Annotated in this window: 96 protein-coding genes and 1 riboswitch (1 of these 97 running past the window's edge); of the genes, 60 read left to right on the forward strand and 36 right to left on the reverse strand. The window is 54.2% G+C overall.

Annotation, left to right across the window (positions count from 1 at the left end; translation table 11 throughout):
* From JQC75_RS06910 to JQC75_RS06930, 5 genes are all read left to right on the forward strand, one after another.
* A protein-coding gene (locus JQC75_RS06910) for an ABC transporter permease subunit (RefSeq protein ID WP_203326691.1) crosses the window boundary here: on the forward strand, positions 1-820 show its final stretch. It extends 1436 nt beyond the left edge of the window; 820 of the gene's 2256 nt are visible here — the last part of the coding sequence; the start codon falls outside the window, past its left edge; it ends in the stop codon at positions 818-820.
* Positions 821-883: 63 nt separating this feature from the next.
* The gene (gene pstA / locus JQC75_RS06915) at positions 884-2536 is read left to right on the forward strand and encodes a phosphate ABC transporter permease PstA (RefSeq protein ID WP_203326692.1); all 1653 of its coding nucleotides are present in this window, start codon (positions 884-886) and stop codon (positions 2534-2536) included.
* A 35-nt stretch (positions 2537-2571) separates the two neighbouring features.
* A complete protein-coding gene (gene pstB, locus JQC75_RS06920; protein WP_203326693.1) occupies positions 2572-3390 on the forward strand; it encodes a phosphate ABC transporter ATP-binding protein PstB in 819 nt (272 codons plus the stop codon).
* A 23-nt stretch (positions 3391-3413) separates the two neighbouring features.
* Complete coding sequence (gene phoU / locus JQC75_RS06925) at positions 3414-4124, forward strand: phosphate signaling complex protein PhoU (protein ID WP_011759526.1); 711 nt, start codon at positions 3414-3416, stop codon at positions 4122-4124.
* A 268-nt stretch (positions 4125-4392) separates the two neighbouring features.
* Entirely contained in the window at positions 4393-4965 is a 573-nt protein-coding gene (locus JQC75_RS06930) for a DUF502 domain-containing protein (protein WP_203326694.1), read from the forward strand.
* Between the two features lie 111 nt (positions 4966-5076).
* Here JQC75_RS06930 and JQC75_RS06935 read toward each other — a convergent pair whose 3' ends face one another.
* The 3 genes from JQC75_RS06935 to JQC75_RS06945 form a co-directional block, all read right to left on the reverse strand.
* A complete protein-coding gene (locus JQC75_RS06935) occupies positions 5077-5478 on the reverse strand; it encodes a GFA family protein (protein WP_203326695.1) in 402 nt (133 codons plus the stop codon).
* A 51-nt stretch (positions 5479-5529) separates the two neighbouring features.
* Positions 5530-5943, reverse strand: coding sequence for an SRPBCC family protein (locus JQC75_RS06940; protein WP_203326696.1), 414 nt, complete (start codon positions 5941-5943; stop codon positions 5530-5532).
* 64 nt (positions 5944-6007) lie between these two features.
* A complete protein-coding gene (locus JQC75_RS06945; protein ID WP_203326697.1) occupies positions 6008-6874 on the reverse strand; it encodes an MBL fold metallo-hydrolase in 867 nt (288 codons plus the stop codon).
* Positions 6875-7504: 630 nt separating this feature from the next.
* Here JQC75_RS06945 and JQC75_RS06950 point away from each other — a divergent pair.
* Positions 7505-9346 (forward strand): Ig-like domain-containing protein, encoded by a 1842-nt coding sequence (locus tag JQC75_RS06950; protein ID WP_203326698.1) that lies wholly within the window; start codon positions 7505-7507, stop codon positions 9344-9346.
* A gap of 95 nt (positions 9347-9441) precedes the next feature.
* On the opposite strand, the gene JQC75_RS06955 is transcribed toward JQC75_RS06950, so the two are convergent.
* From JQC75_RS06955 to JQC75_RS06980, 6 genes are all read right to left on the reverse strand, one after another.
* Positions 9442-11010 carry a DUF11 domain-containing protein gene (locus tag JQC75_RS06955; RefSeq protein ID WP_239002101.1) on the reverse strand — a complete coding sequence of 523 codons (1569 nt, stop codon included), beginning with the start codon at positions 11008-11010 and terminating at the stop codon, positions 9442-9444.
* A 274-nt stretch (positions 11011-11284) separates the two neighbouring features.
* Positions 11285-12628 carry a sigma-54-dependent transcriptional regulator gene (locus tag JQC75_RS06960; protein WP_203326700.1) on the reverse strand — a complete coding sequence of 448 codons (1344 nt, stop codon included), beginning with the start codon at positions 12626-12628 and terminating at the stop codon, positions 11285-11287.
* Positions 12629-12767: 139 nt separating this feature from the next.
* Positions 12768-15827, reverse strand: a complete 3060-nt coding sequence (locus JQC75_RS06965; protein WP_203326701.1) for an efflux RND transporter permease subunit — start codon at positions 15825-15827, stop codon at positions 12768-12770.
* Entirely contained in the window at positions 15824-19069 is a 3246-nt protein-coding gene (locus JQC75_RS06970; protein WP_203326702.1) for an efflux RND transporter permease subunit, read from the reverse strand. Before JQC75_RS06970 ends, JQC75_RS06965 begins: the two co-directional genes overlap by 4 nt.
* 12 nt (positions 19070-19081) lie before the next feature.
* Entirely contained in the window at positions 19082-20146 is a 1065-nt protein-coding gene (locus JQC75_RS06975) for an efflux RND transporter periplasmic adaptor subunit (protein ID WP_203326703.1), read from the reverse strand.
* Between the two features lie 273 nt (positions 20147-20419).
* A complete protein-coding gene (locus JQC75_RS06980) occupies positions 20420-21706 on the reverse strand; it encodes a citrate synthase (protein WP_203326704.1) in 1287 nt (428 codons plus the stop codon).
* Between the two features lie 412 nt (positions 21707-22118).
* On the opposite strand from JQC75_RS06980, the gene sdhC reads away from it, so the two are divergent.
* From sdhC to rnk, 11 genes are all read left to right on the forward strand, one after another.
* Entirely contained in the window at positions 22119-22514 is a 396-nt protein-coding gene (gene sdhC, locus JQC75_RS06985) for a succinate dehydrogenase, cytochrome b556 subunit (RefSeq protein ID WP_203326705.1), read from the forward strand.
* Entirely contained in the window at positions 22508-22855 is a 348-nt protein-coding gene (gene sdhD / locus JQC75_RS06990; RefSeq protein WP_203326706.1) for a succinate dehydrogenase, hydrophobic membrane anchor protein, read from the forward strand. Before sdhC ends, sdhD begins: the two co-directional genes overlap by 7 nt.
* A 1-nt stretch (position 22856) precedes the next feature.
* A complete protein-coding gene (gene sdhA / locus JQC75_RS06995) occupies positions 22857-24623 on the forward strand; it encodes a succinate dehydrogenase flavoprotein subunit (RefSeq protein WP_203326707.1) in 1767 nt (588 codons plus the stop codon).
* A 12-nt stretch (positions 24624-24635) separates the two neighbouring features.
* A complete protein-coding gene (locus JQC75_RS07000) occupies positions 24636-25343 on the forward strand; it encodes a succinate dehydrogenase iron-sulfur subunit (RefSeq protein ID WP_203326708.1) in 708 nt (235 codons plus the stop codon).
* Positions 25344-25535: 192 nt separating this feature from the next.
* Positions 25536-28358, forward strand: coding sequence for a 2-oxoglutarate dehydrogenase E1 component (sucA, locus tag JQC75_RS07005; protein WP_203326709.1), 2823 nt, complete (start codon positions 25536-25538; stop codon positions 28356-28358).
* A 28-nt stretch (positions 28359-28386) separates the two neighbouring features.
* On the forward strand, positions 28387-29589 hold the full coding sequence (gene odhB, locus JQC75_RS07010; RefSeq protein ID WP_203326710.1) for a 2-oxoglutarate dehydrogenase complex dihydrolipoyllysine-residue succinyltransferase: 1203 nt from the start codon (positions 28387-28389) through the stop codon (positions 29587-29589).
* A 77-nt stretch (positions 29590-29666) separates the two neighbouring features.
* A complete protein-coding gene (gene sucC / locus JQC75_RS07015; RefSeq protein WP_203326711.1) occupies positions 29667-30833 on the forward strand; it encodes an ADP-forming succinate--CoA ligase subunit beta in 1167 nt (388 codons plus the stop codon).
* A complete protein-coding gene (gene sucD / locus JQC75_RS07020; RefSeq protein WP_203326712.1) occupies positions 30833-31705 on the forward strand; it encodes a succinate--CoA ligase subunit alpha in 873 nt (290 codons plus the stop codon). Before sucC ends, sucD begins: the two co-directional genes overlap by 1 nt.
* 107 nt (positions 31706-31812) lie before the next feature.
* Positions 31813-32727 carry an AEC family transporter gene (locus tag JQC75_RS07025; protein ID WP_203326713.1) on the forward strand — a complete coding sequence of 305 codons (915 nt, stop codon included), beginning with the start codon at positions 31813-31815 and terminating at the stop codon, positions 32725-32727.
* A gap of 86 nt (positions 32728-32813) precedes the next feature.
* Positions 32814-33317 (forward strand): GNAT family N-acetyltransferase, encoded by a 504-nt coding sequence (locus JQC75_RS07030; RefSeq protein WP_203326714.1) that lies wholly within the window; start codon positions 32814-32816, stop codon positions 33315-33317.
* 356 nt (positions 33318-33673) lie between these two features.
* On the forward strand, positions 33674-34045 hold the full coding sequence (gene rnk, locus JQC75_RS07035) for a nucleoside diphosphate kinase regulator (protein WP_239002139.1): 372 nt from the start codon (positions 33674-33676) through the stop codon (positions 34043-34045).
* 83 nt (positions 34046-34128) lie between these two features.
* Here the strand turns inward: rnk and fur are convergent, their stop codons facing one another.
* A complete protein-coding gene (gene fur, locus JQC75_RS07040; protein WP_203326716.1) occupies positions 34129-34560 on the reverse strand; it encodes a ferric iron uptake transcriptional regulator in 432 nt (143 codons plus the stop codon).
* A gap of 251 nt (positions 34561-34811) precedes the next feature.
* On the opposite strand from fur, the gene cobB reads away from it, so the two are divergent.
* Both cobB and JQC75_RS07050 read left to right on the forward strand, forming a co-directional pair.
* Positions 34812-35558, forward strand: coding sequence for a Sir2 family NAD+-dependent deacetylase (gene cobB, locus JQC75_RS07045; RefSeq protein ID WP_203326717.1), 747 nt, complete (start codon positions 34812-34814; stop codon positions 35556-35558).
* A 3-nt stretch (positions 35559-35561) separates the two neighbouring features.
* Positions 35562-36002 (forward strand): ATP-binding protein, encoded by a 441-nt coding sequence (locus JQC75_RS07050; RefSeq protein ID WP_203326718.1) that lies wholly within the window; start codon positions 35562-35564, stop codon positions 36000-36002.
* A 71-nt stretch (positions 36003-36073) separates the two neighbouring features.
* Here the strand turns inward: JQC75_RS07050 and bioA are convergent, their stop codons facing one another.
* A complete protein-coding gene (bioA, locus tag JQC75_RS07055; RefSeq protein WP_203326719.1) occupies positions 36074-37384 on the reverse strand; it encodes an adenosylmethionine--8-amino-7-oxononanoate transaminase in 1311 nt (436 codons plus the stop codon).
* 110 nt (positions 37385-37494) lie between these two features.
* Here bioA and bioB point away from each other — a divergent pair, with 110 nt between their 5' ends.
* From bioB to bioD, 4 genes are read left to right on the forward strand one after another with little or no spacing between them, the layout of a single operon-like run.
* On the forward strand, positions 37495-38559 hold the full coding sequence (gene bioB, locus JQC75_RS07060; RefSeq protein WP_203326720.1) for a biotin synthase BioB: 1065 nt from the start codon (positions 37495-37497) through the stop codon (positions 38557-38559).
* Positions 38560-38575: 16 nt separating this feature from the next.
* Positions 38576-39733: an 8-amino-7-oxononanoate synthase gene (locus JQC75_RS07065; RefSeq protein WP_203326721.1), complete on the forward strand. Its 1158-nt coding sequence runs from the start codon at positions 38576-38578 to the stop codon at positions 39731-39733.
* Entirely contained in the window at positions 39730-40476 is a 747-nt protein-coding gene (locus tag JQC75_RS07070) for a methyltransferase domain-containing protein (protein WP_203326722.1), read from the forward strand. The genes JQC75_RS07065 and JQC75_RS07070 overlap by 4 nt, the downstream gene beginning before the upstream one ends.
* Positions 40476-41153, forward strand: coding sequence for a dethiobiotin synthase (bioD, locus tag JQC75_RS07075; protein ID WP_203327147.1), 678 nt, complete (start codon positions 40476-40478; stop codon positions 41151-41153). The genes JQC75_RS07070 and bioD overlap by 1 nt, the downstream gene beginning before the upstream one ends.
* A 178-nt stretch (positions 41154-41331) precedes the next feature.
* On the opposite strand, the gene pepE is transcribed toward bioD, so the two are convergent.
* The gene (gene pepE / locus JQC75_RS07080; RefSeq protein WP_203326723.1) at positions 41332-42039 is read right to left on the reverse strand and encodes a dipeptidase PepE; all 708 of its coding nucleotides are present in this window, start codon (positions 42037-42039) and stop codon (positions 41332-41334) included.
* A gap of 311 nt (positions 42040-42350) precedes the next feature.
* Between pepE and htpX the strand changes: the two genes are divergently transcribed.
* The 4 genes from htpX to JQC75_RS07100 all read left to right on the forward strand — a co-directional run bounded on the left by htpX (position 42351) and on the right by JQC75_RS07100 (position 46141).
* Positions 42351-43211 carry a protease HtpX gene (gene htpX / locus JQC75_RS07085; protein ID WP_203326724.1) on the forward strand — a complete coding sequence of 287 codons (861 nt, stop codon included), beginning with the start codon at positions 42351-42353 and terminating at the stop codon, positions 43209-43211.
* Positions 43212-43524: 313 nt separating this feature from the next.
* Positions 43525-43875, forward strand: a complete 351-nt coding sequence (gene cctA / locus JQC75_RS07090) for a tetraheme c-type cytochrome CctA (RefSeq protein ID WP_041410235.1) — start codon at positions 43525-43527, stop codon at positions 43873-43875.
* 104 nt (positions 43876-43979) lie between these two features.
* Positions 43980-45146, forward strand: a complete 1167-nt coding sequence (locus JQC75_RS07095; RefSeq protein ID WP_203326725.1) for a tetratricopeptide repeat protein — start codon at positions 43980-43982, stop codon at positions 45144-45146.
* A 362-nt stretch (positions 45147-45508) separates the two neighbouring features.
* Positions 45509-46141 carry a response regulator transcription factor gene (locus tag JQC75_RS07100; RefSeq protein ID WP_203326726.1) on the forward strand — a complete coding sequence of 211 codons (633 nt, stop codon included), beginning with the start codon at positions 45509-45511 and terminating at the stop codon, positions 46139-46141.
* Between the two features lie 79 nt (positions 46142-46220).
* Here the strand turns inward: JQC75_RS07100 and JQC75_RS07105 are convergent, their stop codons facing one another.
* A complete protein-coding gene (locus JQC75_RS07105) occupies positions 46221-47984 on the reverse strand; it encodes a M61 family metallopeptidase (protein ID WP_203326727.1) in 1764 nt (587 codons plus the stop codon).
* 200 nt (positions 47985-48184) lie between these two features.
* Between JQC75_RS07105 and hinT the strand changes: the two genes are divergently transcribed.
* The 10 genes from hinT to JQC75_RS07155 all read left to right on the forward strand — a co-directional run bounded on the left by hinT (position 48185) and on the right by JQC75_RS07155 (position 56998).
* Positions 48185-48538: a purine nucleoside phosphoramidase gene (hinT, locus tag JQC75_RS07110; protein ID WP_011759563.1), complete on the forward strand. Its 354-nt coding sequence runs from the start codon at positions 48185-48187 to the stop codon at positions 48536-48538.
* A gap of 11 nt (positions 48539-48549) precedes the next feature.
* Positions 48550-49539 (forward strand): PaaI family thioesterase, encoded by a 990-nt coding sequence (locus JQC75_RS19060; RefSeq protein ID WP_011759564.1) that lies wholly within the window; start codon positions 48550-48552, stop codon positions 49537-49539.
* Between the two features lie 160 nt (positions 49540-49699).
* A complete protein-coding gene (locus tag JQC75_RS07120; RefSeq protein WP_203326728.1) occupies positions 49700-50095 on the forward strand; it encodes a YcfL family putative periplasmic lipoprotein in 396 nt (131 codons plus the stop codon).
* A gap of 200 nt (positions 50096-50295) precedes the next feature.
* A riboswitch (TPP riboswitch) is annotated at positions 50296-50401 on the forward strand.
* Between the two features lie 53 nt (positions 50402-50454).
* Positions 50455-52653 (forward strand): TonB-dependent receptor, encoded by a 2199-nt coding sequence (locus tag JQC75_RS07125; protein ID WP_203326729.1) that lies wholly within the window; start codon positions 50455-50457, stop codon positions 52651-52653.
* A 64-nt stretch (positions 52654-52717) separates the two neighbouring features.
* A complete protein-coding gene (locus tag JQC75_RS07130) occupies positions 52718-52978 on the forward strand; it encodes a hypothetical protein (RefSeq protein WP_203326730.1) in 261 nt (86 codons plus the stop codon).
* 3 nt (positions 52979-52981) lie between these two features.
* The gene (gene pnuC, locus JQC75_RS07135; protein ID WP_203326731.1) at positions 52982-53629 is read left to right on the forward strand and encodes a nicotinamide riboside transporter PnuC; all 648 of its coding nucleotides are present in this window, start codon (positions 52982-52984) and stop codon (positions 53627-53629) included.
* On the forward strand, positions 53626-54666 hold the full coding sequence (locus tag JQC75_RS07140) for a phosphotransferase (RefSeq protein WP_203326732.1): 1041 nt from the start codon (positions 53626-53628) through the stop codon (positions 54664-54666). The genes pnuC and JQC75_RS07140 overlap by 4 nt, the downstream gene beginning before the upstream one ends.
* A gap of 62 nt (positions 54667-54728) precedes the next feature.
* On the forward strand, positions 54729-55577 hold the full coding sequence (locus JQC75_RS07145) for a DUF6279 family lipoprotein (RefSeq protein WP_203326733.1): 849 nt from the start codon (positions 54729-54731) through the stop codon (positions 55575-55577).
* Between the two features lie 159 nt (positions 55578-55736).
* Positions 55737-56333, forward strand: coding sequence for an HvfX family Cu-binding RiPP maturation protein (locus JQC75_RS07150; protein ID WP_203326734.1), 597 nt, complete (start codon positions 55737-55739; stop codon positions 56331-56333).
* Positions 56334-56449: 116 nt separating this feature from the next.
* Complete coding sequence (locus JQC75_RS07155) at positions 56450-56998, forward strand: NAD(P)H nitroreductase (protein WP_203326735.1); 549 nt, start codon at positions 56450-56452, stop codon at positions 56996-56998.
* A 42-nt stretch (positions 56999-57040) separates the two neighbouring features.
* Here JQC75_RS07155 and JQC75_RS07160 read toward each other — a convergent pair whose 3' ends face one another.
* Together JQC75_RS07160 and JQC75_RS07165 are read right to left on the reverse strand one after the other, a co-directional pair.
* Entirely contained in the window at positions 57041-57775 is a 735-nt protein-coding gene (locus JQC75_RS07160; protein ID WP_203326736.1) for an oxygen-binding di-iron domain-containing protein, read from the reverse strand.
* Positions 57776-57791: 16 nt separating this feature from the next.
* Positions 57792-58403 carry a chemotaxis protein gene (locus JQC75_RS07165; protein WP_203326737.1) on the reverse strand — a complete coding sequence of 204 codons (612 nt, stop codon included), beginning with the start codon at positions 58401-58403 and terminating at the stop codon, positions 57792-57794.
* Positions 58404-58498: 95 nt separating this feature from the next.
* Here JQC75_RS07165 and JQC75_RS07170 point away from each other — a divergent pair, with 95 nt between their 5' ends.
* Positions 58499-59008, forward strand: a complete 510-nt coding sequence (locus JQC75_RS07170) for a GNAT family N-acetyltransferase (RefSeq protein ID WP_239002102.1) — start codon at positions 58499-58501, stop codon at positions 59006-59008.
* 186 nt (positions 59009-59194) lie between these two features.
* Positions 59195-59818 (forward strand): 2OG-Fe(II) oxygenase, encoded by a 624-nt coding sequence (locus JQC75_RS07175; RefSeq protein WP_203327149.1) that lies wholly within the window; start codon positions 59195-59197, stop codon positions 59816-59818.
* A 79-nt stretch (positions 59819-59897) separates the two neighbouring features.
* Here the strand turns inward: JQC75_RS07175 and JQC75_RS07180 are convergent, their stop codons facing one another.
* The 3 genes from JQC75_RS07180 to JQC75_RS07190 are packed head-to-tail and all read right to left on the reverse strand — an operon-like array spanning position 59898 to position 63912.
* Positions 59898-61397 (reverse strand): ATP synthase subunit B family protein, encoded by a 1500-nt coding sequence (locus JQC75_RS07180; protein WP_203326738.1) that lies wholly within the window; start codon positions 61395-61397, stop codon positions 59898-59900.
* Between the two features lie 25 nt (positions 61398-61422).
* Positions 61423-62730 (reverse strand): OprD family outer membrane porin, encoded by a 1308-nt coding sequence (locus JQC75_RS07185; RefSeq protein ID WP_203326739.1) that lies wholly within the window; start codon positions 62728-62730, stop codon positions 61423-61425.
* A gap of 9 nt (positions 62731-62739) precedes the next feature.
* A complete protein-coding gene (locus tag JQC75_RS07190) occupies positions 62740-63912 on the reverse strand; it encodes an amidohydrolase family protein (protein WP_203326740.1) in 1173 nt (390 codons plus the stop codon).
* 274 nt (positions 63913-64186) lie between these two features.
* On the opposite strand from JQC75_RS07190, the gene JQC75_RS07195 reads away from it, so the two are divergent.
* The 8 genes from JQC75_RS07195 (at position 64187) to JQC75_RS07230 (ending at position 71346) form a co-directional block, all read left to right on the forward strand.
* A complete protein-coding gene (locus tag JQC75_RS07195) occupies positions 64187-64789 on the forward strand; it encodes a GNAT family N-acetyltransferase (RefSeq protein ID WP_203326741.1) in 603 nt (200 codons plus the stop codon).
* Between the two features lie 104 nt (positions 64790-64893).
* Positions 64894-65310 carry a hypothetical protein gene (locus tag JQC75_RS07200; protein WP_239002103.1) on the forward strand — a complete coding sequence of 139 codons (417 nt, stop codon included), beginning with the start codon at positions 64894-64896 and terminating at the stop codon, positions 65308-65310.
* A 250-nt stretch (positions 65311-65560) separates the two neighbouring features.
* Positions 65561-65941 (forward strand): hypothetical protein, encoded by a 381-nt coding sequence (locus JQC75_RS07205; RefSeq protein WP_203326742.1) that lies wholly within the window; start codon positions 65561-65563, stop codon positions 65939-65941.
* 109 nt (positions 65942-66050) lie between these two features.
* The gene (locus tag JQC75_RS07210) at positions 66051-66743 is read left to right on the forward strand and encodes an ABC transporter ATP-binding protein (RefSeq protein WP_203326743.1); all 693 of its coding nucleotides are present in this window, start codon (positions 66051-66053) and stop codon (positions 66741-66743) included.
* The gene (locus JQC75_RS07215) at positions 66736-67716 is read left to right on the forward strand and encodes an HlyD family secretion protein (protein ID WP_203326744.1); all 981 of its coding nucleotides are present in this window, start codon (positions 66736-66738) and stop codon (positions 67714-67716) included. The genes JQC75_RS07210 and JQC75_RS07215 overlap by 8 nt, the downstream gene beginning before the upstream one ends.
* Entirely contained in the window at positions 67713-68897 is a 1185-nt protein-coding gene (locus tag JQC75_RS07220) for an efflux RND transporter periplasmic adaptor subunit (RefSeq protein ID WP_203326745.1), read from the forward strand. Before JQC75_RS07215 ends, JQC75_RS07220 begins: the two co-directional genes overlap by 4 nt.
* The gene (locus JQC75_RS07225; protein ID WP_203326746.1) at positions 68894-70096 is read left to right on the forward strand and encodes an efflux RND transporter periplasmic adaptor subunit; all 1203 of its coding nucleotides are present in this window, start codon (positions 68894-68896) and stop codon (positions 70094-70096) included. The genes JQC75_RS07220 and JQC75_RS07225 overlap by 4 nt, the downstream gene beginning before the upstream one ends.
* Complete coding sequence (locus tag JQC75_RS07230) at positions 70093-71346, forward strand: ABC transporter permease (RefSeq protein WP_203326747.1); 1254 nt, start codon at positions 70093-70095, stop codon at positions 71344-71346. Before JQC75_RS07225 ends, JQC75_RS07230 begins: the two co-directional genes overlap by 4 nt.
* On the opposite strand, the gene JQC75_RS07235 is transcribed toward JQC75_RS07230, so the two are convergent.
* The gene (locus tag JQC75_RS07235) at positions 71321-72127 is read right to left on the reverse strand and encodes a substrate-binding periplasmic protein (RefSeq protein WP_203326748.1); all 807 of its coding nucleotides are present in this window, start codon (positions 72125-72127) and stop codon (positions 71321-71323) included. The genes JQC75_RS07230 and JQC75_RS07235 overlap by 26 nt on opposite strands.
* Positions 72128-72305: 178 nt before the next feature.
* Here JQC75_RS07235 and JQC75_RS07240 point away from each other — a divergent pair, with 178 nt between their 5' ends.
* From JQC75_RS07240 to arsB, 6 genes are all read left to right on the forward strand, one after another.
* Positions 72306-73421, forward strand: coding sequence for a DUF2157 domain-containing protein (locus tag JQC75_RS07240; protein ID WP_203326749.1), 1116 nt, complete (start codon positions 72306-72308; stop codon positions 73419-73421).
* Entirely contained in the window at positions 73411-74457 is a 1047-nt protein-coding gene (locus tag JQC75_RS07245) for a DUF4401 domain-containing protein (protein WP_203326750.1), read from the forward strand. Before JQC75_RS07240 ends, JQC75_RS07245 begins: the two co-directional genes overlap by 11 nt.
* The gene (locus tag JQC75_RS07250) at positions 74454-74954 is read left to right on the forward strand and encodes a GDYXXLXY domain-containing protein (RefSeq protein WP_203326751.1); all 501 of its coding nucleotides are present in this window, start codon (positions 74454-74456) and stop codon (positions 74952-74954) included. The genes JQC75_RS07245 and JQC75_RS07250 overlap by 4 nt, the downstream gene beginning before the upstream one ends.
* 259 nt (positions 74955-75213) lie before the next feature.
* Positions 75214-78048 carry an ExeM/NucH family extracellular endonuclease gene (locus tag JQC75_RS07255; protein WP_203326752.1) on the forward strand — a complete coding sequence of 945 codons (2835 nt, stop codon included), beginning with the start codon at positions 75214-75216 and terminating at the stop codon, positions 78046-78048.
* A 232-nt stretch (positions 78049-78280) separates the two neighbouring features.
* Positions 78281-78718, forward strand: coding sequence for an IS200/IS605 family transposase (gene tnpA, locus JQC75_RS07260; RefSeq protein WP_203325554.1), 438 nt, complete (start codon positions 78281-78283; stop codon positions 78716-78718).
* A 332-nt stretch (positions 78719-79050) separates the two neighbouring features.
* The gene (arsB, locus tag JQC75_RS07265) at positions 79051-80127 is read left to right on the forward strand and encodes an ACR3 family arsenite efflux transporter (RefSeq protein WP_203326753.1); all 1077 of its coding nucleotides are present in this window, start codon (positions 79051-79053) and stop codon (positions 80125-80127) included.
* Positions 80128-80270: 143 nt separating this feature from the next.
* Here arsB and JQC75_RS07270 read toward each other — a convergent pair whose 3' ends face one another.
* The 7 genes from JQC75_RS07270 to JQC75_RS07300 all read right to left on the reverse strand — a co-directional run bounded on the left by JQC75_RS07270 (position 80271) and on the right by JQC75_RS07300 (position 88896).
* Positions 80271-80588 (reverse strand): YdbL family probable chaperone protein, encoded by a 318-nt coding sequence (locus tag JQC75_RS07270; protein ID WP_203326754.1) that lies wholly within the window; start codon positions 80586-80588, stop codon positions 80271-80273.
* A gap of 12 nt (positions 80589-80600) precedes the next feature.
* On the reverse strand, positions 80601-80759 hold the full coding sequence (locus tag JQC75_RS07275) for a YnbE family lipoprotein (RefSeq protein ID WP_083766438.1): 159 nt from the start codon (positions 80757-80759) through the stop codon (positions 80601-80603).
* 41 nt (positions 80760-80800) lie between these two features.
* Entirely contained in the window at positions 80801-84016 is a 3216-nt protein-coding gene (locus tag JQC75_RS07280) for an intermembrane phospholipid transport YdbH family protein (RefSeq protein ID WP_203326755.1), read from the reverse strand.
* A 115-nt stretch (positions 84017-84131) separates the two neighbouring features.
* The gene (locus JQC75_RS07285) at positions 84132-85523 is read right to left on the reverse strand and encodes an aspartate aminotransferase family protein (RefSeq protein ID WP_203326756.1); all 1392 of its coding nucleotides are present in this window, start codon (positions 85521-85523) and stop codon (positions 84132-84134) included.
* Positions 85524-85738: 215 nt separating this feature from the next.
* The gene (locus tag JQC75_RS07290) at positions 85739-86803 is read right to left on the reverse strand and encodes a DUF3083 family protein (RefSeq protein ID WP_203326757.1); all 1065 of its coding nucleotides are present in this window, start codon (positions 86801-86803) and stop codon (positions 85739-85741) included.
* A 199-nt stretch (positions 86804-87002) separates the two neighbouring features.
* A complete protein-coding gene (locus tag JQC75_RS07295) occupies positions 87003-88157 on the reverse strand; it encodes a DUF481 domain-containing protein (RefSeq protein WP_239002104.1) in 1155 nt (384 codons plus the stop codon).
* 112 nt (positions 88158-88269) lie between these two features.
* Positions 88270-88896 carry an arylesterase gene (locus tag JQC75_RS07300; RefSeq protein WP_239002105.1) on the reverse strand — a complete coding sequence of 209 codons (627 nt, stop codon included), beginning with the start codon at positions 88894-88896 and terminating at the stop codon, positions 88270-88272.
* Between JQC75_RS07300 and JQC75_RS07305 the strand changes: the two genes are divergently transcribed.
* A complete protein-coding gene (locus JQC75_RS07305; protein WP_203326758.1) occupies positions 88886-89629 on the forward strand; it encodes an ABC transporter ATP-binding protein in 744 nt (247 codons plus the stop codon). The two genes, JQC75_RS07300 and JQC75_RS07305, sit on opposite strands and share 11 nt — an antisense overlap.
* Positions 89623-92079, forward strand: coding sequence for an ABC transporter permease (locus tag JQC75_RS07310; protein ID WP_203326759.1), 2457 nt, complete (start codon positions 89623-89625; stop codon positions 92077-92079). Before JQC75_RS07305 ends, JQC75_RS07310 begins: the two co-directional genes overlap by 7 nt.
* A 3-nt stretch (positions 92080-92082) precedes the next feature.
* Here the strand turns inward: JQC75_RS07310 and JQC75_RS07315 are convergent, their stop codons facing one another.
* Both JQC75_RS07315 and folX read right to left on the reverse strand, forming a co-directional pair.
* Positions 92083-92970 (reverse strand): TIGR01777 family oxidoreductase, encoded by an 888-nt coding sequence (locus tag JQC75_RS07315; RefSeq protein ID WP_203326760.1) that lies wholly within the window; start codon positions 92968-92970, stop codon positions 92083-92085.
* Positions 92971-93027: 57 nt separating this feature from the next.
* Positions 93028-93396, reverse strand: a complete 369-nt coding sequence (gene folX / locus JQC75_RS07320) for a dihydroneopterin triphosphate 2'-epimerase (RefSeq protein WP_203326761.1) — start codon at positions 93394-93396, stop codon at positions 93028-93030.
* Between the two features lie 130 nt (positions 93397-93526).
* Between folX and JQC75_RS07325 the strand changes: the two genes are divergently transcribed.
* Together JQC75_RS07325 and JQC75_RS07330 are read left to right on the forward strand one after the other, a co-directional pair.
* On the forward strand, positions 93527-94552 hold the full coding sequence (locus tag JQC75_RS07325) for an AI-2E family transporter (RefSeq protein ID WP_203327153.1): 1026 nt from the start codon (positions 93527-93529) through the stop codon (positions 94550-94552).
* Between the two features lie 79 nt (positions 94553-94631).
* A complete protein-coding gene (locus JQC75_RS07330; RefSeq protein ID WP_203326762.1) occupies positions 94632-95558 on the forward strand; it encodes a class I SAM-dependent methyltransferase in 927 nt (308 codons plus the stop codon).
* Between the two features lie 928 nt (positions 95559-96486).
* Here JQC75_RS07330 and JQC75_RS07335 read toward each other — a convergent pair.
* The 3 genes from JQC75_RS07335 to ackA form a co-directional block, all read right to left on the reverse strand.
* A complete protein-coding gene (locus tag JQC75_RS07335; RefSeq protein ID WP_203326763.1) occupies positions 96487-96924 on the reverse strand; it encodes a hypothetical protein in 438 nt (145 codons plus the stop codon).
* A 399-nt stretch (positions 96925-97323) separates the two neighbouring features.
* Positions 97324-99465 (reverse strand): phosphate acetyltransferase, encoded by a 2142-nt coding sequence (gene pta / locus JQC75_RS07340; RefSeq protein WP_203326764.1) that lies wholly within the window; start codon positions 99463-99465, stop codon positions 97324-97326.
* Positions 99466-99557: 92 nt separating this feature from the next.
* On the reverse strand, positions 99558-100757 hold the full coding sequence (gene ackA / locus JQC75_RS07345) for an acetate kinase (RefSeq protein ID WP_203326765.1): 1200 nt from the start codon (positions 100755-100757) through the stop codon (positions 99558-99560).
* A 172-nt stretch (positions 100758-100929) separates the two neighbouring features.
* Here ackA and yfbV point away from each other — a divergent pair, with 172 nt between their 5' ends.
* A complete protein-coding gene (gene yfbV, locus JQC75_RS07350) occupies positions 100930-101373 on the forward strand; it encodes a terminus macrodomain insulation protein YfbV (protein WP_203326766.1) in 444 nt (147 codons plus the stop codon).
* A 53-nt stretch (positions 101374-101426) separates the two neighbouring features.
* Here the strand turns inward: yfbV and pflA are convergent, their stop codons facing one another.
* The 3 genes from pflA to JQC75_RS07365 all read right to left on the reverse strand — a co-directional run bounded on the left by pflA (position 101427) and on the right by JQC75_RS07365 (position 106500).
* Positions 101427-102167: a pyruvate formate lyase 1-activating protein gene (pflA, locus tag JQC75_RS07355; protein ID WP_203326767.1), complete on the reverse strand. Its 741-nt coding sequence runs from the start codon at positions 102165-102167 to the stop codon at positions 101427-101429.
* Between the two features lie 87 nt (positions 102168-102254).
* Complete coding sequence (pflB, locus tag JQC75_RS07360; RefSeq protein WP_203326768.1) at positions 102255-104537, reverse strand: formate C-acetyltransferase; 2283 nt, start codon at positions 104535-104537, stop codon at positions 102255-102257.
* 397 nt (positions 104538-104934) lie between these two features.
* Positions 104935-106500, reverse strand: a complete 1566-nt coding sequence (locus tag JQC75_RS07365) for a DUF3360 family protein (RefSeq protein WP_203326769.1) — start codon at positions 106498-106500, stop codon at positions 104935-104937.
* An 874-nt stretch (positions 106501-107374) separates the two neighbouring features.
* Between JQC75_RS07365 and focA the strand changes: the two genes are divergently transcribed.
* Positions 107375-109048 (forward strand): formate transporter FocA, encoded by a 1674-nt coding sequence (focA, locus tag JQC75_RS07370; RefSeq protein WP_203326770.1) that lies wholly within the window; start codon positions 107375-107377, stop codon positions 109046-109048.
* Positions 109049-109054: 6 nt separating this feature from the next.
* Here the strand turns inward: focA and JQC75_RS07375 are convergent, their stop codons facing one another.
* Positions 109055-109969 carry a LysR substrate-binding domain-containing protein gene (locus tag JQC75_RS07375; RefSeq protein WP_203326771.1) on the reverse strand — a complete coding sequence of 305 codons (915 nt, stop codon included), beginning with the start codon at positions 109967-109969 and terminating at the stop codon, positions 109055-109057.
* Positions 109970-110315: 346 nt separating this feature from the next.
* Between JQC75_RS07375 and yfcC the strand changes: the two genes are divergently transcribed.
* Complete coding sequence (yfcC, locus tag JQC75_RS07380; RefSeq protein WP_203327154.1) at positions 110316-111878, forward strand: putative basic amino acid antiporter YfcC; 1563 nt, start codon at positions 110316-110318, stop codon at positions 111876-111878.
* 220 nt (positions 111879-112098) lie between these two features.
* Here yfcC and JQC75_RS07385 read toward each other — a convergent pair whose 3' ends face one another.
* Positions 112099-114798 carry a TonB-dependent receptor domain-containing protein gene (locus tag JQC75_RS07385; protein ID WP_203326772.1) on the reverse strand — a complete coding sequence of 900 codons (2700 nt, stop codon included), beginning with the start codon at positions 114796-114798 and terminating at the stop codon, positions 112099-112101.
* Positions 114799-115343: the final 545 nt, after the last annotated feature.

Here is a 115343-nt window from a genome sequence, read left to right on the forward strand (position 1 = left end):
CCCCAAGGTGCGCGGCATAGTCAAACCCACCATTGAAATTATGGAAGCCTTGCCCACGGTGATTCTGGGTTTCCTGGCCGGTCTGTGGCTGGCCCCCCTGGTGGAAGAGCATTTGCCCGGTATTCTGGCCCTGCTGATACTCTTACCTGTGTCCATTCTGGTGAGTGCCTATGGTTGGAGCAAGTTGCCCGGTCGCTGGAAGCAGCGCCTGCCTGAAACCTATCAGGAGCTGATGCTGGTACCCGTTATCTGTGGGGTGGGGTATCTGTCTTTTGCCATCAGCCCGAGCATCGAAGTGCTGTTCTTCCACGGGGATACCCGTCAGTTCATCACCAACGAGCTTGGCATCACCTTTGACCAGCGCAACGCCCTGGTGGTGGGTATTGCCATGGGTTTTGCGGTCATCCCGACCATCTTCTCCATTGCCGAAGACGCCATCTTCTCTGTGCCCCGTCACCTGTCCAACGGCAGTCTGGCGCTGGGTGCCACCTCCTGGCAGACCCTCACCCGGGTGGTGTTGCTGACCGCAAGCCCCGGTATTTTCTCCGCCATCATGATGGGGCTGGGCCGCGCCGTGGGTGAAACCATGATTGTACTCATGGCAACCGGCAACACCGCCATCATGGAATGGAGCGTGTTTGAAGGTATGCGAACCCTTGCGGCCAACATCGCGGTGGAAATGCCGGAGTCGGCCATTGGCAGCAGCCACTACAGGGTGCTGTTCCTCGCGGCCTTTGTGCTCTTTATCTTCACCTTTGTTTTCAACACGGTTGCCGAGGTTGTTCGTCAACGCCTCCGTGAACGTTACAGCTCGCTGTAATGGCGCAGTTGCAAGCAGGAATTGTTCTGATGGAATGCATTGAAATGAATTGGGGAAAGCACAATGGGTAAGTGGTTTAAATCGGGTTCCCCCTGGATTTGGATGACAGGCGGCGCGGTCAGCATCAGCCTTATCGCTGTGCTGGGACTCTTGCTCCTTATCGCCTGGCGTGGTCTGTCGTACTTCTGGCCCGCCGATATCTACGAATGGAAACTGCGTGATGCCAAAGGGGTGGAATCTACCCTGATTGGTGAGATTTACGACAGCGAAGCCGTGCCCACCGAACGTCTTATCACCGCGGGTGTGGAATTTGCCGAGCATCCCGGGGAGTTTGTGACCCGTTATCTGGTGAAAACCGGTAACCGTGAGTTTGTGGGACTGGATTTTCGCTGGATTTTGGAAACTGACATTGTCTCGCGCAGTACCCCGGAAGGCATCGCCAAAATCGAGCGTACCAAGAACGGTAACTTCTACGGTTATCCGCTGGCGGTAATTGAAGATGGCAAGCGCCTGGAACTCACTGATGTGCAGCATTCGCTGGAGGAGCACATCGCCCGGGCAGTGGACATTGCCGACAAGGCAATGACGCTGCAAAAGCGTGATATCGGTGCCATTAACTATGAGTTGGAACGTCTGCGCCTGAAAGAGCGCCGCGCCGAGCTCGACGGTGAGCTCACCGACAGCAAAAAACAGGAATTTGAAGCCGCCCGTCAAAAGCTGGAAGCCGACTATCTGGTGCTGGAAAAAGAACTCTTTGCCCTGCGTGATGAAGCGGCCCGCGACAGCGTGATCATTCGTGACATGCGCGGTGAAGACGTGGTGCTCAAGCTCGACAGCGTGCTGGACGTGGCCTACGCCAACCGTCTTGGATTGCTGGGCAAAATTGGCCACTGGTTTGCCGGTGTCGGGAACTTTATCAGCGCCGATCCCCGTGAGGCCAATACCGAGGGTGGTGTGTTCCCGGCGATTTTCGGTACCGTGTTTATGGTGCTTTTGATGGCCGTTATCGTGACGCCATTTGGGGTGATTGCCGCGATTTACCTGCACGAGTATGCCAAAAAAGGTCCGCTCACCAAGATTATCCGCATTGCCGTGATTAACCTCGCCGGTGTGCCTTCGATTGTGTACGGCGTGTTCGGCCTGGGCTTTTTCGTGTACATGCTGGGGGGCTCCATTGACCAGCTGTTCTACCCGGAAGCATTGCCGTCGCCCACCTTTGGTTCACCCGGAGTGATTTGGTCGGCGCTGACGCTGGCCATCCTGACCCTGCCGGTGGTGATTGTGTCCACCGAGGAAGGTTTGTCACGTATCCCGAGCGCAGTACGTCAGGGCAGTTTGGCCCTGGGGGCCACCAAGGCCGAGACTTTGTGGCGGATTGTTATCCCCATGGCGAGCCCGGCAATCATGACGGGGCTGATTCTGGCGGTGGCCCGCGCCGCCGGTGAAGTGGCGCCGCTGATGCTGGTGGGGGTGGTAAAGCTTGCGCCAACCCTGCCCATCGACATGAACTTCCCCTTTGTGCACCTTGACCGTAAGTTCATGCACCTCGGGTTTCATATTTACGACGTGGGCTTCCAGAGCCCCAACGTGGAGGCGGCCCGTCCGCTGGTATATGCCACCTCCTTCCTGCTGGTGTCCGTGATTGTGGCGCTGAACCTGACCGCCATCAGTGTACGTAACCACCTGCGTGAAAAATATCGCTCCCTTGAGCATTGATAATCCGACGATTATCCTGAGAATTGGTACAGAATATGATTTCGATAGACAGCACAGTAATGAAGACCGAAACCCTGGATTTGGCCAATCTGCCCGCGTCGGAGACGGCTCTGGAGATCCACAACCTCAATTTGCACTACGGCACCAAGCAGGCGCTGTTCGACGTGTCGATGAAGATCCCGAAAAAGCGTGTCACCGCCTTTATCGGCCCCAGCGGCTGCGGTAAATCGACCCTGCTGCGCTGCATTAACCGCATGAATGACCTGGTGGATAACTGCAATATCACAGGTGAAATTCGCCTGCATGAGCAGAATATCTACGACAAGGCGGTGGATGTGGCTGCACTGCGCCGCAGCGTGGGTATGGTGTTCCAGCGCCCCAATCCCTTCCCCAAGTCCATCTACGAAAACGTGGTCTATGGCCTGCGTTTGCAGGGCATCAACAACCGTCGTGAGCTGGATGAAGCCTGTGAGCGCTCTCTGCGCGGCGCTGCCATTTGGGATGAAGTGAAAGACCGACTGCATGACAATGCCTTTGGTCTTTCAGGTGGTCAGCAGCAGCGTCTGGTGATTGCCCGAGCCATCGCCATTGAGCCCGAAGTGCTGCTGCTCGATGAACCCACATCGGCCCTGGACCCAATCTCGACCCTGACCATTGAAGAGCTCATCACCGAGCTCAAGGCCAAGTACACTGTGGTTATCGTTACCCACAACATGCAACAGGCGGCGCGGGTATCGGATCAAACGGCCTTTATGTACATGGGCGAGCTGGTGGAATATGCCGATACCAACACCATCTTTACCACGCCATCCCAGCGCAAGACAGAAGACTACATCACAGGCCGTTACGGTTAACAGCAAGAGGCGTTTGAATTCACATGGATAAATTGAGTACCAATAAGCATATTTCCGGTCAGTTCAATGCCGAGCTGGACGACATCCGTAACCGGGTTCTGGCCATGGGTGGTCTGGTGGAACGTCAGCTGGAGCAGGCACTGGATGCCCTCGGTGGTTTGGATGCCGAGCTCGCCAAGCGGGTGATTGATGGCGACCACAAGGTCAACGGCATGGAAGTGTCCATCGATGAAGAGTGCACCCGCATCATCGCCAAGCGTCAGCCGGCGGCGAGCGACCTGCGCCTTATCATTGCCATCTCCAAGACCATTGCCGACCTTGAACGTATCGGTGATGCCTCAGTACGCATTGCCAAGGCGGCGCTGGAGAAACGCAACAACAACCAGCAACCACTGCTGGTGAGTATCGAGTCCATGGGGCGCCATGCCACCCGCATGCTGCATTCCACGCTGGATGCACTGGCGCGGATGGATGTGGAATCGGCCCTGGAGCTGCACCGCGAAGATGCGCGTCTGGACAAGGAATACGAGGGCATCATTCGTCAGCTGATGACCTACATGATGGAAGATCCCCGTTCTATTCCGGGTGTGCTGGATGTGCTCTGGGCTGCCCGCGCAGTGGAAAGGGTAGGGGATCGCTGTAAAAACATCTGTGAGTACATTATCTACTACGTTAAGGGCAAGGACGTGCGCCATACCTCCTATGAGGACATGGAAAAAGACATCAATCTTTGATGCCTGAGCCTCCAGCCCATGCTCAAAAGCCGGGATGCCCCGGCTTTTTTGTGCCTGAGACTTTGAGCTTGAGGCCTGCATCCGCATCACTTAATGTGACTCGGCTGGTACGTGGCGATACCCCTTAACGCCGCAAAAGCTGTGGTACTGACACAGGCAATGAAACGGCTTGAGGCACAGATAGCCAGAGTAAACGGCTGTGATACCATAGCGGACAATTTCCGGGGACAGATACGCCCCAATCCCCAGCGTTTTAATCGAGGATGCAATGAAAACCACCCTGACACGTGGACTGATGAATGTATTACCCATGGCACTGAGCCTGTGGCTTTTCTGGTCGCTGTTTGTGTCGCTGGACGAGCTTGGTGTTTTGCTGCTGGAGTTGGTGGGTTTTCCCAAGCTCTTTGTGGGAGAGGGCTTTTTGCTGGTGATTGCCCTGGTATTCTCGGCCGGCTTGCTGTTTTCCGTCAGCCCAATCCTGTGGCTCTGGGGTAAGGTTGAACGCGCGCTGATGCGCTTTCCACTGTTTAAATCCGTGTATGGCAGCATCAGGGACATCGCTTCTTTGATGAACCGTGATGGTAAGCCCAAAGACCAGCAAGTGGTGCTGGTCAAACAGGCCAATGGCGGTTACGTGGTGGGCTTTATCATGACCGACAAGGCGCCAGAGCCTGTATCAAAGGCGTTGGGGGAGGGGGATTGGGTGCCCGTGCTGTTTCAGCTTTCCTATCAAATGGCCGGTGTGACTACCCTGGTTAAGCGTGAGGACCTTATTAAGGTTGACTGGAGCTTTGAAGAGGCGATGCGTTTTAACCTGACCGCCGGTCTGTCAAAGTCCTGAGTTGTCACTGGATGCAGGCCCTGGGGGAGTGCCCCTGGGCCGGTTCAACCCGCAAACCACCAAACTCTGTTGAGTCTGTCAGTGTGTGACTGCTCTCCAGGCTGCGCGAAGCTATCCCTCGGAGCGACATCTAAGGTAACGAGGACAGTTATCGGAGATCTTCAGCCAGGGTTGCTGACGTTGGGTATGGATATGGTATTTGGGAGAAATGCCCGACGCGTCGTCCAGCGAGCAGATGCTCAGGGTGAGGTAGTCGGGGTATTGGGTGCTGCGATAACTCAGCGTGCAACCGCAGTCTGGGCAAAATCCCCGGCGTATGCTGTCTGATGAAGCGTACTCCTTGATGGGGGCCCCAAGCCAGGTGATTTCGTCGACCTTAAAGTCCATCCAGGCGCCAAACGGTGCGCCTGTGGTCTTTTGGCAATCGAGACAATGGCAATAGTCGGCATCAAAGGGATCGGCACTCAGCTGATAGCGAATGTTGCCGCAGTGGCAACCACCTTGCGTTGTCATGGTTTTTCTCCTTATTGACGCTTTATTAGCTGCCCTTATCAGCTACCCTTGTCAGCTGCGAAGGGATTCCACATGTTGCCTGAAGTTGTTGAGGATGGCCTGCCAGCCCTCCCGTTGCTGCTCAGCGGTATGCTGATCCTCATTGTCGAAGATTTCCTCCAGTAAGACACCTTCCCCGGTTTGGCGCATGGTCACTTGCACTTCGCGACCATCTTCCATAAGAAAACTCAAGGCGCTGCCGGGGAACAAATGGGTGATGGTGCCGCCAAAATCAAAGCCCATGGAGCCATCGCGCGCCTCCATCCGGTAACTGAAGGTACCGCCTTCACGTAAGTCGATTTCGGCCGAGGGGCAACACCAGCTGTTGGCCGCAAAATTCCATTGGCAGATATGGCTCGGGGTTGTCCAGGCTTGCCATACCATGGCGATGGGGGCATCAATCAGGGTTTGTACTGTGGTTTTCATGGTACTGAGTTCCTTGTACACGGGGGAAATCGCGGCAGTGCATCAACAGCCTGCCGCGATAATCTCAGGAGGACTTAAGTCCTTCATAAAGGGTGGCAATCCATTTTTCCTCATTGATAAACGACCAGCTCCAGCTCTTATATTTTTCCGCCAAGCCTTCGGAGGTCATCTGTTCGAGACTCTTTCCCTGGTTCAGGGCTTCCTTGGCCCAGTTGATACTGTCATCGAGCATGTGCTTGAACTTTAACAGGTCGTCCTTGGAGGCCAGCTCGCCATGCCCGGGAATGACTTTGGTGTCGTTATCGATAATTTGCAGTATTGCCGCGACATTGTCTCGATAGCCGATTACGTTGCCGCCACCCTTGAGATCGATGAAGGGAAATCTGTCTTTAAAGAAGAGGTCGCCCATATGAACTACATTGGCTTTTTGCCAATGTACCACACTGTCACCGTCGGTATGGCCGGGGCCCAGATGGGTAATCTTCAGGTTGTCACCGTTGAAACGAATACTGATGCCCCTGTCATAGGTAATCACCGGCAAACCTTCGACAGGGAATTTCTCATCCTTCTGCAGCCGCTGTAAGACATTGTCATGGGCCATCACAGTACCCTGGGCGCCGAAGTGGGCATTCCCTCCCGTGTGATCGCCATGGTAATGGGTATTGATGATGTAACGCGGCATGGGCGCCGCTTTGGCCCCCGGAGTTTGCGCCAATGCTGCGGTAATTTTGTCAGCCAGTGGCGCGAACTGGTCATCGATAATCAGCAGGCCATCGTCGCCACTGCTGACGCCTATGTTGCCGCCAGCGCCTTCAAACATCCAGGCACTGTCTTTGAGATGCGTACTTTTGATTTCTACGGCAGCAAATTTGTCGTCGGCGGACATGGCTGCGCTGCAGCACAGCAGCATAATCAGTGGCAGTTTGTTCATCGATATATCCCTGTTGTTGTAAACCTGTTTAAAGCTACAAGAATTCGCCTCAAACGCAAGTAAAGCGATCCCATCGCCCCCTGCCAGAAGTATTCCCGTCGCTCTGTCCAAAACGCTTTCTATCGGGCTGAAGCCGCGTTTTCGGCAGACATATTTATGGGCTCTGACAGTACCCATTGCACACAATGGAAAGTGCCATTTTTGCGGTGTCAAATTTTAGACATTTGACTTTTTATTGACACTGGCAAATTAAAGCCATGTTTCTCGTAAAAAAAGCAATTATGAATTTTTACGGACAGCTAACTTAATGGAAATTAGTCAAAAGTTCGTCTGGTATGACCAGGTCAAAATTTAATCAATCTTATGTGTTGTTTTTAAAAGAAAAGGCCTCAAACCCGCAAATTTACTGGGTTTTAGCCTATATACATGCCGATTAATTTCTTTATAGAATGGCCCCGCCGAACAGATCCATAGAGGTTTGGGTGAAAAAGTGAAGGAAAGCGTTTCAAACGGAAAAAAGGAGGTTCAGAAACGCAAAAGCTTCCGTTGTTATTCACAAGCAAATTCATGTTTTATCAGTTACCTGGAATCTGAAAACACCGAATTTGAATAGCCCAAAAGAGTTGCAAAATGACAAAGTTGACCCAAGTTACTGCAAGCACCGCCACAATTCGTCAGTCACAGCGCCTTTCGGCAAAGGTCTTTGGCAAGACAGCCGCTTCAATGATGGTGATGTCCGCACTGGGACTGGCCGCCATGGCACCCGTGGCCGCAAGTGCCGCTGTCACCGGGGCGCAGAAAACCCTGGTGTTTTTGGTCAACTTTCAGGAAAACCCCAATGATCTGCCCATGAGCGTCAGCGAAGCCGATGCCATGGTGTTCGGTACCGTCAATGATTTCTACCGTGCCGCTTCAGACAACCAATTGTGGCTCACAGGTACTGTGGCCGGTGTATTCACCGCCCCTATGTCCAACCAGGTGTGCAACAATGCCAATACACTGGCGCAGTCCATCAATGAGCAGGCGATTGCCGCCGGCGTGCCCATCGGCCAGTACGACCGTTATGTGTATCTCACCACCAAGGATGCCTGTCAGTCTGAAGGCTCTGCAACCCTGACCGGTCTGCCATCCCGCGCCGTCATCAATGGCCCGCAGCCCGCGCGTGTTGTTGCACACGAATTCGGTCACAACCTTGGACTGGAACATGCCGGTGCCTGGGATTGTGATGCCGGCACCCTGGCGGGTAACTGCCGTGCAATTGAATATGGTGACAGCTACAGCACCATGGGCAACTCAGACATGGGCTACTTCGGTGCGGAGCAAAAAGAACAGCTGGGTTGGATCAGCGCGGCTTCAGGTGCGGTTGCCGTGGCTGCAGAGGATGGTATATACACACTTGGCGCCTATGAGCAGAGCAATGGTCAACCCATTGCCGTGAAAATTCCACGCGGCGCCGATCCGGTCACTGGTAAGCAACGCTGGTTTTACATCGAGTATCGCCAGTCTCTGGCCCATGACAGTTTCCTTGCCGCACGCTCTTACACCATGTACCGCGGTGACGTAACCGAGGGTGTATTGGTACGCATGGTAACCGAAGGCGAGCCTCGCAGCCGCGTCTTGCACATGAAGCCAGACGCATACTTCAAGCAAAGATATGGCACGAATGACTGGAAGGACCCTGCCATGGCTATCGGTGATAGCTTTACCGATCCGGATTCAGGCGTGACCTTCAGCCTTTTGTCTGCCAATGGCAGCAGTGCGGATATCAGCGTCCAGTTGGGTAGCGCAGCAGGCCAGTGCCTGAAAGCAGCGCCAACTGTCTCTGCGGTGCAAAGTGTCGCTTCAGGCCTTGCCGGTGACACGGTGCAGTACAGTGTGAGGATTGAAAACCGCGACTCAGCAGATTGCAGTGCCACCGATTACCGCGTTGCAGCCACCGTGCTCAGCGGTTGGCAGGCCAACACGGCCACAGTAACTCTGGCCCCCGGTGCAAGCCAGCAGGTGACCCTGGCGGTGACGTCAGCCGGTAGCAGCGCCGAAGGTAACTACAACGTGCCTGTGACTGCCACTTCACTGGCTGACACCGGCGTTAAAGGCAGCACCAACCTGACTTATCAGGTGACCGCAGCCCCAGCTGCCAGTGAGCTGGTCGCCAACGACGATCAGGTGAATATCAACAGTAAGCAAGCTGTGAACATCGCAGTGAAGGCCAATGATGTTATCGCCCAGGGCGCCAATGTAACTGTACAGGTTTCTGCCGCCGCCAAAGGCACAGTAGTCGTTCTCAGCGATGGCAGTGTACGCTACACTCCGGGCAAGGCATTCAAAACCAGCGACAGCTTCAGCTACACCCTGTTTGATGGTACCCGCTCAGCCAGTGCAACCGTCACAGTCAACCTGACCTCATCAACCGGTGACACAGGGGATGGCAGTACAGGCGGCAGTACAGGTGGTAAGGGTAAGAACCGCTGAGAACAAGAAAATAAAAAAAGCCCGGTTTATATACCGGGCTTTTTGTTTTGGTTCAGGTTGTTACACGCTTAATTGATGCGTTTCCTGATACAGCGTTATTCGCCACTTGGACAAATTGGGCAGGTGGCAGAATTTTCACTGAAGGCACTTGAGCCATCAATCTTCAGTTGTCCCACGGCAAAGACGGTGTCACTGAAAGTCTTGTCTACTGGAGAGGTGAATGCTTTAGGCACGTAATCGCCTGAGTAAGGCATACATGCGCCACCACCTAAGGTCACACCTGAGAGCACATCGACGTCGTCAGATGGATCAGATGGAGTACCTGAGTCATCTGTTACCGTTACATTGATCAGTGTGAGGTTATTGGCTGTGGTGTTACAGACCTGCCCTGAGAAGCTGACTTTGGCAATCACACCATTTTCAGTTTCAACAAAGTTGGAATCACAGTCTTTGGTCACATTAATCATGGGCGAAATGCTCAGTGATTGACAATCGGCGCCACCGGTATCGGAAATGGTGGAGTCACCGTTTGGTGTGCCGGCTGCTGTTACACTGACGGTGTTTTGCAGGCCATTGAGGTTACTTTCAAAGGTACCACTACCTTCAGCAGTTTCACCTTTCACCAGAGTACCAACGTTAAAGGTTTGATTGGCTACGTTGTCGGTTACCATGACGTTGTACAGGGTACCTGCACCGTCGTTGGTGACTTTATAGGTAAAGTCATACTCATAACCGGTTTCTGTTGCATTCACTCTGGCCTGACTGCAGGTCTTGGTAATATCAACACTGCACAGTTCAAAGTCATGGATAACAAAGTCTTTCAACGTGGCGGTAAACTCGCTGGATGAACGGGTTTCTGCCATAAAGCTGCTGAAGCAACTGTCGCCACCCACCAATTGGGTCAGATTAATGCCACCTTCAAAGAAGGTTTCGTATGGGAACTCATTGGCATTATTGCTGTTTTTTGACTGATAAGGCCAAGGGGATGGGGTAGGATCATAGGACCCATTTTCATCATTGGTGATGGCACAAACCAGGTCGTTACCCAAGCCAGAGCCGCAGATGGCTGCTCCTTTATACAGCAGTCGCAGATTGGCGGCATCACACTCGCCGGCAGCTGGATTGTTGTTGGCTGCCTTATTACAACTTGTATCCCACACATCGACACGGATTTCAGGGCTGGCATTTGCGGATTGTGGGAAATTAGCCAGTACCAGTACATCACCGTTGGTGTGCACGCCTTCAAAGTTACCGTTTGGTAAGGCCGCGACGTGCTGTTTGAAGAACCAGAATCCCAGGAAGGCATCCCCCTTGTTGGAGATCCTGTCGGCACCAAAATAAACAACCAAATCATCATTGATGTTATAGGCTGCGGCATAGGCGTGGGTTATTTCATCCTTATCGGGTGAGCTACCCATTTTGTGTGCCCATTCAGTGATGTCCTGAATGTCTTTACGGCCACCTGTAAAAATACTGCTGTCAACCCCGGATGCATCGGGAGTATCGTCGACAATGCCGGTGAATCTCAGTGTATCGCCGCCATCGTTACTGCCGTTGTTGTACAGGGTCGCCCAATCATAAGGTGGGGCTACGGCGTTTTGTACAGCATTGCCCTCCAATTCGAATATGTCATCATGCACCGCAAACGCGGGGGTTGCGGCCATACCCATCGTAAATCCCAGCGCCAGGGCACTGAACCTACGAAGTAGCTTTCCTTTACAGAGTAGTTTCATTTTTAGCTCCTTCTATGTATGCGTTACCCGTTACGCCTTCTTATGCCAACGGCGGACGTAATGGACTTGCTCGTTCACGCATGGAAGTAGCAAAACTTAAGCCTTAATTTATGTGATTGTTATATATGGGAAATATTATTTCTTGAAGGCGGGGTTGTTGCATGAGTGGAGCAGAGTGTTTCAGCGGATTGAGACACTGATACAGTTAACTCGGTTCTTTTTTCAGTAACCGGTAGAGGGTTGAGCGGGAAATATGCAGGGCCCTGGCCGCCGCTGAAATATTGTGTTTATGGTCGCTGATAGCTTTGAGCACGGCTTCAACATCCAGTTCGTCCCGCTGGCTGACCAGGTCTTGGTGTTTGGCGTGGATGGCAACACTGAGCCCCAAATCGTCCGGTGTGATAAGCGGCGTTTCAGCCATGATAACCGCTCGCCGTATGCGGTTTTGCAGCTCTCTGACATTGCCCGGCCAGTCGTAATGACGCATGGCCCTGAGGGCACTGTCACTGAAGCTCAGCGAACCATTGGGTGGGGAGATCTGAGCCAGAAAAGCCTCAGCCATCAACTGGACTTCACTGCTGTACTCTCTGAGGCTGGGTACATGCAGCCTGAGCACATTAATCCGGTGGTACAGATCTTCCCGGAAGGTCCCTTCATCAACTGCTTTTTCAAGGTTCTGGTGAGTTGCGAAAATCATGCGGCAATTGATTTTCTGGGGGCTCTTGCCACCGATACGGGTGATTTGCCTGTCGTCAAGGACATGGAGCAGGTTGACCTGCAGCTCCAGCGGCAGGTCGGCGATTTCATCCAAAAACAGTACCCCGTCTTTGGCCTGTTCAATGTGCCCCTGATACTGCCGGTCGGCGCCGGTAAAGGCACCTTTTTCGTGGCCAAACAGGGTGGACTGAATCAGGCCTATGGGTAATGCGCCGCAGTTGATGGCGACAAAGGGGCCCTCTGCCCGGGCAGACATGCGGTGCAGCCATTTTGCACACAGGCCTTTACCTGTCCCGGTTTCCCCGCTGAGCAGCACTGTTTCGTCAGTGCTGGCCAGCTTTTTTAAATCCCGTTTTAACTTGCTGATACAGGGATGTGTGCCCAAAATATCCGTGATTTTAACCCCAGGGCTTTTTATCGGCAGCAATTTAGCCATGCCCTCGGCGTGGCCCAACGCTTTGTTGACTCTGTCCCAGTCAAGGGGGGTGTGATGATAGTCGATGAACCGGGCGCTGAGCAGCCACTGACAAGCCTTATCCAGTTTGCCATCGGTGAGGGCTATCCAGAGTAAGTGAGGAAAATGGCTTTGAATAAGGGCAATGTCTGAAGACAGGGTATCGGTACGCGGGCACAGCATGGCGACGGCAACACCCAGCTGCTGTCCGCTCAGTTTCAAAATTGCTTCGTGACCGCTGGCGGCAGTCAGACAATGCCAGCCGTATGCCGCTAGGCGACGACTAACATCTGTTGCTTCCCGGGATTTTGACAGGAGCAAGAGATGGCGGGGCATTGTGCCAGCAGCGCGGGATTCCTTTTGCACCACTTTGTTCATGTCGGTTGTATTTCCATCACAACGCCGGATCCTGAGTGTATGCAAGGATTGGCGGTCTCTCAAGGAAGCCGGTGCGATGTTTTTGACCGCAGTTGGCAAGAAAAAGGGCCGCGGAATGCGGCCCTCGAAGTTTGTCTGTTCAGTCTGCTTTACCGGCAAGCCAGGGAAGCAACTTGTCGGTGCGTCTGTTTGCCATCCACAATCCCTGGGCTGCCCTGTGTCTTAAGCGATAAAGCGCTTGATAACACAAAGGAACCAAAAACAGACTGGTCACTGTGGAGAAGGTGAGCCCACCGATAATGGCAATGGCCATGGGATAATAGGGGGGACCACCGCCACCGATTTGGGTGTCGCCCATGGCAAGGGGCACAAGACCCAGTACTGTGGTGCCCACCGTCATCAACACAGGCCGCAGACGGGTAATGCACACGGCATGTATGGTGGCTGACAGTTCTTCCAGTGAGGGTGTCATCTGGTTGATTTGGTCAACCAGCACTATGCCGTTGTTCACCACAATTCCCATCAGAATGAGTATGCCAATCATGGCCATCACGCCGTTGGGCGTGCCCGTTAGCCACAGTGCCCAGAAAACCCCTGTGATGGAAAAGAGGATGGACGTAATAATGGCCGAAGGCAGCAGCAGGGATTCAAACAGCGCTGCCATGACGATGTAAATCATGGCCACCGCCAGCAGCATGTTCACCACCATTATCTGCTGATCTTCATCCTGACGCTCAAAGCCACCCCGCAGCGAATAATCATAGCCATGGGGAAGGTTAAGGTGGCTCATGGCCTGCTTGATTTTCTCCTGGGCTTCTTCGGTGGTAATGCCTTCCAGATTGGCACCAATAGACAGTGCCGTTTTACGATTAAAATGGCGTATGGTGTCAAAGCGGGGCGCAATCTCCACCTCCGCCAGTGACGACAGGCTGTATACCCGCTCTTCTACACGCAGTACCGGCAACTGCTTGAGCTTTTCCAGTGACTGTTGCCAACTTTTCTCATAGGCAAGTTCAATGCGGATCTCCCCACTGGGATCGTGACGAAAACTTCTGAGCATTTGACCGCGCAGCGCCGTGGCAATGGCGCGGGCAACGTCGCCGGCCTGGGTGCCAAGGCGCGCTGCCATATCCCGATTTACCCGGATAAGCACTTCCTGCTGGGCACCGCTCACCTCAGAATTGACGTCTTCAAGCCCCTCAATGGCGCTCAGCATGGGCATGGCTTCTTCGCTTAAGCGTATTAGCTCGCTGGTGGAGCGACCGGTCAGCGTAACGCGAATGCCCTGACGGTCATTACTCCAGCCAAATTGCGGCTTGGCGATGGAGAATTTGGGGAATCCTTCCCGCATGGTTTTTTTCAGGGTTTCGAGGTCAAACTCAGCCCCTTTCTTAAACAGCACGGTTGAAGAGGCGCGCTCGGGGTTGTAGTAGCTGTAAACCGAGTCGATGAAAAACGCCTCTTGATTGGCATAGAGGTAGCTCTCCATCTCGGCAACCACGGCTTCGATCACCGCAAGGGCGTGGCGACCTTCAATCTGATAATTGATGAAGAGTCGCTGCTTACTTGCACCATCTTCCTGATCCTGCTTCACATTCGTAAGCGGCAGCGCGGTGGAGGCCAGCATCAGCACTGCAATCAGTGTGCTCCATTTAGGGTGGGTCAGTACCCAGTTCAGGCTCACTTCATAAAAACGCTGCACCCTGGATTTTTGAGCGTTATCTTCGTGATGAATATGAATACGGGTCAGCATCAGTGGGATTAGCGTCTTGGCTACCAGCAGCGAGGCACCCAGTGAGATACAGATGGCAATGGCCACGTGCTCAAGGAAGATGGTGAGCTGCACCTTGGCGCCAAAAATATTGGGGAAAAATACGATGGCGGTGGTGAGTGTGCCCGCAAGCACTGCCAGCGCGACCTTGTCCACTCCGGCCAATACGGCCTTATCTTTACTCTCGTGGGGTTCTTTTTGTTTTTCCTGCAGCACACTTTCTGTAACGACCACTGCGTTATCAATGAGCATGCCCACGGCGAGCAGCAAGCCCATCATTGACAGTATGTTCAGGCTGTAGCCAAGCAGGTACATGGCGGCCAGGGTCATACAGATTGAAATGGGCACAGATGACACCACAATCAGCGTCATTCCCATGTTGCGCAAAAACAAATACAGCACGGCGAAGGAGAGGGCCGCACCAATGAGTCCGGCCATCATCAGATCCCACAGGGAGGATTTTACCCCTTCGGCCTGATCTTCCATGATAAAGAGCTTGATACCGCTGAACTGCTTATCGGCTTTTACCTCTTCAATGACCCGCATTACCCGGGCAGACACTTCCACCAGGTTGGCCCCTGACTCTTTAAACACATCCAGACCCACGGCATAACGCTGATCCAGATGGCGACCTTCGATACGTTCAGGCAGCTCATAGTTAATCTTGGCAATATCGCCAAGACGCACGCCCCGCGTGAGTACTATGTCCTCAATCTCTTTCAGGGAGCGGAACTCTCCTTTGGGAGAAACCTGGTATACCGATTTGTCCTGACGCAGCGTACCGCCGGCTATCACGAAGTTTTCGGCCTGCAACCGGCGGTTAAGTTCGGCGGAAGATATTCCGGAGGCAGCCAGTAAATCGGCATCTACACGTATGCTGATTTGCTTTTGCTCTACCCCGTAGAGGGTGACCTGTGAGACACCTTCCACGCGCTCCAGCGGTTGCCTGAGCTGTTTTTCCAGCAAGTCGTAGGCGCCGGATAGCTCCCGCTCGCTGGAAATACGCAGGTTAAAGATGGGCATATCCGACGTGGAGAATTGTTGGATGAATACCCGCTCCACATCCTTGGGCAGTAAGTGCCTTACTGCATCGACCTTTTCACGGGCCTCCAGGCTTTTGGTGGCGGTATTTTCCCCCCACTTCATGCTGAGCTCGATAAAGGCACCATCCTGGCTGGATTCAGACGTCATTTTCTCAATGCCACTCATGGTGGCAAGGGACTCTTCCAGCACACGGGTGATGTCGCGCTCCACCTCCGCGGGTGTGGACCCCTTATAAGGGACCTGCACCATCACCTGGGGAATGTCGATTCCAGGAAAGAGCTCCAGTGGTAACAGCCGGGTGGACGCCATACCAAAGAGCAGTATGGCGACAAAACACATCACAGTGGTGACGGGGCGACGGACCGCGAGTTTGGTGATATTCATACGCCGGCCTCCGCAGTGTCGGGTGCCTGGGTGGCAAAGTCTTTGCGGTCAAAGAGGGCATAAAGCACAGGAATGAGCACCAGGGTCAGCAAGGTAGAGAGTGCCAGACCAAAGATCACCGTGATGGCCATGGGGGCACGCACCTCGGCGCCATCACCCAGACCCATGGCCATGGGCAACAGGCCAAGCACGGTGGTCATTGTAGTCATCATAATGGGGCGCAAGCGGGACTTGGCCGCTTCACTGATGGCATCAAGCTTTTCAATGCCTTCGCTGCGCAGCTGATTAATACGGTCAATCAGCACAATGGCGTTGTTCACCACAATCCCCGCCAACATGATAAGGCCGATAAACACCACCACTGACACGTGTGTCCCCGTGAGGTAAAGGCCAAACACACTGCCACTGACGGCCATGGGCACGGCAAAGAGGATAAGCAGTGGATGCAGGAAAGACTCAAACTGACTGGCCATCACCAGGTACACCAGGAATACCGCCAGCACCAGCGCGATTTGCAGCGACTGGAAGGAGTGTTCCATTTCCTCGTTCTGTCCGCCAAAACTGGCCTGGATGGAGGCTGGCAATTGCTGTTTGGCCAAAATGCCACGGGCTTCAGTCACTGCTTCTGCCAGATCGCCATAGGCGAGGTTAGCCGATACCAGTGCTACACGCTGCTGGCTGATGCGATTGATGGCGGAGGGACCCAGCTCCAGTTTGACATCGGCTACCGCCGACAGCGGAATAGGGGTCGCGGCATCCGGGTTAACAATCATGTTGCCGATATCGCTTATTTGGTCGCGTTCGCTTTCTTCGGCGCGCACCAGAATATCAATCTTGCGATCCCGCAGGCTGTATTTGCTGGCAACTGTGCCACCAATGCGCTGGGCGATACGGTTGGCCACTGTCGGAGCATCCAGCCCCAGCGCCGCCAAGCGGTTGCTGTCGAAATGAATGGCAAGTTCGGGCTGCCCATCCCGCAGGCTGGTATTGATGTCGGCGAAACGATCGGACTGACCCAGTGCGCGCACCAGACTATCGGCACTTTGTTTAAGCAGATCCAGCTCATAGCCACGCAGTTCAATTTCAAGTGGGGTGCGGAAGCTGAAGAGTTCGGGATACTTGACCTTGGCTTCGAGCTCGGGAACGCGGCGGATTTCCTGGCGCAGGACATCGCTGACCTGGTCAAAGGCGTCATTGTCGGCAAGTACCACCTGCAAGCGGCCCCAGTTTTCGCCGCCGCGGCTGACATCCGATGTCATCAAACCGCCACTGCCGGCTTGGCTGTAGGCGTGTTTTACCGCAGGCATGTCTTTGATGGAAAAAGCTAATTGCTGAAGTACTCTGTCAGTTTCACCAACTTCGGTGCCGGGAGGCAGCAGCACTTCTACATAAAACTCACCCTGATCCATGTTGGGAATAAGCTCCATGCCGAGGCGTGGCAGCAAAACTCCGGCACAGGCAGTGATACCAATGGCAACCATAAGGGTCAGTACCCTGGCTTTGAGTGCGGCAGCAAGCAGTGGGCGGTAGGTCACTTCCAGTGCGCGGTAGCCTTGGTTAAATAACCAGGTGAAAGGCTTAAGCAACATGCCCATCAGCCAGGAAAGCAGACGGCTTAATGATAGCGCCAGTGTCAGCAAGGTGGCAGGTAACCATTTGAAAAGCAGTACAAAGGGGAAGCTGAACACGGTGGCGCTGTAATGCTTCAGTTTGCCCATTTTGCCTTCAGGCTTTGCTTTGGGCTCCTTGCCCAGCAGTGGTGGCAGGGCTTTAAAGCCTTCGCGGGAAGCCAGCATGGGGATGGAGGTCAAGGCAACCAGCAAAGAGGCAAGCAGAGCAAAGGTCACCGTGAGTGCCTGGTCAGAGAAGAGTGCTCCGGCAATGCCATCCACGAACACCAAGGGGACGAATACTGCAAGTGTGGTGAGGGTGGAGGCAAAAATCGCCCCGCTCACTTCCCTGGTGCCCTTGACGGCCGCGTCTATCCGCGACAGTCCCTGCTGCTTGTATCTGTCAATATTTTCCAGCACCACGATGGCATTATCCACCAACAGGCCCACGGCCAGAGCAATACCGCCAAGGGACATGATGTTCAGACTGATGTCAGCGAAATACATCATGTTGAAGGTCGCTATCACCGAAAAGGGGATAGAGATGGAGATAATCAGTGTAGGAATGATGTCGCGCAGGAACAGGTAAATCACCAGCATGGCCAGAATAGAGCCAATCAGCGCAGAGGACGTCACTTCGCTCACCGCGCTCTCGATGAACTCGGACTGATCGTAGATGATTTCCATTTTGGCGAGCGGATCTTTGCCGTTGATACGCTCTATGTCCTGCTTCAGTCGTTTGGCGACTGTCACTGTGTTGGCATCACCTTCTTTATAGATGGCAAGCTCAATGGACTCGCGTTGGCCGATTCGGGTGATGTCGCTGCGCTCTTTGTGCCCGTCGATGATGGTGGCCACTTCAAAGAGCCGCACCAGGCTCTGGCCGTTCTTGTACACCACCACCTGTCCCAGTTCCTCCAGGGAGTTGAACTGGTTGAGGGTGCGCACCAGATACTCTTTATCGCCCTGAACCACTTTACCGGCCGAAACGTTCAGGTTTTCGGCGGCGATACGGCTGCGAATTTGCTCCGCGCTCAAATCAAGCTGGGCCAGACGCTCCTGATTCAGCAGGATTTGTACTTCCTGTTCAAGCCCGCCGGAGAGACGCACTGCGGCGACGCCGGGCAGCCCTTCGAGCTGACGCTTGAGTTCTTCATCGGCGTAGGTGCGCAGCTGCTTCAGTTCATCACCATTGGCATCTTCCCGCGAAAGCGCGACGCGCATAATGGGGTCGAGATTGGGGTTAAAGCGCAGCAGCAGCGGCTTTTGTACGTCAAGCGGCAGGGCGATGATGTCGAGCTTTTCCCTCACGTCGAGGTTTGCCATGTCCATGTCCGTACCCCATTCAAACTCGAGGATGACATCGGACATGCCAGAGCGGGACACTGAGCTGATTTTACGCAGGCCTTTTACGGTACCCACAGATTCTTCGATGGGCTTGGAAACCAGTTGCTCCACCTCAATGGGGGCAGCGCCGTCGTAAAGGGTACGTATGGTGACTGTGGGGTAGCTCAAGTCGGGCAGCAACATGACCGCCAGACGGGAGAAACCCACCATACCGAAGAGGATCACCGCGAGCATAAACATCCACACGGTGACCGGCCGTTTAACGGAAGTCGTGATTATTGACATGGGATGTGCTCCTTAGTTTTTAACCGAAGCCACATCCAGTGGGGAGATGATTTCTACCAGAGACTGGTCTTTGAGGTTTTGTTGCCCACGGATCACCAGATGCTCTCCGGGTGCAATACCTGAGACCACTTCCACCAGATTACCTTCGCGATATCCCAGTTCCACTTCGCGGCGCTCGGCAGTGGTGTCTTGAATGACATACAGGGTCTGCTTGTTGTCCTGGTTGATGATGGCGTTGTAAGGCACGGTGATAACGTTTTCATGGGTGTCGTACTTCAGCTCAACCCGGGTAAACATGCCGGCCTTGAGGATAGCTTGCTGATTGGGCACCTTGAGGGTGACCTTAAAGGTACCGCTTTGGGCATCGACGACAGGACTGATGCGCAGGACTTCGGCTCCCACGGCATTTTGCTTGTTGTTGCTGGCGTAGATGTCTGCATGTTGTCCAAGACGCAGGCTGGAAAGCTGCTGCTCCGGCAGATGCACTATCCCGTGCAGCTCATCCTGATTGACCACATAGAACAGCTCTTCGAACTCTTTGGCCATGTTGCCGGCCTTGACATGGCGTTTGGCGATGATGCCATCCACGGGAGACACGATTTGACTCTCTTTAACCTGCAGCTTGGCCAAATCCAAACGGGCCTTGGCAGCCTGCAGGTTGTATTCGAGTTTGGCGATGGAGTCGGCGCTGACAAAGTCTTTGCTCTTCATCTTTTTCACCCGGGCCAGTTCCTGCTCGATGATGAGCACTTCGGCCTCAGAGCGGTCGAGTTCATATTGCTGACGCTTGGCGTCGATTACCGCCAGCAATTGACCCTGCTTCACCCTGTCGCCTTCTTCGACGTGCAAGGCTTCAATCATACCGGCGATTCGGGTCACCACATGGGCTTCCACCGGTGCTTCGAGGGTGGCTGTGGTGGAATAGAATGAGGAGACATTGCCCTGAACCACTAATTGGGTCTCAACAGGTATGGCGTATTTTTCTTCTTCCTTTTTAGCTTCTTCCTGGCCACATGCGGCAAGTACGCCAACAAGTAGTAAGGGGAGGGCGAGTTTGAATGATTTGCGGGCTTCCATTGTTATACCTGTAATGTTAACTGTGATGCGCTTTAAAAGCAGGTTCCATGCCAAAACATGATAGTTGTTTATTTACAATGTGTTAGTGGTGTTTTTTTTGATTTTACCGCCTTGCTCACTGTAAAAAAGTGGTGAAATTGTTTATCCAGTGGTGAGAAATACTAAAGACTGTTAACAAGTGAACTTCAAGGCGGGAATTGCAACAAAAGATGAAACTGAATGAGGCAGAAACAAAAAAGGCGCCAAAGGCGCCTTTTATACAGAAAGCTGTTGTTATCGCTTGTCGATACTGACAAAGTCGCGGCTGTGTTCGCCGGTGTACAGCTGACGTGGACGGCTGATCTTGTGACCAGGCTGGTCCAGCATTTCTTTCCAGTGAGAGATCCAGCCAACGGTACGGGCCAGAGCAAAAATCACGGTGAACATGCTGGTTGGAATGCCGATGGCCTTCATGATGATACCTGAGTAGAAGTCTACGTTCGGGTAGAGCTTCTTGGAGATAAAGTACTCATCATTCAGTGCAATACGCTCAAGCTCCATGGCTACGTCCAGCAGAGGATCGTTCACCTTGAGCTCACTCAGCACCTCGTGGCAGGTTTCACGCATGACTTTGGCACGTGGGTCAAAGTTCTTGTACACGCGGTGACCGAAGCCCATCAGACGGAATGGATCATTCTTGTCTTTGGCGCGTTCAATAAACTCAGGAATGCGGTCAACAGTACCGATTTCTTCCAGCATGCGCAGACAGGCTTCGTTGGCACCACCGTGAGCTGGACCCCACAGAGACGCAATACCGGCTGCGATACAGGCGAATGGGTTGGCACCGGAGGAGCCGGCCAGACGCACAGTAGAAGTCGAGGCATTCTGCTCGTGGTCAGCATGCAGGATGAAGATACGGTCGATGGCGCGTTCGATGATTGGGTTTACCTTGTACTCTTCACAAGGTACGGCAAACATCATCGACAGGAAGTTACCGGCGTAGCTCAAATCGTTACGTGGGTAAACGAAGGGCTGACCGATGGAATATTTGTAGCACATGGCGGCCAGGGTCGGCATCTTGGATACCAGACGATAGGCTGCAATTTCACGGTGACGGGCGTCGTTCACATCCAGGGAATCCTGGTAGAAAGCAGACAGGGCACCAGTTACACCACACAGCATGGCCATGGGGTGTGCATCGCGACGGAAGCCGCGGAAGAAGAATGCCAACTGTTCGTGAACCATGGTGTGGCTCTTCACAGTGTGGGCGAATTGTTCGTATTGCGCTTTTGACGGCAGTTCGCCGTACAGGAGGGCGTAGCAGAGTTCCAGATAGTTGGATTCTACTGCCAGCTGCTCGATGGGGTAGCCACGGTGCAGCAAAATACCCTTGTCGCCGTCGATATAGGTAATTGCTGATTCACAGGAAGCTGTTGCCAGAAACCCTGGATCAAAGGTGAAATAACCTTTGCTGCCCAGCTTGCTGATATCGATAACATCGAAACCTTCGGTGCCCTGTTTAACCGGCAGTTCAATTGACTCGTTCCCCGGTAATTCCAATTTGGCTTTCAAATCAGCCATACCCCGTTCTCCTTACTTCATTCTTGTGGTGAGTGCGGCATGTCAAAACGGCCACTACTTTACAAGCAATCCAGATCACATTTCAATTTAAATAAGCGTTTAAATTCCTTAGACCATGGTATAGGTCTGACCAATTTCCCTGTCAAGACTAGTACTTATCCCAGAAAAAGGCCAAAAAAACTAAATATGCATAATGTGACGTTTGTATTTGACTTTTGCGGCGAGTATACTTGCTGCGGCTCGAAAGGGCTGATTACAGAAGGCTTTAGGCACCTTTTCTCTACATGAAAAAACGGTAGCCAAAACAGCCCTCTGGAGATAACACCTTTTTCTTTTGTGACGACTGGTACCATGACCCAGATCATGGTTCAAAGTTTGACCAGAAGCGGTTCGCATAACAATAAAATGCTCAATGGAGCTGAGTGAGCAGAACGTGAAAAAGCAAAGACCTGTCCATTTAGATCTGCAAACCATCCACTTTCCTGCAACAGCGAAAGTGTCCATTCTTCATCGCGTCTCTGGTGTGATCATGCTGTTCGCCATGGGTATCCTGATCTGGTTGCTCAATGCGTCACTGGCATCCGCCGAGAGCTTCCAAGGCGTTCAGGCTCTGTTTGACAACTTCCTGGTGAAGTTTGTTATTTGGGGCATTCTGACAGCACTGGGTTATCACCTGCTTGGCGGTATCCGTCATCTGGTGATGGACACTGGCCGCTGGGAAGAGTTGGGCTCTGGTAACGCATCGGCCAAGGCCGTATTCGTGCTGGCGATTACCTTTTCTATCATTGCGGGGATCTGGGTATGGTAACCAATGCAGCAAGTTTCGGACGCAGTGGTGTCCATGACTTTATCCTTCTTCGTGCCAGTGCGGTCATTCTGGCCTGCTACACCATCTTCTTGGTGAGCTTTATTGCACTGAGCGCGCCTCTCACTTTCGAAATCTGGCACGGGCTGTTCAGCACACTGCCAATGAAAGTGTTCACCCTGCTGGCTCTGATTGCCCTGCTGATCCACGCCTGGATTGGTATCTGGCAAGTGCTGACTGACTACGTCAAGCACACAGCGCTGCGCGGTGTATTACAGTTTACTTTTGTCGTGACTGCCTTCGCTTATCTGGCCGCCGGCATTGTGATTGTGTGGGGGGTTTAAGGTGAGTATTCCAGTTCGCGAGTTTGATGCAGTCGTGATTGGTGCCGGCGGTGCCGGTATGCGCGCTGCACTGCAGATTTCCAAAGAAGGCAAGAGCTGCGCGCTCCTGTCCAAAGTATTCCCAACCCGTTCTCACACTGTATCTGCCCAGGGTGGTATTACAGTAGCGCTGGGCAACGCCCACGAAGATAACTGGGAATACCACATGTACGATACCGTTAAGGGCTCCGACTTTATCGGTGACCAGGACGCTATCGAATACATGTGCCAAACCGGTCCTGAAGCCATTATCGAGCTGGAGCACATGGGTCTGCCATTCTCCCGTTTCGAAAACGGTAAGATTTACCAGCGTCCTTTCGGTGGTCAGTCCAAGAACTTCGGTGGTGAGCAGGCTGCCCGTACTGCAGCGGCTGCCGACCGTACCGGTCACGCCCTGTTGCACTGTCTGTATCAGCAGAACGTGAAGAACAAGACTCAGGTGTTCTCTGAGTGGTATGCGCTGGATCTGGTGAAGAACGAAGACGGTGTCATCGTGGGTTGTACCGCCATCGACATCGAGTCCGGTGAAATCGTGTACTTCAAGGCCAAGGCCACTGTACTTGCTACCGGCGGTGCCGGTCGTATCTATGCCTCTACTACCAACGCGCACATCAACACCGGTGACGGTGTGGGTATGGCTTACCGTGCCGGTGTGCAGCTGCAGGACATGGAAATGTGGCAGTTCCACCCAACCGGTATTGCCGGTGCCGGTGTACTGGTAACCGAAGGTTGCCGCGGTGAAGGTGGATACCTGCTGAACAAAGACGGTGAGCGCTTTATGGAGCGTTACGCGCCAAACGCCAAGGACCTTGCGTCCCGTGACGTGGTGGCCCGTTCCATGATGACCGAAATCCGTGAAGGCCGTGGCTGTGATGGTCCTATGGGTCCACACATCAAGCTTAAACTTGATCACCTGGGTAAAGAAACCCTGGAAGCCCGCCTGCCAGGCGTGTGTGAACTGTCACGTACTTTTGCTCACATCGATCCGGCCGATGGCCCAATCCCTGTGATCCCGACCTGTCACTATATGATGGGTGGTCTGCCTACCAAGGTATCCGGTCAGGTTATCCGTAAGAACGAAGACGGCAGCGAAACCGATGTAGTCGGTCTGTTCGCTGTGGGCGAAATTGCCTGTGTGTCTGTTCACGGTGCCAACCGTCTGGGCGGTAACTCGCTGCTCGACCTGGTGGTATTCGGCCGTGCGGCTGGTCAGCACCTGGGTAAGGCGCTGGACGAGACTGCCGATCCGAAAGCCGCTACCGACGCCAACATCGAGCAATCACTTGCCCGCCTGAAACGTTGGGAAAGCAATAAAGACGGCGAAGACCCTGCGCAAATCCGTAAAGACCTGCAAATGTGCATGCAGCTTAACTTCTCTGTGTTCCGTACCGGTGAAGCCATGGCCGAAGGCCTGGAGCAACTGCAAGCCATCCGCAAGCGTCTGGAAAATGCCAAGCTGTCTGACAACTCCAAAGAGTTCAACACTCAGCGTATCGAGTGTCTGGAGCTGGATAACCTGATGGCCACCGCTATCGCCACTGCTTACGCCGCTAACTTCCGTACTGAGAGCCGTGGTGCTCACAGCCGTGAAGACTTCACCGAGCGTGATGATGACAACTGGCTGTGCCACAGCCTGTTCGACCCCGTGACTGAGGCTATGTCCAAGCGCGAAGTGAACATGTCACCCAAGCACCGTGAAGCCTTCCCACCGAAGAAGCGTACCTACTAAGGAGTTGCGAAGATGAAGTTGGAGTTTTCAGTTTATCGTTACAATCCTGACGTAGATACCAAGCCACGTATGCAGGATTACAGCTTCGATGTGCCTGATGGCTCAGACATGATGGTGCTTGACGCCCTCTTGAAGCTGAAAGAAATCGATCCGACACTGTCGTTCCGTCGCTCATGCCGTGAGGGTGTGTGTGGCTCGGACGGTATGAACATGAATGGTAAGAACGGTCTGGCGTGTATCACCCCTGTCTCTACCTTCAAGTGCAAGAAGATCGAAATCCGCCCACTGCCCGGCATGCCCGTGGTACGTGACCTGGTGGTCGATCTTTCCCAGTTCTACAAACAGTACGAGAAGATCAAGCCATACCTCATCAACGATGAGAAGAAGCCTGCCCGTGAACACCTGCAGAGCCCAGAGGAGCGTGCGCACCTCGATGGCCTGTATGAGTGTATCATGTGTGCCTGCTGCTCAACCGCCTGTCCATCTTTCTGGTGGAACCCCGACAAGTTCGTGGGGCCAAGTGGTCTGCTGCACGCCTATCGCTTCCTTATCGACAGCCGCGATACTGCGACTGAAGAGCGTTTGGCTGAGCTTGACGACGCCTACAGTGTGTTCCGTTGCCACGGCATCATGAACTGCGTAGACGTATGTCCGAAAGGACTGAACCCGACCAAAGCGATTGGACACATCAAGTCCATGTTGCTGAAGCGGGCCGTGTAAATGCAAGACAATGAGCTAACGATAATAATGATATAGCTCAGCGAGAGTCACTGTCCCTTTCGGGGGATGGTGGCTCTTTTGTGTAAAGGAACTACTTGAAGCCGTAATTTTGGAACCTTCGGGGCGGCTGTCGGCATACCTTGTATGCCAAACCATGGCTAAGCACGTGTATAAAGTTTGAAAGGATAAGAAATGCACCAAGGCAGCATGAAAGCCTGGCTGGAGTCATCTCACCTGTACGGATCGAACGCGACCTATGTGGAGGAGATGTACGAAGCCTATCAAGAAGACCCCACTTCAGTGTCCGATGACTGGCGTGCGGTGTTTGACAACCTCCCTCCCGTGAACGGTGCCTCTGCTGATGTACCTGAAGCTTCTCACTCCAAGATCCGTGATTATTTCCGCTCCCTGGCCCAGGAAGGCCAACGTAAAGGCGCCGGTCGCGTAACCGACCCCGAAGTGGATGCCAAACAGGTTAAGGTACTGCAGCTGATTAACGCTTACCGTTTCCGCGGTCACCAGAATGCCAATCTGGACCCGCTGGAACTGTGGAAGCGTGAGCCAGTGGTTGAACTTGACCCGGCGTTCCACGGCCTGACCGCCGATGATATGCAGCGTGAATTTAACACCGGCTCTTTCGCCTACGGCGGCGAAACCCTGAAACTGGGCGAGCTGGTAAAAGCACTGAAGGCCACTTACTGTGGTTCTATCGGTGCCGAATACATGCACATTACCGACACCGACGAAAAACGCTGGATCCAGCAGCGCCTCGAACCTTCCATGGGACGGGCCGCATTCGATAAAGGTGTGAAAACCCGTATTCTCGAAGGCCTGAACGCCGCCGAAGGTATGGAAAAGTACCTGGGCGCCAAGTTCCCCGGTGCCAAGCGCTTCTCGTTGGAAGGTGGCGATGCACTGGTGCCCATGATGCGCGAAATCATCTACCGTGCAGGTGAAGCCGGCACCAAAGAAGTAGTGATCGGTATGGCCCACCGTGGCCGTCTGAACGTGCTGGTGAACGTACTGGGTAAGCGTCCTGCCGAGCTGTTTGACGAGTTTGCCGGCAAGCATGCCGACAGCTCTGGCTCCGGCGACGTGAAGTACCATCAGGGCTTCTCCTCTGATTTCGAAACCCCCGGTGGCAACGTGCACCTGGCGCTGGCATTCAACCCATCGCACCTGGAAATCGTGAACCCCGTGGTCATGGGCTCAGTGCGTGCCCGTCAGGATCGTCGTGGTTGTAAAGATGGTCTGTCTGTCATGCCTATCACCATCCACGGTGACTCGGCCATCGCAGGTCAGGGCATCGTGCAGGAGACATTCAACATGTCTCAGACCCGTGGTTTCCGCGTGGGCGGTTCTATCCGCATCGTAGTGAACAACCAGGTGGGCTTTACCACTTCTAATCATCACGACGTGCGTTCTACCGAGTACTGTACCGACATCGCCAAGATGGTACAGGCGCCGATTTTCCACGTGAATGCTGACGATCCGGAAGCCGTGGCTTTTGTGGCCCAGCTGGCCGTTGACTACCGTAACGCCTTCAAGCGTGACGTGGTAATTGACCTCGTGTGTTACCGTCGTCATGGTCACAACGAAGCTGATGAGCCGAGTGCCACTCAGCCGCTGATGTACCAGAAGATCAAAAAGCATCCAACGCCACGTAAGATCTACGCCGACCGCTTGATTGCCGAAAATGCCGTCAGCGCCGACGAAGTGACTTCCATGATCAATGGCTACCGTGACGCCCTGGATCAGGGTGACTGTGTAGTGAAAGAATGGCGCCCCATGTCGCTGCGTACCGTAGACTGGTCGCCGTTCATCGGTCAGGACTGGGATGCGGCGTACGAGCCAACCGTGTCGGTTGAGCGTCTGCAGAAACTGGCTGAGAAGCTGGCTTATGTGCCAGAAACTCACCCGCTGCAGTCTCGCGTTGCCAAGATTTACGCCGACCGCGTGGCCATGGCCAAGGGTGAGAAGCTGCTGGACTGGGGCTTTGCCGAGACCCTGGCTTACGCCACTATTCTTGAAGACAACAACCGCGTGCGCATCACAGGTCAGGATTCTGGCCGTGGTACCTTCTTCCACCGTCATGCGGTGCTGCACAACCAGAACGATGCCACCACCTACATGCCGCTGCGTAACCTCGCAGAAGAGCAGGGCCCGGTGGACATCACTGACTCTGTGCTGTCAGAAGCCTCTGTACTGGCGTTCGAATACGGTTATGCCACCGCAGAGCCAGGCGGCCTGACCATTTGGGAAGCGCAGTTTGGTGACTTCGCCAACTGTGCCCAGGTGGTGATTGACCAGTTCCTGTCATCCGGCGAACAGAAGTGGGGCCGTCTGTGCGGTCTGACCATGCTGTTGCCCCATGGCTACGAAGGTCAGGGCCCAGAGCACTCCTCAGCCCGCCTGGAGCGTTTCCTGCAGCTGTGCGCCAACCACAACATGCAAGTGTGTGTGCCTTCGACGCCGGCTCAGGTTTACCATATGCTGCGTCGTCAGGTGGTTCGCCCACTGCGTCGTCCGCTGGTGGTCATGTCGCCCAAGTCGCTGCTGCGTCACCCTCTGGCAGTGTCTTCTCTGGAAGAACTGGCAAACGGTACCTTCCAGAACGTGATTGGCGAAGTCGATAGCCTGGATCCGAAAGCCGTTAACCGCGTTGTGTTCTGTAGCGGTAAGGTGTACTTCGAGCTGCTGGAGCGTCGTCGTAAGGAAAACCTCACCAACGTTGCTATTATTCGTGTCGAGCAGCTGTATCCGTTCCCTGCCGAAGAGATGGCAGCGGCACTTGCCGATTATCAGCACGTGACTGACTTTGTATGGTGTCAGGAAGAGCCGCAGAACCAGGGTGCCTGGTACTGCAGTCAGCACCACTTCTGGGCCGCAATTCCCAAGGGTGCCACTCTGACCTACGCTGGCCGTGAAGCTGCTGCTGCACCGGCCTGTGGCTACCCAGAATTGCACGCTCACCAGCAGGAATCTCTGGTGGTAGACGCTTTGAACTTGAAGTAACAGACATTTATAAAAAGGATAGCTTTCAATGAGTATCGAAATTAAGGTACCCGTTCTGCCAGAATCCGTGGCTGATGCCACTATCGCTACCTGGCATGTTAAGCCAGGTGAGGCTGTATCTCGTGACCAGAATCTGGTTGATATCGAGACCGACAAGGTTGTATTGGAAGTGGTTGCGCCAGAAGATGGTCACATCGCTGAGTTTCTGGCCCAGGAAGGTGAAACCGTTCTGGCCGAGCAGGTGATTGCCAAGTTCGTGGCCGGCGCCGTTGCCGGTCAGGAAGTGACCAAGGCGCAAGCCGAAGCCGCTGCCCCTGCTGCTGAAGCTGCTAGCGATGAGAGCAACGACGCCCTGAGCCCATCAGTACGTCGTCTGATTGCTGAACACAACCTGGATGCCAGCAAAATAAAAGGCACTGGTGTGGGTGGCCGTATCACCAAAGAAGACGTTGACGCCTTCGTGAAAAGTGGTGCTGGTAAAGCTGCTGCCCCTGCGGCCAAAGCGGCTGCGCCGGTGGCCCTGTCTGGTGACCGCTCAGACAAGCGCGTACCTATGACCCGTCTGCGCAAGACCATTGCCAGCCGTCTGCTGGAAGCCAAAAACTCTACCGCCATGCTGACCACCTTCAACGAGGTCAACATGAAGCCCATCATGGATATCCGTAAGCAGTATCAGGATATCTTCGAGAAGAAGCACGGTATCCGTCTTGGCTTTATGTCTTTCTACGTGAAAGCCGTAACCGAAGCCCTGAAGCGCTTCCCGGAAGTGAACGCGGCTATCGATGGCGATGACATCGTTTACCACAACTACTTCGACGTGAGCATTGCTGTGTCTACTCCCCGTGGTCTGGTTACCCCGGTACTGCGTGACACCGACACCATGAGCCTGGCCGACATCGAAAAAGCGGTACGCGATCTGGCCATCAAGGGCCGTGACGGCAAGCTGACTGTGGAAGACATGACCGGCGGTAACTTCACCGTGACCAACGGTGGTGTATTCGGGTCGCTGATGTCTACCCCAATTCTGAACCTGCCTCAGAGCGCTATCCTCGGCATGCACGCCATCAAGGATCGCCCAATGGCAGTCAATGGTCAGGTTGAAATCCTGCCCATGATGTACCTGGCTCTTTCTTACGACCACCGTATTATCGATGGCCGTGAGTCTGTTGGCTTCCTGGTAACCATCAAGGAATTCCTGGAAGACCCAACCCGTCTGCTGCTGGACATCTAATCAGCACAGACAAAAAACCTCGTGACTGGCCCCTCGGGGCCAGTTGGATTTAAAACGTAGTATACGGATAGATCATCATGAACTTGCATGAGTATCAGGCAAAAGCCCTCTTTGCCGAATATGGTTTACCAGTGTCAGAAGGCTATGCCTGCGATACCCCTCAAGAAGCGGTTGAAGCGGCCGGTCGTATTGGCGGAAATATGTGGGTAGTCAAGTGTCAGGTACACGCTGGCGGCCGCGGTAAGGCTGGTGGCGTTAAAGTGACCGGCGACAAAGAAGAAATCCGCGCCTTCGCTGAAAAGTGGCTGGGCAAGAACCTGGTGACTTACCAGACTGACGAAAACGGTCAGCCTGTTGCCAAGATCCTGGTTGAAAGCTGCACCGACATCGCCAACGAACTGTACCTGGGTGCCGTAGTTGACCGCGCTACCCGTCGCGTAGTGTTCATGGCTTCTACCGAAGGTGGTGTGGAAATCGAAAAAGTGGCTGAAGAGACTCCAGAGCTCATTCACAAAGCCATCATCGATCCTATCACTGGTCCTCAGCCTTTCCAGGCCCGTGACCTTGGCTTCAAGCTGGGTCTGAACGCGACTCAAATGAAGCAGTTCACCAAGATCTTCATGGGCCTGGCCCAGATGTTCCTGGATCACGACTTCGCTCTGCTGGAAATCAACCCACTGGTAATCACTACCGAGGGTAACCTGCACTGCCTGGACGGCAAGATTGGTGTAGACGGTAACGCGCTGTTCCGTCAGCCAAAAATCAAAGACATGCACGATCCTTCTCAGGATGACGCCCGTGAAGCCCACGCTGCCAAGTTCGAACTGAACTACGTAGCTCTGGACGGTAACGTAGGCTGCATGGTGAACGGTGCTGGTCTGGCCATGGGTACCATGGACATCGTAAACCTGCACGGCGGTAAGCCAGCCAACTTCCTCGACGTAGGTGGTGGCGCGACCAAAGAGCGCGTTTCTGAAGCCTTCAAGATCATTCTGTCTGACAGCAATGTGAAAGCCGTTCTGGTTAACATCTTCGGTGGTATCGTGCGTTGTGACATGATTGCCGAAGGTATCATCGGTGCGGTGAAGGAAGTAGGCGTTAAGGTGCCTGTAGTTGTGCGTCTGGAAGGTACCAACGCTGAACTGGGTGCCAAGGTGCTGGCTGAATCTGGTCTGGACATCATTGCTGCTAAGAGCCTGACCGACGCTGCTCAGCAAGTTGTTAAAGCTGCGGAGGGCAAGTAATGTCTGTATTGATCAACAAAGATACCAAGGTAATCTGCCAAGGTTTTACCGGTGGTCAGGGCACTTTCCACTCTGAGCAGGCTATCGCTTACGGTACTCAGATGGTAGGTGGTGTGTCTCCCGGTAAAGGTGGTACTACTCACCTGGGGCTGCCAGTGTTCAACACTGTGAAAGATGCCGTTGCTGCCACTGGCGCCACTGCTTCTGTTATCTACGTACCTGCGCCTTTCTGTAAAGACGCCATCCTGGAAGCCATCGACGGTGGCATTCAACTGATCGTATGTATCACCGAAGGTATCCCAACTCTGGATATGCTGCAGGTGAAAGTGAAGCTGGAACAAACCGGCGTTCGCATGATTGGTCCTAACTGCCCAGGCGTTATCACTCCAGGCGAATGTAAGATAGGTATCATGCCAGGTCACATCCACAAGCCAGGCAAAGTGGGTATCGTTTCCCGTTCAGGCACTCTGACTTACGAAGCCGTTAAGCAGACCACTGACGAAGGTTTCGGCCAGTCTACTTGCGTAGGTATTGGTGGTGACCCAATCCCAGGTACCAACTTCATCGACGTACTGGAAATGTTCCAGAACGATCCTCAGACCGAAGCCATCGTGATGATCGGTGAAATCGGTGGTACTGCCGAGGAAGAAGCTGCTGCTTACATCAAGGCTAACGTGACCAAGCCAGTTGTGTCTTACATCGCCGGTGTAACTGCACCTGCCGGTAAGCGCATGGGCCACGCCGGTGCTATCATCGCCGGTGGTAAAGGTACTGCCGAAGACAAATTCGCTGCCCTGGAAGCTGCCGGTGTAACCACCGTTCGCTCTCTGGCCGATATCGGCAAGGCGCTGCGTGAAAAGACTGGTTGGTAATCCCATCCGGTAGAAAAAGGGCGCCTTCGGGCGCCCTTTTTTGTGTGTATAGATGTATGTATAGAAGTATGTATAGAAGTGTGTATTAACCCATTGATAGGCCTGGCATGTCCGTAATCGAAATCGTCTTCCCGCTGCTGTTTATCGCTGTCCTGGGCTATGGCGCCAGCCGCAGTGGCTGGTTTAGCCGCGAGCACATTGCCGGAATAAGCAAGTTCGCCTTTTATGTGTGTATTCCCGCACTGCTGTTTTCCGCCATGCTGAAAGTGCCCCTCAAAGACAGCATCCGCCTGCCGGTGCTGGCGGCATTTTATGTGCCTGTGGTACTGAGTTTTGCGCTAACTTTGCTGCTGGCGCGCCAAGCCCTTAAACGTTCTTTTCGCGACTGCGCGGTGCTCGCCCTTGGCGGCAGCTATTCCAACACCTTGCTGGTGGGCTTGCCGGTGATCATGGCTGCCTTCGGGCCTGCGCAGATGGCGAGCGTGTTTCTGATCATTCCCTTCCACAGTGCGGTGCTCTTTGGGCTGACCTTCGCCCTGGCTGGCAACTCGGCGGAGGGTGGCAGCAGGGCGGTGCAGCTTATCAAAGGGCTGCTGTTTAACCCCGTGGTGGCGAGTATTGGCCTCGGGCTTATTGGTAATGTCGCTGGCCTTGCCTTGCCCACGGCCATTGGCAACAGTCTTGAGATGCTCGCCAAGCCTGCCATTGCCAGTGCGCTCTTTGTGCTGGGAGCCAACTTGAATCAATACCGCCTCTCCAGCGCATTTGCCCTGACGGCGGTATTAAGTGCGATTAAGCTTTTGCTGTTGCCGCTGCTTATTCTGATTGCGGGAAAACTGCTTGGGCTTACGTCACTTGAGCTTGCGGTAACGGTCCTCCTTGGGGCCTCGCCACTTGGGGTGAATGCCTACCTGATTGCCGCCCAGCTTACGCGTGACAGCGACATCATTGCCGGCGCCGTGGTACTGTCGTCCATGCTTTGTATCCTGACTGTGATCTTCTGGTTAACTGTGTTAACGTGAGGCCTCTTTTTTGGGGCGAAGACTCTTTTACGGGTTGAGGACTCTTTTGGGGGAGCTCTGAGAAGGGCAGAGCAGGAGCGCATTTGATGATAATTACAACAACAGACAGACTGATTTTAAGGCACTTCAATGAAGGGGATATCGAAGCCCTGTTTTTGATGAACAGTATCCCCGAGGTGCTGACTTACATCCCGATTGATCCTTTCACCGACATGGCTCAGGCCGAGAAATTGCTCCATGAAGTGATTTTTGAAGACTATCGCACCCGGGGATTCGGCCGCTGGGCGGTGGAGCATAAGGCCAGTGGTAAGGTGATAGGGTTTTGTGGCCCCAAATTTATTCCCGAGTACGACAAGGTGGAGCTTGGTTACCGCTACCTGCCTGAATACTGGGGCCAGGGCATTGGCAGCGAAGCGGCCCGAGCCGCCATTGGCGAGTTCAAACCAAGGCTTGGCATAGACGAAGCCATTGCCCTTATTCTTGATGGCAATTTGGGTTCCATGGGCGTTGCCCGTCATATAGGCATGGAGCCGCTGCAGCGCGATAAATTTATGGAGCATGATGTGACAGTGTTCCATAAGTGGCTCTGATCCGCCCCCGCTGGCCACAAATTCTGCCTTCATCGCTGGCATTTGGCGATAAGGCGGAGTAGAGTCTACCTTGGTGACCTTCGTCAGACTCTAAAGCAAGGGTTAGACTTTTCTTCGGGTAACCTCACCACGAGCCTTCAGGCTCACCGCTCTTTCGCCTGAACCTGACATTTCTATTGGATTGTTTCTGACCCGCATCTTTTCAGGTGCGGGTTTGGACTATTTGGTGCGCTAAACCCTCCGTGGGGGAAGGGATAACGCGATTGTTGGGCGCCGCCTGTATTTGCGGCCTTGTTTAAGAAAAGTAGAGGTCTGCTGTGACTGAACAACCCAAGATTGTGATCTCCGAAATTGATATGGAGCGTCTTGAAAGATTATTGGAAAGCCTGCCCGCTAATGATGCCGGTAAGCTTGCATTGGAGGCTGAGCTCGGCCGCGCTGAAGTCAGGGCGTCCAGGGATATGCCAGCCAATGTGGTAACCATGAATTCAGAGGTGCGCTTTACCGTATCTTCCTCGGAGGAAGAATTTTGCCTCAAGCTGGTTTACCCGAAGGATGTATCGGCGAAGGGCGATACCCTATCGATTCTGGCGCCAGTGGGCAGCGCCTTATTGGGGCTGGCTCAGGGGGATGAAATGGACTGGCCCCGTCCCGGTGGCGGTACCACCCGGGTCAGAATTGAAGAGGTGACCTATCAGCCTGAGCGCAGTGGTGACTTTCATCGCTGAGCTGCCAGCCCGTTGAACAGCTGTTCAGGAGGACAATAAAAAACCAGCGCGAATGCGCTGGTTTTTTATTGGGAAAATCGTGATTACTCGTCGCCGTGATCACAGGTGTCGTTAGTGCATACACCGTACAGATACAGGCTGTGGTTGGTGAGCTTGATGTTGTGACGCATAGCGATTTCATTCTGGCGACGTTCAATCAGGTCATCAGAAAACTCAATCACTTTACCACAGCTCAAACAGACCAGATGATCGTGGTGATGTTGAGTGGACAGCTCAAACACGGCCTTGCCGCTTTCGAAGTGGTGACGGGAGACGATGCCGGCATCATCAAATTGGTTCAACACCCGGTACACGGTGGCCAGGCCAATCTCTTCACCAATCTCGAGCAACTTCTTATACAGGTCTTCGGCACTGATGTGTTGATTGTCTGGTTCTTGCATCAGCTCCAGGATTTTTACTCGTGGCAGGGTAACTTTCAATCCCGCTTTTTTCAGCGCCTGATTTCCATCTGTCATGGTTAATCTCTTGATTGCAGAACCATTGGGCTCTTTGTGGACAATGGAATTCATTATATGTGTCTGGATTCAAAACTTAAACCTTTGATAGCCCTTAAATGAACTCATATGGCAATATTTGCTGGTGTATCAGACAATCGTCCATGATTGGGGCAAAAGACACATTCAAGTCAGGGTTATACCAAGGCACAATTGTCAGCGACCTGCGGGAAATGGCAGGCTGGAAACAAAATAATAAGGAAGGCATCAGCATGTACCGGCACATAGTAGTACTCACTGGGGCAGGAATTTCTGCAGAGTCCGGGATCCGTACCTTTCGCGATCAGGATGGCCTGTGGGAAGAGCACCATATAGAAGATGTGGCGACCCCCGAAGGCTATGAGCGTGATCCTGCACTGGTGGAGCGTTTTTACAATCTGCGCTGGGAGCAGTTAAAGTCGGCCGACGTTAAAGCCAACCCGGCCCATGAAGCACTGGCGAAGCTTGAAGCCGAATTTGACGGCGAGTTTTTGCTGGTAACCCAAAATGTGGACGACTTGCACGAGCGCGGTGGCAGCCAGCGGCTTATTCATATGCATGGCGAGCTCAATAAAGGTCGCTGTCCCCGTTCGCGCCAGACCTTTTTACTGCGTGAACCCTTTGGTGCGGACAATGTTTGCACCTGCTGTATCCCGGCCCAGCGGCTTCGGCCCCATATCGTCTGGTTTGGGGAGATGCCCTTTGGCATGGACCGTATTCACGATGCACTGGAACGCTGCGATCTCTTTATTGCCATAGGCACCTCGGGCACTGTGTATCCGGCAGCAGGTTTTGTCGACATCGCCAATCATCATGGTGCCCAAACCGTGGAAGTGAATCTGGCCGCCCCTGACAGACACAGTCAGTTCCAGTGGCACCTCACCGGCAAAGCGGGTGACATAGTGCCGCGACTGGTGCGTGCTGTACTTCAAGGGAAAAGCCTGTGCAGCATGGCCGACGTGCTGCAAGAGACTGACTGAATAATGAAAAAAGCCATTATCCTCAGAGGGCTGCCCGGCAGTGGTAAATCATATTGGGTGACGCGGTTTTTGGCTTCATTACCTGACACGCTTCATCCAGGCCAACCCACTGCCCGGGTGTTTTCCACCGATGCGTTTTTTATCAACGATGGCGTCTATTGCTTCGATGCCAAAAAGTTACCCGAATACCATCAGCGCAATCTCAGTGGTTTTATTGAGGCGCTGGCACAGGGCACTCCGGTGGTGATTTGTGATAACACCAACCTGGCGCACTGGGAGTATTTGGCATACGAGACTGCGGCCAAAGCCCTGGGATATGAGGTGGAAAAGGTGCTAATAGGCAGCCCGGGTGACAGGCGCCATCAGGCTCTTTGTGCAGAACGCAACAGCCATGGCGTGCCACTTGCCGCCATCAGACGTATGGCCAGGACGTTCGAGCCCTGACTCGTCTGGCGCAGGACTCTTTGTGACTCAGGAGCTCGGACAAAACGGCATGGATATCGCCGCTTATCCTTTTATCCGTGGGCCGGATTGTGGGCGGTTTTACAGATGCCTTCCAGTGCCGCGACCTCCACCATGGCATGGGTCAGCATACCAAGCTCTTCATCGCTGATGCAGTAAGGTGGCATCACGTAAATCAGTTTGCCAAAGGGGCGAACCCAGACGCCACGCTCGGCAAAAGCCTTGAGCGCAAAGGCCGTGTCCACGGTTTGCACCATTTCAATCACCCCCACTGCGCCGAGCACCCGTACATCGGCCACCTGTGGCAAGCTTCTGGCGACTTCAAGTGCCTCAGTCAGCCTGGCTTCAATGTTGGCCACCTGTGATTGCCAGTGGTTTTCGGCAAAAAGCGCAAGGCTTGCGCTAGCCGCCGCGCAGGCGAGCGGATTGGCCATAAAGGTGGGACCGTGCATAAACACACCGGCAGGGGAGTTCGATATACCTGCGGCGACTTCATCTGTGCACAGGGTCGCTGCGAGGCTCAGCATGCCGCCGGTGAGCGCCTTGCCAAGGCACAGTAAATCCGGTGCTATGCCCGCATGCTCGTAGGCAAATGCCTTGCCGGTGCGGCCAAAGCCGGTGGCAATCTCATCCAAAATCAGCAGCACCTTATATTCGTCACACAGGGTGCGAATGGCTTTCAGATAATCCGGGCTGTGAAACCGGAGGCCGCCTGCGCCCTGCATAATGGGCTCAATGATAAGTGCGGCGATTTCATGGTGATGGGCGCTTAGCAGTGCGCGCAGCTCAGCAAGGTCTGACTCTTCAACGGCATGGCCAAAACCTGAGGGTGGCGCCTTGGCGAAAATTTGTTTGGGTACCAGATGGCCGAACATGCCGTGCATGCCTGAGTTGGGATCGCAAACGCTGATGGCGGCAAAGGTATCGCCATGATAGCCGCCGAGTACCGTCAGCAGCTTGTGCTTTTGTGGCTCGCTTCTGCCTTGCCAGTACTGAATCGCCATTTTGAGTGCTACTTCCACCGCCACCGAGCCGGAATCGGCATAAAACACCTTGGTCAGGCCGGGGTGAACGAGCTTAAGCAGCGCCTTGCCGAGGTCAGTGGCGGGCTCATGGGTGAGACCGCCAAACATCACATGGCTGAGCCTGGCGGCCTGAGTTTTCACCGCGTCAATCAGGGCAGGGTGCCCATAACCATGAATGGCCGACCACCAGGAGGAAGTGCCATCAACCAGCTCACTGCCATCTTCCAGCGTCAGGCGGCAGCCGGCAGCGCTTTTCACTCCCAGCACAGGCAAAGGCGATGCCATGGAGGTATAGGGATGCCAGAGGTGGTTACGGTCAAACTCGAAATCTATGCTCATTAAGTGTGCTCAATATTTAATCACCAGTAAACCTTGCCAACTGGTTGGCGTTGACAGTGTAAGGGCCAGCGCTATCCTAGCCAACAGAAAACATTAATTGGGGTAATACCATGTCATCCTTTGCCGTTCGCCACGACTGGAGCCGTCAGGAAGTCGAGGCGCTGTTTGCACTGCCAATGAACGATCTGCTGTTTCGTGCCCACAGCATACACCGCGAAGTGTTCGATCCCAATGAGGTACAGATAAGCCGCTTGCTGTCGATTAAAACCGGCGCTTGCCCTGAGGATTGCAAATACTGTCCTCAGAGCGCCCGCTATGACACTGGCCTTGAAAAAGAGCGCCTGCTTGAGATTGAGAAGGTACTGACCGAAGCCCGCGCCGCCAAAGACGCCGGTGCCACCCGTTTCTGCATGGGCGCCGCCTGGCGAAATCCCCATGAGCGAGATATGCCGTATCTTACTGATATGGTAAAAGAAGTGAAATCCATGGGGCTGGAAACCTGCATGACTCTGGGCATGCTCTCAGCCCATCAGGCCAATCAGCTTGCCGAAGCCGGACTGGATTATTACAACCATAACCTGGATACCTCGCCGGAATTTTATGGCGATATCATCACCACCCGTACCTATCAGGACAGGCTGGACACCCTCTCCAACGTGCGTGCGGCGGGGATGAAGGTGTGTTCAGGAGGTATTGTCGGCATGGGCGAACAGGCCACCGACCGTGCAGGTTTGTTGCAGCAACTGGCAAACCTCGAGCAGCATCCCGACTCTGTACCCATCAATATGTTGGTGAAGGTGACTGGCACACCGCTGGACAGTGTGGATGATTTGGATCCGCTTGAGTTTGTGCGCACCATCGCCGTGGCCCGAATTTTGATGCCGCTTTCAAGGGTACGCTTGTCGGCTGGTCGCGAGAATATGAGCGATGAGCTGCAGGCCATGTGTTTCTTTGCCGGTGCCAACTCGATTTTCTACGGCTGTAAGCTGCTGACCACGCCAAACCCCGAAGAAAATGACGATATGAGCCTGTTCCGCCGCTTGGGCCTCAAGCCTGAACAAGGCAAGGCGGCCATTGTCGAAGAAGATGCCGCCGTGGTGGCGCGCGCCGCCAGGGAACAAAAGGCTGACGGCACAGCTACCGCCAAGCCGCTTTTTTACGACGCGGCCAACTAAGCCGGGTTTGACTGAGATGAATCGGTTGCTGCATCGCCTGGCAGACGCCAGAGTGAAAGCCGAGTCAGCAGGGCTTTGGCGTCGCCGCCAGTGCCACAGCCCGGCCCTGATGGATTTTTCCGCCAACGATTATCTGGGACTCGCGCGGGATGAACGTATGGCAGCGGCGCTGGCGGAGGGGGCCCGTCGTTATGGCGTTGGCAGCGGTGCATCGCCACTGGTGAGTGGTTATTCCGAGGCTCATGCATCGCTGGAGACGGCGCTTTGCGAAGCAACGGGCCATGAAGCAGCGCTGCTCTTTTGCTCGGGCTTTGCCGCGAACCTTGCCCTTTGTCATGCCCTGTTTGACCGTACTGATACTCTGGTGGCCGATAAACTCATTCATGCCTCCATGATTGATGGCATTCTTGGCAGTGGTGCCAGCCTCAAGCGTTATCCCCATTGTGACCTCAGCGGTGCGGCGCGCCTGATAGCGAAGTTCCCGGGCACGGCGCTCCTCACCGAGAGTATTTTCAGCATGGATGGCGACCTGGCGCCGCTTGCTGAGCTTTCAAATCTGTGTGAGTCCCATAACAGCTTGTTTATTGTTGACGATGCCCATGGATTTGGCGTTATCGGCGAGCAAGGCATGGGGGCCAGCCGGTTGGATGGGGTGAATATTTCCTTGCAGTTGGTGACCTTTGGCAAGGCACTGGGCTGCCAGGGGGCGGCACTGCTTGGCAGTCAGGCGCTTATTGAGAGTCTGGTGGCAAGCGCCAGACATTATATTTATTCCACGGCCTTATCCCCTGCGCAGGCTTATGCGGCGCGCTTCTCGCTCTCACTGGTGCAGCAGGGCGAACAAAACGCAAAGCTGGCCGCCAATATCCGTCACTTCCTGAATAGCGCCAAAGAAGTCGGCCTTGCTTTACTGCCTTCTCAAAGCCCAATTCAGCTCCTGCCTGTACCTGACGTGCAAGCCTGTTTGATGGCCGCTGATGCCCTGAAAAACCGAGGTTTTTTGGTGGGAGCAATTCGTCCCCCTACAGTACCGGCGCCAAGGCTCAGAATAACCCTGAGTGCAGCCCAGAGTATGCACAGCATAGAGGCGTTGGTAAACGCTCTGGCGGACATTGAAAACGGCTTTGACGTGGCCTTTGAAGAAGGCTCCGTCAAAGGCAGTGACACGCCATGATGACCTTATCGGATGTGGCCGGGCACTTTTCCCGCGCCCATGACTATGACTGCCATAACCAGCTGCAGCGACTGACGGCAGAAAAGCTGCTTGCCAGGGCAACGCTTCAGGGGCATTTACTGGATATTGGCGCAGGCCCCGGTACAGATTTTTCGCTGTTTCCCGTCAAGCGGGTGACCACGGTGGATATTGCGTTTGCCATGTGTCAGCGGCTAAGAAGTCTTTATCCATCCTACGGGGCCGTTTGCGCCGATGCTGCCACGTTGCCGTTTTCCAGTGGCTGCTTCGACAGTCTCTATTCCAATCTGGCGCTGCAGTGGTGTCCTGATTTTGCCGGGGCGGTTGATGAAGCTGCGCGGGTACTTAAGCCCGGAGGCCGCGGCCACTTTGCCATGGTGTGCGACGGCGCCTTGCCAGAGCTTGAAGCGTTGGGGTTTTGTGTGAATCACTTTGCGCCAGCGTCCCAAATGGTGGCGGCCTTCAGCGAACATGACTGGTGCGAGTTATCCATCGAGGTGGCGACAGAAACACTCCATTTTGATGATTTGCGGACACTGCTCTATTCCATTAAAGGGGTAGGTGCCAGCGCCCGCCATGGCGCGGGGCAGGCAAAGGTCCTTCGTGGTCGCGCTGACTGGCTGGCGCGGGTGGATAACGCCGAACGCATGAGAACGCCTAAGGGCTTGCCGCTGAGCTATGAGATTTTGTATGTCAGTGCGCTAAAGCGAGGAGCAACCACATGATGTATTTTGTGACAGGTACCGACACGGACTGCGGTAAATCCTTTATCTCGGCCGCCTTGCTGTCTGCAGTGACCAATCAGAGGCCTGCTGCATGTACGCTTGGCATTAAACCTGTAGCGTCGGGCTGCCGGGTTACCGAATCTGGCCTCAGAAACCCGGACGCTGAGCTGTTAATGGCCCACAGCAGCGACAAACTGGACTATCACAGTGTCAACCCCATCGCCTTTGAGCCCGCTATCGCGCCGCATATTGCTGCCGCGAATGTGGGGGTGGATTTAAGCCCTGAGGCCATCATGGCCAAACTCGATTTGGCCCGCATGAAAGCCGCCGACTTCTGTTTGATTGAAGGCGCCGGTGGCTGGCGCCTGCCCCTTGGTAATGGGCGGTTTATGCCGGAGATGGTGCAGGCACTCGAGTTGCCGGTTGTCCTGGTAGTGGGAATGAAGCTTGGCTGCCTGAACCACGCCATGCTGACCCAGGAAGCCATTAAGGCCGACGGTCTGCGTATTGCCGGCTGGGTTGCCAATCGGATTGATCCTGAAATGGCCTGCTATGAAGAGAATCTGGCGACGCTGATGTCTGTGATGGATGCGCCGTTTCTTGGCGCCGTGCCTTATATGTCCTCGGCCAGACCTGCCGATGCGGCTGGGTTTATCAAGCTTAGCCCTCTCTTTTGAGCTTTGAGCGCAAATATGAGCGTAGCTATGAGCGCAACAATGAGTGCAACAATGAGCACAACAATGAGCGCAAAACCGACTGAAAATAAGTGTCGGCTTTAACCAGCCAGGTTGCAGCAAATTGGTTTGAGTGAAATAAAAAGGTCGCCTGATGGCGACCTTTTTATGTGTGATGCGATTACAACAGTTCGCTGAGATCGGCCCCGGCAGCGATGGGGGATTTTTGCACGCTGCCTTTAAAGAAGTAGGCTTCCTTATCGCCCAATAAGGTCAGCTTGTCGCCATGGCGATAGAGGGCGCTGCCTTCCTGAATGCCCACCACAGGTGTCAGCGGGTCGACCATGGTGAATTCCAGCAGACGCTGGGCACGGGTCTCTCCGTTATGGCCGGGAGCCTGATAGTCGGTGTAATGGGGATTAAGCTGAAACGGCAACAAACCCAGTGCCGTGAAAGAGGGCGGCTCTATGATAGGCATGTCGTTGGTGGTGCGGATGGATAAGCCGGCGATGTTGGAGCCCGCGGACCAGCCCACATAGGGCTTACCGGCTTCAACCTGCTCACGAATGACAAACAACAAGTCGTAGCGGTAAAGCTCGTGCAACAAATGGAAGGTATTGCCACCGCCCACAAAAATGCCATCGGCATCGCGGATTGCCTGACGGGGATCGGCGTGTTCATGGATACCACTGATGTTGATATTAAGGCTACGCAGGCCCTCGCGAACCTTTTCAAGGTACACATCATAGCCCATGCTGATGCCCGCATAGGGGATAAACACCCAATTGCGCGCTTCCTGCGTCAGGGGGGCGATAAAAGGCAAGGTGTGTTCAAGATAGGCGGTATCGCCAACGCGGGAAGCGCTGAGCAGCAGGGCGCTGATGGTCATGGGATTTCCTGATCCTTTGAGGTCGTTATTGATTTTATGGCTTCTGTTTAATTGAGGCTTTTCGAGCCTGAGGTAGCTAATGTTAACAAAGATTCATGGTGATAAACATCTAAATGGCAAGCCATTGTCAGAGGGGCTCCAGTGCACTGTTAATCTTAAGATTTGCTTAAGAAATCCCACATAGACTGCCGCCATATGTTCCGACAGGGGATTTGGACTTTTTCACCAGTGTACCCTTGAAAATCGAATATTAAGACATATTATGTCCCTTGTGAGTGTGAATGGGCGATTTGCCCGATAAAGGAGCTGAAATGAAACGTGTATTTCTTTTCCTGTTGACCAACCTGGCGGTGCTGCTGGTTGCGTCGATAGTGATGTCTATTCTGGGCGTTGATACTCGCTCCATGAGTGGGCTCTTGGTATTTGCTGCAATCTTTGGTTTTGGTGGCGCCTTTTTCTCGCTGGCCATTTCCAAGTGGATGGCAAAAAAATCCATGGGTTGTGAAGTGATCACAACGCCCCGTGATGCCACCGAAAAATGGCTTATCGATACGGTTGCCCGCCAGGCGCAGCAAGCCGGCATCAAGATGCCAGAAGTGGCTATCTACAATTCTCCAGAAATGAATGCCTTTGCCACAGGCCCAAGCAAAAACAACTCACTGGTTGCCGTGAGCACCGGCCTGCTTTACGGCATGACACAGGATGAGGTGGAAGGGGTGCTTGCCCACGAGGTGAGCCACGTGGCCAATGGTGACATGGTAACCCTGACCCTTATTCAGGGCGTGGTGAACACCTTTGTTATCTTCGCCGCCCGCGTTGTTGCAGGTATTATCAATAACTTCTTCTCCAGTGATGAAGAGGGTGAAGGTCTGGGTACTTTTGCCTACATCGCAGTGGTGTTCGTGCTGGAAATGCTGTTTGGTATTTTGGCGTCTATCGTGGTTGCTTACTTCTCGCGTATCCGTGAGTACCGCGCCGATGAAGGCGGTGCCAAATTGGCGGGACGTCACAAGATGGTTGCTGCACTTGAGCGTCTGCGTTCCGGTCCTGAGACAGGTGCCATGCCAGCCCAGATGGCGGCGTTTGGTATCAACGGCAAGCGTTCAATCGGCGAATTGCTGATGAGCCATCCGCCGCTGGAAAAACGCATTGAAGCACTGAAAGCTCAGTAATTAAAAAAGAGGTCTTCGGACCTCTTTTTTATTATCAGTGGTAGGTCGCATTTGACGAAAACGCTTTTTACGTTATGTTAGTAAAGCGGGATAGCATGTTGTTATGGTGTAAAAATCCATTTCTCGCAGTCAGTTACATGATTCAGCGCACATTTTGTCGCTCCCTGAGTTGTTACACTGAACCAAAGTGAAATCTGGGCCGTGCTGGCCGAGACATCAAAATTGAGAACGTCGTGCTAAGACCTGGACGGCTCGATGGAAGTCGATTTAAACAAGAACTTCCACAACGCTGTCCCTAATGGAGGATACCATTGTGAGTAAAACACTCTTGAGCGCCATTTTCGGTGCCGCCTTTGCAGCCCTGGCCCTGACTCCCGCAGCATTCGCCGGTGATCAGACTCTGGCTGAGTTCCACGTTGAAAACGGTGGTTGTGATTCTTGCCACAAGGACGAGTCTCCTTCGGCTGACGGCGCCTATGAATTCGAACAATGCCAAAGCTGCCACGGCACACTGGCGGAAATGGACGATGTACACAAGCCACACGATGGCAATCTGGTATGTGCTGACTGTCACGCACCACACGACAACAACGTGGGCCAGAAGCCTACCTGTGAATCCTGCCATGATGATGGCCGTACCGCAGACAGCGTACTGAAAAAGTAAGCTCGTTGATGTAAAAAAGCCGGCAATTGCCGGCTTTTTTTGTGCTTGGCGATATGTGCAGCTTAGGGTAGTTTTACAGCAAGGGCTATTTCAAGGACGTTCCCATGGTGCATAAAGGATTATTCGTAGTGCTGTTGACGCTGATTGTCATGTTAAGCGGTTGCAGTCAGACAAGGCATATGAACAGTGTCGACGCTACCCCAATCCCAATCAATAAGTCACTTTATCCCGAGGAATTCGCTGCCAACGTCAGCAGCTATGCGAGCCTGTTTACTCTGTCGCCAGCCCAATACGATGATATCGAAAGGTTTATCCAAAGGCCTGATATTGCACCATTAGCTCCTTTTCTTCAGGTGCAGCGTTATTTAGTTGATACCTTGACGGACTTTCACTACGAAGGCCAAAGTCTGAATGCTGCAGACGCCTTGATGCTCAACAGTGGCAATTGTATGAGTATGGCAGCGGTCAGCTATGCCGTATCCAAAGCATTAAAGGTACCGATACAGTTTCAGATGGTGCAAAGCGAGCCTGTGCTGCTGGATGTAACCAATAACACGATGATCATTTCCGATCATGTTCGAACGCTGCTATATAACGCCCCCGAAGATGCTGAGTTTCTGAGTCCTTACTGGGGAGGTCATCAGTTTGTCACGATTGACTACTTTCCCAGTGCAACCAGTCTTGCCGGTAGATTGGTAGACGCCGCCACTTTTGTTGCCATGTTCTACCGAAATTTAGCCTCAGATGCTCTCGTTGAGGGACGTTTGGAAGACGCATATTGGCTCGTCCGTGAAGGGGTTAAGTGGGCGCCTGAGTATGTGCCTCTTCTCAATGTGGCTGCAATAGTCCATAGACGCAGTGGAGACTGGCGTTCTGCTGAAGCGCTTTATCAGCATGCATTGGAGATTGAACCCGATAATTTGGCAGTGCTGGATAATTATCGCGCGCTGGCTCAGTTAGAGGGGAATACAGGTTTGGCAGATACGTTGAAGAAGCGTATTGCACAGGTTGAAGATTATCGGGGCTTTGACTTTTATGTACTCGGTCATGAAGCTCTTCAGCAAGGCAACTACAACGAAGCGGAAATGTATTTTTCCAAACTTTTGAAAAACGCGCCTTATTTTCACCCGGGATGGTTCGAACTCGCTAAAGCACAAGCGGTTCAGGGGAAGTTTGATATGGCAAAACAAGCCCTTGAGCAAGCACTGGCACTGTCATCCCGCAGCGAAGACTCACGCCGGTATCAGGCTAAACTCTCGTCATTTAAATAGTCCACTGGCGGCATGTATACAAAGGCGTTGTCGGATAGATGGGTAAAGAATGCAATTTCATTGTGTATTGCAAGGTGCTTCCAGTCATAGTGCCTGACTCACCCCTCGGCTCGCGGGGGCGTCGAACCATGAGCGCACGCATTATGGAAAGCTGCTTCAGTTAATACTAATATTATTGGGATTTAAGATGATTGCTTGGGTCAGATCCTTGGCTGGAGCACTGGGATGCAAGCAGAATAATTGACGGTATGTTACTAAATAAGGGGTAGATACTGCCGTTTAATTGGTGTAACTTGTCTTTGTTCTGCTTGGAGATTAGCGCAGAGCAGGTTTACCCAGAATTAACACGGAGGTTGAGCGTTATGTTCAAGATAATACATTGGATGGTGGTATCTCGTTCACACTTGTTGGGTGATTTACTGGATTGCCGCTGGCCGCAGGAGTTTTTGGTCAAGCTGACCAAGGCGGCTCCTGAAGAGATGTGCAACAAGTTGCACCTCAGTCAGATCTCACTGGTTGTGATTGATCTGGCATCGGTCGATCTGCAAAAGGCCTATCAGCTGCAGAAGCATATCGAAAGGGAATATTCGTCCATTAAGGTGGTATTTCTCCACTTTCCCCGTCAAACCGATGCGCGTTTCCTCGTTAATCAATCCGTCACCGCGGGCGTGTTTTTCTTTGACGCCAGCCTTGCCGAGATAGGTGAAGGCCTTGGCGAAGTCCTGAAAGGTCGCAGCCATATCCCGGCACAGTTACTGCGAAGCAGCAATGGTGATGACTACGAGGAAGACAGTGAGAAACTGACCATCCGTGAGCGTGAAGTGCTGCAGGCACTCTTGTCGGGCAGCACCAACCTCGACATCGCCAACCGGCTGTTCGTCAGTGAAAGCACCATCAAGACTCACCTTTACCGTGCTTTTCGCAAGATTGGGGTCTCCAGTCGTGGCCAGGCCATTGCCTGGGCTCAAACCCATTTGCACGAAGTGCATGTTTGATGGCATCAAGCTGAGTCAGCAATGCTGGTGAGTAATAAAAAAGGCGTCTGTGACGCCTTTTTTATTGGATGAAACCCGGTTACCCGAGCCAGGCCGTTATTGCCTTGGCATCTTCCAGATGCAGTGACACAGTATCCAGCGGTGCTGCCTGAAGCCTTAAGGTGGTAGTCATCAGCTCATCGCGGCGGAAAAAGTGCAGCGACAGCTCATCGCCTTCGTTGTAACTGTTGAGCACGCCTTCAAGATTGGCACTGGCCTGAAGCCCATCTATGGCTATCAATAAATCACCGGCCGACAAACCGGCAAGATGCGCACTGCCGGACTCTGCCACTGTCTGAATTCTCACCCCCAAGGTTTCGGCCTTGTATTTGGCGCCCAGAGACAGGGTTAGTGCTGATGGATTGCCACCACCAGTGTCGTTTTGACCACTGGCGGCTCTTAGCTCCATGCGGACACCAAACCCGGCAAGCAGGGGCGCGAGAGGCAAGTCGTCTGTGTTATCCAGATAAGCGAAAATATCGCTCACATCACGGCCAAGAAGCTCTGCCACCAGGGCCTGATGGCTATCTTCGTCTGTCCCTTTGCCTGTCAGACCAAAACGCTCCCATAACAGGCGCATCAGGGAGTCCAGGCTCTCTTTACCTGCGGTTTCCTTTCGGATGACGAGGTCGAGGTAGAGTCCAAACAGCGCCCCCTTGGTGTAGTAACTCACGATGGCGTTTTGGGCATTCTCATCCTGCTTGTAAAACTTGGTCCAGGCATTAAAGCTTGATTCTCTGAGGCTTTGCTTGAAACGACCGACACCCCGGTATACCCGGGTCATGGTTTCACTGAGCATGTCCAAATAGGTTTCGGTATCGACTTTGCCTGCTTTGAATGTCAGCAGGTCGTCATAGTAGGACGTTAATCCTTCGTATGCCCACAGTTGCCGGGTGTAGCTCTCGCTCTCCAGGGCGTAGGGGATGAAAGATGCGGGTTTGATGCGTTTAACGTTCCAGCTGTGGAAATACTCATGGCTGCACAGGGATAAGTAAGTGCGGTAGTCCTTATTTACCTTGGCGCTCATGGACAGTGGCAGATCTTTGCGTGAGCACACCAGCGCCGTGGAGCTTCGGTGTTCAAGCCCGCCGAACCCATTGTCCAGCACCATGGTCATAAACAGGTATTCATCGAAGGGGGCCGGAGCGCCAAACAGCTTGATTTGGGTCTCGCAGATAGCTTTTAAATCCTGGCACAGGCGGTCCATATCGCAGCGATGACGGCCGGTCAGCACTATGTGGTGTGGCACTCCGCAGGCTTCAAAACTCGCCAGGGTAAAGTCGCCCATTTCCACCGGGTGGTCGATAAGGGCGTCATAGTTTTCGGCTTCGAAGGCGCCAAACTGCCAGGCATCCCCTCCACGCCTTGGCAGGGTCGTCGCCACTCGCCAATGGTTGAGAGCAACCTCGGTCGGGGCCTTAATCTCAACCCAGAGGGGGCTGTCGGTTTGGCCTTCCACAGCCAAAAACACGCTGGAGCCGTTGAAAAAGCCATGGGTCATATCCAGATGGGCACTGCGTACCGACAGGTCGAAAGCATATACCTGATAGCAAAGCTTAAGTGGTTCAGTGGTACTGTTTTGCGCCTGCCAGCGCTGTTTGTCGAGCTGGGTCAGGGCAACGGGGTTACCGGATTGCGAGGCTTTGAGGCCAATCAGATTACGGGCAAAATCGCGCACCATATACGAGCCCGGGATCCAGGCCGGTAAAGAGAAAACTTGGTTAACACTTGGGTTTGGGATCTCCAGATTGACCTCAAACAGATGGGCCTTGGGATCACTTGGAACAATGCTGTAGCGGATCATAATGGTTCCTGAAATCAACTTTGAAGGCATGCTGCCAAAATCCTGCCCGGTTGGCAAAGGGAGTTGGCAACGGGCGTGGGCTTTTCCCTTACCCAAATGCCCTTGGCCTTGCTATGATAAGCCCATTGAATTCAAGGCAGAAAGCCAGTCACTTTTCCTCAGGAATAGATAGCCAACCCTGACAGCATATGGAGTTCACCATGGCCGAAGAAACCATTTTCAGCAAGATAATCCGCCGCGAAATCCCCGCCGATATCCTGTATCAGGATGAGCTGGTCACGGCGTTTCGTGATATCGCCCCCAAGGCGCCGACCCATGTGTTGATAGTGCCCAATCATCTTATTCCCACAGCCAACGATGTGAAGGCATCGGATGAACTGGCGCTTGGGCGCATGTTTACTGTGGCTGCCAAATTGGCAGATGAAGCCGGTATCGCCAAAGATGGTTATCGACTCATCATGAACTGCAACAGTCATGGCGGTCAGGAGGTGTACCACATCCATATGCACCTGGTGGGCGGCGAGCCGTTGGGCCCCATGCTGGCCCAGCGCTGATCGGCGGTGCTATGAAAGTTAATCCGGATTTTTTTGAGCTTACGCCCCTGGCGCAACGCTTCGTCAGCCAGTTGGCCCAGTGTCGGCGTCTTGGTATCAAGGTGCACGAAGGCAGTGAGCATCATGTACTTTTGGAGCTGCCCTACAGTCAGGCGCTGATTGGCTACCCTGACACCGGGGTAATCCACGGTGGGGTAATAACCACCCTGATAGACACCGCCAGCGGCACAGCCGTGGTCTGTGCCATTCAGGAGAAGTTCCAAACCCTTGAAATTTCGCCCACCCTGGATTTGCGGGTCGACTATATGCGTCCTGCCGAACCCGGCAAGAGTGTGTACGCCTTTGCCGAGTGCTACCGCTTATCATCCAACATCGCCTTTACCCGCGCCATTGCCTATCAGGACAGCATAGATGAACCCATTGCCCACGCGGTTGGCTCCTTTATGCGGATAAGCCCTGAAATGGTGGGGGAGACCTTCCGCAATGCGCTCTTGGAAGACAACGTCATCCTTGGTCCTGTGGTGACTGAGCTTGCCCATTGTCCCGACGAGGCCCAAAGTCCAAAACCCATGGATGTGAAGGAAATCGTGCGCCGGGTAGCCGAGCTCAATGACTTCGGTCACCTGTTGGAGCAGGTGCCCTATGCCCGTTTCATCGGTATGGAAGTGGAGCGATTCGGCGATGAGCTGGTTTGCCGCTTGCCCTCACGGGACGCCAATATTGGCAACCCCGTATTGCCCGCTATCCATGGTGGGGTAATTGCCGGCTTTATGGAAATGTCAGCAATTGTGCAGTTAATGGTGTTTATGCAAACATCCAGAGTGCCTAAAGTCGTCGACTTTTCAATTGATTACCTTAGGGCAGGCTTGCATAAAGATACCTTTGCCGAGTGTATTATCACCCGGCAGGGAAGGCGGGTCGCCAATGTGAATATCAGTTGCTGGCAGACCAATCGCAAACAGCTGATAGCCACGGCCAGGGCGCACTTTCTGATTGATTAAGGTGATTGATTGATGGTGACGTCTTTGCTTTGACTGCAATCAGCGGGCATTCAGCAAAACGTGGCTACACTGGCGAGGATGACACAGGTTTCCCATGCTCAATTGGGTCTGAATCTTAATGGCACAGGCGCTGCGCATGGTTCGCAAAACAGGAGGTTTTATGAAGATTGCACAGCTGGTTTTACTGGTTGTAATGGTGATGGTTGCCGGCGGCTGCGCCAAACATACCGCAGGGATTGCGGCATCTTCTTCGGGGGATATTCGGGTAGATAACAGCACCTTTGGGCGCGAGGTTTCCGTGGGCGAGCTTAAAATGAGCAGCAGCGGTGATTTACTCAAAGCACATGCGCTTATTCAAAGCCGGGTGGCTACCGATCTGAGGCTCCAATATCGCTTCACCTGGTACGATACCCAGGGGCTGGTGATTGATGGAGAAGGGCAGAGCTGGCAATCCCTTAAGCTCCACGGCATGCAACAGATGCAAGTCAGCTCGGCGGCGCCCAATCCCTCCGCCAGCCGCGTTGAGGTCTACGTTCGCAAGGCGTTTTCCAACTAGGCCACATTGGCGCTGATTGCTAATGATTAAACACCGGCATAGCCGGTGTTTTTGTGGGGGCCAGGCTTCATCGACGGCACTGTTTACTCCCATTGCCCGTAGCACAGACGTCTGAAATATGGCGTCTGTCACCCCGGTGAAAATTTCCACCTTTGGTTTGCAACAAAAGTATCATCCTTGCGGGATATGGGCGTATAATTGGCCGCGCCATGGGGTGTCTGCCGTATGCAGACTGAGATGTTTTCGGACAAACCCTTAGAACCTGATCCGGCTGATACCGGCGTAGGAATGGGCTGATACTGCAAATTTATTGCCACTCCGAGCTTGCCGGATCTCATACAAATTTTGTTGAGGTCCAAATGTTTACTAAATCCCGTATTCCCCTGTTTGCCCTTGCACCCGTGTCTTTGGCGGTGTGTTCGTCGCTGGCCTTTGCTGCCAATGGCAATCCCACTCCAGCCAGCGAAGAAGACCCCATGGAAGTGATGCTGGTGACGGCCGATTTCCGGGGACTCTCGGTTGAAAAAATTCCCTCCAGCGTTACCGTGATTGATGCCCAGAAGATAGAAGACGAAGGGGCGCGGCACTTTGAAGACATTCTGGGCTCTGTGGCCAATTTCAACTGGTCCGGTGGCACCTCAAGACCCCGTTATTTTCAGATCCGCGGGGTAGGCGAGCAGGAAGACTATAAGGGCGCGCCCAATTCCTCCGTTGGCTATTTGATTGATGATATCGACCTGTCGGGGTTGGGCATGGTGTCCAGCATGTACGACCTGCAACAGGTGGAAGTTCTTCGCGGCCCTCAGGGAACCCGCTATGGCGCCAATGCGCTGGCAGGTCTTATTTATCTTAAGAGCAAGGATCCCACAGAGCAGTTTGAGCACGGAGCACAGCTTAGCCTCGGCAATGACAATCTCAGAACCTTCGCCGGTTTCAGCTCCGGTCCCATGATGGACTCGGGAGAACTTCTGTACCGTGTCGCCATTGAGCAGCACCGCCAGGATGGCTTTCGTGACAACCTGTATCTCGGCCGCTCAGATACCAACGAGCGTGATGAGCTGAGCTTCAGAACCAAGCTGCGTTGGTATGCCAACGACAATACCCAGGTTGACTTCACCCTGATGCACGCCGACTTTGATAATGGTTACGATGCCTGGACACTGGATAACAACGGTTTTAATACCCTGACCGATATGCCGGGCACCGATGCCCAGCGCACCACGGGTGTGGGGTTGAAGGTGCTGTACGATGGCTTTGATAAAGCCGAGTTGACGTCGCTGACCAGTTTTGCCGGTACTGATCATCATCACGGCTACGATGGCGACTGGGCAAACCCGGAATATTGGGCCGCACGCCAGTGCACTGATGATTACGATGTCAACGGTAATGGTGATTATGCAGAGCTCCTGCCCTGCGAATACGATTACACCTGGGACAAGCGAGGCGAACGCAGCACTGTGTCCCAGGAGTTCCGTTTGGCCAGCAACGAGGCGGGCAAGATTTGGGGTGACAGCACCGCCTGGCTCGTTGGCCTGTATGGTATGCAGCTTAAGGAAGACAACGACCTTGCTTCTTTTTACAACGGTTGGCCAGATGAAGCGCTGCGCTCCAGCTACGACGCGACCAACCTTGCCATCTTTGGTCAGCTCGACAGTGACCTCGGTCAGAACATAAACCTGTCGGTGGGACTGCGCCTTGAGCGCCGGGACGCTGATTACAGCGATGATGCAGGGGATGCCTTCGACCCATCTGAAACCATGTGGGGTGGCCATATTGCCATTGGCAAACAGCTCAATGAGCAGCATAACCTCTACGGCCGCATTGCCCGCGGTTACAAGGCGGGCGGCTTTAACATGTCGTTGCCTGCCGAGTTTGCCGATAAGAAAGAGTTCGATACCGAGGTGCTCTACAACTACGAAATTGGCCTTAAATCCAGCTTCCTGGAAGGCAACTTCGACACCAATCTGGCGCTGTTCTTTATGGACAGACAGGATCAGCAAGTGTCTGCTTCCCAACAAGACCCGGCCAAGCCACAGCGTTTCGTTCTCTTTACCGAAAATGCGGGCAGCTCAACCAACTACGGTGCCGAGCTTGACCTTAACTGGTACGCCACCGATAACCTGCATTTCTACGGCAGCCTTGGCTATCTCAAGGCCGAGTACGGCGATTACAGCTATCAGGATAAATATGGCAGTCTGGTTGACCTCTCTGGTCGCGAGCTCGCCCACGCCCCCAATTGGACCTGGTCACTGGGCACCACCTGGCGCGCCGACTCTGGCTTTTTTGCCAACCTCAATGCCAATGGCAAGAGCAAGTTCTACTATTCAGACTCCAACGACTCAGTTTCCAAAGACTATGCGGTGCTCAATGCCCGCGCAGGCTACGAAGGTGATATCTGGTCTGTGTATGTGTGGGGCCGCAATCTGTTGGATGAAGAATATGGTGTCCGGGGATTTTATTTTGGCAATGAGCCCGATAATGGCTGGGCGGATAAGCAATATATCCGCTTTGGCGACCCCCAAGCCTTTGGCCTGACACTGGATGTGCGCTTCCTGTAATTGAGCTGACAGGCGCCGGGTGTGCTTGGTGCACGCCCGGCGCCCGATGAAGAGGAACTTAACGATGAAACTCACCGCTGAAATCAGCATGTATCCGCTGCATGATAATTACCTCGAACCCATTCGCTGGTTTATCGGCAGGCTCGACAGCTACCCGCAAATTGTCCGTCGTACCAATGCCATGGCAACCCAGGTGCAGGGCGATTATGCGGACGTGATGGCGATGCTGGCCACTGAAATGCAGGCGGCACACGAAAAATTCGGCAAGGCCGTGTTTGTCTGCAAATTTATTGGCGGCGAACTTAATCTGTCCCATTCGGAGTAAACCATGCAGGCTGATTTTTGGGGCTGGCTTGGCGGTGCTTTTCACAGTGCCTTTGGTGAAATGCAGGTGTTGTCGGCATGGGAAGGCGTGGCCGTGATACTGGCTCTGGCGTACCTGTTGCTGGCGATGAAGCGCAGCCGCTGGTGCTGGGTGGCTGCCTTTGCCAGCACCGCCATTTACACAGTGCTCTTTTATGAAGTGGCGCTGCTGATGGAGTCGGCGCTGAATGTGTACTACATGGGCATGGCCATTTACGGCTATTGGCTGTGGCGCCGGGATGGACAGGATGAACTCAAGGTACAGCGATGGCCGCTGAAAAAGCATTTGGGCATCATAGCACTGACTTCCATTGCATCCCTCGGGGTGGGGCATTTTATGGCGACCTTTACCGAGGCGTCATTCCCGTATCTTGATGCCGCAACCACCTGTTTTGCCGTGATGACCACCTTTTTGGTGGCCAAAAAGGTGTTGGAAAACTGGCTTTACTGGGTGGTGATAGATGTGGTGTCTATCTACCTCTACCTCAGTAAGGGCCTCATGATGACGTCCCTGCTGTTTGTGTTCTACGTGGGGCTGGCAGTGGCCGGTTATTTTGTGTGGCGTGCGGCAGCGGCCGAACAGCGAGGCCCTGAGCTGGTGCTGAAGTCATGACAATGCCACTGGCGGCAACGCCTAATGAGTCAGACGGGGTAAAGTCACTTCCTGGCATCACAGATGAGGTGCTGGCATTTATCGCCGAGACGGGGCTGTTCGCTGAGGGGTATCGACTCGAGCCGCTGACTCAGGGGCTGAGTAACCATAATCTGGCACTCTATGGCCGTGAAGGGGTCTATGTGCTGCGGGTAAATCGCGACGAGAGCAGCGCCTTTTGTCAGCGCGCCTTTGAAGCCGGCAATTGGCGACTTGTGGCGACAGCAGGACTCGCGCCGGCCTTGATGGCACAAAGCGACGATGGTCGATGCTACCTCTCACCGTTTCTGGACGATGGCGGCTGGCAGCAGCGCTATCAGGAAATCCCCCTGAGCCAATTTATCCATGAACCCCAGTCTCAAACACATAATTGCCATGGGATTGTCGACTCTGATGCTGGGGGCGATGGAGACAACCTTGGCCAATCAGGAGCAGTGAAGCTGCTGCTCGACTTGCTCCTTGGGCTGCAAGCCTTGCCTGTGCCCGCCAATGCGAAAGGTTTTACCACCCAGTGGCAGGATTATGAGTTGGCGCTGGAAGCAAGCCAATCGCAATGGGCCCGGAATCCCCGCTGGCATATGGCCTATGAGGCATTGGCCGCAAGGTTTGCCGAAGTGAAGGCCGCGATGGCGCGCCTCGAAGCCATGGGATTGTCTTATCAGTTCAGCCATCGGGATCTGACTCCCCATAATTTGCTCTGCCATCAGGGAAAGTTGTTTTGCATCGATTTTGAATATGCCTGCGCCTCGCACCCGCTGTGGGATCTCGCGGCCGTGCTGGCAAGCCACAACCTAACGGGTGCTGAGCGCAGAGCCCTGACGACGGCTTACCTTAACGCCCATCCTCGGCTTGAGACTTCCATGTCGGCAAGGGTGGTGGATGCGGTGGCATTGCATTGGTATTTTGGCGCCATCTGGGCCCTGCTGATGGCGGGGGAGTCGGGGGATGAGGACTATCTTTGCTGGTTTCACAGTTACTTACAATTGGCTACCTGTTAGCGCCTTGTCCATTTCCTCCGGCCCTTGTTACCCTTCGCTAAGCAAAACTGAAAAGGATATCTATGAAACGTGCTCTGGCGGTGATGGGTCTGGCGCTTTTTTTACTCGCGGGTTGTTCAACCAAAATGAGCTACTACTTCCTCGATTGGGCCATCGAGTGGGAGTTGGATGACTATGTGGATTTAAACCGCGATCAACAAAAGCAGTTTGATGTGGTGCTGGACGAGTTTATTGACTGGCATCGCCGTGAAGAGCTGCCCCGCTATGTGGCTCAATTGGAAAGCATTAAGCAACAAATGCAATCAGGCACTCTGACGCCCGGAGCCTGGGCCGAAGAGGTCAACTATGCCCAGTCTCATTGGTTTCGTCTGTTTGAGCACGTCTTCGAAGGCATCTTACCCATTATTCAGAGTCTGTCAGATGAGCAGGTCGCCGGCATAGTGGCCCAGCTTCGTAAGGATGAGGCCAAACTGGTTGCCGAATATGCCGGTAAGACACAGGAAGAGCTGATTGCCGACTCAGATGAACGGCTCACCGAGCGGGCCGAAAAGTGGATAGGAAAGCTGTCGGACAGGCAAAAAGCCATGATCCATGCATCCAACGCATCCAGACTCGCTACCCTGGATATGTGGCTTGAATACCGCCACGAATGGCTCAGACAGTTTGAAACCGCCCTCAATCAAAGAGCCGATACGGCCCTACTACGCAGCCGGTTGCAACTCTTGATGACAGCCCCGCAAACCTTGAAGTCCGAGAAACATCAGCAGGCAGTGCGCGAAAACAGCGAAAATTTTGGCCGTCTGGTGATGGATATTTATCGGGACCTGTCCGATAAGCAAAGGAAGACGCTCTGGCATGAATACGATGCCCTGACAAAAGACCTGGCAGAGCTTGCCAACGAGCCCGACTAAAGTGCCAAAAGGTGGCTGGCCGCAGATAAGGTGTTGGGTGGCCTTATTCAATCAACCGGCTCCTTTTAATCAAAAGGCTCCTGCGATAAACCGGCATCTGCAATAAAGTTTGGCTGCCACAGGTCTTAAGCACAAAGCATATGATTTTGGCGAGGACCTATGGCGCAATTTATCAACTCTTTGAACCTTCAAGCCCGGCATCTTGGTGAGGCCTTGGCGCCACTGGCCTTGAGGGTGTATCTGGCCCCTGTGCTGATGCAGGCAGGCTATAACAAACTAAGCCATTTTGACGATACTGCCGCCTGGTTTGGTAACCCGGACTGGGGCCTTGGGTTGCCGTTTCCTGAGCTGATGACGGCACTGGCTGCCGGCACTGAGTTTTTTGGCGCCATCTTGCTGATCTTGGGACTCTTTACCCGACTTATCTCCATTCCGCTGATGATCACCATGCTGGTGGCGGCATTCACGGTGCACTGGCAAAATGGCTGGCTTGCCATCGCAGACCCGTCCAGCTGGCTTGCCAACGAACAGGTGATGGCGTCGGCCGAGCGGCTCGCCAAAGCCAGGAGTCTATTGCAGGAGCACGGCAACTACGACTGGCTCTCCGGCAGTGGTAACTTTGTGGTGCTCAATAACGGCATTGAATTTGCCATCACTTACTTTGTGATGTTGCTGGCGCTGTTTGCGATGGGGGGCGGCCGGGTGACCAGTCTGGATTGGTGGTTGGCAAAACGCCTGGGCTGGCACAAGGCGTGAGGCATTGAGTACTGGCTTGAATTCACTGTAAAGGTTAGGTCGCGTGGGGAAATCTGCTTTCATTGCCCGGGCGATTTGTTATCCTGCACAGGATTAATGAATAAGAGGATAACTCATTGGATGCTTTAACCTTATTGCTTACCCGTCAATCCTGCCCCCGTTTGGTTGACCCGGCGCCGAATGATGCCGAGCTGAAAACCATTCTCGATGCCGCCCTGCGGGTACCGGATCACGGGGCGCTGAGTCCCTTCGAATTCATTATCGCCACCGGCGACGGCCTTGAGCGACTGGGCGGCATTTTTGAGTCTGCGGCCAAGAGTCAGGGGGCGGACGAGGCTTTTATCGCCAAGGCGGCCTCCATGCCCAAACGTGCGCCCATGGTCATTACCATAGTGGCCAAGTGCCAGGCGCACCCCAAGGTGCCTGTGCTGGAGCAGCAAATTGCGGCTGGCTGCGCGGCCATGGCCATGCAGCAGGCGGCCTTTGCCTTGGGCCTGGGAGGCATTTGGCGCACCGGCGATTTTGCCTTTGACCGTGCCGTGCATCAGGCTCTTGGCTTGACGGAAATGGACCAGATAGTCGGGTTTCTTTATCTGGGTACCCCAGCCGTTGACGCGCCGGTCAAGCCCGGCAGAGACGGCATGCAATACGCACGCTACCTCTGATCCTGCTCCCAAAAGAAAAGGCCCCCCGGGGCCTTTTTTGCGTCAGTCCAGTCCAATGCCCACATCGAGGCTGTCAAACCAATCCAGAAAGGATTTCACCTGCGGCCCTTTAAAGATGCGCCCGTGTTGGGGGCACATGTACTGAATATCCAAATCCCGCATCCTCGCCACCCAGTTACTCTTGGCGCGATTGGAGGGCATCCAGCGGCGGTGGAAGTACTCCATTTTGCTGATATGGCCCGCAAAATCATCAACATAAATATCGGCCTCCGCAGGCTCAAGCGCCGCGCCCACATCCCCCGACATCAGTACTTTGGCCACAGGGTCGTATACGTGAAAATTGCCGGAAGCATGGAGATAATGGGCAGGGATGAACTGCAGCTCCACGTCGCCCACCTGCAGCTTGCCGCCTTTGTCCTTAATGGGTTCGTAGCTGATATTGTTCATGCCGAAATGGCGGATAAAACCTTCCCACAACCAGGGAGCATAGAGCTTGGCCTTGGGCAGGGTCTGATCCCAGAGCCCAAGGGATGAAATGATGTCTGGATCCTGATGGGAGGCAAAAAGATAGGTCAGCTGTTCCAGAGGGACGTGACGAACCAGACTGGCCAACATGGGGGCAAAGAGTTCAATTCCGCCGGGGTCCATCAGCAGTGACTGATTACCGCTTTGTACCAGATATTGGTTGGTGTCGATGATTTTGTCGTTCTTTTCAGGGTCTCTGCCAAAATACAGCCATTTATGAGTCGGGGTTTCGACCAGTAATTGTGTCTTCATTGGTTAATCCTTAACGTCAATGGGAGTCAAACAGGCGTATGGCGGTGTCTACCCGCTCGCGGATCTGAGCGGCAACCGTATCGACTTTATTGGCCACATCCACAAAGATGGCCTGAAATCGCCCATCAACCCGGCAAGCTTCGACACGGCAAATGGAGGCGAGGGCATTGGCGCTGCGCAGGTTTTGTTTCAGGTCCAGTAGCTGCACCTGCATCTTGCTGAGCACCTGATTGAAGTCGCTTTCCAATCTGGCATAGTTCTCTTCGGTGGTTTCGATGGCGCCCGCCATGCTGTAGGCATACGTTGCGCTGCTCGCCTTGTCGCGGGCGGCATGGAAATAGTGCAGGGCGGTGGCCGTGCGCGCGGTGCGGGTTGCCAGCTTGCTGGCTTCCTTTGCCAGTTGGTTGATTTCGTTGGCAGCACGCTTGGTGTAACCGGCCAGCTCATCGATATAGTGGGTCAACGCCTTAAACCCAAGGGCGGCACTGCCAATACGGCTCGAGGCCGCCTGGGCATTACTGGCGGTGAGATTGATTTCCTTGCAGCTGGCGAGTGTGTGGTTAAGCTCTGCGGCGACCATGGCCGCAGTGACATAGTAGGGCCGTCGTCCCTGAGAAATATTCTGCATGATGAATTTCCTTCCCGATGACAGCTAAAGTATAGTCAGGGTTAATAAATTTGCGCCGCGAAGAAAAATTCTGCGGCCTGGCTGAAGGAATTGCCTTGGAACCCATCTTCACTGAGCGCTTAACCTTGCGCGAATTCAACCTGACAGATGCAGATGACATTCTTGCGCTGCTCACCACCCCCGACTTTATCCGTAATATCGGTGACAGGGGCGTGAAAGACCTTGAGAGTGCCCATACTTACCTCAAAGATGGCCCTATCAAGAGTTATCGCGAGCACGGCTTTGGGTTATGGCGCATCGGTCTGGCAGAAGATGACCGCTTTATCGGTACTTGCGGCTTGATCCTGCGCGACACTCTGCCGGCGGTGGACATAGGCTATGCCTTGCTGCCAACCTTTTATGGACAGGGGTTTGCCATCGAAGCCGCGCGGGCCTGTATGGCAACGCGGCTGGATTTTGGTTTGGAGCAGGTGATAGCCATTGTGGCGGAAGACAACCTGCCGTCCCAACGATTATTGGAAAAATTAGGCATGCAATTCTCGGGTCGCATCCCCTTTGGGGAACCCGCCGAAAATGTACGGTTATACAAACTTATATCTGATTGATTTATATAAATCTATTTTGATTGTCACCCAGGCGTTTCTCCACTAAAATTTGCGCGTTTTCCGGGGCCTTTGCAGCGACTGATTTGCGAAGGCCGTATTGACGCCCTACCTCGAAATAATGGTCCATTTTCCCGCCCGGACCCTTGAGTACAGCGAAAGCGTGGCTTTTGTTTGAGTCTTGCAATCATGGTTTGTGAGTTCAGTGAGTCTGTGCTCGATGGCATCGCAGATGCGATTGTCGATCGCGGTTATATTTGTATCGATAATTTGTTTGAACCCGAGGTTGTTGCCAGATTAAGGGACAAGGTCTTTGCCGAGGCCGACGCAACCTTTAAACCGGCCAGCATTGGCCGGGGGCAGGAGCAGCATCGCAACACCGACATTCGTCGCGACAGCATTCGTTGGCTGGAGCCCCATTGTGCGGTGGACAATAGTTACTTGTTGCTGATGGAATCGTTAAAAAATGGCCTGAATCGTCGGCTGTTTATGGGGCTGTTTGATTATGAAAGCCACTATGCGCTCTACCGTCCCGGTGCCTTCTACAAAAAGCACGTCGATGCCTTAAAGGGCAGCCAGAATCGTATTTTGACGACGGTGTTTTTTATGAATCCTGAGTGGCAGCCGGATCATGGTGGCGTCCTCAAACTCTACGAAGAAGACGATAGCCTGATTGAAGAACTGGCGCCCCTGATGGGGCGGTTGGTCATTTTCCTGTCGGAGCGCTTTCCCCACGAAGTGATGCCCACAAATGTCGACAGAGCCAGTATTGCGGGCTGGTTCAGGGTGGCGGGCAGCCAGCATGGCTTTTAACTGCTGACGACTGACACGGGGCTGACTTTGCCCCAATAAAAAAGGATGCCAATGGCATCCTTTTTTGCATGGCAGGTAATCAGAACGCCAGAATCAGGTCGCTCGAGAACACCCAGCCATTGGCCCCCACTTGGAAGGGCACACTGGAATAACCTACAGGGGAGTCGTTCAGATACAGGCCCTGGAAGTTTAATCTCAGTTCACGCCGACCCAACGGGAAGTAATTCACCCCCACGGTGATATCGTATGGGTCGCCATAATCACCAAAGATCTGCGAATAGCCTGCGTAGGCTTGCAGCTTATTGGGTATCACCATGGCGCTGCCCTGGATTTGGAAGCCTGAATCGTCAATTGAGTCCACCGGAATGGGGCCTGTGGTTACAAAGTCGTCCAGCCAGCGCTGATAAACCTCGGCCTCAAGCGACCAACCCTTGTATTTAAAGCCGCCATTTACCGCGGCCATCTGATAGGTGGCTTTGCGGATATCGCCACCTGTCATAAAGGGATCGGTTCTGAAGATAAGCGTCCCATCCGACAATCTCAACTGACTGTTTTCAAAGCCTTCGGTGCCGGGCTGTCCCTGAGCATCTTCGCGGCTGTGGGTGAAATGTACGCCAAAGAGGGTGGCAAATTCGTCGTGGTACTCGTAGTCACCCAAGCCTTGACCTGGGCCATACTCGCCCGTGGTGGGCATCCACCACAGGGCGCCGGACAGGGTGTTTAAATCGCCATCAAGCTGGGCTGCATTGACCCCGAGCTGACTTAAGTTGTTACCTATCATGGCGCGGTATTCAAGCCCCTTTGCCAGTTTACCGCTGGCCCATATCCCCGTGGTGTAAGAGCCACGGAAGAATTCGTCAGCGATGGTGCGATGGTCATTCTTGAGCCAGTTGGGGAAGGTGTAATTGGTGGAGCGGGTGGAGGGCAATCCACCTATCCCGGCATAGAGATTAAAGGCTTCATCAAACTGGAACCCCATGTTACCGCCCAGCACCACTTGCGCCGGGTCGCCCTGACTGGTGTTTGATGTCCAGGCATAGAGCAGATAACGGAATCTGGGGTCAAACAACCAGCCCTTGAAGTTGAGGGTAATTTTCTGAAACTGCAGATCGTTGCGCAGATCCAGATCGCTGCTGCGGCCAAAGCTGTCCGTGTAGGTTTCGTCCAGACCTTTCTGGTTGAGATAACGGGCATAGGTAAAGGCACTGATATCCAATTCGCCCCACTCGTCACGGGCGAGAACAAAGCCTTTGCCGGGTTCAAAAATACCGCTCTCTGGCTTGGGGTCTGCCTGGGGTTTTGGCGGTGGGCGTTTCTCCGGTGATTGGCTTTCTACACGCCTGGCTTCTGCGCTCAGGATGGCCGCAGACTCTGGCGATGCCTCACTCACTTCGGACTCCAGCGATGCAATGCGTCTCTCAAACTCCCGGCTTTGGGCATCAAGCTCTGCTTTCATAGCCTTGAGTGCGGCAAGCTCTTTGGCAATTTCCTCTGCGCGTTTATCGCTGATTTCTGCCAGTGACATCCCGGGCGCCAGTAAAGCCGCGGTCACCAGGATGCCGATTAAGGATGGTTTCATGTGGTTTTCCTTGTCGTTCGTGGAATCACAGTAGATTGAAGTCGTAATTGACGATTATCCTGAAATCGAGGAAATCGTAGGCACCGGCAAAGTCGTCGTCCTGATCCACATAGGCCGCACGCATCCTCAGCCAAACCCGGTCACTCCAGCTCTCTTTGAGTCGCCAGTCCAGGGTCAGATCGTATTCGGTTTCATCGGCGCTGGCGGCAGGGCCCGTCTCCGGGGTATCGCCGTGGACAATATTGGTGAAAAGACTCATATCACCCGGGCCCACGCGGCCCAAATCCAGTGAAAAACCCAACATGTAAGCGTCTTCACCGGCGCGGTCGAAGTCATCCACAATCACTGACAGGTAGTTGGCCGGGTTACCAAAGGGTTTGATGATACCGTGGTCGTCATCCGTGGTACTGGCACCAAAGCGCCAGCTGAATGGCCCATGCTTCAGTTCAACCTTGGCGGCCAGCATCTGGGTGTCGAAGTTTCCAATCAGTTCATCGCCGCTGCTTTGCTGGGCCGTGTACTGTAAATTGGCACTGATGGTGCTGCTTTTGGCGATTTTGAATGGGTGCTCCACCTTGGCAAAAAAGGTATCGAAGGTGTCGAAGGTGTGCTGATAGATGGCGCCTACCGTTGTGCCACCCGCTGCTATGTACCTGGCACCGGCAAAACCTGTGCCTTCATCACTGTCAGCGGCTCCAGCAGCCTCAGACATGGAGATAAAGTCATCGTCACTTTTGCCCTTTATCTTGTCCACATAGCCTGCCATATAGCCAAAGCCAGTTTGGGAGGTATTACCGATGGCGATACCCTCAAAGGTGTTGGGGACCATGCGGATATCGTGGCTGCCAAGATAGGGCAGTTCAAAGCGCTGACGGCCAATGCGCATGCCGTGATTCTCGGCGAAACGTATTGTCAGGTTGGCCTCGCCGAGCACGGTAAAACTCTCTTGTCCCGGCTTGAAGAGACCCGTGCCGTCCTTGTCATCCGGCCCATAGAGTTTTTGTGAGGTGTAGAGAGTGGCATTGACCCTGAGCCAGTCACCCAGCCAGCCTGATTTGTACTCCAGCGCGCCCCCCAATGCCCAGCCGACACTGTCTGCCTTGGTATCCCTGTCCCGGTCGAGGTAATAGGTTCGGGGTTTGAGGATGAGGCCTGAGTCTCCCCAGAAATCTGCTTTGTGGGTGTCAGGGGTTTCTATGGGGTTAACATCACTCTCCTGATTCGGCTCATGATCGGGCTCGTCTGATACCTGCTGCTGAGCCAGGGCGGTAACAGGAAACGTTACCGCCGGCATCAGTATACAGGCCACTAGCCATAGTGATTTTGTGGCCATAGTCCGTCCTTAGCTGCCAGTCTTTTTACAGACTTGGGGGGCGTGGTAATCGAGGTTCATCAGCCGGAAATAGTTTTCCCCCAGCGCTATATGGCGAAACGCGTTGTCATCCATAAATTTGTGGGCTCGGCCGGTGACGTCCAGCTCCTTGGCGTACTGATCTCTGGCCTTGGTATTGGCCGCAACAAAGTCAGAGCCGGGCAAAATTCGGGTAGGGTAGGCGTTGAAGAAGTCGATAAAAATCGGGCCCCACTGGTGATAGGCGTTGTAAAGCACATCCCAGGAGATATCCAGCATCAAATTGGGATACTTATCCAGGAGATCCTTCATGATGGACACGTGCAGGTTGGGGGGAATGGTGGTGAGTTCTTTCGACAGCCCCATGTGGGCCCAGACAATTTTATTGTCGGGATACTTATCCAGCAGGTATTCCATCAACGGCAGGTATTTGGTGGGATCCTCATCCTTGCCCAGGTCCGAGTGCAGGGTAACCGGAATATTGCGCTCACGCAGCACCGCCATAAAGGGCGCCCAGCCATCGATGCTCTCGAAAGTGGCAGGTTCATGCAGGTTGCCTACCAGGGCTTGTTTCATCACGTTCAGCTCACCGCTCCAACTGAACATGCCGGGGTATTCTTTGTCGTACAGCTCAATGATTTTGACTATGTTCTCCGGATGGGCAAGGTCCATAAAGGTCATCGACAGCGTGATATGCAGGTTATCGTGGGGATAAGCCACCACTTCCATACCGTTCACAAAGTCATTTTTAATACTGGGCGAGGCGGGTACGCCCTGACAGTCGAGGTAGTAGGTACAGCCCGACTTGAGATCAAGCACCTGACCTATGCCGAAATAGTTCACGAAACGTACGCTGGTTTTATCAAAGATACCGAAAAGCTCCTGGGGCGGAATGGCCGCGCCGCCAAAAGGCCGTGGATGGAAATGGGCATCCACCACCGCGGTGTAAGGCTCCTTCTCGCGATCGTAACAAGCCTGCTCCTCTGGTGGCAGCTTAAAGGATGCCAGCGAGCGCTTGCTGCTGACCATGGGCTTATCGGCGGGTGCAGCGCTTTCAGTTTCGGGTGCAGAAGACGTGCACGCTGACAGCAATGCCAGGGTAGGCAAGGTAATAAAAAGAGGACGGAGCGATTGGGCTAAGCGGGTAATGCGAGGTGCGTTCATGGCGGATCCTTGTCGTTACATTCCGGTCAATGGAATAAAACCGCGTGGCTGAACGAGTGGTGGTAGAAAGTATTTGCCTCGATTCAGTCGCTTGGCTGGTTTGAGGTACTCAAAAAAGAGTAGGTGGCTTTTCGCTGGATGTGGCTCGTGCGAAAGTCTGATTTGCAACAGTATAAAGTGTGGTAGGGAAGTGGGATTTCTTCCCCAATCGCTATGTTTTTATCGGTTTTTTCTGATAAAACAGGGAAAGATCCTCACACACAAAGGAAGCCCGATGCTGAATCAGAATGTCCCCCAATTGTCCGGGGAGCTTGTCGTCCTCGAACCCCTCGGTCTGAACCATGTACCGGCATTACAATTGGTGGTGGCCGATGGCAAGTTGTGGGAACTGTGGTTTACCAGTGTGCCCGAGCCCGACAGTGTGAAGGCCTACGTCGGGAAAGCTCTGCAACAGCAGGCCGAGGGAAGTGCCATTCCCTTTGCCGTCAGGGCGCGTCACAGCGGTGAAGTGGTTGGCTGTACCCGTATTTGCAACCGGGTGTTGGAACACCGACGGGCAGAGATTGGTTACACCTGGTATGGCAAGAGTGTGCAGCGCAGTGGTATCAACACAGAGACCAAGTTACTGCTGCTCGACTACTGCTTTAATGAACTCGATTGTATTGCAGTGGAGTTTCGAACCCATTGGCATAATAGGGCGTCCCGCGAGGCGATTGCCCGCTTGGGGGCGAGACAGGATGGGGTGCTGAGAAATCACCAGATCATGAAAGACGGTACCCTGAGAGACACAGTGGTGTTTTCGCTGCTTGATACGGAGTGGCCGGCGGCCAGAAAGCATCTGAGGTTTCGACTTGCACACCATGGGGCCGAGCAATAACAAGGCTAATGGCATCAGCACAGGGAGATAAGGGCGATGAAAAACTTGATTGTCGTCCCCGGCTTCGTGTAGTTTTGCCAAAAACCTTGAAGGAAATCACAGTTATGGCTTCAGTGCGCGTTATCTTTTCCCGTCTTTTTGTTTCCCTCAGCCTGGCTGCTACCCTCAGTGTTCCCGCGCTGGCTGACAACGCCGAAAAAGCCCTGGCGGGCGAGCTGCTGGAATGTGCGGCTTATTATCAAATCAGCTCCGAGGCCATCACTGCCATGAATGCGCCGCAAATGCAGGCGGTTGGTGAGCGTCTTAAGGCCTCTGCCGACGAAAGCCTGACACTGGCAGGCAAATACTATGGTGACGGCGACTTGGACGCGGCGCTGAAAGAAACCCGTGACCGGCAGATAGCCTCTATGGCGGGCTCCTCTAGTCTTGGTAATCTGATGGCCAAGTACAAAGAAAGCTGCAAGACCTTGTTGGCGGATCCCAACGCCAGACTCGAATACTGGCAGATGGCGACCATGTAAGGTTTGCAGCCCGGAAATACGATTAAAACGCCCCCAGGGGCGTTTTTTTATGCCCCAGCGAAAGCCCATAAGTCTGTGTCCTGTCTCTCTATTTGCGGGTGATGTGGTTTCTTGCCGGCGGCCGATATGGCGTCACCATGTGGGTTAGGCTATTTGACAGGCATGATGGCCAGCAACGCCCGGTGGAAAAGACGGTCTGGGCATTTGTGCCAGGATAGCTGTGTGCGGGTCACTTAAACGGAGGCATCAAATGAACGTGGGATTGTTGTGGGTTCTGGTGTTTGCCAGCGTATATGTGCTTTGGCTGTGGCGTTGCTTCAGGTGGGAGTCTCAGTCATTTCCCCGGGCAACACTGCTCGCAGGTCTTGCCAGCACCCTGATTGTGCTGCTGACCAGCGTAAACCTGATGCTGCTCGCTGCCGCGCTGGGTGTATTTGCGCCGAGTCAGACGATGCTCCTTTGCTGTGTGTTTTCCCTCTTTTACGGGATCAAGGCCCTATGGCTCGCCGGGCTTGGCTGGCTGGGTGAACTGCCGCAAGCTCTGGGTAGTCGCTGGCTGTGGCTGGGGAGTGCTGCGCTGTCGGTTACCAGCCTGCTTGCCTGTGGGCTCTTCGACTCAATCTCTTTGTAATGAAACGTAAATCTCTATTGCAATGGGGAGGGATTTATAAGACAACAGAACTCACTAATCCGCATTCCTTCACAGAAACGTCCAGGATAGGACGTAAGAGCAAGCAGTCATGATATCGCTACAGGCATTGACCAAGTCCTTCAGGATGGGGGACGCCGAAGTCCAGGCCCTCCGGGGCGTCGACATTCATATCCGACAAAACGAATTTGTTGCCATCATGGGGCCATCGGGCTCCGGCAAATCCACATTGATGAACATCATCGGCTGCCTGGACAGACCAACCTCGGGCAACTATCTGCTCAATGGCAGTGCCGTGGGCGGCTTATCGGATGATGCCCTGTCTGCGGTGCGAAACCGGGAAATTGGATTTGTGTTCCAAAGCTTTCATCTGCTGCCTCGCTTATCTGCGCTGGATAATGTGCTCTTGCCACTGCGGTTTTCTGAAAACCCCCGGGGCGACAGACAACATGCCATCGAACTTTTAGAGCGGGTGGGTTTGGGGCAGCGGCTCGACCATCGGCCCAATCAGCTCTCTGGCGGTCAGCGTCAGCGGGTGGCAATCGCCCGGGCGCTGGTCAACCGCCCTACATTGCTCCTTGCCGATGAACCCACAGGGGCGCTGGACTCCAAGACCTCGGTGGAGATCATGGCGCTGTTTGATGAGCTGCACCGAAGCGGCCAAACCATAGTGCTGGTGACCCACGAAGAAGAAGTGGCCGAGTGCGCCGGGCGAATTATCCGTATGCGGGATGGTGTGGTGCAGCAAGATAAGCAAACGCCAAGGCAGGTGAGCAATGGTTAATCCCAAGTCCCTCCTTATTGCTTTGGCGCTGTCACCCTTGTTCAGCCCTGCCGCCGAGGCACAGGCCATGTGCGGAGGCGGAGAGCAAAGCCTGCTGCTCACCGGCAGCATCAGCTCTGCCAGGTCACAGCCCTTTGCTGTCCCCAAGGCCGGTGATTCCTGGCGCCATCAAATTCAGTGGCTGTTTCCCGAAGGCAAGCTTGCCAGGGTGGGTGACACCATAGTGATTTTCGACAAAAGCCAGATTGCCAACCAGATAGAGCAGCTCGAAGCCAGTCTGCTCAGGGTGAAGGCACAGGAGCAAAGCCAGGGCATAGATCTGGAATCGGCTTTACTGTCTGCCCAGTTTGAGGTGCGCCGCGCGACCTTGGCGGTGGAAAAGGCCCGCCTCGATGCCTCCATTCCCGCCGAATATATTGCGGCCAAGGAATATGCCGACAACCAATTCAAGTTACTTCAGGCCAATACTGAGCTTGAAAAGGCCAATCAGGCGCTTAAAGAGGCCCGCGAAAAACGCAAGTCCAGCCTTGAGCAGCTGGCCATTGAGAAGCGCAAGGCTGAGGTGGAGCTCAGCGCCGCCCTTTCGGCGCTGGATGCGCTCGAACTTAAGGCCGAAATCGCCGGGCCTGTAATCATCGGTCGCGATTGGAACGAAAAGAAATACCAGGCCGGCGATACTGTGCAGTTTGGACGCCAGATTGCCAGCATTCCCGCGCTCGATGGCCTCGAGGCGTCGGCCTGGGCCAACGAAGTGGATGTGGATAAAGTTCGCCTCGGTCAGCCCGTGTGCCTGTCGCTGGATGCCAAACCCGGATTGCAGGTTCAGGGTAAGGTGGCAAGCATAGGCCGCCAGGCCGTCACCAAGAGTTCCTGGGGTCAGAGCAAGTGGTTCAGGGTTGAAGTGGCCTTGAGTGATGCTGCGGGGCTCGAACTGTCACCGGGAATGAGCGTGATGGTGGAGGTGCAGCCATGAGAAAGCGGATGCAAACGGGGCTGAAAGCCTTGCCAGTCTTTATTGGTGCCCTGCTTTTTGGGGGATGCGGTGACAGTGCCACGGTAGCCGTAGTCGAAGGTCAATTGGTGCAACAGGTCGAGGTGACCGGCGTCTTAACCTCCGCCGATACCCTGTCGATGATGCCGCCTGCCATGCGCCGGGTGTGGCAGTATCAGGTCAAGAGCCTTGCCCCCGAGGGCAAGGAAGTGAAACAGGGCTCAGTGGTGGCAAGGCTTGATACCTCGGAGCTCAATCAAAGGCTGCAGGTAAAAAGCGCCGAGCTTGAGGCGACTGTGCAGGACATAGAAACCTCGCGCCTGAGAAACGCCAAAAAGCTGGAGGAGCTTAAACTCGAGCTTGCCGAAGCCAGGATGGAAGAAGAAAAGGCGCTGCGTAAGTTTGAACTTTCAGACGAAACCGTGGCTGCCATCGACAAAGAAAAGTATCAGCGCGATGCCATTATCGCCACCGAAAAGGTGGCCCTTATCGAGCGTAAATTCATGCTCGAACAGGAAAGTATCAAGGGCCGCATGGCCATGCTGGACGGCGACCGGCAAAAGTTTGCGGCCGAGGTGGCGGCGCTTAAACAGGGCATTGCCGCCATGAGCCTCAAAGCGCCCCGTGACGGCATGGTGGTGTATGGCACAGATCCTCAGGGCAACAAAATCAAGGAAGGCCAGTCGGTGTTTGCCGGAGATGCGGTGTTTTCCATGCCGGATCTGGACCGGATGCAGGTGGCGATGGCCATTCCCGAAGTGGAAGCCAACCGGGTGCGCGCGGGCCTCAGGGTAAAGATCCGTTTGGACGCCAATCCTGAGCGGGTGTTTCACGGCACCTTGTCGGAAACCGGCGCCGTATTTCGCCGAAAGAATGATGACATTCCGCTGGTGGTGTTTGACGCCGTGGCCCGCTTTGATGAAGTGGACAAGGAGCTGATGCGCCCGGGGATGACGGCCAAAATCAACATCGATGTGGTGCAGGATAAGAGTGCACTCCTGTTGCCGCTGGATGCGGTGCACTATGAAGAAGGGCGTCCCTTTGTGTGGCAATCGGGCCTTCTGGGTGACAGCCGCCAGTTTGTGGCGCTGGGCGATTCAGGGCGCGACCGGGTGGTGGTGCTGTCCGGATTGGCACTGGGGGATGAGGTGATACTGAAATGAAACGGCTAATGTTATTGCCACTGTTACCAATGGCGCTGCTGGTGGGCTGTCAGGAATCCACGGAAACAGCGGTGCTCACCATGAAAGTGAGCCGCAGCGACTTCAAGGTGGAAATTCCTGCCCGTGGAGAGCTTGAGGCCAAAAGCGCCACCCCTGTGTCTGTGCCGGGCGGCCTTCGAGGCCCTCAGTCCCTTGCCTGGATCCTAGATAATTTTTCTGAGGTGACGGCCGGGGACGTGGTGGCCAGGCTTGATGGCCGCCGTGAAACCCTGGAGCTGGAGCTTGAAAAATACGATTTCGACAAGCTGGCGCTGGATGGCGACATACAGGCCGAAAAAAACCTCACCACGGCCCAGGAGCTGGTGATTGGCCGGGACGTGACTGAAGAAGAGCTCAACCTGTCGGAGCGCTTTTTCACCGATGATGAGCGGGTGTACACCAAAATCGACATCATAGACCAGATGCGCAACAAGGATTATTTGCAGGCGCGTTTGGGTTATTTCGATTGGGGTAAGGGCAGTCATGATGCACAGGCTACCGCCGAGCTTGACCTTATCCGATTGAAACAAAAAGGCATACAGGCAAAGATTGCCACCTATCAAAGCAACCTGTCCCAGATGGAAATTACGGCACCCCATGATGGCCTGTTTGTGATGCAACCCGGCTGGAGCGGCGCCTTGCCCATGGCCGGTGACATGGTGTGGTCCGGCATTCCGCTTGGCACCTTGCCGGATACCTCTGTGATGCAGGCAAAGCTGTGGGTGCTTGAGTCAGAAGCGGTGGGGCTTGCAGTAGACAAGCCCGTGGTACTGACACTGGATGCATACCCCGACAAGCCCTTTACCGGCAAGGTGACCCAGGTGGATGCTCTGGCCAAACCCAAAGACAGGGACAGCCCGGTTAACTATTTTGAGTTCACCGTGACCCTCGATGTCACAGATACCCAGATTATGCTGCCCGGTCGTCAGGTGCAGGCAAGGGTGTCGGCCCTCAGTGAAGACCAGGTGCTGGCAGTGCCCAATCAGGCCATTTTTCAGCGTGAAGGCCGCTACTGGGTGTATGTCAAATCCCAGGACGGATTTATCGAACAAACCATTACCCCGGGCAGTCGCAGCCTGAACCGAACCGTGATCCTTGAGGGGCTTAAAGAAGGGGATGTGGTCGCCCTGACAGTACCGCGCAGGAGAACTCAGGCATGATGCAGGATACTTTTCGTCAATATCGCGCAGGCGTGGTGCAAGCGCTGGGTGAGATGCTGCACCACAAGTTGCGTACGGCGCTGACACTGCTGGGGATGATTTTTGGGGTAGGAGCCGTGATTGCCATGCTCAGCGTGGGCGAAGGCGCCGAGCGTGAAGCCCTGAAGATGATTGAGTCCATGGGAATTAAGAACCTGGTGGTCAATGCGCGCCCATCGGAAGGGGAAGCCCTGAAAACCGTCCGTGAACACAGCATAGGTCTGAGCCTGCGTGACATAGAAAGTGCCATGGAAACCCTCCCTTTCATCGAGGCCTACAGTGCCGGTAAACAGGTGAAGGTGTTCGGACTTTTCAGTGTGCAGGGCCGCAGCGATGCCCTGGTGCAGGGGGTAACCCCCAGCTATTTTGATTTGAGCGCCTTAAAGCTTGCCGAGGGCCGGCTTCTCAGCGCAGAAGATGAACAGCATTTCCGTCAACTGGCGGTATTGGGACCCGAGGCGGCCCGCAGCCTCTTCCCCCAGGGGGATGCCGTGGGCCAGCGAATTAAAATCAACCATCAGTGGTTTTCGGTGGTTGGCGTGCTTGATGAGGGGGAAAAGGGCAAGTCAGCCATTGCAGGCGTCAAGGTGGGCGGCGAGCGCAACCAGGTGTTTATTCCGCTGGCTACGGCGCTGAAAAAAATGCAGTTCAAACCCCTGGAAGATGAGCTGGATACCATCAAGTTTGCGCTGAAGGAGGGGATAGCCCCGTCGCTTGCCGCGCAAAGTGTGGATCATCTGTTGTCCCGTCGCCATGGCAATGAGCAGGACTACGACATAGTGGTGCCGGCAGACCTGCTTGCTCAGCATCAACGAACCCAGCAAATTTTCAACATAGTTATGGCCTGTGTGGCCGGTATTTCGCTGCTGGTGGGGGGCATAGGTATCATGAATATCATGCTTGCCACCATTTTGGAGCGCACCTCGGAAATCGGGTTGCTGCGGGCATTGGGCGCCACCCAAAAGGATATCGCCAGACAGTTTTTGATAGAGAGCATGGTGATTTCGGCCACGGGCGGCCTGATTGGCATTGGCGTGGGTTTGCTGCTGGCGCTGGTGATTTCAGCGGCGGCCGGCTGGCCTGTGGCCTGGTCAGTGTTCGCCATACTCCTGTCGCTGTTGGTGTGTATGGCGGTGGGTATAGGGTTCGGTTTGTACCCGGCCAAAAAGGCCGCGAGGCTCGACCCTATTGTGGCACTCCAGCGTGATTGACGAGGACATCACGGGAGAGGTGATACTTGCTCATTAAGCGAGCAAGCTCGCCTGAACGTTCCAGTTGCCCCAGCAAGGCCCGCAGCGTCTCGACATCCAGTGGACTCTGCGGGTGTATCAGGGCGGTATGTTTGTACTGCTGATCCACTATGGTCGAGACCACCAGTTTTTCGGCCTTGTCCGGGAAGGCGCGCTGAAAGTAACTGATAAAGGCCTGGCTGATGGGGGCTATATCTGCTCTCCCCAGCAGCAGACCTTCGACGGCAGCACGGGTGTCTGGCACCAACTCGGCCAGATATTGGGTCTTCAAAACGTTTTCGTCGGTATTGAATCCGGCAAAACGGTAATGATAGCCGCGCACCAACAATACCCGACGCTGGGCCAAATCGCTGAAGAACCCCTCGCTGTTGGCCTCGGGGCTTCGGCCCACAAAGACCTCACTATCGAGGATCCCCAGCGGCAGCACCGCCTTTGGGATGTGCTGCCAGCCCCAGTCCGGGCTCTCGAACAGGATGACATCGAAACGGTGGCGCTCAAAGGCTTCGTATCGACGCTCTATGCTGGTGGGGACGAAAACGAATTCATAGTCCCCCTGAAGCCGGTTAAGACTGTCGATAAGCTCAGGAACCAGACCCGAATAGTCACCTTGGTTTTCAATTACATAGGGTGGGAAAGAGTAACCGCCGATGGTCACGGTTTTGGACTCGGCCACGGCATTGGCCGTGAGGGCACTGCTTACTGTGAGCAGTAAAAGGGTCACGCAGCGGCGAAAGAGATTCATGAATTCACAAGCCCTGAGAAAATGGTTCAGCGTCGGGCAAGCATAACCCGAGCACACTGATGTTTAAAATAGACCTTTTGACGCATGATTGACGGTAAAATTTATTCAGGGATGGCACTGTGCCAGGGATGACCCTTGGCAGAGATAAGCCTACAAAGAAAAACGTGCAGGAGAAAGTATGCAGCGAAACGCAACCGCCCCCGCTAACGCCACAAGCGTGGAGCCCGCTAAACCCAGGAGCATGGAGAGCGCGATAATGCCGGAGTCTCCTTCTGTTCGCGCGCTGCTGACACATTGGCTCGACGGCGGATTATTGAGCCCGGGTGCATTATCTCAGTTGCCCTCGCTGGTTGAAGCCTATGAGGCTCAGCATCCACAACACTGGGTCAAGTCGCTCTGCACCATGATGCTTTACCTTGGTGCCTTATCCCTGGGCGCCGGGATTATTTTCTTTTTTGCCTACAACTGGGCAAGTCTGCACCATGTTGCCAAATTTGCCCTGGTGGAGTCGGCCATAGTGCTTACTTTGCTCGGGCTTTATCTTTGTGTTCGGCAAAAACGAGAGAATCCGCTATCTGCGTGGCTTACGGGCGCGCTATTACTGCTGCTGGATTTGTTGGTGGGCGCCTTGCTGGCGCTGGTGGGGCAGGTGTATCAGACCGGGGCCGATCCCTGGCAGCTCTTTGCCATTTGGGCGACCTTTACCCTGCTGCCGGCGCTCGCGTATCGCAGCGATCTGCTCTGGAGTGCCTTTTGGGCACAGGCCAATCTCGCCCTGTGGCTCCATTTTGCCAGTCTGGGCAGCCTTTGGGGCATAGTGGGTGACGTTGACGCGGTGATGTTGGCAATTGCCATCGCCAACCTTGGCCTGCACTGGCTGCTTGAAGTCGGACAAAGACGCAGGTTAGCCCTGCTTATTCAGCCCTTCACCAACACTCTGGCCCTGACGGCCGGCGTGGCAGGCCTCGCCTGGTACGGCGCCTATCACACCCTGGATAACCCCCTTGGCTGGTACCATGGCGTTCTCTTTGTTGTGCTGCTGGCGTTGCTGCCGCTGATTATCCTTGTGTACCGCAGGTGGTGCCCGCGGGTGACGGCACTGGGCATATGGGGATTCGCGGTTATCGCCGTGTCGAGCATCCTGCTGGCGCGCGTGCTCTTTGAAAGCAGTGAGTCGGAGGGCAGTTTTCTGCTGGTAGGCTGGTATGTGATTGGCTGCAGCAGTGGTCTTGCTATTTATCTCAAAGGATTATTGAAGACCGAAGCTCGGCAGGAGGCCCATCATGGTGGATAAATCTCAGCTTTGGCAATGTCTCACAGAGAAAGGCCTGACGACTCAGTCCAGCTTGCCGGAGCATAACCAGGGGCCGCTTTGGTTAACCTTGCTCACAGGCTTATCCGGTTGGGTCGCCGCCGTCTTTTTTCTGGGGTTTTCTGTGCTCATGGTGGAAGAATTTTTACGCTTTGAAGACAGGATGGCGCTGGTGGTGGGGCTGATGTATGCGGTTATCGCCAGGGGCATTTACAGCCAAAGCAAGGGGCTGGAGTTTCTGACCCAACTTGGCTTTGCCACCAACCTTGCCGCCATGCTGGCTACCCTGTGGGGGCTTGCGCACTATTTCGATGAGCCCGGCAGTGTCTATTGGTTGGCTGGAGCCTGCGTGCTGGCGCTGAACGGCTGGTTTTGCCGCTATGGCGCCGATGGGCAGCTGTCGGTATTCGGCGCACTGGTTCTACTTGCCCAGGCCTTCGACAGTGTTAATGAGGCTGCGTGGATGTTACCTGCGCTATTGTTGGCGCTGGGCTGGGTCAATGGTTTGTGGCAGCCCTGGATACGCTTAACACTGGCCGGAATACACCCGTTTGCACGGCGGTTATCCCATGGGATGGTGCTCTTGGTGCTTACATTACCCCTGGTGCTGGACGAGCAGTTGATGTTTTTGGGCGCAGCCTGGACGCTTGAGGGGCTTGGCGGCACGGCATTCATCTTCGCCAAGGTGGCGAGCTACCTGATGTTTATTATTTTTTGCGCGGCCCTGCTAAGGCGGCTTGATGTGCCCGTTTGGGGCTGGGTGCTGGGCACGCTGGGATTAACCTTACTTTTCAGCCAGTTTTCCGGGCTGGCCCTTGCCATGGCGCTGTGGCTCTTTGGCTGGCAACGCCGGGAGCGACTTTATGTACTGCTGGCCGCTGTTGCTGCGCTGCTTTACTTCAGCGCCTATTACTATGAGTTGTCACTGACGCTCTTGTCCAAATCCATCGTGCTGATGGGCCTGGGTGCCTTACTGATGTCGGTGGGATTTTGGCTCTCTCGCAGGGAGGCATCATGAAACGGCTTAACGCGTTTTGGCTAACCCTCATCGCCACCTTTGGCTTATTGGCTGTGATTAATCTCGACATAGCATCAAAGGAGCGGCAACTGGCTGAGGGCACTGTGGTGCGGTTTGCGCTGGCTCCCGTCGACCCAAGGTCTTTAATGCAGGGAGACTATATGGCGCTCGCGTATGCCCTCGAGGCACCCATACTCGGTGCGCTCACCGATGAGGAGCGTGCCGGCAGCATGACAGGGTATCTCTGGGTGACTCTGGATGAGCACGCCCAGGCGCACTTTTTTGCCATTGAACGGGGCGAGCCCAAGCCTGCTGATGTGCTGCGTGTCCAGTTCCGGCTGCGGGACGGGCAGATAAAGCTGGCCAGCAACGCCTGGTTCTTTGAAGAAGGCAGCGCTGCGCGCTTCGATAACGCCAAATATGGCGAGTTTCGCCTGGGTGATGATGGCAGTGTGCTGCTCAGCGCCTTGTTGGACGAGCAGTTCAATGCGTTATAACTATGAAAGTTAAACAGGTTTTTTAATGTGAGCTTGGTGTGGCAGGCGACTGGAACGCACCGCCCTTAGCCGGGTTTGATACTTTCTGAGGTTGACCATACAAAAGTGGCAATTGCTTTACATATGACACCCACCTGTAACATTTCTGATGTAGAATCGGTTCCGATTTTCGCAGAATATCTGGGTAAATCAATATGATAAAGTATATCGTGCGGATAATTATATAAAAAGCACATCCACAATTTTTAGGGGTTAACACATGAAAACCAAAGCGTCCCTGGTCGCTCTGGCGTTGGCTGCTGTCTCTGCCAATGCTTTTGCCGCCGACAACCTCGTCATTTCTGAATATGTCGAAGGTTCCAGCAACAACAAAGCCATTGAACTTTTCAATCCAACCGCGGCCGCGGTAGACCTGAGCCAATACCAGCTTAAGTTTTACTTTAACGGTAACAGCACCTCGGGCAGTAACATTGCCCTGAACGGTATACTGGCGCCGGGTGCCACCTTTGTGGTTGCCGACAATGATGCCAGCGCCGACATTTTAAGCCGTACCCAGCTTGCCAGTAACGCCAGCTTTTTCAATGGCGACGATGCCATAGTGCTGGAGCACCTTGGCAGTGTTATCGACAGCCTCGGCCAAATTGGTGTGGACCCCGGCAGCCAGTGGGGCAGCGGTTTGTTGTCCACTGCCGACAATACCCTGCGCCGTGATGGGGCCAACCTGGTGGCCGACACAGATCCCTTCGATGCTGTGACCCTAAGCACCTGGATTGGTTTTGCCCAGGACGATTTCTCCAATCTGGGCCAGTTTTCCAGCGGTCCAACCGATCCCACCGACCCAACAGACCCACCGGCAGAGGGCCTGATGTGTGGTACGTCCGCTACTGCCATTCACAGTATTCAGGGGGCGGGCGCTGCAAGCCCTCTGGTTGGCCAGATTGTGGAAGTGGAAGCCATAGTCGTCAGCAATCAGGAGGCAGGTCTCAAGGGCGTGTTCCTGCAAATGGCCGACTCCGAGCAGGATAGCGATGCACAAACCTCCGAAGGCGTGTTCCTGTATACCGGCAACGCCCCCACCGACTATCAGGTGGGCGACCGGGTTCGCGTAAAAGCCAAGGTGGCGGAATATCAGGGCCTGACTGAGCTGACTAACCTCACCGACAAGACGCTTTGTGCCACGGCTCAGCCGCTGCCAACTGCCGCCGCTCTCAGTCTGCCGGTAGACGATGTGACTGAGCTTGAAGCCTTTGAAGGCATGCTGGTTAACTTCAGTCAGAATCTGGTGGTGAATGAGGTTTATAACCTCGGTCGCTACGGCGAAATCATGCTGGGTGGCAGTCGTCACTTTATTGGTACTCAGGTTGCAGCCCCTGGCGCCGATGCCCTTGCCGTAAGCGCCGCCAACCAGCGTGACAGCATTTTGCTGGACGATGGCCGCACCAGCCAGAATCCTGACCCCGTGATTTACCCGGCACCTGGCCTCAGTGCCACCAACACAGTGCGTGTGGGTGATACTGTGACCAATCTGACCGCCGTGATGCACTATGGTTTTGGGGTGTACCGCCTGATGCCTGTGGATACCGTCAACTTTGTTGCCAGCAATCCGCGCACCGATGCACCGGCGCTGGATGCGGGCAACCTCAAGGTCGCCAGCTTCAACGTGCTTAACTACTTCAACGGTGATGGTCTGGGCGGCGGTTTCCCCACCGCGCGCGGTGCCAATACCGCCGTCGAATTTGAGCGCCAGCGCGCGAAAATCATCAGTGCCATGAAGGCCATCGAGGCCGATGTACTGGGCCTGATGGAAATCGAAAATGATGGTTTCGGCAGCGAGTCGGCCATTGCCGATCTGGTCAACGGCCTGAACGCCGCCACCGAAGCGGGCCGCTACAGCTACATCAATCCGGGCGTGGCAGCCATTGGCACAGATGCTATCAGCGTGGGTATTGTTTACCGGGCCGATAAGGTGACGCCAAAAGGCGCTGCCGCCATTCTCGACAGCAGCAACTCGGCTTTGGATGACGAAGGCAAGGTACTGTTCAACGACCAGAAAAACCGCCCCATGTTGGCTCAGGCCTTCCGTCATCTGGAAACTGACGAGCCTTTGGTGGTTGCGGTAAACCACTTCAAGTCCAAGGGCAGTGACTGTGTGGCCGAAAATGACCCGGATCTGGGGGATGGCCAGGGCAACTGCAACCTGACCCGTACCCGCGCTGCCAAAGCCGTGGGTGAGTTCCTGAACAGTGAGTTTGCTGACGCCCCTGTGCTGGTCATTGGCGACCTTAACTCCTATGCCATGGAAAACCCGCTGACGGCATTGAATGAGGCCGGGCTGACCGAGCTTTTTGCCCATCTGGGTAAAGAAGCAGCCTACTCCTATGTGTTCTCCGGTGAGTCAGGTCAGCTCGACCATGCACTGGCGAACGCTGCCTTGCTGGACAAGGTGGTGGATGTGACCGAATGGCATATCAACACCGACGAGCCACGCATTCTTGATTACAACGTCGAGTTCAAGAGTGCAGGGCAGGTGGAGTCCCTCTACAGCATGGATGCCTACCGTTCATCGGATCACGACCCTGTGGTGATTTCACTGCAGCTGGAACGCGCCAATAAACTGCCTGTTGCCAGCTTCAGCTATGAAATGCGTGGTCGCAAAGTGGCGTTCGTGGCCAATGCCACTGACGCCGATGGTGACATAGCCACCATTCACTGGAACTTTGGTGATGGTACTGAGGCCATGGGTGATGCGGTTGAGCACAAGTTTGCCAAGCGCGGAGTGTATCAGGTGAGCCTGACCGTGACCGATAATCTGGGTGGCAGCACCACGGTGACACAGCAGGTAGCGGTTGGCGTAAACGCCGACAACCAGGCGCCTGTGGCTGCCATCGAACATCTGGATTTTGGTCTGTTCCATGTGTTCGTTTCAGCCAGCTACGATACCGATGGCCGCATCCGCAAGCAGCTGTGGCAGTTTAACGACGGTGTCCGTTTCGCAAGCTCCGTGGTACTGCGCCGCGCCGGCAGTGCCAGTGAGGTCAACCTCACAGTGACTGACAACGATGGGGCGACCGACAGCACCAGTCTGAGCTTTTAAGCATACAGCAAACGGCCTGCACTCTGGCTGACTGGCAGTGCAGGAGAAGCTTACCGCTCGGCCCTTTGAAAAAGTAAGGGCAGAAAAAACCGGCGCCATGCGCCGGTTTTTTATTGTCATCCCTAAACCACCGCCTAAGGCGGTGGTGATTGTTCCTTGAGGCTATAGCCTGAATAACGCCCATGCTAAAAGAGACCTTCTTATTCACCACAAGTAAGAGGTAACTAGAAGCATGGGCGATTACAGAAGTTCATCACATGTTTACTGGCGTTGTAAATATCACACCGTTTGGACTCCGAAGTACCGTTTTAAAATGCTCAAAGGCAATCTTGGCAAGGAGCTGTATAGGTCTATTTATATCCTATGCAATATGAAAGGTTGTGAGGTTTTGGAGCTGAATGTTCAGGTAGATCATGTGCATTTGGTGGTGATAATTCCACCGAAGCTTTCGATATCGACTCTGATGGGTGTATTAAAAGGTAGAAGTGCGATTAGGTTATTCAATAAGTTTCCGCATGTACGTAAACGACTATGGGGCAACAAATTTTGGGCCCGTGGCTACTTTGTCGATACGGTTGGTGTAAATGAAGCCATCATAAGGCGTTATGTAAGACATCAAGACAAACAAGACTTAGAGCATGAGGCTCAGTTATCGTTGCAGATGGGTTAGAAGATAGCGATAGCCCCTTCTAGGGGCGAATTAAAGCCGCCTTCTAAGAAGGCGGATTCTTTACTTGGATAGGCCATTAACTTGATTTTGGCATGCTCACGCGGGGTGGGGGGATGTTCAAGGTGGGGTGACGTGCGGGAATGGCATTGTCCGGTGGCTGCCGGACAAACTGGCCATGAAAATCGTAGTTCTGGGACTTAATCACGCTTTTTTCCGGATATTAGGGCGTACATTTGATTCATGATCCTGTTTATTTTGATGGTAGCTGTCATTTAGCTTGGTTTACCATGTTATTGATTTTATGAATCATCTGGCTTTCCTGGAGTTTCCCGATGACGACCAATAGTTGTACTGATTTGCCAATCAGCCAAAAGATGAGTTTTCTCGACCGAAATCTGACCCTGTGGATTTTTGTGGCCATGGCTTTGGGAGTGGCACTTGGCTACCTCTTTCCCGGCATCGCTCAGCTCAATGAGGCAATGTCCGTGGGCTCTACCAACGTGCCGCTGGCGATTGGCCTCATCCTGATGATGTACCCACCACTGGCCAAGGTGAATTATGCCACCATGGGCAGCATGGCAAGGGATCGCCGTGCCATCACCTTGTCGCTGCTGATGAACTGGTTGATTGGTCCGATATTGATGTTTGCCATAGCGCTGCTGTTTTTAAGGGACTACCCGGGTTATATGGTCGGCCTGATTTTGATTGGCCTTGCCCGCTGCATCGCCATGGTGCTGGTATGGAATGACCTTGCCGGCGGCAGCAAGGAATATGGCGCAGGACTGGTGGCCTTAAACAGCGCATTTCAAATTCTGACCTACAGCTTTATGGCGTGGCTGTTTATTACAGTCTTGCCACCGCTGTTTGGGCTGCAGGGTTTTGCTGTGGATATCACTATGCTGGATATTGCCAAGAGTGTGTTGATTTATCTCGGCATTCCCTTTATTGCGGGTTTCTTGAGCCGTAAATACCTGATTAGAGCCAAGGGCGAGCAGTGGTACACAGAACGCTTTATCCCGGCCATTTCACCCATTACGCTGATAGCGCTCCTGGCAACCATAGTGCTGATGTTCAGCCTCAAGGGGGAAATGATAGTGCAGCTGCCCATGGATGTGCTGCGGGTGGCCCTTCCCCTGGTGGTGTACTTTGTGCTGATGTTTTTCACCAGCTTCTTTATTGGTAAAAAGCTTGGGCTTCCCTACGATAAAAACGCCTCCATTGCGTTTACCGCGACCGGGAATAACTTTGAATTGGCCATTGCCGTTTCGATTGCAGTATTCGGCTTGAGTTCAGATCAGGCGTTTGCCGGTGTGATAGGTCCGCTGGTGGAGGTGCCTGTGCTTATCCTGCTGGTTAACGTGGCGCTTCGCCTCAAGCAGGGTTACGCCAAGTCTTTGAGTACGTCTTAAAGCCTATGGGTCTTGAGCTCAATCACTCCGTGCCTGAGATGCTTCGACCCAAACCCTGGCTGGGGATAATAAGCAATGGCGGAGTACCCGGGATTTGGGTACTCCGCCAGGTCGTGAAACGCTGCTTGTGCTGATTGCGAAAACTATTTCTTTATCCACTTGCCCGATGGGTCCTGGATAAAGTGCCCCTTGTCGGCAGCCTTGATGGCTTTTTCGGCGGCGAGTTTGGCCACATCCGAGGTGGCAATTTTGTTTTTAGCGGCAATTTTTTCGTAGTGGGCACGGCGCTTGGTGTTCACTTCGTCCATCAGCGCACGGGCCTCAGGGTTGTCTTTTACCAGGCCCAGGTATCCATTTTGCTGCTCACCCAAAAAACCTTCCGATTTGGCCTGCTGCAGATCCATGGCAAACACATTGAAAGAAAGCAGGGCGGCGGCTGTCATCAGTATCCATCTTTTCATCGCATTCTCCGGTCAGAACAGCTGGTCGTCGGCGAGCAGGGCATCAAGCTCCTTGTCCACCTTGATGCGGATTTCGTGTTCAATTTTCACGTTCAGATTAATAACAATCGGCTTGTCGGGCGGCTCAATTTTGACCGTCGGCGAGCAGGCTGTTATCAGCAGCGCCATCATGGCGCCAAGGCCGGGTGCGACTAATTTCACGGGCGAGTCCCTCAGTTAACACTCTGTTCAATATGACTTTGCAGCTTTTCACTTATGGTCAGACTGCGGATAAGTTGCAATAAGTTCTCTTCATGAGAGTAATTCAAGTGTACAGGGCGTTCAATGCCCTCACTCTTACCTTTGACTTCGACACTGATAATGGCATCGCCGCTCTCTACCATGTCGAAGCTGCCGGCAAGGCTCGAATATTCAAGATGTTTAAGGGCATCAAATACCAGCGCCAGATGCGGCTGTGAGGCAACCAGTTCATCCACTGCCGGGTTGTTGGAGACTTCTATCAGGCCACCGGGAGCCCGGGCAGCAATGCGTCCGCCGCTCACGCTGACTTTGCGAGCGCGAACATCCACCGGCAGTACACCATCAAAAATGCCATCGGCCCTGATACCCTCTACCGGCTGCAGCGCCAGCATTTCCTCGAGGCTGAGGCCAGTGAGCACCAGATAGGCGTGGGAAGGCTGTTTGAGATTGAGTTTGAATTTGGGCAATAAAAACTCCCCCTCCAGCAGTTTGCCACGACTGGTCATGTCGATATCAAACTCGGATAAGGTGCCGTCTTCTGTGCTTTGCAGAGCAAGGGTGCCCTGACCACTCATGTCACTGAGGATGATACCCGGCTGAAAATGGTCAAGTGACCAGCTCAGGTTATCGCAGCCGAGGCGAAAATCACTGTCACGGCGCTTGTCCTGAAACAGGCCGCAGGTGGCACTGAGGTTGCCGCCCCGAAATGGATAGCTGCCCACGCTGCCTTCGAGGTCTGATAAGTCGGTTTTCAGCCGAATATCCGTGGTTTGTTTGGCCAGATCCAGTGCAATTTCGGCGTTAAGGTGGGTATTGCCGGAAAGGGGAATGTCGATCGAAAGATTCAGGCTGCCGGCCAGGGCCTCGCGCCAATTGCCAAGGCTGTTATCGCCCTGCCAACTTGCGTTAACCGTTTGCACAGCGCCCGCCATTAGCCCAAGTTGATGTTGGCTATTAAGCCGTATCGGCTGATGCTGGCCCAGTTGCCACTGCTCGTGGGTTTGCACTTGGCCCGGATTAGCGGTGAGCTGCTGCTTAAGTTCCAACCAGTCCACCTCGAATCGTGTGGTTTTCAGCCGCTTGCTGTCGGCACTGTGTGGCGCCTGTCTTTGTACCCTGATGTCGCTGAGGCTAAGAGTTGAGGCGAGTTCCGGCATGGACGACAAGAGCTGTTCGAGCAGAGCGTTCTCTTTGGGTACTGCGTTAAGTGGCAATGACAATGCCCAGGGCTTCTGCACGGCAGCGCGTAAGCTGATATCACCCACGTCGAGTTTGGTCAGGGCTTGCGCTGGCGCTTTAACCTGACCTTGCGCCAAGGCCTGTTGAGCGACAGGTTTTTGTCTGATGGACACCCCACGCGCTCTGAATTCGAGTTCCGTCTTTTGTGAATCTACCGTTTTTTCACCCAGCGCCACATTAAGCTCCCCCGGATGGGATGCAGTGGCCGGGCGGTAGCTTGCACGGATGTGGCTGTTGAGGCTTTTATTCAGATGGAGAAGGCTTTCACCCAGACTCACCTGGGAGAGGGTGTGAGTGCTGTCGCTATTCAGGTCGGCGCGGTCAAAACCCAGGCTGAATTCATCAAGCTCAAGCCCAATAATGTTTGGGCTGCTTGCGCTGTTGCCGTCGCTGGCCGCCTCATCGTTTAAGCCCGCAGACGCTGTGACGGGCGCCCCGCGGCTTTTCTGCGACATGGGCTGTGCCGCCTGTTGTGAAGCTTGTTGTGAAGTTTCTTCTGACGTGAGTCTTGAAGCCAGCTGCGCCGTCAGCGAGAGCCGAGGCTTACCAAGGTTGATTGTTGCTGCTTTGCCTGTGCCTGCAGTCAGGGTTATGCCGAGACCGGATAGCAGGGCGCTGAGGTTTATCTCGCCGCTATGGGCAAGTTTCAATTCCACAGGGCCGAGCAGGCCATCAAGCGGCTGTTGCAACCGGCTATTCAGTGTCGGGCTTGCCGCCAATGCCAGCTGCCATGGGCCAGCGCTGGCGTCGGCAATGATGTGGGCAGCAGTTGCCTCACCGCTTGTCATGCTGATGCCCTTTGGCAATGCAAGCTTGAGGCTAAGGGGCTTTGCCTCAAGCAGCGCAGAGTCGAGCGTTGACAGCCAGTCCAGGGGGGCTTGAAGTATGTCAGCGGTGTTGAGCGCCGGGTCAGGATTTGACTCGGCACTTGCCGGAAGGGGGGCAGAGTCGGTGCCAAATGCCATCAGCAGCGCCTGACGCTGCGATTGGCTTAATGTCGTGCTAATCATCAGCGGGCTTAACCGGGCACTTGCCGCTCCGCCATCCACATTGGCTTTGAGCTCGGTGTCGCTCAGGTCAAAATGGACTTGCTCCAGTGCATCCAGCGTCAGGGCAGCCTGTTTAAGATTGAACTCACTCCTGAGTGCCGCACTTTTCAGGGTGAGGCGGTTTTGAATGTGGAGCTCGCCTGAGATGGAGGGTTCAAACCTGGTCTCAAGCCTTCGTAGCTGCTGCAAAAAGCCAAACAGCGGGTTGTCCGGTGTGATGGGCAGGGCGGTATCGGCCAGTCGTTTCAGTAACTCATGGGCGGCAGGCAGCGATAACCCCAGCTCAGTTTGCCAGGCGTCTCTCCCTAAATTGGCGTGTAAATCCAGAATTTTATTGCCATCGGGATTGGCGATGCGACTGAGAAGTCGTCTGTCTTCACTCAGCGACAGATACTCCAGTCGCAGCAGCTTGCCCTGCTGGGTGTCTATGTCTATCGGCCCCAGTGCAATATGGGGCAGCTTGTTCAAATCCAGTGCCAAGGCAGCCCGGTCATCGGCCTGATGAGTACCGGCGGCCATGAGTGAGCGACTGCCAAGAAACACATAGCTTTGCTCCAGCGCGATACTCTGGGGCAGGGGAAAGCTAAGTTCGCCCTTAAGATAGCCGGTGACGGTGTTTTGGGTGAGTTCGGTGAGGGACTTGTCGAAAGTAAATCGCAATCCTGCGAGCTGCAAACGGCTGTCTTCGATGTCCAGATTGAGGTTTTCCAGCGTGATGCCGTGGGATTCGATGCGCCAGGCCAGGCTGTTGAGTGTGACGCCGGATTTGGCAAGCTCATGCCGGGCAAGGGATGTCAGCCAGTCTTTGCCCTGATACCACAGCAGTGCCGCCGCGCCCGCGCTGAGCAGCAGCAGGCACAGGAGCAAGATCCCAAGCAGGCGAACAGCGCGTTTTGCCAAAGTCCCGTTACCATAAAATCTCTCTATGGCGCGAGTTTAGCACGATGGACCCCGGTAGCTACAGCCCCGGGGCGCAGTCGATACTGTGGCAGCGCTGCCGCCGTAAGCTGTAGCGTTACAACCTTGCGCCTTCAATGGCCAGGAGGCTTGTGAGGGCGTCATCTAGGGTACTGACCAGCTTGTCCACATCGGCGGCACTGGTGTGAGGGCAGCACAGGGTCATGTTGTGGAATGGGGTGATCAGAATGCCACGGTTGATAAGGTACAAGTGCAGTGCCATTTGCAGCTCGTCGTGAAAGGCCGCTTCCGCCTCCGCGCCGGTGCGCGGCGGTGTTTGGCAGAACTGAAATTCACAGCGGGCACCAAGCTCGGTCACAGACCAGGGCAGCCTGTGCTTGGCGATGATCTCGCGAAAGCCTGCCGCGAGGCGTTTTGCCAGTGGCAGCATATGGTCGTACGCATCCTGATTCATCACGTCTTTCAGATTGGCACGCATGCAGTGCATGGCGAGCGCATTGGCCGACAGCGTGGTGCCCATGCCGCTGTGACCATGGCCCTGGGACTGCTGATTGATTCTGGCTTTGGCTGCCTGCATGGCCTGACTCATGGCCTCGCTGCAACCGAACACGCCGCAGGGCACGCCACCGGCGACGGGTTTGCCCATCACGAAGAAGTCAGGGTCAAGTTGCCACAGACGCGTACAACCACCGATGTCGGTGGAGATGGTGTGGGTTTCATCGACCACAAACAGGGCGCCGTATTGACGGGTCAGTTCACGGCACTTTTGCATAAAGCCGTCATCCGGCATCACCATTCCTATGTTGGTCATGGCCGGTTCGCACAGGAGGGCGCACACATCCCCTTGTTTCAGCGCCTGTTCGAGTGCGGCAAGGTCGTTAAAAGGAATGGCGCGGCTGTACTGGCTTAAATCATACACCTGGCCCACCAGACCCGGGCGATGTACGGTTTGGTTGCCTTGAGTGCGCACCATGACATCGTCAACCGTGCCGTGGTAGCAGCCGTCAAACACCAGTAATACCGGCTTTTGGGTGATGGCACGGGCCCAGCGCACCACATAACGGTTGGCGTCGGTGGCCGTGGCGGTCACCTGCCAGTAGGGCAGGCCAAATCGTTCGCTTAAAATCTCACCGCACACAATGGCATCTTCGCCGGGCAGCATAGTAGTGAGGCCCTTGGTGGACTGGCGAGCCAGTGCTGAGGCCACAGCCGCCGGCGAGTGACCAAACATGCTGCCGGTGTCGCCCAGGCAAAAATCCACATATTCGTGGCCATCCACATCACGGAACCGGGCGCCGCTGGCGCTTTCAACGAACAGCGGAAAGGGGGTAGACCAGTCGGCCATCCAGTGCATGGGCACGCCGCCATAGAGGGATTTTTGCGCACGCTCGGCCAAACTGCGGGACTTGGGGTTTCGCTCAATGAAGTGGCTGCGCTCGTGGCTCATAAAAGTCTCTACGGCGTGTGAACTGATCCCGCTTGCGGTCATGTGATGGCTCCTTGTTGTTTGTTTTATTGAACGCGGCGTTCATTATTATCATTGGCTGCAGGGGTTGGCAATAGCCCCAAGTGATGAGGCGGGGTGGCAGCATGGGTTTGATTGAAGCTGTGCTGGAGAGCTAAGCTGACAAAAGAAAAAAAAGGAGCCATAAGGCTCCTTTTTATCATTTTAAACAGATGATTATCGCGTTACACCAGATACCTTCAGCGCTTGTAGCTGATGTGTTGGTGGAAGCGGATAACCAGGTCCTGACGTTCGCCATCGAGATCTATGTCCCGGGCGAACTGGCGAAGTGCATCTTCCACTTCGTTCATAAAGCGGCCAAAACCGGCATCTGTGTGGTCTTCGCTGCCTGCGGCAATCACAAAGTAGGCGGTTTCCACCAGATTATCCGGCTGCCAGTGGGCCAAAAACTGGGGTTCACTGGCATTGGGGTCAAAGCCAAGCATCTGCACGCCTTTATTGGTTTCGAGGCGGTCAAATTTACTGTTTCTGACCAGCGGCAGCAGGCCATTGGCCACCATGGCAGCGCGTTTAAAGCCATGTTCCAGAACTGCTTTTTGGAAGCAGTCCTGCAGTTTGGCGTAAATGTCGCCGTAGTTGGTTGGATGTTCACCACCCAGGCGCTGCTTGAGACGACGGCCCAGTGGCAGGGTGACTGTGGCGTAGCTCAGGGCACTGACATCTGCGGGCAGCTCGCACTTGCGTGCCTTGTAACGCTGAGGGATCCCACGCAGCTTGTAACCATAGGTCTTCTTATTGCCCTTGGCCCGGGCGAACAAATCATAGGTCAGGTGCTGGTGGTCGCGGATTTTAATGGGCTGCTCCAGGGCCAGCTGGGGCGAGAGCTCTTTAAGCAGCTCCTGTACCTGGGTATGGAAACTGGCAGAGTTGGCGCGCAGCTCGTCACCCACGGCAAGGAACAGGAAGCGAATTTTGCGGGTGCGGTAGTCGGCACGGGCGAACAGGTTTTGTGCTTCGTGGTAGCGGGGATTGTAAAAGAAAATGACCTGCTGGTCGGTTTCCAGACAGTAGGCCTCGGTGTGAAAGCGGACAACAGGCAGCTTATCATTGGCAATAACATGAACGTTTCGCAAATCGTGGCGTTCGGCCAGTTCGAAGAACTGTTTTGCCAGCGCCTGATAGCAGCTCATGACATCAGGATATTGGTTCAGCAGGGCGTCCGTGAGCTTGATTTCTGCCGTAATGTACTGGTTAGTACGGGCGTCCGTGGGCAGATAGACTTTTTGCTGATGGTTAAAAGACATAGTCACTCCTTGGGTACGATAACCATTGACTGGTTTCTTTGCAGCGGATCCTACCGGGGAATTGCTGCAGAAATGTTGTTCCGGCACACACTTTTATTCACTTTATTCCCGGTGCATGAGTTTTCGCTTAAAAAGCTTGCGCTCAAGCGCGGATGTGAGCGGGATTTCGCTGGTGTTTGGCATATGTGTGAGCCATTTCTCACAAATCGATGCCAAACCCGATAATCAGCTGGTAGTCGTTACTCTTGGGCACAACGCCGTCGTTACCCGCCTTGGGTTTGTTGGTTCTGTCCCAGACCAGAGACACATCGAAATCGAAGATGTCGGTCAGGTCGATGGAAAAGCCTGTGAGGGCATGGTGTGAATAGCCCCCGGAAGCCTCACTGCCATAGAGCATCTGGTAGCGGGCATTGAAGTCGATATCGTCAGTAAGTTCGTGTTCAAAGCGGGTACCCATAACAAGCGCTGCAGAGCTTTCATCTTCGGGTTCGCCCACCCCCACATCAACGAAGCGGGTATAGCTGTATGCCGGACCGCCGCCAATGGTCCATTCGGTTTTGGCAGTGTCGATAAGATCGTACCCCACCCCGGCTCCCAGAGTTACCTTGGTATCGATATTGAGAAAAGGGTCGCGATAATATTCCACAAACACGGGGCGCAGATAGAAACGCTTCGAGATAAACCAATCGAAGTTGCCTGCCAGCCTGTGATTGTTAACCGTGTTTTCCCCTTCGCTCTTTGAATACTTGCCCATGTAATCGCTGTTGAGGCGTGATTCTGTAGTACGCCGCTTAATGGCGGCGCTGGCGCTGTAATCCACCTGGCTGGTGTTGCCCGAACGCAGATTGGCACCGAGGGATACTTTGGCCGACCAGTAGTTTGCTTCCCGCTGCACGCCGGGGATGATGGTCAGGATTTGCCGACGATCAAAAGGTTTGCCATCGAGCCAGGCCGACTGATTGCGGATTTCAAGTTGGCCAGTGATAGTACTTAAATCCTCAAGGCCCACCGACAGGGTTCCGGCACTCTTGAGGGCCTTGATGTCTTCCCAATCTATAATCAGGGTATCGAGTTTATCGCTTTCAAACTCCAGCCTGTCATCGTAGAGGTGTTTGATTTCCCCTTTGAGTAATTCATTGGACGACAGCAGCAGCCAATCGTATTGGCTGTCTACTGACACTTCAAAGGGAGGCGGCGAGGCCTGCGCAAGGGGAGCCACGAAGGGGGCTAGGGCGACGCCGACAACCAGAGTCTGTGCCATGCATGCCAAGGCGACGCGCGCCACCTTATGGTTGGCCGCAGTTGATGCCAGCGGACGGCTGCTCAGCTCGTGTGGGATTGAGGATGGTTTCACTATGATGCTCCTTGCAATATCATCCGACTGGGGTTGCTTCCTTCAACAGCCACTGAACACTGTTAACTTACAGCTTATAGAGGAGCCTTGCGCTGTCCTCAAGCCAATGCCCTCATTTGGCTGCAAGTGCGCTGCTGAAATAGGGCAGCATGATATCGGCTATCTTTGGCTGCGCCGCTTCATTGGGATGTATACCATCCCTTTGCATCAGGTCTGGGTCGACGATGATGTCTGTCATGAAAAACGGCATCAGGGTCACCCCTTCACGCCTCCCCAGCTCTTGATACACTTGGGCAAAGGCCTTGGCATAGCGCTGGCCATAGTTGGTGGGCACCATCACTTCGCTTAAGAGCACTCGCGCCCCTGAAGCGATACTCAGGTCAATGATTTTTGTAAGATTATTTTTCAGCTCTGCGGGTGAAAAACCCCGCAAACCGTCGTTACCACCCAACATCACAAACACCAGCTCGGGTTTGGCAGACTCAAGCAGGGCGGGCAATCGGCGCAGACCGCCGGCGCTGGTTTCGCCGCTCACGGCGGCATTAATCAGGGTGTGGGATTGCAACTGAGGGCGCATCAAATTGATCCAGCCCTGGTTTTCTTCCATACCGTAACTTGCACTCAGGCTGTCACCGAGGATTAATATAGTTTCGGCCTTCAGGGGGAACGCCAGGACAAGGCAGGCCAGTAAACCGGCCAGACTACGGGATTTACGGAAACAGGAAATTATGTCAGACATGCATGCCATCAAAGTCGTCCACCTCAAGAAAAAGGTTCAAACCCAGGAAGGGGAGCTCACTATCCTGAAAGGCGTGGATATGGAAGTCAAGCCGGGAGAAAGTGTGGCCATTATCGGGCCATCGGGTTCGGGCAAGTCCACGTTGCTGGGGCTGCTCGCGGCCCTGGACACGCCATCGGAAGGGGAAATTTGGCTCGATGGCAGCGCCTTGTCCAATCTTGGTGAAGAAGCCAAAGCCGCCCTGCGAAAGAAAAAAATCAGCTTTATTTTCCAGTCGTTTATGTTGGTTGATACCTTAACGGCGCTGGAGAATGTGATGCTGCCGGCCGAGCTTGCCGGGATGAAAGATGCCAAAGCCAAAGCCCAGGCCATGCTCGAACGGGTAGGGCTTTCCCACCGGGTTAATCACTTGCCCAAACAGCTTTCCGGCGGCGAGCAGCAGCGGGTGGCCATTGCCCGCGCCTTTATTTGCGAGCCCAAGGTACTCTTTGCCGACGAGCCGACGGGAAATTTGGATGGTGGCAACGCCCACAAGGTGGCCGATATGCTGTTTGCCCTCAACGCTGAGCTCGGCACGACCCTGGTACTGGTGACCCACGATAATCAACTGGCTTTGCGTTGCCAGCGGCAATTTACCATGACCGAAGGCGAGCTTGCCGAGACCACCCCAGGGCAGCGTGAGTCAAAGGCACAGGCACAGGGTGAAACCAAGATGAAGGAGGCCGCATGCTGAGGTCTCTGGCATTGCGACTTTTCTGGCGCGAGCTCAGACAAGGGCAGTTGTTGCTTATCCTGTTTGCCATTTCCCTGGCGGTGCTGGCCGTCACCGGCCTTGCCCGGGTGAGTGAAAGGCTGCAGGTTGCCATCAGCGGTGAAGCGGCCAAGTTTACCGCCGCCGACAGGGTAGTGGACTCGCCTCAGCCACTCGGCGCTGAGCTGCTGGCCAAGGTGGATGCAATCGGCCTTGCGCGGGCCGACAGCCTGCTGTTCAATTCCATGGCCTGGTCGGGGGATGCTTTTCAGTTGGTCACGGTGCGCGCCGTGGGCAATACCTACCCGCTCAAAGGTGAAATCGAGCTCGCGGATGGTCCCACCCAGACATTGCCCGAGGCCGGTACTCTCTGGTACGAAGGACGACTGGCAGGCCTGATTGGCCAGTCAGAAACACTGGAGCTGGGTGACAGACAATTTAAGCTGACAAAAGAAATCAAACGCTTACCCGATGCGGGCTTCAACCCCTTTGCTTCGTCACCTGTGGTTTTGATGGGCATTGATGATGTGGCCTCCACCGGCATTGTCGGCCCCGGCAGCCGGGTAACTTACCTGTATCAGTTCAGTGGTGACAGCGCGCGGTTGGCCCAGTTGGATGGGTTGCTGAAGGCCGAACTCACCAGCTCCCAGCGCCTTCGGGACGTGAAGTCAGGCGATTCACCCATCGCCAGCGCCGTCGCCCGTGCCGAGCGGTTTTTGTTACTCGCAAGCTTGCTGGGCATCGCGCTTGCCTGCGCTGCCATAGGTATTGCCGCGCAGCGTTACTGCCAGCGTCATTATGATGTGGTGGCCATGTTCAAAACCTTCGGCGCGTCAGCAAAGGAAATCCGTACCCTGTTTGCCCTGCATCTGTCGCTGGTGACCGGGTTTGGCGTGCTGGCCGGTATTCTGGGCGGGCTTGGGCTGGATGCTGTGATAGCCCTCTTTCTGCCCCCTGAGCTCACGGCCTATGAGGCGCCACTGCTCCGGCCCATGTTGCTGGGTGTGCTGACCGGCAGCATCAGTGCGCTGATGTTCTCTGCCTACCCGCTGCTGCGGCTTCTGGCCATTCCACCCCTTAGGGTGCTTCAACGTGAACTGACCGGGCAAAGTGCCGGTGTTTGGCTGCATGCGGCGCTGAGCCTCAGCGCCATGGCGCTGCTTGGGTATGCATACTCCCGTTCGTGGCAGCTGACCGGCGCTGTGGTGCTTGGGGCTTTGCTGCTGGGGCTTATCCTCTTTGCGTTGGGGTTTGTGATGATACGCCTGGGGCATGGCGCCGGGCTGAAAACCACCAATCCGCTGCAGTTGGCGCTGGCGGGGCTGAGGCGCCGCGCGGCACAAAACTCGGTGCAGCTGGTGGGTTTCTCTACTGCTATGGTGCTGCTGCTGACCATCTTTGCGCTGAGGCAAGACCTCTTGGAAGACTGGCAGCAACAGTTACCCGAAGGTGCGCCCAATTTCTTTTTGGTGAACATCAGCCCGGAAGACGAAGCGCCCATGGCAGCCTTTTTGGCCGAACATCAAATCGAACGCACCGATATTTACCCCGTTATCCGAGGCAGGCTTTCTGCCATCAATGGCGAGGCGCTTATCAGCGAGCGCCAGGCAGAGGAAGGCGCCTCCGGGCGGGTAGGTATTGGCCGTGAGCTGAACATGACATGGCGGGATAGCCTGCCCCCCAACAATCAGCTGATTGCCGGTGAGTTCGATAATGCCCTTGATGGTGTGTCGGTGGAAACCAAGGTTGCCGAGCGTCTGGGATTGAAGCTTGGGGACAGCCTCAGCTTCGTTATCGATAACCAGACACTGGATGTACGGGTGACCAGCCTGCGGGAAGTGCGCTGGGAAACCATGCAGCCCAATTTCTTTATGATTTTTTCAAAAGAAGCCCTGGCACCCTTTGCCTACACCTCGATGCTCAGTTTTCACCTGGAAGAGGCCAAACGGCCCCTGGTCGTGTCGCTGATAAAGCAATTCCCCACGGTGTCTGTGATAGATGTGGGCGCCATGGTGGCGCAGCTCAGGAGCATAGTGTCACAGGTGTCGCTGGCGCTTGGGGTGGTGCTGGCGCTTGTGATTGCATCCAGCAGTCTGGTGCTTTGGGCACAAACCGAAGCGGGCATGTCGGTGCGCAGGCGTGAGCTTGCGGTGCTGCGCACCTTTGGTGCCGGAGGGCGACTGCTGCGCCTGGCGACCACGCTGGAGTTTGCTGTGCTGGGCGCCGTGGCAGGGATTGTGGCCGTGATAGTCACAGAAGCCGTACTTTATCTGCTTAAAACCTGGGTATTCGAACTCAGCGTGAACTGGCACCTGCAGTGGTGGTTACAAGCGCCGCTGCTTGGGGCCGTATTGGTGGCTGTGCTCGGCTACTGGCGCTGCCGGGAGCTTCTATCGCAAAGTTGCCTGTCGCTGCTGCGCACCGAGACCTGAGTTTCACAGCAGGTCTTCCAGCGCCTGGCGCAAATAAGGAAAGCGAAAACCGAACCCCGCCTCTATTGCCCTGTTGGGGAGAACATACTGGCCGGTCAGCACCATGATGGCGGCTTCCCCCAGTAAAGCGTGCAGGGCAAAGGCGGGGGCAGGCAGCAGCGCCGGGCGGTGCAGTACCTCTCCCAGCGTTTGCGAAAACACCTTATTGCTCACCGGATTGGGTGCAGTGGCGTTAAAGACGCCACTGCATTTGGGATTGTTCAGCAAGAAGCGTATCAGACCAATCATATCTGCCATATGTATCCAGCTCATGCCCTGCTGACCACTGCCAATGGGGCCGCCAAGTCCGAGCCTGAATGGGGGAAGCATCTTCGCCAGGGCTCCACCGTGTTTGCCAAGCACAATACCTGTGCGCAAAACACAGACCCGGGTAGCGTCGCTTGCTGCATCCAGTGCCAGTTGCTCCCATTTTTCACAGAGCATGTGAGTGAATTCACTGTGAGCGCTTGAGGATTCTGTGACTGGCTGACTGCCCTGGGCACCGTAATAGCCGATAGCCGAGCCGCTGATAAACACCGAGGGTGGCTCGCTGCTTTGCTGGATAAGGCCTGTGAGCAAGGAGGTCAGATCCCAGCGACTGTGGCAGAGATGCTTTTTCTGAGCGTCGCTCCAGCGTTTGCCGACTATGGGTTCACCGGCAAGATTGATGACGGCGTCAAAGCCATTGAGGTTTTCCAGCTTATCCAGGGAGCGAAGATAATGGTGCTGCTCCCCCAGTAACTCAGCGGCAGCGCCCGTGTCCCGGGTGAGGATAGTGAGTTGATGTTCAGACAGGGCACTGACCAGTGCCCGACCAATAAATCCTGTGCCGCCTGTCAGTAGAATATTCATAGGTTGCTCCGCCAATCTGCTTCTTACAAGCATATACCCTGCAAAGACATAAAGAGATCAGGCGTCTTTGTGGTAACTGAGTTCCATGGAGACGGAATCGGCAAAACGCAGTGCGTGGGGCTTATCGACTTCAACCCTGGCATCCATGACACTGGTATGCTCAGAAGCAATGTCCAGCACCCGTGCGGTCAGGTGTTCAAGCAATGAAAAGCGGTTTTCTTCCACCAGGGCAATAATGCGTTTGGTAATGGTGCGGTAGTTCAGGGCATCGTCCATGTTGTCGCTCATTTGAGCCCTTCCGGCGTGATAGGCGATGACCACGTTGATGATAACGTCCTGTTTATTCTGGATCTCATCTTCTTTGATGCCAATATGGGTACGCAGGCGCAGATTTTTGATGCGAATCGTGGCGATCTCTGATTTCATAACCGTGTCAACTTATCTGTCTTTGATGGAAATTGAGGGCAAGGTTAGCAAGTTTTGTTTGAAATAGAAGGATTTTATTTTGCCAAACCCCTTTGAACAGACCTCGGTGGCTTTTCGTGGTTTTGCCATTATGGCCTTTGTGGTGGTCATACTGGCGGGCATCAAGGCGGCCAGTCCCATCGTGGTGCCTTTTGTGCTGTCGGCCTTTATTGCGGTGATCTGCAACCCAGTCATCACCTGGATGATGCGTTTTCGGGTGCCCAAGTGGCTCGCGGTGATGTTGCTGATGTTTTTTATTGTGATGTTGGGGCTCTGGCTGGCCACCCTGGTCGGTAGCTCAATCAACGAATTTTCCAAGCAGTTACCCCACTATCGGGATCAGCTTATCCAACAGTTTGGCTGGGTGCTGGAAAAGCTGCAGACGTTAAATATCCGCATTTCCAAAGAGCAGGTGCTGGCTTATTTTGACCCGGGTATGGCGCTGTCGATGACCACCAATATGCTGTCGGGTGTGGGTAACGTGATGGCGAACCTGTTCCTGATAATCCTGACCATTGTATTTATGCTGTTTGAGGCCCAGTCCTTGCCGAAAAAAGTGCATTTGGCACTGGATGATCCGGACATGCGCCTGCAGCAAATCGACAAGTTTCTGCACTCGGTTAACCAATATATGGTGATAAAGACGCTGGTGAGCCTGGCCACCGGCGCCGTGGTGGGGATTGGCCTTGCGGTGATTGGGGTTGACTACGCGCTCCTTTGGGCGGTGATTGCCTTTTTGTTTAACTACATTCCCAATATCGGCTCGATTATCGCCGCCATTCCCGCTATCCTGCTGGCCTTTATTCAACTTGGCCCCGCTGCTGCCGGTGGCACGGCGCTCCTCTACCTTGGCACCAACATGGTCATGGGCAACGTGATAGAACCCAAATTCATGGGCAGGGGGCTGGGGTTGTCGACCCTGGTGGTGTTCCTGAGTTTGATATTCTGGGGATGGCTCCTGGGCTCGGTGGGCATGCTTTTATCAGTGCCACTGACCATGATTGTTAAAATTGCCCTGGAGCGCAGCAGCAGTGGCCGCTGGCTGGCCATATTGCTGGCGGATGACGTGGACTCAGAGCTTAAACCGGCCAATGATGCACCGGTAGATAAGGCCTGACATCCAATCATATTCCAATTGGGCGGCCTGGCCGCCCATTGTATTTTCAGAAGCCTATTTTTAGAGGAACCGGGTTTTCATGCAGGCTTTTATCGACTTTTTAGCGACGGCCGATTTACCGGAAGATTGCCGACGTATATTCCACGGTCGCGGTGGCCGTTATCCCGGCGCCGAGCACCTGTGTCTTGATTGGTATGCCCCGGCGTTGCTGTTGACCTCTTTCAGTGAACTCAGCGCCGATGACCTGGCGATGGCTAAAGCCGCGTTGGAGGCGTTTTGGCAGCGGGTGGGTCAGGGTGCTCCCCTGACATGGGTGTACCAGTATCGCAGCGGTTCGGGTACCCGTACTGAATGCCTATGTGGTGAGTTGCCGGACTCTCATGTGATTGAAGAGCAGGGGCTTAAGTTTCGGGTGCATTTGATGCGCGGACAGAATCATGGGCTCTTTCTCGATATGCGCGAAGGTCGCCGCTTCGTACACCAGCATGCCAAGGGAAAGAAGGTACTGAATCTATTCAGTTATACCTGTGCTTTTTCGGTAGCAGCCCTGGCCGGCGGTGCAACCGAGGTGGTGAATATCGACATGGCCAAGGGCGCGCTCTCCATTGGCAAACAGAACCATGAGCTCAATGGACTGGTGGGGGGCGCCAGATTTTTGGGGCATGACATTTTCAGCAGTTGGGGCAAGCTGACCCGCTACGGCCCCTATGATTTGGTGATCGCCGATCCGCCAAGTAACCAAAAGGGCAGTTTTATTGCCACCAAGGACTATGTGCGTTTGCTGAGACGTTTGCCCGAGCTGGTAAAGGAAGGCGGTGACCTGTTGCTGTGCCTGAATGCCCCTGAGCTTGGCAGTGACTTTTTGATGTCACAGGTCGCCGAGACGGCACCATCGTTGGCGTTTGTATCACGTATCGCCAATCCTGCAGTGTACGCCGACGTGGACGAGGAGAAGTCATTGAAGGTGCTGCACTATCAAAAGCATACACCCGCCGAAGATGCCTGATGTGCACCTTGGGTATGTAATTACCTCACTAATGCGAGACAGAATAAAAGGGCCTCTTTTGGCCCTTTTTATCGATGAGTCAATAGGTTAAACGTTCCGGAAACGTCGAGTGTCCGTTGTTCTCGAGCCAGGATGCGATGTGCAGGGGATCGCTCAGACTATGCATTTCATTACATAACCTGTCTTGCACATCCAGTGGGATATGCATGTTTTCCATAAACATCCTCATCCCCAATATGTCCCCACGTCCAATGAGGGCCGCAAGCCTGCCGGCCTGAAAGTCTATCAGCGCATTCATATGACAGCCTCCAACAGTTGACTTTTAACTAATAGCACCGCAGTAAGCGCGGCGCCTAGACTGTTTCGTTGTAAAAATCAATCCGTACCAAATAAATTCAGCTGTTGCTCCCACAGGGAATGCGGCTCTGCTGATAAGTCATTTTGAAAGACTTTCATGGCGCATTACTGATTGGTGACTTTTTGAGCGTTTGTTTGCGGGTTTTAACCAAAAAATGGCAACAAAAGTGAAAGTAAACTGTAATCTTTGATTTTTAGTTGGTATACTGCGCCCCGTAATCGAGCCACTGGCGGTACCCTTGGACAAGATGTCCTCAACGATAAGGGATGCGCACAGAGTCGGCGCTGTCAGCCCTCAGACAGGGATTACAACGAGTTCATGTCTGCGAAGAATAGACAGAACCTCAGTACCCGACCCAAACCAAAGCTGGAGTCCGTTATGGAAATTCATGAGTACGAAAACGCGTATTATCAGGTGCAGGATGAAGTGATCGAGTCTTTGCCCCTGGAAAAGGACGAAGAAGCGTTTTTGGATTGAGAATCCTCCATGTCCCGGGACATGCAGACCTAAAAAAATAATAATCAGTAAAAAGGCCACCCTCGGGTGGCCTTTTTCATGGGCGGTGTAATCTCAACCATTCGCGGCGCGTTTTTCGGTCATAATCTCGACAATCACCCAGTTTTTGCCTCGTTTGTTCAGCCTTACGGTTCTGTCATCCAGCCAGGGCTGGCCGCCTCTGAGACCCTTGAGTTTCACCTTAACGGTGACATCGTCGGTGAATTTGCGAAAGAAGTCGATATCGATTTCTTCGATTTCCAATTCCACGTCTGTCATCGACAGGTTAAGCATATGCCGCTGTACCGAGGCGGCAATGTGGTAGTGGCCGAGCACCTCCTGCATAGGGGCGTCCACAAAGCGTTTGGCCTCTGCTACATCGCGGTTGACGTATATGGCGCTGAAGAAGCCCAGGCTAACCTGCTCGGGCGTCAGGTTCGGGCTGGTGGCGCTTTCAACGGACTCATTGCAACCTGCAAGCATGAAAAACACTATCAACAAAAATGCGCGCATGGGTACCTGCTAACTGATGATTAACACCCTAAGTATCAGAAATTTCAGCTTTCAGTACAAGGGATGGATTTGATCTCTTGCGATCTGCAACGAAAACTGTCATATCTGTAAAGCTGAGCTTCGCATCTTATCCACAGAATCTGTGGACAAGTATGTTGAAGAATGAGGATATTTATCTTAAGTGGTTGCCACCGCAGTATTTTGACGGTTGGCTAAAAAATTGTCGCTTGTTTGTTCGGCGTTTTTTGGTCGACTTTTCTACGCCTTCATCCCCCAGTCTTCAACTACAAAGATCGCTTTCCTGATCCCCTGAGAGCCTGCGGATCCTAAAAATATCCAGACAGTGAGCAATAAAAAACGCCATCAATGGACGGCGTTTTTTTATTCGTGATTGTGGGGTTACTGCTGCTGTGTCGCCTGAATAGCGGTCAGGGCGATGGTGTAAACGATGTCGTCTACCAGGGCGCCGCGGGACAGGTCGTTCACCGGTTTTCTCATGCCCTGCAGCATAGGGCCGATGCTGATTAGCTCTGCGCTTCGCTGCACGGCTTTGTAGGTGGTGTTACCGGTATTGAGATCGGGGAACACAAACACAGTAGCCTTACCTGCGACAGGACTGTCCGGTGCCTTTGAGCGTGCCACGTTTGGCATCACCGCAGCATCGTACTGCAATGGGCCGTCGATGATGAGATCGGGGCGCTTCTCTTTGGCGATGCGGGTGGCTTCGCGAACCTTGTCCACATCAGAGCCTGTGCCCGAGTTACCGGTGGAGTAACTTATCATGGCGACGCGGGGCTCAATGCCAAAGGCCTTGGCTGACTCAGCCGACTGAATGGCGATGTCGGCCAGTTGTTCTGCATTGGGGTCTGGGTTGATGGCGCAGTCGCCATACACCAGCACCTGATCCGGCATCAGCATAAAGAAGATAGACGACACCAGGCTGGAGCCGGGAGCCGTTTTGATAAGCTGCAGCGGTGGGCGAATGGTGTTGGCGGTGGTGTTCACTGCACCAGACACAATGCCGTCCACTTCGTCTTCGGCCAGCATCATGGTAGCAAGCACCATATTGTCTTCCAGCTGTTCACGGGCCACCACTTCGGTCAGGCCCTTGTGGCGACGCAGATTCAGCATGGGCTCAACATATTGCTCGCGGATATCTTCGGGGTCGAGAATCTCAACGCCTTCACCCAGCACCACATCCTGGGCTGCAGCAATACGCAAAATTTCGTCTCGTTTACCCAAAAGCACACAGCGGGCGATTCCGCGTTCGGCGCAAATGCTGGCCGCCTTGATGGTACGGGGCTCGTCGCCTTCCGGCAGCACGATGCACTTTTTCGCGGCGCGGGCCAGCTCAGTCAGCTTGTAGCGGAACGCCGGAGGTGACAGGCGATGTTCGCGGGGCGAATTTTCGGTCACGCTTTCAATCCAGCTTTGGTCGATGTGGCTGGCCACATATTCCTGCACCAGTTCGATACGCACGGCATCATCTACCGGCACTTCGTGGTTAAAGCGCTGGATATTCAGCGAGGTTTGCCAGGTGTTGGTGTCTATCATAAACACCGGCAGACCGGTTTCGAAGGCCTGTTCACACAGCTTCAATACTTCTGGCTCAGGCTCGTATGAGCCGGTGAGCAGCAGGGCGCCAATCTTCACACCATTCATGGCCGCAAGGCAGGCTGCCACAATCACATCGGAGCGATCGCCCGAGGTCACCAGCAGCGAGTCGGTGCGGAAGTGACTGAGCATATTGGGAATGGAGCGGGCACAGAAGGTCACCTTACGCAGACGACGGGTGTTCATCTCGCCGGCATTGAGGATGCGTGCATGTAGGTGCTTGGCAAGGTCTGAGGCGCGGGGGGACACCAGATCCAGGTTATAAGGCACGCTGCCGAGGATGCGCAGCTTGCTCTTGCCGGGCAGCTGGAACATGGCAGTGGCATCGCCTTTTTGGATGTCCTGATGGTCAAACACTTCCGATAAGTCAGGACGGGTGCGTCCTTCGTCGTCCACCGGTGCACCAATCTTGTTGATCACAGCGCCAATCAGGCGCTTGTTCTTGGCGCCGCCCCAGCTGTTGTAGGCGATTTCCAGGCGGTTCATCAGCGCATTCGGGGTGTCGTTGCCGGGGGTGGCAATGAAAATCACGTCGGCATCCAGCGCCTTGGCGATGGCGTAGTTCACATCATCGGAGAAAGAATGGCTGCGGGTTGGCACCAAACCTTCAATGATGAGGGTCTCGGTATTGGCAGCAATTTCATTGGCGCGGGCAATGATTTGCTCCATCAGCACATCGGTCTGGTCTGTGCGGATGAGCGACTCAGCATGTTGCATGTCGAAGGGCTCAAGCGGGTTCACCGTGGGCGACTTGGACAAAATAGTGGTTGAGCGCTCTGGACCTGAGTCGGCAGGGCGCTGCTGGCTGATGGGCTTAAAGAACTGCACCTTGACGCCGTGGCGTTCCAGTGCGCGCACCATGCCCAGGCTCAGAGAGGTGAGGCCAACGCCTGTGCCTATGGGAACCAACATGATGTTGCGGGACATAAAGTACCTCTTGTGGTGTTGCTGTGATGGGCGGGCCATCAGATGCGTTACAATGCAAAGCCGCCCGCGGGTATCCCCGGGGCGGCGGCGCCTTATTTACTGACCAGGCGCAGTGAGTCTTCGGCAATGACCCACTCTTCGTTGGTGGGGATCACCATGGCTACCGGGCTGCCATCTTTGGTAATCACGCCTTGCTTGCCGAAGCGGGCTGCCTTGTTACGCTCGCTGTCGACTTCAAACTTAAAGATTTCAAGCAGATTCAGTACTTTTTCGCGGATAAGGTCGGAGTTTTCGCCGATACCGCCGGTAAATACGACAGCGTCCAAACGGCCCAGCGGCACTGTGTAGGAGGCGATGTACTTGGCGAGGCGATAGCAGAAGATTTCCAGCGCCAGGGTCGCGCCCTTGTGGCCTTCGGCGTAGCCTTCTTCGATACCGCGACAATCGTTGGTGAGCTCAGAAATACCCAGCAAACCACTTTGCTTGTTCATCAGGTTATTCACTTCATCCAGGGTGTAGCCCAGCTGATGCACCAGATGGTAGATGATGGATGGGTCCAAATCGCCACAGCGGGTGCCCATAACCAGACCTTCCAGCGGGGTCAGACCCATGGAGGTGTCTACACTCTTGCCGCCTTTCACGGCGGTCACAGAGGCGCCGTTACCCAGATGGGCACAAATCACGTTGGTGTCATTCACGTCTTTACCGAGCGCCTTGGCGGCTTCGCGGCTCACGAACAAATGGCTGGTGCCGTGCATGCCGTAGCGGCGGATGCCGTGTTCGCGGTAGAGCTTATAGGGCAGGGCATAGATATAGGCGCGGTCCGGCATGCTCTGGTGGAAGGCTGTGTCAAACACCGCCACCTGTGGCAGCGCAGGGAAAGAGGCCTGTGCAGCGCGGATACCGATAAGGTGTGCAGGGTTATGAAGTGGCGCCAGAGAGGCACAATCTTCGATGCCCCTGAGGACGGCATCATCGATAATCATGGAGTGGGTGAACTTTTCGCCCCCGTGAACGATGCGGTGGCCAATGGCAATCAGCTGACCTTTCAGTTCGGGCTCATTCACCAAAATTTTGTTGACTATGTATTCCACCGCTTCGCGGTGAGCGCTGAAGGCGCCCAAACTGGCTTCGTGTTTCTCGCCGCGCAACTTCCACTTGATGCGGGCGTTTTCCAGGCCAAAGCACTCGGCGAGACCTGAAATTTTTTCGTCGCCATTGGTGGCGTCCAGAATGGCAAACTTCAGTGAAGAGCTGCCACAGTTGAGTACCAGAACCAAAGTATTGGACATGATAAAACCTTTTTGCGTCATGAATATAGTTGGCCGGATCTTGCTCCGGCGACTTTGCCTGGCGGGCAGGCCATTAACACTTCTCATCTGCTTCCCTGAGCCACGCTTGGGAAGCCGACTGCCTTTGTGCTAAGGTTAAAGCAGTCTGTGTTGTCCATAGGTTCCCGGGTTGATGAAATTTCAGCTGTTTTCCACCCTGCGCGATGGCCATCGTTATATGAAGGCCTGGCCGATGGCGAAACCTCTGGGGTATTTTTTCCCGGAATATCGCGTCGTTAAGGCAACGTCCCTCGCCATACGTTTTATGCCGCCTTTCGCCTTGCTGGCGGCTGCCAGCCAAATTTATCTCCATGGCTGGGCTTTTTTGCCTCAGGCTATCGCCATCGGCCTGTTTTTCCTCAGTCTGCCACTCCAGGGCATACTGTGGCTGGGGCAGCGTGCCCGTCATCCTTTGCCCCTGTCTTTGCTCAGCTTTGGCAACCAAGTGCAGGAACGTCTTCAAGCCATTGGGGTGAATTACATTCCTCTTGGTGCCAAGGCCTGCTATCTCGATATGGCTAATCTCTTGAAGATAGCCTTCGACCGACTCGATGCAAGTTACTGGGACGAACTGTGAGTCTTCGACAGACTCACCCAGCGCATTTTCAACTGTGCCTGTAAGAGTCCGGCTTAATAAGTCGCGTTCAGTCCGCGGCGTGTAAAGACGGCTTTTATGGCTTCCATGGTATCTGTGCCGGGGGGATGAATCCCCTTCAGCGAATAATCCTCACCCATGGCTTCCCACTTGTGTTTGCCAAGTTCGTGGTAGGGCAGCAGCTCTACTTTTTCCACGTTGTCCATGGGGGCGATAAAATCAGCCAGCTTTTCAGCACTCTCAACATCTTCGGTAAACCCAGCGACTACCACGTAACGGATCCAGGTTTTCTGGCCGCGTTTGGCGAGGTATTCGGCAAACTGCAGGGTGCGATGATTACTGACCTTGGTTAAGTCCTGATGTTTGGCATCATCCATGTGTTTGATATCCAAGAGCACCAGGTCTGTGTTGTCCAAAAGCACATCAATGGCGGGGGTGTACTTGCGCACGAAGCCGTTGGTATCAAGACAGGTATGAATGCCTTCGGCGCGGCAGGCTTTGAAGAGCTCAGCCACAAATTCGGCCTGCAGTATGGCTTCACCGCCGCTTGCAGTCACACCGCCTCCGCTGGCATCCAAAAAAGGCCGATAGCTGATGATTTGGCTCATCAGCTCATCGACCTGCATTTCCTTGCCGCCATCCAAGTCCCAGGTATCGCGGTTATGGCAGTATTGGCAGCGCATCAAACAGCCCTGCATAAAGGTAATAAACCTGATGCCGGGACCGTCCACTGTGCCGAAGGATTCCACTGAATGAACCCTGCCTGTGACTGTCATTGAAACTCCTGGGATTGGCTGAAACTGAGGACAATTGTGGCTTGCCACAATTGTCCTTTAGCAACCGGTGAATTACCAGCGCCTGAATTACAAACCTTGAGTAAAGGTGCGGGTGATCACATCCTGCTGCTGCTCTGGCGTCAGTGAGTTGAAGCGCACTGCGTAACCAGATACACGGATGGTGAGCTGTGGATACTTGTCGGGATGTGCAATGGCATCTTCAAGCATTTCACGGTTCATCACGTTTACGTTCAGGTGTTGGCCACCTTCCCGACCTTCGCTGTGGCGGAAATAGCCGTCCATCAGGGCTGCCAGGTTACGTTCACGGGCCTTCTCATCTTTACCCAAGGCATTGGGCACGATGGAGAAGGTGTAAGAAATACCATCCTGAGCATGGGCAAAAGGCAGCTTGGCTACTGAGGTGAGTGAGGCGATGGCGCCTTTCTCATCACGGCCGTGCATGGGGTTGGCACCCGGGGCAAAAGGTGCGCCGGCGCGGCGACCATCCGGGGTGTTACCTGTCTTCTTGCCGTACACCACGTTGGAGGTGATGGTCAGGATAGACTGGGTTGGGATGGCATTGCGATACATCTTCTTGTTGCGGATCTTCGCCATAAAGCGCTCAACCAGCATACAGGCAATCTCATCCACGCGGGCATCGTTGTTACCGAACTTGGGATAGTCACCTTGTATTTCGAAGTCAACGGCGATGCCATGCTCGTCACGTACCGGTTTCACTCTGGCATACTTGATGGCAGACAGTGAGTCGGCAGCAATGGACAGACCGGCAATACCGCAGGCCATGGTGCGGCGTACATCGCGGTCGTGCAGTGCCATCAGTGCGGCTTCGTAAGAATACTTGTCATGCATAAAGTGGATGGCATTCAGTGAAGTGACATACTGGGTTGCCAGCCACTCCATCAGGTTGTCCAGACGATTCATTACATCGTCATAGTCCAGATATTCGCTGGTAATTGGATCGGATTTAGGGCCAATCTGCACTTTCAGCTTCTCGTCCACACCACCGTTGATGGCATACAACATGGTTTTGGCGAGGTTGGCACGGGCACCGAAGAACTGCATATGCTTACCGACCACCATGGGGCTGACGCAGCAGGCGATGGCATAGTCGTCTGACTCGAAGTCAGGGCGCATCAGGTCGTCGTTTTCGTACTGGATAGAGCTGGTATCGATAGACACCTTGGCACAGAAGGTTTTGAAGTTCTGTGGCAGCTTTTCAGACCAGAGCACAGTGATGTTTGGCTCTGGGCTTGGGCCCATGTTGTACAGGGTGTGCAGGAAGCGGAAGCTGGACTTGGTCACCAGAGTACGGCCATCGAGGCCCATACCGCCGATTGACTCGGTAGCCCAGATTGGGTCGCCGGAGAACAGCTCATCGTATTCAGGGGTACGCAGGAAGCGCACCATACGCAGCTTCATCACGAAATGGTCAATCATCTCCTGCGCCTGCTCTTCGGTCAGAGTACCGTTTTTCAGGTCGCGCTCAATGTAGATGTCGATAAAGCTGGAAGTACGACCCAGAGACATGGCGGCGCCGTTCTGGCTCTTCACCGCGGCGAGGTAGCCAAAATAGGTCCACTGGATGGCTTCCTGGGCGTTTTTGGCAGGGCCAGAGATGTCGTAGCCGTATTTGGCGGCCATTTCCTTCATCTGGGCCAGGGCGCGGTGCTGCTCGGCAATTTCTTCACGCAGCTGCATGGTAGCCTGCAGATCTTCACCTTCTTCAAAACGCGCTTGCAATGAGGTGAACTGCTTGAGCTTGTCGGCCATCAGGAAGTCGATACCGTACAGCGCCACGCGGCGATAGTCACCTATGATACGGCCACGGCCGTAGGCATCGGGCAAGCCGGTCAGTACGCCGGACTTACGGCAGGCAAGGATTTCAGGGGTGTAGATGTCGAACACGCCCTGGTTGTGGGTCTTGCGCAGCTCAGAATACACATACTTGATGTCGGCATTCAGCTCACGGTTGTAGGCGGCGCAGGAGCTTTCCACCATACGAATACCGCCATTTGGCAGCATGGCGCGCTTGAGCGGTGCATCGGTTTGCAGACCAACAATGGTCTCCAGTTCTTTTTCGATATAACCGGCATCGTGGGAAGTGATGGTAGATACCTTATCGGTATCAAAATCCAGCGGCGCGTGGGTGCGGTTCTCTTCCTTGATGCCTTCCATCACCTTTGCCCACAGGGCGTTGGTGGCTTCGGTGGGGCCGGCCAGAAAGCTGTCGTCACCTTCATAAGGGGTGTAGTTGGTCTGAATAAAGTCACGTACATTGACATCGGACTTCCAATCACCGGGAACGAATCCTTCCCACGCGGTTTGGAACAGCTCAGTTTTATCGGTCATCGTACTTCACCTTCTATTAGAGAAAAGGGTCGGGGATGTTTCCCCTAGTGAGTCTTTTACATCCCGGCGAAACATCCCCTGATGAAGCCAGGACCCCGGAAGACATTCCGGCGGATTCTGTTGACAGCCTACCAATACGTAAATTTTAATTGGTAAGACCAATTGTCCAGAAGCATATTAACATAAGCCCGAAAGGGTCGCATCCAAAAGCGTTCGAGATTAAGGCGATTAATGCGAATTTTGTTACCGAGTTAGCAGTTTTTAATCGGCATTGACAAGTTGGCATCAGATAACGCTGAAATTCACCTTGTCTGAAACATTAGTTAGCGCCTTCCGGTACAAAGGCGCAATAAGAAAAAGGGGCACATTGGCCCCTTTTTTATCGTTCATTTAAGCGTTACAGCAGCGCGGGAATGCCTTCAATCATGCCCACCGCCAGCATGGCGGCAAGGCAGATGACAAAGGCGAGCCCGGGGATCACCACACGGTCAACAAACGACAGGTTGGCGGCGCGTTCTTTGTCACCAATCAGGCCGTTGTTGTCGAGCAGCATAGTCAGCGCCCAGGCCAATACGGGGTTGGCCACGAAAGAGCCGAAAATACAGATCCCGGCGGCCTGGCTACTCTGGTTGTCTTTGACCATTTGCAGACCGGCTTCCAGCAGCGGCAAAAACACGCCAACCAGGAGGGCAATGGACATCACGGGGCGCCAGGTGGTCAGATCCATCGGATAACCTACAATCGCCACGATAATACACAGGCTGCCCAGCAGAATAGCGCCGGCAGGAATAGGACGCTTGGCGATGGCGGCCGGGATCATATAAGTACCCCAGCTTGACGTGATGTTACCGCCACCCACAGCAGTACCAACCATCTGGCGCAGTGAGCAGGTGGTCATGGTGTCATCCACGTCCATCAGCACTTTTTCAGCACCCTTGGGATAGTTGAGCTCCTGGAAAATCCGGTGGCCGAGGAAGTCCGGAGACCACATGGCAACCGCCAGAATGGCAAAGGGCAGAGAAGCAATAAAGTGCTGCATATTGGGCAGGCCAAGCTGCCAGCCGGTTTCGGTAGAACCCCACCAGTACACAGGGTTCAGGTTTGGCAATCCGGGGGCTGTGGTGAACTTAAGGTCAAGCCCGGCACCCAGCGCAAAAGCCATCACAATCGCGGCGATAGAACACAGGGGGATCGCCAGCCAGCGCTTGCCGAGCTTGGCGAGCAGCGCGTAAATCACCACGTTTGCCAGCAGAATAAAGAAGGCCACATAGCCCAGGGAGTAATCCAGCGCATGCTTGGCTTCAAGACCACCCGCCCAGCTGAACAGTGACTCAATCTGGCTCTTGGCTCCCATAAAGCCGAGGAACACCAATAGCCCCCCGGCGACCCCGCTGCTGGTAAGGTTTACCAGCCGTGACCCCCCCTTGAAGAACGACAGCAACAGACCAAATACGCCCAGCAGTATTGCCAGCGCCAGTGGGTGAGCACCGGCCAGGGCAATGGCGCCAATAAGCGGGATCATGGGGCCGTGGTTACCGCCAAGGTTGGCGCGGGGATTGATAAAACCGGAACTGATGATACAGAAGAGCAGGGCGGGGATAAGCATTTCGACCCGCACCACAGAGATGATGAAGTCAGCGCCAAGGTTGATGTGGTCCCAGCGCTCGGTGAGACCTGCCGCCCAGGCGGCCATCACGGCAGAGTACATCACGGTAATGCCGATGGTACCGGCGATGGCGGGAACCAGATCTTCCCACTCAAAGTTAAAGTCCCGACCGGGCAGGTTCAGCGCCCAACGTCGGGGTTTCATGATTTTGAGTTCATGATCCAGATAGGCTTCACGGGATGAAAATTCCGAGGCTGGACGATGCAGCTCGCGGTAGCTTTTTTCCGCGTTATCGCTGGTGACCTTGTCGGTCTCGGCGAGGCCAGCGGCCTCAGGTTGATATGCTGTTTCTGACATGTTAATCCCCAAAACAACAGCGTGTTGAGCCTGCTTGACCAGCTTTGAAAGCATCCTTGTTGCTCTGGCCTTTTACTGGTGTAAAAAGCCTGTCAGAAACGGTTCTGGTGGTTAAAGCAGCCTGCTTCTTCGCGCCGAACCCTGGGTCCTAAAATCTGCTCAAATTGGTCATACCAATTTACCTGTTAAAAATGTTACCACAGTCGTTATGGCCGCTCATCAACTATCAATCTTTCTGAAGCACCCTGATGATGGATTTGCGACACAGCTAACATAGCTGAATGTTGGGCCGTCAAGTCTGTTGCACTGGGGCACAATAATTGCGTAGGGAAAGCATCTTTAGCTGGCGTGGCCCGAATCTGACGGCAGATACTCAGGCGACGTTGAGCTTAAAAGACAGTTTTCGCTTAGGTATCAATTATTTTTGCGCCCTGTGCTCTGCCGCTCTGGCTGCTCATTACTTCTCAATGCTTGGCTCGCAGGTTTTTGGTTTGGCATTCTGCGTTGTCCTGGCGTCATCGTTTCAGGTTAACTCCTTTATGGGTGCTTAATAATTCGTGACTGCGCTTTCCTGAGTGACAGCGCATTCCTGAGTGGCTTCGCAGAATGTTATATCAGGCGTTGAAATCATTTTTTAAATAATTTCAATGTCTTAGATTTGTTGTTCTTTCATTTTGATTGTGGTTGCTGCCCCGATACCAGGGGGCCTCGCGGAATGGTTTAAAAAGCAGCTGCCCATCTCTACTTATCAGAATAGCTGATATCCAGCATCAAAAGTCTTCGATATTTCTCATGGTTTCTGCTTGCTACATTGACGGCAATGCAGCAGCCAAGCTGTTGGTAGAGAAACTTTTAATTGATATGGGTGCCAGATATGCCAACTCATCTCCACAAACTCAATACGCCGTTGGCGCAGCCGCAAGCGACTGTGCAGCGGTCAGCCTCCGGCATTGCCACGACACCCTCCAAGGTGACGGATGACAGCCTGATGGCCAACATCTGCCACCTCAACCGTAAAAAGCTTTCAAAGGGGCACAGTCAACGATTTGCCGAGGCGGTTTACGCAGGCGTGTTTATCGGTTTGGGCTTTGTGTTTTACCTCACTGTTACCACAGGCAGCACCGGCGCACCTTGGGGGATGGTGCGTCTTGCGGGAGCGCTGGCCTTCAGTCTGGGACTGATGCTGGTGGTATTACTGGGGATGGAGCTATTCACCGGCACAGTGCTGACCGCGATCCCCTGGGCTCAGGGCAAGGCCCGGCTATCCACCCTGCTTAAAAGCTGGCTGTGTGTCTATCTTGGCAATGCCCTCGGCGCACTGACACTGGCGGTGTTTGTGCTTCAGGCGGGATTGTGGCAACTCGATGGCGGCATGTGGGGGGTAAACCTGATATCCACGGCCCTTCACAAATTGCACCATGGCTGGTGGGAAGCCTTTTTTCTCGGCGTTCTTTGTAACCTTTTGGTGTGTCTGGGGGTTTGGCTGAGCTATCTCAGTGATAATCCAGGTACCCGGGCGCTGCTGTTGATGCTGCCGGTGGCACTTTTTGTCAGCAGTGGTTTTGAACACAGTATTGCCAATCTGTTTTTGCTGCCGCTCGCCGGCATGCAGGCTCAGCTTATGCCAGAGGCCTTGCTGCTCGCCCACGGACTCGAGCCTGCAAGGCTTGCCGAGCTGACACCCGGCAACATGCTGCTACTGAACCTGCTGCCCGTCACCCTTGGCAACATTCTGGGTGGTGCAGTCATGGTGGGGCTCGGTCTCTTGGGTGTGCACAACCTGGGGCAAGGTACCCCGGTGCAGGATGGCGCTGACAGTCATCTTCGCCGGGCCGCCACAGCCGGACTCAGCTTGGTTGTGGCGGAGCCTCAAGCGTCCACCGTCGGTGAATTTCCCAAGGCCGGGTGTCATGCCAACAAACCCCACAGCGCCTGCCACAGCCATTTCTACCCCATGCCCAGTTCAACTTGCCAGACATCGCTGCCCGATGGGCCTCATCCTGCGGCGTTGTCGGCCCTTTCTTTGGAGCAAACCATGATGAATAAACACCTGAATACCCTTGCCGTTTCAACCTTGCTTGAGCCCGCAGTCACCTTAACACCCGATATGAATCTGTGGCAGTCGTTGGCGCTGATGGAGCGCGCAGGCGGTGTGCCTTGTCCTGTGGTAGCCGATGGCGGCCGCCTCGTGGGAATGCTTGCCCCCCAGGATGCGATTCGCGGGCTTTGGGCTGAGGAGTTTGCCGCCGACGGCGGTTATAGGGTTGGTGATATGATGCAAAAGGTGCTGCACACGGTCGCTGCCGATGAACCGCTTTTGACAGTGCTGGAGTACTGGGTGGTAGACCGGCAGCGGCTCTTCCCTGTGACCAGCGAAGGGCATTGGCTGGGGGCTGGCTACCAGGCCTATGAGGAGAGACTGAGAGGTGCTGCGGCAGCAAGCCCCGCCACCTTACCGGTGGTTGACGCCGGGGTGCTTAAAGGCATCATCCGCCGTGATGCCTTGCTGAAATTGCTGCAAAGTGTCAGAGAAAAGGTGACCGCATAATTCCTTTCAGAGCTTCTCCTGGCTCGTGTGCCTGTGGCGCGCGAGCCTTTTTGCTTCAGAAATGACGCAGTCACGGAGCGGATTTTCGGTGGCATCGGCGCGCCACACAAAAGACAGCTGACGTTTCATGTTGAGCTTGGGCGTAGGCAAGATAATCAGCTGCCCGGCCGCCACATCGCGCTCCACATCCAAATACGGCAAGGCGCTGAGATAGGGGCCGTTTTTCACCAGCGCCTTCAGCACCGGCACCTGCTCGTACTCCCGCCATACATTCAACCTGTCAAGATTGCCATGGATGGCGGCATCAAAGATGCGCCGGGTACCGGCACCTTGCTCTCTCAATACCCATTTGGCCTGCTCCAATTGTGACAGGCTGACATTGCCATACTTGCCATAGGGATGGTGCGGGGCGGCAATCACCACCAGATGATCGTCAAGCCAGGGCTCCAGAACCAGATGGGCATCGTCGCTGCGCCCTTCGATGATGCCAAAGTCCACTTCGTACTCCTGCACCGCCGCAATCACGTTTTCGGTGTTTTCAACCATCAACTCAATATGGATTTGTGGAAAGTCGCTATCAAGGCGGCTGATGAGATCCCCAAGCAGGTGTTCTGCCGCCGTTTGACTGGCACCCATGGACAAACTGCCGGATAGCAGGTGCTGATCGTGCAGTCCCATGGCAATTTGCTGGGCATCGGCCAACAGCTTGCGTGCACGTGGCCTGAGCCAGTGTCCCCAGTGACTCAATATCAGCCGGTTACCCTGACGGATAAAGAGCGGCCTGCCGAGTAAGTTTTCCAATTGCTGCAGCGACATGCTGACGGCGGACTGGGTCATGGACAGTTTACGGGCTGCGCCGGACACGCTTTCGAGACTGGCGACAGCATCAAATACCGACATTTGTTTGAGGGTGTATTTCATGACAGCAGCTATCAGAGGAATTGATGGTTGCCTGTCATTCTATAAGGCGCGCGGCCTTGCCTTAAATGGCCCATGGCAGAGTTTTTGAATTCTGTTGCCAAGCGCACGTTTTGGCGCAGCAGCAAGTTTTCCTTGAATGTGCCACGGTTCTCACACACGCCGCAGTTTGTGATGTGGCTTTAAATCATCCTTTATATTCAATTGGATAATTAAGTTGCGAGTGGTTGCTGCCTCGGGGCATTAAGGACAGTTCAAGGCTTTTGGGGTATAGTCAGCGCGTTTCGTTTCAATGTGTTCATGGGACATTTACGTTTTCATGGATGATAAACAGGATAAGTACAAGAAGATGACGACCAAGCCCGACCCTTCACCGAGTGCAGCCACCGCCACGCCAGCGCCCCGTCCGGGCACCTGGGTGATGCCGGACACCCTGGTGATCATATTTTTTGTGGCACTCCTTGCCGCACTCATGACCTATTTATTGCCGGTTGGCTCCTTCGATACCCAGACGGTGACCTTTGTGCAGGACGGAGTGGAGAAAACCCGCCAGGTGGTCGACCCGGACTCATTCCGCTACGACCTCGATGAGCAGGGTGAGCCAAGGTTGGCACCTGTGCCTGTCTTCGACCCTCAGGGTAAAGGCTTTTTCAACTACATGTTCGAAGGCCTGGTGTCCGGTGATAAATGGGGCAGCGCCGTTGGCGTTATCATGTTTATGCTGGTGATTGGCGGTTCTTTTGGCGTGGTGATGGCCACAGGCACCATAGATAACGGCATTTTGCGGCTCATTCACCACACACAGGGGCGGGAGTTTTTGTTTATTCCTGTGCTCTTCAGCCTGTTTTCCCTCGGCGGCGCCGTGTTCGGCATGGGCGAGGAGGCCATTGCCTTTGCCATCATCATTTGTCCTCTGATGATCCGCCTCGGTTACGATGGCATCACCACGGTGATGGTGACTTATGTGGCCACTCAGGTGGGCTTCGGTGCCAGTTGGATGAATCCTTTCAGTGTTGCCATTGCCCAGGGAATTGCCGGTATTCCCGTGCTCTCCGGTGCCGCCGTGCGCATTCCCATGTGGATAGGTTTTACCCTGCTTGGTATCGCCTTTACCATGCTCTATGCCCGTAAAATCAAAGCAGCGCCGGCGCTGTCCTACAGCTATGCCACCGACGCCCATTTCAGAAGCGCCCAGCAGGGAAGTGACGACCAAAGCCACCCCGGTAACAGCCGCTTTAATCTGGGTGACTATCTGGTGCTTGCCACCATAGTCGCCACCATGGTGTGGGTCATTTGGGGCGTGGTGGCCAAACATTGGTTTATCCCTGAGATTGCCAGCCAGTTTTTTACCATGGGCCTGGTTGCCGGTTTGATAGCAGTGGTTTTTAACCTCAATGGCCTCACCCTCAATGGCATGGCCAAGGCCTTTAAAGATGGCGCAGCCACCATGCTGGAGCCTTGCTTATTGGTGGGCAGCGCCGCGGGTATTTTGATTTTGCTTGGTAAGGGCGGCCCCACTGAGCCTTCTGTACTCAACAGTATTCTCTCGGCCGCAGGCGGCTTTATCGGCCACTTGCCCGATGCGCTGTCGGCCTGGTTTATGTTGCTGTTCCAAGCGGTGTTCAACTTCTTTGTGACCTCGGGCTCTGGCCAGGCGGCGCTGACCATGCCCTTGATGGCACCGCTCGCCGATATCGTGGGCGTGAGCCGTCAGGTGGCCGTGCTGGCATTTCAGTTGGGTGATGGTTTTACCAATGTGTTGGTGCCCACATCGGCGTCCTTGATGGCGACGCTGGGGGTGTGCAGGGTGGAATTCAGCGCCTGGGTCAAGTTTATATGGCGTTTCATGCTGTTGCTGCTGATTGCCGCAAGTTTGATGGTGATTGGAGCCCATTACCTGGGCTTCAGCTGATTGGAAGGCGAGTGATCGCTCTGGGTGGCTGGTAACTAAAGCCAGTCATCCTATCTAAGGCCTGTCACCTGCATTCAGACCAGTCATCCGATTTCGTATTACCCAATTCGCTCCGGTTCAGCCTTTCTGGTTTATGGCTCGCCAGCGGGCCTTAAGGTGAAAGAAGCGCATAAAAAAACGGCACCCTTGGGTGCCGTTTTTAGTCAGGACTCAGCGTCGATTAGAACTTCACTTCGCCTTCTACGAACCACTCACGACCACGTGCGTTGTACACGGAACGTGGGTAGTGTGGCCAGGAGGTGTCAGTTGGGTCGAAGTTAGGACCTACGTTGAACAGGTTCACAACACCGGCCTTAACTTTGATACCGTCGGTGATGTTATAACCGGCAGTCAGGTTCCACTTGGTCTGAGAAGCAACTTCATAATCGCTTTCATTGAAGTCAGGGCTGTCAGACTTGAATGACTTGTAAGAAGAACCGTGCATGCGTGCAGTGTGGTATGCACCCAGAGTGGCTTCGAAGTCTTCGATGAACCAGCTCAGCACCATGTTGGCACGGTACTGTGGCAGGCCGCCATCGTCCAGATCGTCATCTACCGCAGCGGTAGGATCGGTCTGGCCTTCAGACTTCAGCAGGTAAGAACCGTTGAAGTTCAGTTTCAGTTCACCGAACTCGTTGATATCCCAACCGTAACCGGCAGTCACGTCGATACCGCGAACTTTCTGGAAAGCCAGGTTCTGGGCAACGGCGTTGATGTGAGTGATGGTACCAGTCTCATCACGGGTGATCATGCTGGCATAGGTGTCGTATTCGCGGGCAGCTTTGCTGGCGCTGATATCGCTCACCATGTCATCCAGTTTCCATTCCCACACGTCGATAGAGGCGTTCAGGCTCTCACCGCCCCATACCGCGCCGATGTTGGCAGTGTAGCCTTCTTCAGCCTTCAGGTCCTTGTTGGCACCCGTGGTAGAGTCGATGTGCAGTTCGTTACACACTGTGTTGATGGTGGGATCAGGATGTGTCTTACCTGGCGTACCGCCCAGTTCCTGACACTTCTTGAAGTCGATTACAGTGGCGAAGCCCTTGGTGGCATCACCGTATACGCGGTGCATGTCTGGGGCGCGGAACACCTTACCGATGGTACCACGTACCAGCAGCTCGTCGATTGGACGGTATTCGATGGCTACCTGAGGAGTCAGGTTGCCGCCAAAGTCTGAGTAGCGGTCATAACGTACAGCGGCATCTACAACCAGATCTTCCAGAACTGGCATGCGCATTTCCAGGTAAGTTGCCCAGTAAGAACGCTCACCGGCACCTGATGAACCACCGCGGCTCAGGATGTTACCTTTCTTGGACTCAGAATCTGTGTCAGTTTCGTAGTCTTGCTTGGTGTATTCAGCACCGAAAGCGAAGTCAGCGTCACCGGCTGGCAGTTCAAACGCAGTGCCTGAAATGTTGGCCTGAACGTTCTTTTGAGTTGACTGAGCGCGCTCAAATGGTGAGTAAGAGGTGTTAGCCACTTCTTCTGCAGTCATAGGCTTGAGCATGGATACGCCATTCTCGCCTTGAGACAGATAGCTGAACATGCTGCCTACGCTGGCATAACCTGAGCTGAAGATATCCAGTTCAGTGCGACCGTAGTTCACAGACGCATCCCAGTTGTAGCTGTCGGCAATCACACCTTCCAAACCAGCGGTAAAGAAGAAGTTTTGGGTGTTGGTTTCACCGCTGCGGTTGCTGAACTCGTGCAGACGACGAACATAGTAGTATTCGCCATCAGCAGCATTGGCGAAATCACCACCCAGACCAGTGCTCTTATTGAAGGTCTTGGTCAGAGATGGATCCAGGTCTACGCCCAGAGTGATTTGGTCGCCGGCTACAGTAACTGTGTAGTTGTCTACGGCCATTGGCTCGATGCGGGTAGTGGACTGTGCCTTGGCATAATCCATACGGCCAACGAAAGACAGGTCGTCAGACAGCTCATAGGTGAAGTTGGTTGAGCTGATGAAGCGGCTGCTTTCCGGCGCCAGATCGCGCCATGCTGAACGGTCAAAACCGCACAGATTCTTTTCAGGGATCCACAGGTAACCTTCAGCAATACAGCGCTCCATTGGAATGCTGCCAGCAACAGTGTTGCCTTTAGGGCCGCCAGCGATACGGGCACCGTAAGAGCTGTAGGCAGAGTATTCGCTGTAAGGCACTTTATCAGTGTGCAGACCGAATACTTCACGGTCAGAGGCTCTCAGACGCTCGTTATCAGTGAATTCGATAAAGGTAGACACGTTACCACGGTCAGAAGAGGCACCCAGAGACAGGGCGATACGGTCTGAACCGCCGCCACCTTCAGTGGTGTCACCATGACGGTATTTCAGGGCAACGCCTTCGAAATCGTCTTTCAGGATGATGTTAACCACACCACCTACGGCGTCAGCACCGTATACGGCAGAAGCACCGGACTGCAGCACTTCGATACGGGCTACGGCTTCCATTGGCAGGTTGGCAGTGTCAACGAAGTTGTCAGTACCGCCGGCTGGCTTTGGATACTGGTTCAGACGCTTACCGTTGATCAGCGTCAGAGTACGGCTGGCACCGGCGCCACGCAGGCTGATAGAAGAAGCGGCTGGAGTAAAGCCGTGCACAGACTGAGTGGTCATAGCGCCTGTGGTAGAAGTCAGGCTTTCCAGAGCGTCCTGAATGGTGGTGAAACCTTGTTTAGCCATTTCTTCAGAGCTAAGAACGGTAACAGGCGTTGCAGATTCCAGATCAGTACGCTTAATACGTGAACCTGTTACTTCGATGCGTTCTACTTTTGCACCATCGGCTTCTTCGGCAAAGGCGGCAGCGCTGGTAATAGCTACAGATGCAGCACCACCAATCAGCGCAAAGCGTACCGCTTTGGCCAGAGTGTTGTTAACGAGCATGATAATCTCCCTGACACTTAAAATGTGTTTTGCTTTTTATAGGACGATATTCCGATACAAATAAATTAAAAACATGATCGAAATTCATCTGGCTGGAGATATAACCACACCGAATTTACATGTGCAACACAGGGCCAAAGTATTAGAAGTTGATGAATATAAACCAAAAAACACACCAAAAAATAACACAAATAAAACAATGTGACGTTTTGTGAGCTTTGATTTTGGTTTAAATGGTTTCAGGTGTTAATAAAAAGTTTTTTATTATTTAATAAAGGTTTCATTATCGTGTTTTTGGTGTGTTTGCGCTGATGTAATTTCCTTTAAATCGCAATGAAAAGTAACAATTTGTCATAATTAAAAAAATGTGTAAGAACAAAAAAGATTCAAAAAGAGAGATTTTTTCAAGTATATAGAGTGCAACATTCTGTATATTTTGTCGGCGTTGTCGCGGAATATTTGAAACAACCCTTTTTGTTAACAAATATCATTTGGCAATTTGTTAATGATTTGGGGTGAGTTAGCCTGGTTAATTTTTAACTGTT

The sequence above is a fragment of the Shewanella litorisediminis genome (assembly GCF_016834455.1).
Lineage (GTDB): Bacteria > Pseudomonadota > Gammaproteobacteria > Enterobacterales > Shewanellaceae > Shewanella > Shewanella litorisediminis.

Excerpts from the sequence above, each read along its gene's own strand:
- pstA (WP_203326692.1), top strand. The coding sequence starts at position 884 with ATGGGTAAGTGGTTTAAATCGGGTTCCCCCTGGATTTGGATGACAGGC.
- pstB (WP_203326693.1), top strand. The coding sequence starts at position 2,572 with ATGATTTCGATAGACAGCACAGTAATGAAGACCGAAACCCTGGATTTG.
- phoU (WP_011759526.1), top strand. The coding sequence starts at position 3,414 with ATGGATAAATTGAGTACCAATAAGCATATTTCCGGTCAGTTCAATGCC.
- JQC75_RS06930 (WP_203326694.1), top strand. The coding sequence starts at position 4,393 with ATGAAAACCACCCTGACACGTGGACTGATGAATGTATTACCCATGGCA.
- JQC75_RS06935 (WP_203326695.1), bottom strand. The coding sequence starts at position 5,478 with ATGACAACGCAAGGTGGTTGCCACTGCGGCAACATTCGCTATCAGCTG.
- JQC75_RS06940 (WP_203326696.1), bottom strand. The coding sequence starts at position 5,943 with ATGAAAACCACAGTACAAACCCTGATTGATGCCCCCATCGCCATGGTA.
- JQC75_RS06945 (WP_203326697.1), bottom strand. The coding sequence starts at position 6,874 with ATGAACAAACTGCCACTGATTATGCTGCTGTGCTGCAGCGCAGCCATG.
- JQC75_RS06950 (WP_203326698.1), top strand. The coding sequence starts at position 7,505 with ATGACAAAGTTGACCCAAGTTACTGCAAGCACCGCCACAATTCGTCAG.
- JQC75_RS06955 (WP_239002101.1), bottom strand. The coding sequence starts at position 11,010 with ATGGCCGCAACCCCCGCGTTTGCGGTGCATGATGACATATTCGAATTG.
- JQC75_RS06960 (WP_203326700.1), bottom strand. The coding sequence starts at position 12,628 with ATGAACAAAGTGGTGCAAAAGGAATCCCGCGCTGCTGGCACAATGCCC.
- JQC75_RS06965 (WP_203326701.1), bottom strand. The coding sequence starts at position 15,827 with ATGAATATCACCAAACTCGCGGTCCGTCGCCCCGTCACCACTGTGATG.
- JQC75_RS06970 (WP_203326702.1), bottom strand. The coding sequence starts at position 19,069 with ATGTCAATAATCACGACTTCCGTTAAACGGCCGGTCACCGTGTGGATG.
- JQC75_RS06975 (WP_203326703.1), bottom strand. The coding sequence starts at position 20,146 with ATGGAAGCCCGCAAATCATTCAAACTCGCCCTCCCCTTACTACTTGTT.
- JQC75_RS06980 (WP_203326704.1), bottom strand. The coding sequence starts at position 21,706 with ATGGCTGATTTGAAAGCCAAATTGGAATTACCGGGGAACGAGTCAATT.
- sdhC (WP_203326705.1), top strand. The coding sequence starts at position 22,119 with ATGGAGCTGAGTGAGCAGAACGTGAAAAAGCAAAGACCTGTCCATTTA.
- sdhD (WP_203326706.1), top strand. The coding sequence starts at position 22,508 with ATGGTAACCAATGCAGCAAGTTTCGGACGCAGTGGTGTCCATGACTTT.
- JQC75_RS07000 (WP_203326708.1), top strand. The coding sequence starts at position 24,636 with ATGAAGTTGGAGTTTTCAGTTTATCGTTACAATCCTGACGTAGATACC.
- sucA (WP_203326709.1), top strand. The coding sequence starts at position 25,536 with ATGCACCAAGGCAGCATGAAAGCCTGGCTGGAGTCATCTCACCTGTAC.
- odhB (WP_203326710.1), top strand. The coding sequence starts at position 28,387 with ATGAGTATCGAAATTAAGGTACCCGTTCTGCCAGAATCCGTGGCTGAT.
- sucC (WP_203326711.1), top strand. The coding sequence starts at position 29,667 with ATGAACTTGCATGAGTATCAGGCAAAAGCCCTCTTTGCCGAATATGGT.
- sucD (WP_203326712.1), top strand. The coding sequence starts at position 30,833 with ATGTCTGTATTGATCAACAAAGATACCAAGGTAATCTGCCAAGGTTTT.
- JQC75_RS07025 (WP_203326713.1), top strand. The coding sequence starts at position 31,813 with ATGTCCGTAATCGAAATCGTCTTCCCGCTGCTGTTTATCGCTGTCCTG.
- JQC75_RS07030 (WP_203326714.1), top strand. The coding sequence starts at position 32,814 with ATGATAATTACAACAACAGACAGACTGATTTTAAGGCACTTCAATGAA.
- rnk (WP_239002139.1), top strand. The coding sequence starts at position 33,674 with ATGGAGCGTCTTGAAAGATTATTGGAAAGCCTGCCCGCTAATGATGCC.
- fur (WP_203326716.1), bottom strand. The coding sequence starts at position 34,560 with ATGACAGATGGAAATCAGGCGCTGAAAAAAGCGGGATTGAAAGTTACC.
- cobB (WP_203326717.1), top strand. The coding sequence starts at position 34,812 with ATGTACCGGCACATAGTAGTACTCACTGGGGCAGGAATTTCTGCAGAG.
- JQC75_RS07050 (WP_203326718.1), top strand. The coding sequence starts at position 35,562 with ATGAAAAAAGCCATTATCCTCAGAGGGCTGCCCGGCAGTGGTAAATCA.
- bioA (WP_203326719.1), bottom strand. The coding sequence starts at position 37,384 with ATGAGCATAGATTTCGAGTTTGACCGTAACCACCTCTGGCATCCCTAT.
- bioB (WP_203326720.1), top strand. The coding sequence starts at position 37,495 with ATGTCATCCTTTGCCGTTCGCCACGACTGGAGCCGTCAGGAAGTCGAG.
- JQC75_RS07065 (WP_203326721.1), top strand. The coding sequence starts at position 38,576 with ATGAATCGGTTGCTGCATCGCCTGGCAGACGCCAGAGTGAAAGCCGAG.
- JQC75_RS07070 (WP_203326722.1), top strand. The coding sequence starts at position 39,730 with ATGATGACCTTATCGGATGTGGCCGGGCACTTTTCCCGCGCCCATGAC.
- bioD (WP_203327147.1), top strand. The coding sequence starts at position 40,476 with ATGTATTTTGTGACAGGTACCGACACGGACTGCGGTAAATCCTTTATC.
- pepE (WP_203326723.1), bottom strand. The coding sequence starts at position 42,039 with ATGACCATCAGCGCCCTGCTGCTCAGCGCTTCCCGCGTTGGCGATACC.
- htpX (WP_203326724.1), top strand. The coding sequence starts at position 42,351 with ATGAAACGTGTATTTCTTTTCCTGTTGACCAACCTGGCGGTGCTGCTG.
- JQC75_RS07095 (WP_203326725.1), top strand. The coding sequence starts at position 43,980 with ATGGTGCATAAAGGATTATTCGTAGTGCTGTTGACGCTGATTGTCATG.
- JQC75_RS07100 (WP_203326726.1), top strand. The coding sequence starts at position 45,509 with ATGTTCAAGATAATACATTGGATGGTGGTATCTCGTTCACACTTGTTG.
- JQC75_RS07105 (WP_203326727.1), bottom strand. The coding sequence starts at position 47,984 with ATGATCCGCTACAGCATTGTTCCAAGTGATCCCAAGGCCCATCTGTTT.
- hinT (WP_011759563.1), top strand. The coding sequence starts at position 48,185 with ATGGCCGAAGAAACCATTTTCAGCAAGATAATCCGCCGCGAAATCCCC.
- JQC75_RS19060 (WP_011759564.1), top strand. The coding sequence starts at position 48,550 with ATGAAAGTTAATCCGGATTTTTTTGAGCTTACGCCCCTGGCGCAACGC.
- JQC75_RS07120 (WP_203326728.1), top strand. The coding sequence starts at position 49,700 with ATGAAGATTGCACAGCTGGTTTTACTGGTTGTAATGGTGATGGTTGCC.
- JQC75_RS07125 (WP_203326729.1), top strand. The coding sequence starts at position 50,455 with ATGTTTACTAAATCCCGTATTCCCCTGTTTGCCCTTGCACCCGTGTCT.
- JQC75_RS07130 (WP_203326730.1), top strand. The coding sequence starts at position 52,718 with ATGAAACTCACCGCTGAAATCAGCATGTATCCGCTGCATGATAATTAC.
- pnuC (WP_203326731.1), top strand. The coding sequence starts at position 52,982 with ATGCAGGCTGATTTTTGGGGCTGGCTTGGCGGTGCTTTTCACAGTGCC.
- JQC75_RS07140 (WP_203326732.1), top strand. The coding sequence starts at position 53,626 with ATGACAATGCCACTGGCGGCAACGCCTAATGAGTCAGACGGGGTAAAG.
- JQC75_RS07145 (WP_203326733.1), top strand. The coding sequence starts at position 54,729 with ATGAAACGTGCTCTGGCGGTGATGGGTCTGGCGCTTTTTTTACTCGCG.
- JQC75_RS07150 (WP_203326734.1), top strand. The coding sequence starts at position 55,737 with ATGGCGCAATTTATCAACTCTTTGAACCTTCAAGCCCGGCATCTTGGT.
- JQC75_RS07160 (WP_203326736.1), bottom strand. The coding sequence starts at position 57,775 with ATGAAGACACAATTACTGGTCGAAACCCCGACTCATAAATGGCTGTAT.
- JQC75_RS07165 (WP_203326737.1), bottom strand. The coding sequence starts at position 58,403 with ATGCAGAATATTTCTCAGGGACGACGGCCCTACTATGTCACTGCGGCC.
- JQC75_RS07175 (WP_203327149.1), top strand. The coding sequence starts at position 59,195 with ATGGTTTGTGAGTTCAGTGAGTCTGTGCTCGATGGCATCGCAGATGCG.
- JQC75_RS07180 (WP_203326738.1), bottom strand. The coding sequence starts at position 61,397 with ATGAAACCATCCTTAATCGGCATCCTGGTGACCGCGGCTTTACTGGCG.
- JQC75_RS07185 (WP_203326739.1), bottom strand. The coding sequence starts at position 62,730 with ATGGCCACAAAATCACTATGGCTAGTGGCCTGTATACTGATGCCGGCG.
- JQC75_RS07190 (WP_203326740.1), bottom strand. The coding sequence starts at position 63,912 with ATGAACGCACCTCGCATTACCCGCTTAGCCCAATCGCTCCGTCCTCTT.
- JQC75_RS07195 (WP_203326741.1), top strand. The coding sequence starts at position 64,187 with ATGCTGAATCAGAATGTCCCCCAATTGTCCGGGGAGCTTGTCGTCCTC.
- JQC75_RS07200 (WP_239002103.1), top strand. The coding sequence starts at position 64,894 with ATGGCTTCAGTGCGCGTTATCTTTTCCCGTCTTTTTGTTTCCCTCAGC.
- JQC75_RS07205 (WP_203326742.1), top strand. The coding sequence starts at position 65,561 with ATGAACGTGGGATTGTTGTGGGTTCTGGTGTTTGCCAGCGTATATGTG.
- JQC75_RS07210 (WP_203326743.1), top strand. The coding sequence starts at position 66,051 with ATGATATCGCTACAGGCATTGACCAAGTCCTTCAGGATGGGGGACGCC.
- JQC75_RS07215 (WP_203326744.1), top strand. The coding sequence starts at position 66,736 with ATGGTTAATCCCAAGTCCCTCCTTATTGCTTTGGCGCTGTCACCCTTG.
- JQC75_RS07220 (WP_203326745.1), top strand. The coding sequence starts at position 67,713 with ATGAGAAAGCGGATGCAAACGGGGCTGAAAGCCTTGCCAGTCTTTATT.
- JQC75_RS07225 (WP_203326746.1), top strand. The coding sequence starts at position 68,894 with ATGAAACGGCTAATGTTATTGCCACTGTTACCAATGGCGCTGCTGGTG.
- JQC75_RS07230 (WP_203326747.1), top strand. The coding sequence starts at position 70,093 with ATGATGCAGGATACTTTTCGTCAATATCGCGCAGGCGTGGTGCAAGCG.
- JQC75_RS07235 (WP_203326748.1), bottom strand. The coding sequence starts at position 72,127 with ATGAATCTCTTTCGCCGCTGCGTGACCCTTTTACTGCTCACAGTAAGC.
- JQC75_RS07240 (WP_203326749.1), top strand. The coding sequence starts at position 72,306 with ATGCAGCGAAACGCAACCGCCCCCGCTAACGCCACAAGCGTGGAGCCC.
- JQC75_RS07245 (WP_203326750.1), top strand. The coding sequence starts at position 73,411 with ATGGTGGATAAATCTCAGCTTTGGCAATGTCTCACAGAGAAAGGCCTG.
- JQC75_RS07250 (WP_203326751.1), top strand. The coding sequence starts at position 74,454 with ATGAAACGGCTTAACGCGTTTTGGCTAACCCTCATCGCCACCTTTGGC.
- JQC75_RS07255 (WP_203326752.1), top strand. The coding sequence starts at position 75,214 with ATGAAAACCAAAGCGTCCCTGGTCGCTCTGGCGTTGGCTGCTGTCTCT.
- tnpA (WP_203325554.1), top strand. The coding sequence starts at position 78,281 with ATGGGCGATTACAGAAGTTCATCACATGTTTACTGGCGTTGTAAATAT.
- arsB (WP_203326753.1), top strand. The coding sequence starts at position 79,051 with ATGACGACCAATAGTTGTACTGATTTGCCAATCAGCCAAAAGATGAGT.
- JQC75_RS07270 (WP_203326754.1), bottom strand. The coding sequence starts at position 80,588 with ATGAAAAGATGGATACTGATGACAGCCGCCGCCCTGCTTTCTTTCAAT.
- JQC75_RS07275 (WP_083766438.1), bottom strand. The coding sequence starts at position 80,759 with ATGATGGCGCTGCTGATAACAGCCTGCTCGCCGACGGTCAAAATTGAG.
- JQC75_RS07285 (WP_203326756.1), bottom strand. The coding sequence starts at position 85,523 with ATGACCGCAAGCGGGATCAGTTCACACGCCGTAGAGACTTTTATGAGC.
- JQC75_RS07290 (WP_203326757.1), bottom strand. The coding sequence starts at position 86,803 with ATGTCTTTTAACCATCAGCAAAAAGTCTATCTGCCCACGGACGCCCGT.
- JQC75_RS07305 (WP_203326758.1), top strand. The coding sequence starts at position 88,886 with ATGTCAGACATGCATGCCATCAAAGTCGTCCACCTCAAGAAAAAGGTT.
- JQC75_RS07300 (WP_239002105.1), bottom strand. The coding sequence starts at position 88,896 with ATGTCTGACATAATTTCCTGTTTCCGTAAATCCCGTAGTCTGGCCGGT.
- JQC75_RS07310 (WP_203326759.1), top strand. The coding sequence starts at position 89,623 with ATGCTGAGGTCTCTGGCATTGCGACTTTTCTGGCGCGAGCTCAGACAA.
- JQC75_RS07315 (WP_203326760.1), bottom strand. The coding sequence starts at position 92,970 with ATGAATATTCTACTGACAGGCGGCACAGGATTTATTGGTCGGGCACTG.
- folX (WP_203326761.1), bottom strand. The coding sequence starts at position 93,396 with ATGAAATCAGAGATCGCCACGATTCGCATCAAAAATCTGCGCCTGCGT.
- JQC75_RS07325 (WP_203327153.1), top strand. The coding sequence starts at position 93,527 with ATGGCCTTTGTGGTGGTCATACTGGCGGGCATCAAGGCGGCCAGTCCC.
- JQC75_RS07330 (WP_203326762.1), top strand. The coding sequence starts at position 94,632 with ATGCAGGCTTTTATCGACTTTTTAGCGACGGCCGATTTACCGGAAGAT.
- JQC75_RS07335 (WP_203326763.1), bottom strand. The coding sequence starts at position 96,924 with ATGCGCGCATTTTTGTTGATAGTGTTTTTCATGCTTGCAGGTTGCAAT.
- pta (WP_203326764.1), bottom strand. The coding sequence starts at position 99,465 with ATGTCCCGCAACATCATGTTGGTTCCCATAGGCACAGGCGTTGGCCTC.
- ackA (WP_203326765.1), bottom strand. The coding sequence starts at position 100,757 with ATGTCCAATACTTTGGTTCTGGTACTCAACTGTGGCAGCTCTTCACTG.
- yfbV (WP_203326766.1), top strand. The coding sequence starts at position 100,930 with ATGAAATTTCAGCTGTTTTCCACCCTGCGCGATGGCCATCGTTATATG.
- pflA (WP_203326767.1), bottom strand. The coding sequence starts at position 102,167 with ATGACAGTCACAGGCAGGGTTCATTCAGTGGAATCCTTCGGCACAGTG.
- pflB (WP_203326768.1), bottom strand. The coding sequence starts at position 104,537 with ATGACCGATAAAACTGAGCTGTTCCAAACCGCGTGGGAAGGATTCGTT.
- JQC75_RS07365 (WP_203326769.1), bottom strand. The coding sequence starts at position 106,500 with ATGTCAGAAACAGCATATCAACCTGAGGCCGCTGGCCTCGCCGAGACC.
- focA (WP_203326770.1), top strand. The coding sequence starts at position 107,375 with ATGCCAACTCATCTCCACAAACTCAATACGCCGTTGGCGCAGCCGCAA.
- JQC75_RS07375 (WP_203326771.1), bottom strand. The coding sequence starts at position 109,969 with ATGAAATACACCCTCAAACAAATGTCGGTATTTGATGCTGTCGCCAGT.
- yfcC (WP_203327154.1), top strand. The coding sequence starts at position 110,316 with ATGACGACCAAGCCCGACCCTTCACCGAGTGCAGCCACCGCCACGCCA.
- JQC75_RS07385 (WP_203326772.1), bottom strand. The coding sequence starts at position 114,798 with ATGCTCGTTAACAACACTCTGGCCAAAGCGGTACGCTTTGCGCTGATT.